At 32.6% G+C, this 100,403-nt stretch carries 94 protein-coding genes and 1 tRNA gene (1 of these 95 only partly in view); 58 read left to right on the top strand and 37 right to left on the bottom strand.

Features of this window, described 5'->3' with window-relative positions:
- From ACODSB_RS04430 to ACODSB_RS04410, 5 genes are all read right to left on the bottom strand, one after another.
- Positions 1–3,502 (bottom strand): PorP/SprF family type IX secretion system membrane protein (locus tag ACODSB_RS04430; RefSeq protein ID WP_488936150.1); only part of this gene is annotated, 3,502 nt, incomplete at its 3' end.
- Complete coding sequence (gene sprC, locus ACODSB_RS04425) at positions 3,502–4,983, bottom strand: gliding motility protein SprC (RefSeq protein ID WP_488936149.1); 1,482 nt, start codon at positions 4,981–4,983, stop codon at positions 3,502–3,504. The genes sprC and ACODSB_RS04430, both read right to left, overlap by 1 nt.
- Positions 4,980–5,390, bottom strand: coding sequence for a hypothetical protein (locus ACODSB_RS04420; RefSeq protein WP_053474362.1), 411 nt, complete (start codon positions 5,388–5,390; stop codon positions 4,980–4,982). The genes sprC and ACODSB_RS04420 overlap by 4 nt, the downstream gene beginning before the upstream one ends.
- 101 nt (positions 5,391–5,491) lie before the next feature.
- The gene (locus tag ACODSB_RS04415; RefSeq protein WP_053474361.1) at positions 5,492–6,784 is read right to left on the bottom strand and encodes a hypothetical protein; all 1,293 of its coding nucleotides are present in this window, start codon (positions 6,782–6,784) and stop codon (positions 5,492–5,494) included.
- 213 nt (positions 6,785–6,997) lie between these two features.
- Positions 6,998–7,450, bottom strand: coding sequence for a hypothetical protein (locus ACODSB_RS04410; RefSeq protein ID WP_053474360.1), 453 nt, complete (start codon positions 7,448–7,450; stop codon positions 6,998–7,000).
- A gap of 434 nt (positions 7,451–7,884) precedes the next feature.
- Here ACODSB_RS04410 and ACODSB_RS04405 point away from each other — a divergent pair, with 434 nt between their 5' ends.
- The 4 genes from ACODSB_RS04405 (at position 7,885) to recA (ending at position 11,246) form a co-directional block, all read left to right on the top strand.
- A complete protein-coding gene (locus ACODSB_RS04405; RefSeq protein ID WP_488936148.1) occupies positions 7,885–9,033 on the top strand; it encodes a DNA polymerase III subunit in 1,149 nt (382 codons plus the stop codon).
- Between the two features lie 7 nt (positions 9,034–9,040).
- Positions 9,041–9,424, top strand: coding sequence for a hypothetical protein (locus ACODSB_RS04400; protein WP_053474358.1), 384 nt, complete (start codon positions 9,041–9,043; stop codon positions 9,422–9,424).
- A gap of 149 nt (positions 9,425–9,573) precedes the next feature.
- Positions 9,574–10,083: an acyl-CoA thioesterase gene (locus tag ACODSB_RS04395; protein WP_053474357.1), complete on the top strand. Its 510-nt coding sequence runs from the start codon at positions 9,574–9,576 to the stop codon at positions 10,081–10,083.
- 155 nt (positions 10,084–10,238) lie between these two features.
- A complete protein-coding gene (gene recA / locus ACODSB_RS04390; RefSeq protein ID WP_488936147.1) occupies positions 10,239–11,246 on the top strand; it encodes a recombinase RecA in 1,008 nt (335 codons plus the stop codon).
- A 561-nt stretch (positions 11,247–11,807) separates the two neighbouring features.
- Here recA and ACODSB_RS04385 read toward each other — a convergent pair.
- Both ACODSB_RS04385 and ACODSB_RS04380 read right to left on the bottom strand, forming a co-directional pair.
- On the bottom strand, positions 11,808–12,563 hold the full coding sequence (locus ACODSB_RS04385) for a lysophospholipid acyltransferase family protein (RefSeq protein WP_488936146.1): 756 nt from the start codon (positions 12,561–12,563) through the stop codon (positions 11,808–11,810).
- A gap of 186 nt (positions 12,564–12,749) precedes the next feature.
- Positions 12,750–12,956: a GxxExxY protein gene (locus ACODSB_RS04380; RefSeq protein ID WP_488936145.1), complete on the bottom strand. Its 207-nt coding sequence runs from the start codon at positions 12,954–12,956 to the stop codon at positions 12,750–12,752.
- Positions 12,957–13,411: 455 nt separating this feature from the next.
- Between ACODSB_RS04380 and trpS the strand changes: the two genes are divergently transcribed.
- Positions 13,412–14,386 (top strand): tryptophan--tRNA ligase, encoded by a 975-nt coding sequence (gene trpS, locus ACODSB_RS04375; protein WP_488936144.1) that lies wholly within the window; start codon positions 13,412–13,414, stop codon positions 14,384–14,386.
- 25 nt (positions 14,387–14,411) lie between these two features.
- On the top strand, positions 14,412–14,822 hold the full coding sequence (locus ACODSB_RS04370; protein ID WP_488936143.1) for a hypothetical protein: 411 nt from the start codon (positions 14,412–14,414) through the stop codon (positions 14,820–14,822).
- Between the two features lie 64 nt (positions 14,823–14,886).
- On the opposite strand, the gene ACODSB_RS04365 is transcribed toward ACODSB_RS04370, so the two are convergent.
- Complete coding sequence (locus tag ACODSB_RS04365; RefSeq protein ID WP_488936142.1) at positions 14,887–15,747, bottom strand: hypothetical protein; 861 nt, start codon at positions 15,745–15,747, stop codon at positions 14,887–14,889.
- A 154-nt stretch (positions 15,748–15,901) separates the two neighbouring features.
- The gene (gene dprA, locus ACODSB_RS04360) at positions 15,902–17,002 is read right to left on the bottom strand and encodes a DNA-processing protein DprA (RefSeq protein WP_488936141.1); all 1,101 of its coding nucleotides are present in this window, start codon (positions 17,000–17,002) and stop codon (positions 15,902–15,904) included.
- Positions 17,003–17,239: 237 nt separating this feature from the next.
- Here dprA and ACODSB_RS04355 point away from each other — a divergent pair, with 237 nt between their 5' ends.
- Entirely contained in the window at positions 17,240–18,205 is a 966-nt protein-coding gene (locus ACODSB_RS04355; protein WP_053474349.1) for an HU domain-containing protein, read from the top strand.
- Positions 18,206–18,328: 123 nt separating this feature from the next.
- Positions 18,329–18,799: a hypothetical protein gene (locus tag ACODSB_RS04350; RefSeq protein WP_488936140.1), complete on the top strand. Its 471-nt coding sequence runs from the start codon at positions 18,329–18,331 to the stop codon at positions 18,797–18,799.
- Positions 18,800–18,842: 43 nt separating this feature from the next.
- On the opposite strand, the gene ACODSB_RS04345 is transcribed toward ACODSB_RS04350, so the two are convergent.
- From ACODSB_RS04345 to ACODSB_RS04310, 8 genes are all read right to left on the bottom strand, one after another.
- Positions 18,843–19,601 (bottom strand): hypothetical protein, encoded by a 759-nt coding sequence (locus ACODSB_RS04345; RefSeq protein ID WP_488936139.1) that lies wholly within the window; start codon positions 19,599–19,601, stop codon positions 18,843–18,845.
- 132 nt (positions 19,602–19,733) lie between these two features.
- Positions 19,734–22,013 carry a helix-turn-helix domain-containing protein gene (locus ACODSB_RS04340; protein ID WP_488936138.1) on the bottom strand — a complete coding sequence of 760 codons (2,280 nt, stop codon included), beginning with the start codon at positions 22,011–22,013 and terminating at the stop codon, positions 19,734–19,736.
- A gap of 106 nt (positions 22,014–22,119) precedes the next feature.
- Entirely contained in the window at positions 22,120–22,695 is a 576-nt protein-coding gene (locus tag ACODSB_RS04335) for an OmpH/Skp family outer membrane protein (protein ID WP_053474345.1), read from the bottom strand.
- Positions 22,696–23,380: 685 nt separating this feature from the next.
- Positions 23,381–24,229, bottom strand: coding sequence for a class I SAM-dependent methyltransferase (locus tag ACODSB_RS04330; RefSeq protein ID WP_488936137.1), 849 nt, complete (start codon positions 24,227–24,229; stop codon positions 23,381–23,383).
- An 89-nt stretch (positions 24,230–24,318) separates the two neighbouring features.
- On the bottom strand, positions 24,319–24,783 hold the full coding sequence (locus ACODSB_RS04325; RefSeq protein ID WP_488936136.1) for a hypothetical protein: 465 nt from the start codon (positions 24,781–24,783) through the stop codon (positions 24,319–24,321).
- A gap of 329 nt (positions 24,784–25,112) precedes the next feature.
- Positions 25,113–26,984 carry a tRNA uridine-5-carboxymethylaminomethyl(34) synthesis enzyme MnmG gene (mnmG, locus tag ACODSB_RS04320; protein ID WP_488936135.1) on the bottom strand — a complete coding sequence of 624 codons (1,872 nt, stop codon included), beginning with the start codon at positions 26,982–26,984 and terminating at the stop codon, positions 25,113–25,115.
- A gap of 509 nt (positions 26,985–27,493) precedes the next feature.
- Positions 27,494–27,913: an rRNA maturation RNase YbeY gene (gene ybeY, locus ACODSB_RS04315; protein ID WP_488936134.1), complete on the bottom strand. Its 420-nt coding sequence runs from the start codon at positions 27,911–27,913 to the stop codon at positions 27,494–27,496.
- The gene (locus ACODSB_RS04310) at positions 27,910–31,329 is read right to left on the bottom strand and encodes a hypothetical protein (RefSeq protein ID WP_488936133.1); all 3,420 of its coding nucleotides are present in this window, start codon (positions 31,327–31,329) and stop codon (positions 27,910–27,912) included. The genes ybeY and ACODSB_RS04310 overlap by 4 nt, the downstream gene beginning before the upstream one ends.
- Positions 31,330–31,491: 162 nt before the next feature.
- Here ACODSB_RS04310 and gltX point away from each other — a divergent pair, with 162 nt between their 5' ends.
- Positions 31,492–32,997 carry a glutamate--tRNA ligase gene (gltX, locus tag ACODSB_RS04305; protein WP_488936132.1) on the top strand — a complete coding sequence of 502 codons (1,506 nt, stop codon included), beginning with the start codon at positions 31,492–31,494 and terminating at the stop codon, positions 32,995–32,997.
- 252 nt (positions 32,998–33,249) lie between these two features.
- Positions 33,250–34,233, top strand: a complete 984-nt coding sequence (locus tag ACODSB_RS04300; RefSeq protein WP_053474338.1) for an SPFH domain-containing protein — start codon at positions 33,250–33,252, stop codon at positions 34,231–34,233.
- Positions 34,234–34,252: 19 nt separating this feature from the next.
- Here the strand turns inward: ACODSB_RS04300 and ACODSB_RS04295 are convergent, their stop codons facing one another.
- The 5 genes from ACODSB_RS04295 to ACODSB_RS04275 form a co-directional block, all read right to left on the bottom strand.
- Positions 34,253–34,507, bottom strand: coding sequence for a DUF6327 family protein (locus ACODSB_RS04295; RefSeq protein ID WP_053474337.1), 255 nt, complete (start codon positions 34,505–34,507; stop codon positions 34,253–34,255).
- A gap of 5 nt (positions 34,508–34,512) precedes the next feature.
- Complete coding sequence (locus ACODSB_RS04290) at positions 34,513–34,863, bottom strand: hypothetical protein (RefSeq protein WP_053474336.1); 351 nt, start codon at positions 34,861–34,863, stop codon at positions 34,513–34,515.
- A gap of 75 nt (positions 34,864–34,938) precedes the next feature.
- Positions 34,939–35,265 carry a YtxH domain-containing protein gene (locus tag ACODSB_RS04285; RefSeq protein WP_053474335.1) on the bottom strand — a complete coding sequence of 109 codons (327 nt, stop codon included), beginning with the start codon at positions 35,263–35,265 and terminating at the stop codon, positions 34,939–34,941.
- An 81-nt stretch (positions 35,266–35,346) separates the two neighbouring features.
- Positions 35,347–35,826 carry a hypothetical protein gene (locus tag ACODSB_RS04280; protein WP_053474334.1) on the bottom strand — a complete coding sequence of 160 codons (480 nt, stop codon included), beginning with the start codon at positions 35,824–35,826 and terminating at the stop codon, positions 35,347–35,349.
- A gap of 828 nt (positions 35,827–36,654) precedes the next feature.
- Positions 36,655–38,772: a glutamine--tRNA ligase/YqeY domain fusion protein gene (locus tag ACODSB_RS04275; protein ID WP_488936131.1), complete on the bottom strand. Its 2,118-nt coding sequence runs from the start codon at positions 38,770–38,772 to the stop codon at positions 36,655–36,657.
- A 117-nt stretch (positions 38,773–38,889) separates the two neighbouring features.
- Here ACODSB_RS04275 and folB point away from each other — a divergent pair, with 117 nt between their 5' ends.
- Both folB and ACODSB_RS04265 read left to right on the top strand, forming a co-directional pair.
- Entirely contained in the window at positions 38,890–39,249 is a 360-nt protein-coding gene (folB, locus tag ACODSB_RS04270; protein WP_488936130.1) for a dihydroneopterin aldolase, read from the top strand.
- A 94-nt stretch (positions 39,250–39,343) separates the two neighbouring features.
- Positions 39,344–39,414 (top strand) — tRNA-Cys (locus ACODSB_RS04265).
- Positions 39,415–39,682: 268 nt separating this feature from the next.
- Here ACODSB_RS04265 and ACODSB_RS04260 read toward each other — a convergent pair.
- The 3 genes from ACODSB_RS04260 to rnr are packed head-to-tail and all read right to left on the bottom strand — an operon-like array spanning position 39,683 to position 43,252.
- Positions 39,683–40,363, bottom strand: coding sequence for a LysE family translocator (locus tag ACODSB_RS04260; RefSeq protein WP_053473025.1), 681 nt, complete (start codon positions 40,361–40,363; stop codon positions 39,683–39,685).
- Between the two features lie 14 nt (positions 40,364–40,377).
- Positions 40,378–41,046, bottom strand: coding sequence for a head GIN domain-containing protein (locus tag ACODSB_RS04255; RefSeq protein ID WP_488936129.1), 669 nt, complete (start codon positions 41,044–41,046; stop codon positions 40,378–40,380).
- Positions 41,047–41,071: 25 nt separating this feature from the next.
- The gene (gene rnr, locus ACODSB_RS04250) at positions 41,072–43,252 is read right to left on the bottom strand and encodes a ribonuclease R (RefSeq protein WP_488936128.1); all 2,181 of its coding nucleotides are present in this window, start codon (positions 43,250–43,252) and stop codon (positions 41,072–41,074) included.
- A 110-nt stretch (positions 43,253–43,362) separates the two neighbouring features.
- On the opposite strand from rnr, the gene ACODSB_RS04245 reads away from it, so the two are divergent.
- Together ACODSB_RS04245 and rpiB are read left to right on the top strand one after the other, a co-directional pair.
- Positions 43,363–43,596: a putative signal transducing protein gene (locus ACODSB_RS04245; protein ID WP_053473022.1), complete on the top strand. Its 234-nt coding sequence runs from the start codon at positions 43,363–43,365 to the stop codon at positions 43,594–43,596.
- 893 nt (positions 43,597–44,489) lie between these two features.
- Entirely contained in the window at positions 44,490–44,918 is a 429-nt protein-coding gene (rpiB, locus tag ACODSB_RS04240) for a ribose 5-phosphate isomerase B (RefSeq protein ID WP_073484123.1), read from the top strand.
- 157 nt (positions 44,919–45,075) lie between these two features.
- Here rpiB and ACODSB_RS04235 read toward each other — a convergent pair whose 3' ends face one another.
- The gene (locus tag ACODSB_RS04235) at positions 45,076–45,345 is read right to left on the bottom strand and encodes a DUF1294 domain-containing protein (protein ID WP_488936127.1); all 270 of its coding nucleotides are present in this window, start codon (positions 45,343–45,345) and stop codon (positions 45,076–45,078) included.
- A gap of 115 nt (positions 45,346–45,460) precedes the next feature.
- On the opposite strand from ACODSB_RS04235, the gene ACODSB_RS04230 reads away from it, so the two are divergent.
- Positions 45,461–47,584, top strand: a complete 2,124-nt coding sequence (locus ACODSB_RS04230) for a Tex family protein (RefSeq protein WP_488936126.1) — start codon at positions 45,461–45,463, stop codon at positions 47,582–47,584.
- 98 nt (positions 47,585–47,682) lie between these two features.
- Here the strand turns inward: ACODSB_RS04230 and ACODSB_RS04225 are convergent, their stop codons facing one another.
- A complete protein-coding gene (locus tag ACODSB_RS04225; RefSeq protein ID WP_042564899.1) occupies positions 47,683–47,862 on the bottom strand; it encodes a Sec-independent protein translocase subunit TatA/TatB in 180 nt (59 codons plus the stop codon).
- Between the two features lie 211 nt (positions 47,863–48,073).
- On the opposite strand from ACODSB_RS04225, the gene ACODSB_RS04220 reads away from it, so the two are divergent.
- The 9 genes from ACODSB_RS04220 to ACODSB_RS04180 all read left to right on the top strand — a co-directional run bounded on the left by ACODSB_RS04220 (position 48,074) and on the right by ACODSB_RS04180 (position 57,281).
- Entirely contained in the window at positions 48,074–48,574 is a 501-nt protein-coding gene (locus ACODSB_RS04220) for a peptidase (RefSeq protein WP_488936125.1), read from the top strand.
- A gap of 11 nt (positions 48,575–48,585) precedes the next feature.
- Complete coding sequence (locus ACODSB_RS04215; protein ID WP_488936124.1) at positions 48,586–50,070, top strand: GH3 auxin-responsive promoter family protein; 1,485 nt, start codon at positions 48,586–48,588, stop codon at positions 50,068–50,070.
- Positions 50,071–50,088: 18 nt separating this feature from the next.
- Positions 50,089–50,331 (top strand): hypothetical protein, encoded by a 243-nt coding sequence (locus ACODSB_RS04210; RefSeq protein WP_488936123.1) that lies wholly within the window; start codon positions 50,089–50,091, stop codon positions 50,329–50,331.
- Positions 50,332–50,427: 96 nt separating this feature from the next.
- Complete coding sequence (locus tag ACODSB_RS04205; protein WP_488936122.1) at positions 50,428–50,817, top strand: hypothetical protein; 390 nt, start codon at positions 50,428–50,430, stop codon at positions 50,815–50,817.
- Positions 50,818–50,937: 120 nt separating this feature from the next.
- On the top strand, positions 50,938–52,617 hold the full coding sequence (locus ACODSB_RS04200; RefSeq protein WP_488936121.1) for a DUF6909 family protein: 1,680 nt from the start codon (positions 50,938–50,940) through the stop codon (positions 52,615–52,617).
- Between the two features lie 9 nt (positions 52,618–52,626).
- Positions 52,627–53,613, top strand: a complete 987-nt coding sequence (locus tag ACODSB_RS04195) for a hypothetical protein (RefSeq protein ID WP_488936120.1) — start codon at positions 52,627–52,629, stop codon at positions 53,611–53,613.
- A gap of 7 nt (positions 53,614–53,620) precedes the next feature.
- Positions 53,621–54,925 carry an MATE family efflux transporter gene (locus tag ACODSB_RS04190; protein ID WP_488936119.1) on the top strand — a complete coding sequence of 435 codons (1,305 nt, stop codon included), beginning with the start codon at positions 53,621–53,623 and terminating at the stop codon, positions 54,923–54,925.
- A gap of 15 nt (positions 54,926–54,940) precedes the next feature.
- Entirely contained in the window at positions 54,941–56,005 is a 1,065-nt protein-coding gene (locus ACODSB_RS04185) for a hypothetical protein (RefSeq protein WP_488936118.1), read from the top strand.
- Positions 56,006–56,114: 109 nt separating this feature from the next.
- A complete protein-coding gene (locus tag ACODSB_RS04180; RefSeq protein WP_488936117.1) occupies positions 56,115–57,281 on the top strand; it encodes an O-antigen ligase family protein in 1,167 nt (388 codons plus the stop codon).
- On the opposite strand, the gene ACODSB_RS04175 is transcribed toward ACODSB_RS04180, so the two are convergent.
- The gene (locus tag ACODSB_RS04175; RefSeq protein WP_488936116.1) at positions 57,250–58,326 is read right to left on the bottom strand and encodes a glycosyltransferase; all 1,077 of its coding nucleotides are present in this window, start codon (positions 58,324–58,326) and stop codon (positions 57,250–57,252) included. The two genes, ACODSB_RS04180 and ACODSB_RS04175, sit on opposite strands and share 32 nt — an antisense overlap.
- Before the next feature lie 170 nt (positions 58,327–58,496).
- On the opposite strand from ACODSB_RS04175, the gene ACODSB_RS04170 reads away from it, so the two are divergent.
- The 3 genes from ACODSB_RS04170 to ACODSB_RS04160 are packed head-to-tail and all read left to right on the top strand — an operon-like array spanning position 58,497 to position 61,641.
- On the top strand, positions 58,497–59,480 hold the full coding sequence (locus ACODSB_RS04170; RefSeq protein ID WP_056207444.1) for a UDP-glucuronic acid decarboxylase family protein: 984 nt from the start codon (positions 58,497–58,499) through the stop codon (positions 59,478–59,480).
- 29 nt (positions 59,481–59,509) lie between these two features.
- Complete coding sequence (locus ACODSB_RS04165) at positions 59,510–60,874, top strand: undecaprenyl-phosphate glucose phosphotransferase (protein WP_488936115.1); 1,365 nt, start codon at positions 59,510–59,512, stop codon at positions 60,872–60,874.
- The gene (locus tag ACODSB_RS04160; protein WP_488936114.1) at positions 60,874–61,641 is read left to right on the top strand and encodes a glycosyltransferase family 2 protein; all 768 of its coding nucleotides are present in this window, start codon (positions 60,874–60,876) and stop codon (positions 61,639–61,641) included. The genes ACODSB_RS04165 and ACODSB_RS04160 overlap by 1 nt, the downstream gene beginning before the upstream one ends.
- A 175-nt stretch (positions 61,642–61,816) precedes the next feature.
- Here the strand turns inward: ACODSB_RS04160 and ACODSB_RS04155 are convergent, their stop codons facing one another.
- Genes ACODSB_RS04155 through ACODSB_RS04140 form a run of 4 tightly spaced genes read right to left on the bottom strand, consistent with a single transcriptional unit; the run spans position 61,817 to position 64,294 of the window.
- Positions 61,817–62,344 carry an ORF6N domain-containing protein gene (locus tag ACODSB_RS04155; RefSeq protein WP_488936113.1) on the bottom strand — a complete coding sequence of 176 codons (528 nt, stop codon included), beginning with the start codon at positions 62,342–62,344 and terminating at the stop codon, positions 61,817–61,819.
- 43 nt (positions 62,345–62,387) lie between these two features.
- Positions 62,388–63,698 (bottom strand): phenylacetate--CoA ligase family protein, encoded by a 1,311-nt coding sequence (locus tag ACODSB_RS04150; RefSeq protein ID WP_488936112.1) that lies wholly within the window; start codon positions 63,696–63,698, stop codon positions 62,388–62,390.
- Complete coding sequence (locus tag ACODSB_RS04145; RefSeq protein WP_053473002.1) at positions 63,698–64,000, bottom strand: HigA family addiction module antitoxin; 303 nt, start codon at positions 63,998–64,000, stop codon at positions 63,698–63,700. The genes ACODSB_RS04150 and ACODSB_RS04145 overlap by 1 nt, the downstream gene beginning before the upstream one ends.
- A 12-nt stretch (positions 64,001–64,012) precedes the next feature.
- Positions 64,013–64,294, bottom strand: coding sequence for a type II toxin-antitoxin system RelE/ParE family toxin (locus ACODSB_RS04140; protein WP_053473001.1), 282 nt, complete (start codon positions 64,292–64,294; stop codon positions 64,013–64,015).
- 97 nt (positions 64,295–64,391) lie between these two features.
- On the opposite strand from ACODSB_RS04140, the gene purD reads away from it, so the two are divergent.
- Entirely contained in the window at positions 64,392–65,666 is a 1,275-nt protein-coding gene (gene purD / locus ACODSB_RS04135; RefSeq protein ID WP_488936111.1) for a phosphoribosylamine--glycine ligase, read from the top strand.
- Here purD and ACODSB_RS04130 read toward each other — a convergent pair.
- Entirely contained in the window at positions 65,658–65,888 is a 231-nt protein-coding gene (locus ACODSB_RS04130; protein ID WP_053472999.1) for a DUF6341 family protein, read from the bottom strand. The genes purD and ACODSB_RS04130 overlap by 9 nt on opposite strands.
- A 135-nt stretch (positions 65,889–66,023) precedes the next feature.
- Here ACODSB_RS04130 and ACODSB_RS04125 point away from each other — a divergent pair, with 135 nt between their 5' ends.
- Entirely contained in the window at positions 66,024–66,953 is a 930-nt protein-coding gene (locus ACODSB_RS04125) for a DUF6427 family protein (RefSeq protein ID WP_180857017.1), read from the top strand.
- Here ACODSB_RS04125 and upp read toward each other — a convergent pair.
- Positions 66,948–67,601: a uracil phosphoribosyltransferase gene (gene upp, locus ACODSB_RS04120; protein ID WP_180857018.1), complete on the bottom strand. Its 654-nt coding sequence runs from the start codon at positions 67,599–67,601 to the stop codon at positions 66,948–66,950. The genes ACODSB_RS04125 and upp overlap by 6 nt on opposite strands.
- Positions 67,602–67,711: 110 nt before the next feature.
- On the opposite strand from upp, the gene ACODSB_RS04115 reads away from it, so the two are divergent.
- Both ACODSB_RS04115 and ACODSB_RS04110 read left to right on the top strand, forming a co-directional pair.
- Entirely contained in the window at positions 67,712–68,317 is a 606-nt protein-coding gene (locus ACODSB_RS04115) for a DUF4254 domain-containing protein (protein WP_053472996.1), read from the top strand.
- Between the two features lie 43 nt (positions 68,318–68,360).
- Complete coding sequence (locus tag ACODSB_RS04110) at positions 68,361–69,368, top strand: glycosyltransferase family 9 protein (RefSeq protein WP_488936110.1); 1,008 nt, start codon at positions 68,361–68,363, stop codon at positions 69,366–69,368.
- Between the two features lie 142 nt (positions 69,369–69,510).
- Here the strand turns inward: ACODSB_RS04110 and ACODSB_RS04105 are convergent, their stop codons facing one another.
- Together ACODSB_RS04105 and ACODSB_RS04100 are read right to left on the bottom strand one after the other, a co-directional pair.
- Positions 69,511–69,756: a hypothetical protein gene (locus ACODSB_RS04105; protein WP_235991996.1), complete on the bottom strand. Its 246-nt coding sequence runs from the start codon at positions 69,754–69,756 to the stop codon at positions 69,511–69,513.
- Between the two features lie 390 nt (positions 69,757–70,146).
- Positions 70,147–71,199, bottom strand: coding sequence for a ferredoxin--NADP reductase (locus ACODSB_RS04100; protein WP_053472994.1), 1,053 nt, complete (start codon positions 71,197–71,199; stop codon positions 70,147–70,149).
- 127 nt (positions 71,200–71,326) lie between these two features.
- Here ACODSB_RS04100 and ACODSB_RS04095 point away from each other — a divergent pair, with 127 nt between their 5' ends.
- From ACODSB_RS04095 to ACODSB_RS03980, 24 genes are all read left to right on the top strand, one after another.
- On the top strand, positions 71,327–72,796 hold the full coding sequence (locus ACODSB_RS04095) for a DUF5687 family protein (protein WP_053472993.1): 1,470 nt from the start codon (positions 71,327–71,329) through the stop codon (positions 72,794–72,796).
- Positions 72,797–72,864: 68 nt separating this feature from the next.
- Entirely contained in the window at positions 72,865–73,560 is a 696-nt protein-coding gene (locus ACODSB_RS04090) for an ABC transporter ATP-binding protein (RefSeq protein WP_053472992.1), read from the top strand.
- Between the two features lie 89 nt (positions 73,561–73,649).
- Positions 73,650–76,262, top strand: a complete 2,613-nt coding sequence (gene porW, locus ACODSB_RS04085; RefSeq protein WP_488936109.1) for a type IX secretion system periplasmic lipoprotein PorW/SprE — start codon at positions 73,650–73,652, stop codon at positions 76,260–76,262.
- Positions 76,263–76,266: 4 nt separating this feature from the next.
- On the top strand, positions 76,267–76,665 hold the full coding sequence (locus ACODSB_RS04080; RefSeq protein ID WP_488936108.1) for a bactofilin family protein: 399 nt from the start codon (positions 76,267–76,269) through the stop codon (positions 76,663–76,665).
- Complete coding sequence (locus tag ACODSB_RS04075) at positions 76,646–76,873, top strand: AtpZ/AtpI family protein (protein WP_488936107.1); 228 nt, start codon at positions 76,646–76,648, stop codon at positions 76,871–76,873. Before ACODSB_RS04080 ends, ACODSB_RS04075 begins: the two co-directional genes overlap by 20 nt.
- A gap of 568 nt (positions 76,874–77,441) precedes the next feature.
- The gene (gene atpB, locus ACODSB_RS04070) at positions 77,442–78,593 is read left to right on the top strand and encodes a F0F1 ATP synthase subunit A (protein ID WP_488936106.1); all 1,152 of its coding nucleotides are present in this window, start codon (positions 77,442–77,444) and stop codon (positions 78,591–78,593) included.
- A 104-nt stretch (positions 78,594–78,697) separates the two neighbouring features.
- Entirely contained in the window at positions 78,698–78,889 is a 192-nt protein-coding gene (gene atpE, locus ACODSB_RS04065) for an ATP synthase F0 subunit C (RefSeq protein ID WP_053472986.1), read from the top strand.
- 118 nt (positions 78,890–79,007) lie between these two features.
- Positions 79,008–79,508 carry a F0F1 ATP synthase subunit B gene (locus tag ACODSB_RS04060; protein WP_053472985.1) on the top strand — a complete coding sequence of 167 codons (501 nt, stop codon included), beginning with the start codon at positions 79,008–79,010 and terminating at the stop codon, positions 79,506–79,508.
- Between the two features lie 4 nt (positions 79,509–79,512).
- On the top strand, positions 79,513–80,046 hold the full coding sequence (gene atpH / locus ACODSB_RS04055) for an ATP synthase F1 subunit delta (protein WP_488936105.1): 534 nt from the start codon (positions 79,513–79,515) through the stop codon (positions 80,044–80,046).
- A 39-nt stretch (positions 80,047–80,085) separates the two neighbouring features.
- Positions 80,086–81,663, top strand: a complete 1,578-nt coding sequence (atpA, locus tag ACODSB_RS04050; protein ID WP_053472983.1) for a F0F1 ATP synthase subunit alpha — start codon at positions 80,086–80,088, stop codon at positions 81,661–81,663.
- A 90-nt stretch (positions 81,664–81,753) separates the two neighbouring features.
- Positions 81,754–82,614: an ATP synthase F1 subunit gamma gene (gene atpG / locus ACODSB_RS04045; protein WP_053472982.1), complete on the top strand. Its 861-nt coding sequence runs from the start codon at positions 81,754–81,756 to the stop codon at positions 82,612–82,614.
- A 396-nt stretch (positions 82,615–83,010) separates the two neighbouring features.
- Positions 83,011–83,688: a hypothetical protein gene (locus tag ACODSB_RS04040; protein ID WP_488936104.1), complete on the top strand. Its 678-nt coding sequence runs from the start codon at positions 83,011–83,013 to the stop codon at positions 83,686–83,688.
- Positions 83,688–84,809 (top strand): hypothetical protein, encoded by a 1,122-nt coding sequence (locus ACODSB_RS04035; RefSeq protein ID WP_053472980.1) that lies wholly within the window; start codon positions 83,688–83,690, stop codon positions 84,807–84,809. Before ACODSB_RS04040 ends, ACODSB_RS04035 begins: the two co-directional genes overlap by 1 nt.
- 28 nt (positions 84,810–84,837) lie before the next feature.
- Positions 84,838–86,652 (top strand): OmpA family protein, encoded by a 1,815-nt coding sequence (locus ACODSB_RS04030; RefSeq protein ID WP_488936103.1) that lies wholly within the window; start codon positions 84,838–84,840, stop codon positions 86,650–86,652.
- 46 nt (positions 86,653–86,698) lie between these two features.
- Positions 86,699–87,469 (top strand): ABC transporter permease, encoded by a 771-nt coding sequence (locus ACODSB_RS04025; protein ID WP_488936102.1) that lies wholly within the window; start codon positions 86,699–86,701, stop codon positions 87,467–87,469.
- A gap of 2 nt (positions 87,470–87,471) precedes the next feature.
- Positions 87,472–88,302 carry an ATP-binding cassette domain-containing protein gene (locus ACODSB_RS04020; protein WP_053472977.1) on the top strand — a complete coding sequence of 277 codons (831 nt, stop codon included), beginning with the start codon at positions 87,472–87,474 and terminating at the stop codon, positions 88,300–88,302.
- 8 nt (positions 88,303–88,310) lie between these two features.
- The gene (locus ACODSB_RS04015; protein WP_488936101.1) at positions 88,311–89,822 is read left to right on the top strand and encodes an AAA family ATPase; all 1,512 of its coding nucleotides are present in this window, start codon (positions 88,311–88,313) and stop codon (positions 89,820–89,822) included.
- Between the two features lie 571 nt (positions 89,823–90,393).
- Positions 90,394–90,840 (top strand): GNAT family N-acetyltransferase, encoded by a 447-nt coding sequence (locus ACODSB_RS04010; RefSeq protein ID WP_488936100.1) that lies wholly within the window; start codon positions 90,394–90,396, stop codon positions 90,838–90,840.
- Positions 90,841–90,934: 94 nt separating this feature from the next.
- Positions 90,935–92,395, top strand: coding sequence for a lipopolysaccharide biosynthesis protein (locus ACODSB_RS04005; protein WP_053472974.1), 1,461 nt, complete (start codon positions 90,935–90,937; stop codon positions 92,393–92,395).
- 29 nt (positions 92,396–92,424) lie between these two features.
- Positions 92,425–92,859, top strand: coding sequence for a dUTP diphosphatase (dut, locus tag ACODSB_RS04000; RefSeq protein WP_053472973.1), 435 nt, complete (start codon positions 92,425–92,427; stop codon positions 92,857–92,859).
- A gap of 96 nt (positions 92,860–92,955) precedes the next feature.
- Complete coding sequence (locus tag ACODSB_RS03995; RefSeq protein WP_180857030.1) at positions 92,956–93,972, top strand: sugar phosphate nucleotidyltransferase; 1,017 nt, start codon at positions 92,956–92,958, stop codon at positions 93,970–93,972.
- 18 nt (positions 93,973–93,990) lie between these two features.
- Positions 93,991–95,337 (top strand): tetratricopeptide repeat protein, encoded by a 1,347-nt coding sequence (locus ACODSB_RS03990; protein WP_488936099.1) that lies wholly within the window; start codon positions 93,991–93,993, stop codon positions 95,335–95,337.
- 12 nt (positions 95,338–95,349) lie between these two features.
- Positions 95,350–96,129 carry a lipoprotein insertase outer membrane protein LolB1 gene (lolB1, locus tag ACODSB_RS03985; RefSeq protein WP_488936098.1) on the top strand — a complete coding sequence of 260 codons (780 nt, stop codon included), beginning with the start codon at positions 95,350–95,352 and terminating at the stop codon, positions 96,127–96,129.
- A 24-nt stretch (positions 96,130–96,153) separates the two neighbouring features.
- Positions 96,154–97,407, top strand: a complete 1,254-nt coding sequence (locus ACODSB_RS03980; protein WP_053472969.1) for a murein hydrolase activator EnvC family protein — start codon at positions 96,154–96,156, stop codon at positions 97,405–97,407.
- 33 nt (positions 97,408–97,440) lie between these two features.
- On the opposite strand, the gene ACODSB_RS03975 is transcribed toward ACODSB_RS03980, so the two are convergent.
- Positions 97,441–97,860 (bottom strand): CBS domain-containing protein, encoded by a 420-nt coding sequence (locus ACODSB_RS03975; RefSeq protein ID WP_488936097.1) that lies wholly within the window; start codon positions 97,858–97,860, stop codon positions 97,441–97,443.
- Between the two features lie 207 nt (positions 97,861–98,067).
- Between ACODSB_RS03975 and rbfA the strand changes: the two genes are divergently transcribed.
- The 3 genes from rbfA to ACODSB_RS03960 all read left to right on the top strand — a co-directional run.
- A complete protein-coding gene (gene rbfA / locus ACODSB_RS03970; protein WP_053472967.1) occupies positions 98,068–98,460 on the top strand; it encodes a 30S ribosome-binding factor RbfA in 393 nt (130 codons plus the stop codon).
- 1 nt (position 98,461) lies between these two features.
- The gene (locus ACODSB_RS03965) at positions 98,462–99,661 is read left to right on the top strand and encodes an ABC transporter permease (RefSeq protein WP_488936096.1); all 1,200 of its coding nucleotides are present in this window, start codon (positions 98,462–98,464) and stop codon (positions 99,659–99,661) included.
- 169 nt (positions 99,662–99,830) lie between these two features.
- Positions 99,831–100,403, top strand: partial view of an MATE family efflux transporter gene (locus tag ACODSB_RS03960; protein ID WP_488936095.1) — the 5' portion only. 855 nt of this gene lie beyond the right edge of the window; only the first 573 of its 1,428 coding nucleotides appear in the window; its start codon is at positions 99,831–99,833; its stop codon lies off the right edge, out of view.

Raw genomic sequence — 100,403 nt, 5'->3', positions numbered from 1 at the left:
CGTCTGCTTTCGCTTTTGCATCAGCAGCTAATTTTGCTTTAAGAGCTTCTGCATCTGCTTTTGCCTTTGCGTCGGCTGCTAACTTAGCTTGTAATGCTTCTGCGTCGGCCTTAGCTTTTGCGTCGGCTGCTAGTTTCGCTTGTAATGCTTCTGCATCGGCTTTTGCTTTTGCATCTGCTGCCAATTTCGCTTGTAATGCTTCTGCGTCTGCCTTAGCTTTTGCGTCGGCTGCCAGTTTAGCTTGTAGTGCTTCTGCATCGGCCTTAGCTTTTGCGTCGGCTGCCAGTTTAGCTTGTAGTGCTTCTGCATCGGCTTTTGCTTTTGCATCTGCTGCTAACTTAGCTTGTAATGCTTCTGCATCTGCCTTAGCTTTTGCGTCGGCTGCTAATTTAGCTTGTAACGCTTCTGCGTCGGCTTTTGCTTTTGCATCTGCTGCCAACTTAGCTTGTAATGCTTCTGCGTCTGCTTTCGCTTTTGCATCAGCAGCTAATTTTGCTTTAAGAGCTTCTGCATCGGCTTTTGCTTTTGCATCTGCTGCTAACTTAGCTTGAAGTGCTTCTGCATCGGCTTTCGCTTTTGCATCTGCTGCCAATTTAGCTTGTAATGCTTCTGCATCTGCCTTAGCTTTTGCGTCGGCTGCTAATTTCGCTTGTAATGCTTCTGCATCGGCTTTTGCTTTTGCATCCGCTGCAAGTTTAGCTTGTAATGCTTCTGCATCGGCTTTTGCTTTTGCATCTGCAGCCAATTTAGCTTGTAGTGCTTCTGCATCTGCCTTAGCTTTTGCATCTGCTGCTAGTTTCGCCTGTAATGCTTCTGCATCAGCTTTTGCTTTTGCATCTGCTGCTAGTTTCGCCTGACGTGCTTCTTCAGCTTCTCTTAATTGTTTTTCTTCTGCTTCCGCTTTTGCTTTTGCAGTTGCTTCCGCATCGGCCTTAACTCTTGCATCGGCAATTAATTTAGCTTGTAAAGCTTCCATATCTGCTTTTGCTTTCGCTTCTGCAGCTAATCTTGTTTTTTCTGCTTCTGCATCCGCTTTTGCTTTTGCATCTGCTGCTAACTTAGCTTGTAATGCTTCTGCGTCAGCCTTAGCTTTTGCGTCTGCTGCTAATTTAGCCTGACGTGCTTCTTCATCTGCTTTCGCTTTAGCATCTGCCGCTTGTTTTGCTTGTAATGCTTCTGCATCTGCCTTAGCTTTTGCGTCGGCTGCTAGTTTAGCTTTTAATGCTTCAGCGTCGGCTTTTGCTTTTGCATCAGCTACTAATTTTGCTTGTAATGCTTCTGCATCTGCTTTAGCTTTTGCTTCTGCATCAAGTTTTGCCTGAGCCTCAGCGTCGGCTTTTGCTTTTGCATCCGCTGCTAATTTTGCTTGTAAAGCTTCTGCATCAGCTTTCGCTTTTGCTTCCGCATCTAATTTAGCCTGAGCTTCTGCGTCAGCTTTTGCTTTTGCATCGGCTGCTAATTTTATTTTTAATGCTTCTGCATCCGCTTTTGCTTTTGCTTCTGCAGCTATAATTGCTTGTCTGGCTTCTGCATCCGCTTTTGCTTTTGCATCAGCTGCTAATTTTTCTTTTAGAGCAGCTCCTTCTGCTGCTTTTGCTTTTGCGTCAGCGGCTGCTTTTGCTCTGTTTGCAGCATCAATAGAAGCTTTTGTTTTTGCTTCAGCAGCGGCTTTTGCTTTAGCTTCTGCAGCTAATCTTGCCTGAAGTGCATCAGAATCTGCTTTTGCTTTAGCATCTGCAGCCAGGATTGATTGTAAATCTGCTTCTTCAGCTTTTGCTTTAGCATCTGCTTTACGTTTTGCTTCTGCAGCATCTGCTTTAGCTTTCGCATCTGCAGCTAGTTTTATTTTAAGTGCTTCTGCATCCGCTTTTGCTTTCTCAGCAGTTAATTGTGCTTGTGTTTTTTGCGGAGCCGGAGCAGGCGCCGTCGGCGTTGCAGCAGCTGTTTGTTTCGCTTTTGCTTCTGCGTCTGCCTTAGCTTTAGCATCGGCTGCAAGCTTAATTTTTAATGCTTCAGCATCTGCTTTCGATTTATCTGCAGCTAATTGTGCAGCTGTTTTTTGTGCAGCTGTTGCAGATGGTTTGTTTGCTTGTGCTTGTGCTCTCGCAGCAGCGGCAGCATCAACTCTTGCTTTATTATCTGCAGCTAATTTTATTCTTCTTGCCTCAGCATCTGCTCTTGCTTTATCTGCAGCTAATTGTGCGGTTGTTTTTTGTTCTGCAGCAACGGCTCTGTTTGCTGTTGCTGTCTGTGCTCTTGCGGCAGCAGCAGCATCTGCTTTAGCTTTAGCATCGGCGGCTAATTTTATTTTAAGAGCTTCAGCATCTGCTTTAGCTTTATTGTCTGCGTCTAATTTTGCTTTTGCTGCAGCATCGGCATCAGCCTTCACTTTTTCTGCAGCGGCTAGTCTTGCTTGTTTTGCCTCAGCATCAGCTTTTGCTTTTGCTTCAGCAGCTAATCTTGCTTTCTCAGCTCCATCTACTCTTGTTACAGGAGCTGCATTTGTTTTTGGTTTAGCAATTACTGGTTTAGATGTCGTTCTCGAAGGGTCTATTAATGATCCTTCTTCGTCATCTCCGTAATAGTAATTTCTGTTTTTGAATTTATAAGCAATAGCAAATTCATGAGAACCTCCCATATTTGTAAAATTGCCCATTCCTCTTTCGTAGTTATATTCGATTGCAATGCTAGGTGAAATGTTAACCCCTAAACCTGCAGAAACTCCGTATAATGTATTATAACCTGCTTGTGCCCAAACTCCTTGTTTCAACGAAAGCATGGCAAGTCCTGAAAGAACTGTTTTATCTTTTTTAATTTCTGTTTTTACGATTCCTGAGAATTTACTTTGCTCAAAAAAACCATAACTGTCAATGTAACCTGTATACATTGCGTGTAATTCAATTGCTCTTTCCGGATCTTCTTTTACAACGCCAGAACCAAAATTGTAAAGAATTAAGTTGTTTACCGATAATCCGAAATCAAGAAAAGCGGTTCCGTAATTAATCCCCGGATTTACAGTAAGCATTGTGTTTGAAGGATAGTCTCCATTTAAAATATCCGGATCATCAGATATAATTTTTCCTTTGTCTAAACCGCTTTGGTAAGCGCCTACGTTTAAACCAAAAGTAAGGTTACTGTCTTCCTGCAAAACGATATTGTGAGCGAAATTGACAACTCCGCCAAACACAGTCATTAAACCATAATTTTGTTGAAACAAACCAATAGCAAAGGCTTCATTTTCTCTAAATCTGCCAGAATAATTAGCTAAATACGTTTGCGGTGCATTGTCAAACTGCACCCATTGTCTTTTATTATAAAAGCTTGCATAAGCGTTTGATTCGCGAACAAAGCTAAATGCAGGGTTTATTAAATATCTATTAAACTTTAATGAATTTCTGATAGGTAATGAAAACGAAACAACTCCATTCTCAACTTTGTCCTGAGAATAGAGTACATTAGAAAAACCGTAAAATAAAGTTATGAATAGTAAAATTTTCTTCATTATTTAATCACAGTTATTGATCCTTTTTTTTCACCTGTGTCTGATTGAATGACATAGTAATAAACTGGATTTACATTTTTAAAATCTTTTATAAAAGAGTTAAGTTCCGGATCGTAATTGCTGCCGACATCATCATACATTACCTCTCCATTTGAACTTAAAATTATTAGCTTCGTCGACGGCGTTTTATACGCATCTGGAATATTCCAGTAAGGATAAGCGCCGCTCAGTTTAACAATATTTGGAATTACACTAGTAACAGCATCTGTTGCTGATGTAACTCTAAATGTAAATTCTCTTGAAGCTATACAACCTGATTCCTGTGATATTTTAACTTTATATAAACCTCTTACGGCTACCAGATAACTTGGACCGTTAGCACCATTTATTGGTATATTATTTAAAAACCATTCGAATTTTGGAGTCCCTGCATCTGTCGTTACAGATACGTTTAATGTTTCTCCTTCTTGAAGCTCATAAGTTTCCGGAACATCTATGCTGGCCGTGAAACTATTGCTTTTTAAATCGATGCTTCCTGTAGCTTTACAACCACCAAAATCAACCTCAACAGAATAAAGACCAGATTCACTTGTAGTAATACTGCGAGATGTTTGCGCGATTACAACACCATCTTTTTTCCAAACATAACTGTTACCTGATGTTGCTGTTAAAATAGTTCCTGAAGCGTTTGAACAGAAAGGGTTTCCTAAGCTTGAATCAACTGTTACTGCAGATCCTCCACCTGAAGATACTACCGTAACACGATTAGAACTAAAGTTATCATCATCACAACCGCCGTAATCGATTTGAGCATAATAAACACCCGGGCTGTTTGCTACTAACGTTGTACCGCTTTGTCCTGCTATTAATACGTCATCTTTGTACCATTTATACTTTAAATTTGGATAATTGGCAGGAGATGATGGTGTGTCTGCTGGAGTTGGATTATCTACAGAAAGACTTAAATTTCCACCTGAACAAATAGTTGCATTGGCTTCGTTATTATTGATAAAAAATTTCTCTGCAAAGATTCTGTAATAAGCCGGAAACGAAGTCTGGTTCTGAAAATTCTTAACCCTCTGGCTGTAAACAGGCGTGGCCGTATTACTTTTAATACGAAGGCTGTATGTATTTGATCCTTTTAAATTCGTAGGAATAGCAAACTTAATCGTTTGCTGCTGCGCCGTAGGATCGTCTACAAACGAAATTTTTGTTGTAGCAGTAGGAGTTGTGAAACTTCCTAAATCATCTGAAAGTTCTACTTCAAAAGTAGTTCCTGCCGGAAAGTTTAAATAGCTGAATGTTGCGAAGTATTCATTAAATGGCGTTCCATTTACTTCTAAACCGGCACAAATTCTGTCAAAAGGAAGCTGCTGTCCAACTATTGCTGGTGTTTGAGCATAGGTATGCGATTTAGTAAACAGAATTATACTAAATAAAATGAAAACTTTAAAAAAAGATAAAGTAGTTTTTTGAATCATATAGTACGTGTTCTTGCTAAGTCTATACGCTCAAAAAACAAGATATCAATGAATGTTTCAGAAAAATCATATTTGTAGTTCTCAATAATGTCTTTTGCAAGAATTGAAGTAGAACCAATCAATGAGTTTTCTTCACAATCTGAAGATTGATCTTTCAAATCAGCCGGCATAGTAAGGCTGTCCTTGGGGGTGGACAGCCCTACTATTAACTGATTAGAATTATCTAATTTGCTGATAGATTTATCAGCTGATTCGTTATTTTGATTTATCTCAATTGAAGCTAATTTGCAGTCAGAAACAGCAGAAACCGTAGGCTTTTCTATTGCTGAACTTTGTGCATACAGACTTAACGAAATAGGAGAAACCAAAAAGAATATATATAAATACTTTTTTGTAGATAGAGCCATTATGTTTTGATCTTTATTTGGTCCTTTTAAGACGATACATAAATTGTGTCTGGGGACTTTATTAATAAAATTTACGCTTTGAAATAAAAATCGAAATCTATTTATCTATTGCCGCTTGAAGCTGTAATTTTTCCTAATTGTAATCTAAAGTCTGGCTTTTTAGGGTTGAAGATATCAATAAATGTCTCTTTGTTGTCACTTTGAGAGTAAACATTAAAGAACACACTGTTTCCATACCAGCTCTCTAAATCTTCGTTGTTTGAGTTGTATTCAGTAAAGATATTTCCTTTACATAAGTTGAAATACATTTCCTCAAATTTGATTTTTTTAAGGTTGGCATCATTGATTTCAGTTTTGCTGTCTAATAACACTGCAGGGTTAAATCCAGAGATCACACTTCTTTTCATTTCAAGAGAAGCAGTTTCGGCTACGTAAACAGCCTCTTTTACTAAACCTGATTGAATGTCAGCATTGATGTTTTCACTGTCATTAAGCATTGTAATGTTAGTAGCAACAACTAAAGTAGTTTTTTTAGTAAAATCTGTTTCGCTTTTCTTTTCGAATGATTTTACCTCCATACAACGAGATCCGTCTTTGTTACTAGATAAGTAAGAAGATCTAACTGCTAAAGAGTTATATAAACGACATTGTACACCTTGTGTAAATTTGTAATCGTCGTTGATTGATTTATAAGAAACAAATTTTGTAGCGTTAACGTCTCCACCGAAGAAAGCAAATGAATCTCCTCCAGAGTAGCTAACCATAACGTTTTCAAGAATTGTTTTGTTACCAACACCTGCAATAGTTAAACCGTTGAAAGTATCAACTCCTTTCACTTTTTTACCTGCAAATTCGATTCTAACATATCTTAAAATTCCAGAGTTTGAAGCAACATTGTCACCACCGTAAGTAGTTAAAGTTGGGTCAAGGTCCATATTGTAAGAACCTACGTTACCGAATTTGTTAATAGGAGCGTCACCAAGAATTACAACTCCACCCCAGTCTCCAGCTTTTTTCTGGCTGCGGTTAGATGTAAATACGATTGGGTCAGTTTCTAAACCATCAGCAACAAGTTGTGCACCTTTTGTAACTACCAATGTTCCTTTTGTTTCGAAATCACCAATAATTAAAGTTCCAGGTTCGATTGTTAAAACCGCATTGTTTGTAACATAAACGTTACCTTGCAAAACATAGATATTCCTTTTAAGCAATTTAGTATTAACAGAAATGTTTCCTGCTAAAATTTGATTTGCTTCTCCATACTCTACTTTGTTAGGCTTAAATTCAGTCCAGTTATTTAACCAGTTAGTGTAGCCCATAATTCCTTTCTCTTGTTGAGCACTCATACTCGTAACTGTCAAAAGAACGCAGATCATTTGAGTAATTTTTTTCATGATAAAGGTGTGTATTAGGTTAATAATAAATTTGGGTATGCTTTTAAATAATTTGGGTATGCGTAAATGAAAAAAACTGTTCTCGGTTTTTCTAAGTATTATTCAGAGTAAATCGAGAACGAGTTGTTTTGTTTTACTTTTTCAAAATAACGCAGAAACTAAATCCATCTACGTAAACATTCCAAAAAAGGTTTTAAAATATTTTTTTAAATTTTACATTTCGTTCAATTCGTTGAACTCGTGTAAAGATTTTAATGTGTTTTCGTAAAATAAAATTGCCGCGATAAGGTTTCCTTTATCTGAGTAAGGCATCATTTTTCTTTGAAACTCAACCGTAGTATCTAAGAAAGTTGTTGTTCCAAGTGCCTGAGCATCTAAAACTTTTTTGTGTTCACTATCGTCTGGAATACCTAAGTCTGCCATAGTAACACCCGGTTTTGTAACCAACGCAATGTAAGGGAGAGTTTTTACTAATACTTTAATTCGCTCAATATACAATTCCAAAAGTTCTCCTTTTTGCATACCACTCAATTCTTTTTGATCATGGTATTTACGAATAAGAGCTGTTGTACTAATAATACTTCTTGGAGCGTTTTTTGCCTGTGCAGAAACAGCTGCAGAAGTCATGATAAAAAATGCACTAAATAAAATAATTTTCCCTTTCATAAATTCTTATTTATATTGGTTGTTGATGCAAACAAAAATATAGAAATTAACTTAAATTGCAACTTTATTGAATTCTTTTTTCAAAAAAAAAGCTTAAAAAAACCTTAAAATCCCGCTCTATGTCGAGAAAATGTGCGTTTTAACGGGCTTTTTGTTAAATTTGTTAAAACAGGAAACGTAAGAGATTATCTATAAAATTGGAATAAAATTTTACTATAAATAGCCAAAAAAAGCATACGTTTATCGTTTTGAACAAAAAAATATTAACAAAAAAGTCTTGATATCTGTTCGCGTGAAGTAATTTATTAACAAAACTTAGCGGCAACAGAACAAAAAATTTAGCAAAAAACAATCATATTCTCATAAATGAAATCCAGCTCAATAATCTTTAATCTAAAATTTTTGACTACATCATTTTCTGCTATCTTTGCTTCATGCAATTTTCTCAAATTTTAGGTCAGGATTACATCAAAAGTCACTTGATAAAAAGTGCATCTTCCGGGCGAATTCCTCATGCACAATTATTCATTGGGCCTGAAGGAAGCGGTACATTATCTACGGCGATTGCTTATGCACAGTACATTTTGTGCAGTAATACGGGAAATGAAAACGAAAACGGAAATGAATCGTGTAATTTGAAATTTCAAAATATTTCACATCCCGATCTGCATTTTATTTACCCAACTGTTACTACAGAAGATGTCAAAACCAAACCCAAAAGTTTAGACTTTATTCAGGACTGGCGAAACTTTATTCAGGAAATGCCTTACGGCGGATTATTTGACTGGTATAAACTCCTTGGCGTTCAAAACAAACAAGGCGAAATCAGAGTCGAAGATGCTCAGGAAGTTTTAAAATCGCTTGCGCTGAAATCCTACGAAGGCGGTTATAAAATCATGATTATCTGGATGGCAGATAAGATGAATATTGCAGCTTCAAATAAACTTTTGAAACTGCTGGAAGAACCTTCAGATAAAACAATTTTTATTCTGATTTCTGAAAATGAAGAAGACATTATTCAAACCATACGTTCTCGCTGTCAGGTAATTCACTTTAACGGACTTCCCGAAAAAGTGATTGCCGAAGCATTAGTTTCCAAAGAAAATATAGATCCAAATTTAGCCAAAAAAATTGCCCATCAGGCGCAGGGAAATTTTAATAAAGCATTGCATTTATTGAAAGAAGATGACTCTGAATATCCTTTTGAGCAATGGTTTGTAAACTGGGTTCGTGCTGCTTTCAGGGCAAAAGGAAACGCCGCAGCAATTCAGGATTTAATTTCCTGGAGCGAAGAAATCGCCGGACTTGGCCGCGAAAGCCAGAAAAAATTTATTCAGTTTTGTATCGAAATGTTCAGACAAGCTTTATTACTGAATTATCAAACGCCAAGTTTAGTTTACATTGAGCCAAAAGTCGACAAGTTTAAACTTGAAAATTTTGCGCCTTTTGTAAACGGAAATAATATCCACGAAATTTTCAAAGAGCTTTCAGATGCAATGTATCATATTGAAAGAAACGGAAATGCGAAAATAATCTTAACCGATTTATCTATAAAACTGACTCGTTTAATTCATAAAAAATAGTCCTCAAATGAACAATGTTGCCTCTATTTTAATATTAGCATTTTTAGCCTTAACATTTTTACAATCGGGCTATGAAAAAATTTTTTACTGGAAAGATAATGTTGTCTGGCTTAAAGAACATTTTGCCAAAACACCATTAAAAAATCAAGTGCCGCTTGCTCTTTTACACTTGCTTATTTTAGAATTAATTTCCGGAATTTTAAGTGTTGTGGGCGCGATTCAATTACTAACAAACAGCGGTCGTGACTATGGTTTTTATGCCGGAATTTTTTCATGTATCTGTTTGTTAATGATGCTTTTCGGACAACGATTAGCCAAAGATTACGATGGAGCAAGAACCATTGTTATTTATTTAATTCCTGCCGTTATGTTAGTGAACTGGATGAATTAATCAACCGCAATTATTAAAAAAATAAGTCACTCCCGATAGCCGTAGGGATTCACAGATTCTGAGAGATTTTAATCATTTTAATCCGTGAAATCTGTGGCAAAAAAAGCTCATTTTATGGGCCATCAAAAATAAAATTTTATTATAAAAAAATGAATCCAAAACACCCTTCAGAATCGCTGACCATATTAACTGATTTAGTTTTACCGAGCGAAACAAATCCTTTAAACAATCTTTTTGGCGGCGAATTATTAGCCCGAATGGATCGTGCCGCAAGTATTGCAGCACGCAGGCATTCACGCCGAATTGTAGTTACAGCATCTGTAAATCACGTTGCTTTTAACAGAGCAATTTCCCTTGGAAGCGTTGTTACTGTAGAAGCAAAAGTTTCAAGATCATTCAAAAGTTCTATGGAAGTTTTTATAGACGTTTGGGTAGAAGACCGCGAATCTGGAAACAGAACCAAAGCAAACGAAGCTATTTATACTTTTGTCGCTGTTGACGATACCGGAAGACCTGTTGAAGTACCGGCAATAGCTCCTGAAACAGAATTAGAAATACAACGTTTTGAAGCTGCTTTGCGTCGTAAGCAGTTAAGTTTAGTACTGGCAGGAAAATTAAAACCTTCTGATGCTACAGAATTGAAGGCTTTATTTTTGTAATACAAATTGTTACAATTTGAAACAATTTGAAGTAATCAAACTTCAAAAAAAGAAGTATTTTTACACATTCTAATTCGCCAAATAAAATCAGGAAGTTATTCCGCTATTTGGTTTTTGAAAAGCAGAAAATAACAATTTTAGATATTTAAGAAAAGATGAGTTCAGACAAAGAAGCCAAATTAAAAGCGCTGCAGTTAACGCTTGATAAACTTGACAAAACCTACGGAAAAGGAACCGTAATGAAAATGGGCGACAGAGCCATTGTAGAGGTAGAAACGATTTCTTCTGGTTCTCTTGGCGTTGATTTAGCTCTTGGAGTAAATGGATATCCAAAAGGAAGAATTATTGAAATATACGGACCAGAATCATCTGGTAAAACCACATTGACATTGCATGCAATTGCCGAAGCTCAAAAAGCGGGCGGAATTGCAGCGTTTATTGATGCGGAACATGCTTTTGACAGAAATTATGCTGAAAAATTAGGCGTTGATATCGAAAACTTAATTATCTCTCAGCCAGACAACGGTGAGCAGGCATTAGAAATTGCCGAAAACTTAATTCGTTCCGGAGCTATCGACATTGTTGTAATTGACTCTGTTGCGGCTTTAACGCCAAAAAGTGAGATCGAAGGTGAAATGGGAGATTCTAAAATGGGTCTTCATGCGCGTTTAATGTCTCAGGCTTTAAGAAAATTAACGGGAACAATCAGCAAAACAAATTGTACTGTTTTCTTTATCAACCAGCTGCGTGAAAAAATTGGTGTTATGTTCGGAAATCCTGAAACAACAACCGGTGGTAACGCATTAAAATTCTACGCTTCTGTACGTTTAGATATTCGTCGTTCCTCTCAAATTAAAGATGGTGAAAACGTAATTGGTAACAGAACTAAAGTTAAAGTCGTTAAAAACAAAGTTGCGCCGCCGTTTAAAACTGCCGAATTCGACATTATGTACGGAGAAGGAGTTTCTAAAACAGGTGAAATTCTTGATTTAGCGGTTGAATTTGAAATCGTTAAAAAAGCAGGATCTTGGTTTAGCTACGGAGACACTAAACTAGGTCAGGGACGTGATGCCGTAAAAGCTTTAATTAAAGACAATCCGGAATTGGCTGATGAATTAGAAGTTAAAATTAAAGCTCACATCAAAGAATTAGCTGATGCTTAAAACCTATAAAAGTATTTAAAAATCAATACTTTACACTCTAAACCCGAAAGATTTAAAACCTTTCGGGTTTTTTATTTGAAAAAAAATAAAAAAAAGACGCAACCTTTTTGCAGCTCTTTCATCTATACAAATAGACATAATGTTTAATTGGTATTGGCCATAAATACACAGTTCAACATTTTTTTTATAATAAATTTGGTTGGTTGATTCATTAAAAGTCCGTTAGTTTCTCTCATGGTTCTAACGGGTTTTTACTGCTTTTTGAAAAAAAAATTAGCAGCTCATACAACCTTTTTACTTTTTTGCGATCTAATATATTATGCCGTTAACTTGAGTTTACCCAAACTCCTTATTATCAAGCCATAAATATTTAACCATGAAAGAAAAAAGAGAAGTGCTGAGGAGTAGAAAACGAAAAAAAACCAAATTAAAAATTAAAAAAATATTGCGTTTTATCTCTGAGAAAATAATTCATCGATAAGCTTTTTGAATATAAACGGGGGTTTTTATTTCGAAAGAAAACCCGGCAAGTGTAAAATCCTGCCGGGTTTGTTATTTTAATTACTTTTTTAAATCTTTCTTTTGAAATTCGAGTAAACCATTATAAATCAACTGTCTTATCTGATCTCTTAACTCTTTTCTGTGATCCAGTGTCATACCGCTTGTTTCTACAAAAGGGAGGATTTTCCCTCTCATTTTTCCCGGACTTCCGCTTAAAAAAGTATACGAAAAACGTTCTTTGTTATCAGCAAAAACAATGGGCACAATAGGAATTTGATGCTCAATTGCCAGTCTAAAAGCGCCGTCTTTAAACTCATCCAGTAAAATAGATTCATCGTCTGGAACTCCGCCTTCAGGGAAAATACAAATACTTAAACCTTGATTTAAACGGTCTTGTGCACGTTTAAAAACTTCATTTTTGCTTTTTGAAGAATTTCTGTCTACCAAAATACAGGTTCTTTTGTAGAAAAATCCAAATAGCGGAATCTTCACAAGCTCTTTCTTTCCAACAAAAACAAACGGATTTTTTATAATGGCAAGCATCAGCATAATATCCGTCATTGAAGTATGATTTGCCACGATCATATAACTCTTATTTTTAATAAGCTTTTGTTCGCGTTTTACTTTGTAATAAAAACCCATGCCGAAAAGGATGAATTTAGCCCAAATGCGGGCCATTTTAAAAAAATAAGGGTATCCTCTCTCCGAGATAATAGAAATCAGTAAAAACGGCAGCATAATCAATATTGGAATCGCCATTAAAACGTAAAACCAAATGCGCCAAATAATCCAAAAAACAATCTTTAATCCTTTCATGGTTTCAAATGTAAGAAAACAGACGAGAATGTTACGTATTTTTTTTATTGCAAAGCGCACAAAGGCTTTTCGGAAACATTTTAAAGTTTCTGTGCGGTTTTTTAACGCAAAGAGCGCAAAGGATTTTCGCAAAGGAAAGAAGTTATTTTTTGAGATTTGCTTTGCAATGAGTTCGCAAAGCTTTATCTATAAGTTGTTTATGACTCTTCTTATTCCATTTTTCAAGAGACTTTCATTGAAATTTACGAGTAAGCCCAGTTTATAATTTCCTATTTTTAAATAGGTTAAAGTTTGTGCCAAATGGTTAACAGTGAGTGATTCTACAGTTTTTATTTCTATTAAAAACTTGTTTTCTACAAGCAAATCAATTCGGTATCCACAATCAAGTTTCACTTCTTCAAAAACTAATGGTAAAGCTTTCTCTTTTTCAACTAGAAGTCCTCGCTGTGTAATTTATAAAACAAGCATTCTTTATAAACATTCTCTTATAAACCCGGGCCAAGTTTTTTATGAATTTCAATAGCAATTTCAATTATAATATTTGATATTTCGTTTTCTGTCATATTAAAAAACATCAAATTTATAAATATATTCTTATAATTAACACAATAATCTTAACTCTAAAAATTTTAAAAATATTAATCCTTCTAGACAAAGCTTTGCGAACTCATTGCAAAGCAAATCTCACAAAATAACTTCTTTACTTTGAAAATCCTTTGCGAACTTTGCGTTAAAAAACACAAGAAACTTTCCAATCTTTGCGTTAAAAACCACCAAAGAAACTTCCAAACTTTGCGGTTCAAAAAAACATCACGACCTTTGCGATTAAAGAATAAGAAAAAACGAGAATGGCAAAAATACTTACTGGTGTTCAGAGTACTGGAACGCCACACTTAGGCAATCTATTGGGAGCAATCATCCCTGCAATTGAATTATCGAATAATCCGGCAAATGAATCATTTTTGTTTATTGCTGATTTACACTCGATTACACAAATTAAAGATGGTAAAACATTAAGAGAAAACACATACAGCACTGCTGCTGCATGGCTTGCTTGTGGTTTAAATCCAGATAAAGTTACCTTCTACAGACAATCTGATGTGACTCAAACTGCTGAATTGACCTGGTATTTAAGCTGTTTTTTTCCTTACCAAAGATTAACTTTGGCACATTCTTTCAAAGATAAATCTGATCGTTTAGCAGATGTAAATGCTGGGCTCTTCACCTATCCGATGTTAATGGCGGCCGATATTTTATTGTATGATGCAGAGTTTGTTCCTGTTGGTAAAGATCAAAAACAACACATAGAAATTACACGTGATGTCGCTGCAAGTTTCAATCATCAAATGGGAGAAACATTTGTACTTCCAGAAGCCAAAATTCAGGAAGAAGGCAAATTGATTCCGGGAACAAATGGCGGAAAAATGAGTAAATCTGCCAATAATATTATCAATATTTTCCTTGATGATAAAGCTTTACGCAAACAAGTTATGAGTATTGAAACAGACAGTACTCCACTTGAAGCTCCAAAAAATCCTGATACCTGCAATGCTTTTGCTATATATGCTTTACTGGCAAATGAAACTCAAATTGCCGAAATGAGAGCAAATTACCTTGGTGGCAACTACGGTTACGGTCATGCAAAACAAGCTCTTTTTGAACTGATTACAGAAAAATTCAAAACCGAAAGAGAAAAATATAATTACTACATAAACAACCTTGAAGAAGTTGATGCCTTATTGAAAAAAGGCGCTGCAAAAGCTTCTATTGTTGCTGATGGTGTTTTAGCAAAGGTTCGAAATGTTCTTGGATTTGAGAATTAAATTTTTCTTATTTGACATTTAATTTATGACGAAGGAAGAAGCAATAGAAGAATTAATGTACCAAAGCGCTCACCATGAAAACATAGAAAGTGAACGCTGGGAAAATGGTTTTCTTGGTCAATTACGCCCGTTTAGAAGAGTTTTACACGAGGAAAATTATCATCTAATTATGCAGGCTTTAAAAGTCCTTGGGCCAGAATTAGAAAAGGATTTTGTAGATAAAAGAATAATCTCTTGTGTTTGGGGAATCTGTCATTATGGTAGAATGTGGGCACTTTATCCGCAAGGAATGCTGCAAGGTAATAATTTGATTACCAAAGAACAAGTAGAACAAATTGATCAGTGGTTAACTGATATTTCATATGCTGCTTCCTGCCTTCTTGAAGGTGCTGTAGAAGAAGCCTTTTGGAATTATAATGGAGAAAACAAACAGTAGAGTAAAATCTAAAAATAAAAAAGCCTGCCAATTGATTTTAGCAGGCTTTTTTATGTAAATTTCTTTAGGCTCTTCCCAATCTGGCCAATAATAAAATCAATCGTAATACAACGATGATAATAACAACTATGGACCAAGTAGACATTCCTCCAGATGAACTGCTGCTGCTATATTCTCTATCCTTTGCAGCGTCGATTCGGTCTTTGTGAGATCGTATTGTATTACTCAATTCGTAATCTATTGGTTTATAATTAACCATTGAAAATACCATTGGTTCTAAAAACTCATTTCGTACGCCTGCACTAACAATTGAACCAGACATTTTACTGTAAATTGCCCTGATTTTCTTGTCATTTTCTGCAGATCTGAAATGAGAAAGCAAGGTGTAAAAACTTCTGTATTTAATAAATTCAATTGTTTCAGCACCAGATGATAAAGAAGGATTTTCATCAAATTTATTTACAACAAAATCAAGTTTTGTGCTTATCTTTTGGCTCAGATTGTCTAATGAATTTTGAGGCAGATATTCTTTAACATTTAAAAGATCATCAATAACATCAAATCTATTCTGCGCTATGTTTTGATCGAAAAAAGTATCTAAATCTTTAGATAAAAATCTGCCTATAAATGATTTAATATTTTCTTCATTAACAGAAACAGAATAATCTGTAATGAATCTGTTTCGGGAGTAATTTTTTCTGGCAAAGAAATTATACAGAATCCGATTATTCGAAATAAACAAAATCTCTTTTGGAAATTCGTTAAATGCAGTAATCAAATTATCTGCAAGATTTGGATCTAAATTTGGGTTTTGTGATCGCTCAATTTCAAATTGCTTCCTGACTTTTTCAGAGTCTTCAGTGCTGAAAGCGCTTCGGTTTTCTTTATAAATCCCAGCGTTTTCAATTAGTTCTATTATATTCATTTTTAAGGTTTTTGGTAGAGCAAAAATATACTTTTATTACACTTTGCCTAATTTATTTTAGCATAAATGTTAAATAATTAAATATCCTTTACATTCAATTAATATTTAAGAAATCTGGAATTTAAATATGAAATATCTTTAGTGAGAATACACATTAAATCGCTTCAAATAATTTCCCAGGCAAAGGCCTGATAACGCCTTTAAGTTCCATATTTAAAAGAATTCCGGAAATTTTGAAAACAGGAAAATCACATTCGAGCGAAATAGTGTCAAGCAATTCTTTCCCGTTTTTTAAGAGGAAATCGTAAATCTTTTGTTCATCGGGTTCCAGATCAATAAACAACTGTTTTTGAATGGCTTTTGGTTTCTTTTCAATATCCCAATTGAGAACATAAATCAAGTCGGCTGCACTTGTCAGCAAATTCGCTTTTTGAGTTTTAATTAAATCATTACATCCTTGACTGTATCTGTCTGTTACTCTTCCCGGAACGGCAAAAACATCGCGATTATAATCATTGGCTAAATTGGCAGTAATAAGCGATCCGCCTTTATCTGCAGATTCAATGACAATTGTGGCTTCGCTAATTCCCGCAACAATACGATTTCGGCGGACAAAATTCTCTTTATCCGGATTAGAAGTACTCCAAAACTCGGTAATAAAACCTCCATTTTCTTCCATTTTTGCCATGTACTTTTTGTGTGCTTTTGGATAAACCTGATTTAATCCATGAGCTAAAACCCCAATAGTCTGCAATTTATAATCCATTGCAAATTGATGCGCCACGATATCAACACCATAAGCAAAGCCGCTCACAATTACAGGATCAAGCGGTGCAAGATCTTCAATAAGTTTTCTGCAAAATTCAGTTCCGTAAGATGTAATTTGACGTGTGCCAACGATACTAATAATCTTCTTGTTTTTTAAATCTATATTTCCCCCGGTAAAAATCAAAACAGGAGAATCTATACAATGTTTTAAACGATCCGGATATGTTTCGTCCTGAAAGAAAGAAATCTTGATATCATTTTTTTTAATAAATTCAAGTTCCTGATTGGCCTTTTCAAAAATAGCTTTGTCTTTTATGTTTTTCAGCATAACAGAACCAACTCCATCAATTGCAGCAATTTGATTGGTTTTTGAGTTAAAAATTGCTTCTGCATTTCCGCAATGATTCAATAACTTTTTTGCCATAATATCTCCAACTCCATCCACTTTCATTAAGGCTAATAAATAAAATAAATCCTGATCTGACATTTGCGAAAATATTATGTAAAATAGAAATAAAAACTGTACTCAAATAATAGTGCAAATATGCTAAAAACAAAGTAATTTCTTAATAAAAATTAAAGTTTATACAGAAACAAAATAAGCGTTGCTAATAAAATTTTATTTAAAATACTGAAAATTAATTGTATATAAAAATCTTGCAATTGTTAATAAAAATTGTGAATAAAATTTTGATAACTATATTCATTACTTAACTTTGTTGCTATGAAAATCGAAACTTATATCGCGCAATTATTATATCGTTATCAGTGTGTAACGGTTCCCGGATTTGGGGCATTTTTAACCGAAATTCAATCAGCACAGCTGAATGAAAGTACGAATTCGTTTTTTCCACCGAAGAAAACGGTTTTTTTCAACAGCCGCTTAAAAAATAATGACGGACTGCTGGCCAATCATGTTGCCCAAGCAGAAAATATATCTTACGGAACTGCCGTAAATGGTATCGCTTTTGAGGTTCAAAAATGGAGACAGACACTTGAAGAAAATGGCGTTATCAGCCTGAAAAATATTGGAGATCTTCGTTTAAATTCTGAGAACAATATCATTTTTTCACCAAACGATCAAATTAACTATTTATCGACTTCGTTCGGATTAAGTCCGTTTGTTTCTCCAATGGTGAAAAGAGAAATTTTCGAAAAGAAAATCGAGCAAATCTCAGAGAGAGAAACTGTCGAATTGTATGAAGATGAAGAAGTAAGATCATCAAGATCTTATTTAAGATATGCTGCTATTTTTGTTCTTGGTTTAGGCGTTACCGGAAGTATTGGTTATCCTTTGTACCAAAATCAAATTGCTGCACAAACGCTTGTTGTAGAAGGTAATGTCCAGAAAAAAGTTCAGAACAAAATACAGGAAGCAACATTCGTGATTCAAAATCCGCTGCCTGCTGTAACTTTAGCTGTTGATTCTGCAAAAGTAGAAACTGCAGAAGTCAAACTTATGCCTTATCATATCATGGCCGGTGCTTTTAGAAGCGAAGCAAATGCAAAAAAAGCGTACAACCAATTAATCAAAGACGGTTATAACGCCAGAATGCTTGGCGAAAACAAGCATGGTTTATTCCCGGTTTTATATGGAAGTTATGCCACAATGGGAGAAGCTGAAAAAGCACAGAAAGAAATTCAAAAAGGCGAAAATCCAGATGCCTGGATTCTGGTCGAAAACTTATAAAATCCTCAAAATCCTATTCTTACCGAATAGGATTTTTTTTGTCTTATTTTATCATTTTTAAATAGTTATCTGGTAATCTTAAAATTAATCATCATTTAATTTCGTCGCCAATAAAATTTAAAAATGATGAATAAAATTCTTAAAACATTTGCAGTTGTGATGTTTATAATGAACTCACAATATTTTATGGCACAGCAAACAATTCAGAATCAAAAAGCTTACGAAATGGAATTGCAAAAAGCTGAAAACGATGCCAGAAAAGCTTCTGTTGAAAATCACAAAAAGCTTGACGATAAAATTTCGGAATTACAAAAGCAGCAAAAGGAAATTGAAAAGCAAAGAAAAGAGGTTGAATCAAAGAAAAAAGCATTGGTCAAATCTGAAGATAATTTAAAATCTACAAAGGAAAAGATCAACAAACTGGAGCTGGCCAATCAAAAAATTGAGAACAAAATAACAACATCTTCGATCTCAGATGAAGAAATTCAAAAACAGAGGCTAAAAACCAAAGAAAACGAGGTTAGTATTCAAAAACTCAAATTAACGAAAATAACGCAGCAAAAAGAGCTTGAAAAAGCCATTTCGTCTCTATAACTGAAAACAAAAAACCCGATTCAAACAGAATCGGGTTTTTTGTTTATCGTGAAACAATTTTAGCGTTTTGTGAAAGGATTTCTTTTCCATCCTGTGTAATTACTAATCTTGCTGGCGGAGAACCTTTTTCTCCCAAAACTATAATATCACAAGTGTAAACATAATTTCCTTTTTTGAATTCATAACTGTGGTTTCCTCCCGTACCATCAGCAATAAATTTACCATTTTGAATAATTAAATCCGGTTTCTCACTCATCTTCTGCTTTACAGACCAAGAGGCATAACGGTAATTATTATTTCCTAAATCATCAATCCTAATTTTGAATTTTGAGGTTTCTAAAACACAAACCGGACTTTTGAACTTTGCAATACTGGAATGCACACCTTTTTTCTGAGAAGAAACAAGTTTTGTTTTTAAATCTTTCTCAATTTTCGACTGATAATTAATCGATGTCAATTTCCCATCAGTATCAATCCAGATCGTTCCGTTGTTGAGCATAATGCCGCGCCATCCCATTTCTGACCAGTCTTTATCGGGTTTTGACGATGTTATTTCTTTTTTTAAATCTGCATCAAAAATCTCCGAATATCGCTTTATAAATTCCGTTTTATTTTTGATTGAAGGGATTGGAGTCTCTCTTTCCAGCGGATAAGAAATCATGTTTGCAATTGCTTCTTTCTTATCCCCTTTTACGTTGTTGATAAAAGTTTGAATAAACTTTTGATATTCTTTTTTGAGTTCCTGTCCGCTCACACTCGTGACAGAAAAAATAACTAATGTGATGTATATAAGCTTTTTCATGATTTTCTATTTTACATAATGTTTTTTAGAGATGATTTAAAATTTCAGTCTATTAAACCCTAAGTTACAAAATCAAAATTTAATTCGGGACTTCGCCGTAAAAATCTAAAATCTAAAATCTAAAATCTAAAATCAATTTATACTAGCTTTGAACATCTTAAGTTCATCCCAGGTAAATTCATCTCCGTATTTTTCCTTCAACGGACTTAACGATTCTTCTGCATAAAATTCAAATGCTTCTCTTAAAGCCAGGATTTTATCGTACGGCAGAACATCTGTGATCTCCACTTTCTTGGCCTGAATTAATTTTATTAAATGTGATTCTACGGTTTGAACGGTCAGCTTTCTCATGCGTGCAATATCTTCAATAGAATTTTTTGCCAGCCATAGTTCGTGCGTCTCTTCAACAGTAGTCTTTTTTTCTGCTTTTTCTTCCGTTTTATCTGCTTTTTTATACGAATAACGAGTAACTGGCTCATCAACCTGAAACATGTCTGTATTCGTCATTTTAAACTCTTCTTTGGTTCTGGAAATCTTTTCGGTTTTGTAGTTTTTTATTGCTGGAGAAGTCAGGCTTTCTTTGCTGATTGTTTCACGGGAAACCACAATTTCAACAAGCAGTTTGGCTTTCATCAAACGTAAAACCGCTTTAGTCTGCAAATCATCTAAAAAGGCTAATTCTTCATAAAATTCTTTTACTTTTTTAAATTTCTGAATTTCAGCCATTTTACTCAAAAGATCCGTAACCAGTTTGTCCATCGGTTTAAAAAAGTAATCATAAGCTGCCTCTACTCTTTCCTTGACAAACAACAAATCAACTGTTTCTTTATTGAAAATTTTATTAAGCTGCTGCACGAATTTCTGCGAAGGATCTGCAAGTCCATCGATAATTTCTAAACGTTTGTGTGCCCATACAGAATGTTTTGATTTTTCTGATGCAACGGCATTTTCGTTATAACTAAAACGATGGTTTCGCCATTCTTGTGCTAAATCTGTCCAGTTAAAACTGTTTATCAAATAGTTGTGAATAAAATTTTTGGTTTCAAAATGAAGCGAATTTTTCAAGTCGTCTTCCGTTGCTTTGTTTAAAGCATAATCCATCACATCCTGATCGTTCGAAAGCCCGTTCATTTGTATCGGAGAAAGCAAAATAAGCCCATTTAAGGACGTTAAACGTGAAAGCGCTACATATGCCTGCCCTGGGAGAAAAACTTGCGATACATCGAGCGCAGCTTTTTCAAAAGTTAATCCCTGGCTTTTATGTACCGTAATGGCCCACGCTAATTTGATTGGATAATGCGCAAATGTGCCTAAAACTTCTTCTTCAATCTCTTTTGTAAGTTCGTTTACTTTGTACCGAATGTTTTTCCATTCGTATTTTTCAACTTCAATTGTTTTGTTTTCTTCCGGAAAATGAACGAAGATTTCTTCTGGTGAAAGTGATTTGATAACGCCCATTTTTCCGTTGAAATATCTTTTATCAAAAGACAAATCGTTTTTAACAAACATAACCTGAGCGCCTACTTTTAGTTTTAAATTTTCTTCTACGGGAAAAATCTTCTCCGGAAAATCTCCCACAACAAAAGGCTGATAAGCAAATTCATTTCCAGGCAAATCATTGATTGCCTGTTCGTTGATTGTATCTGCTTTTGCGTTATGCGTGGTTAAAGTTATAAAACCGGGGTTCATTTTTAGATCGAAATCTGGTTTTACATATTCGTTTAAAATCTGAACATCTTCTTTTGTAATTTGATTGTTTCGAAGGTTGTTTAAAACCGAAATAAATTTGTCATCACTCTGGCGGTAAATCTTAGATAATTCAATGTACAGCGGCGGATTATGCTGCATTACATGCGAATGAAAAAAGAATTTTCCTTTGTAATAATTACGCAAAGTACGCCATTCTTCATCCCGAATTACGGGCGGTAATTGCAGTAAATCTCCAATAAAAAGTACCTGAACGCCGCCAAAAGCTTTGGTATTTCTTCGAACTGTCTGCATCATAAAGTCGATAGCGTCCAGCAAATCAGCGCGAAGCATACTGACTTCATCGATAATCAGCAATTCCATATTGCGGATCACATTTCGCTTGACATTATTCATTTTGAAATGTCGGCGAAGTGATTCTTTATTCTCAAATTTTACTGTTTCTGTAAACTGAGAACTCTCTTCATAAGTGGGTAAAAATGCCGAAAACGGCAGTTGAAACATTGAATGAATCGTTACACCGCCTGCGTTTAGTGCCGCAATACCTGTTGGTGCCACTACTACGGTATTTTTGTGTGTTGTGGCAATAATTTCACGCAATAAAGTGGTTTTTCCTGTACCGGCTTTGCCCGTAAGGAATATCAATTTTTGCGTTTGATTGATGAATTGTAAGGTGTAAGCTGCAGCTTCTGAAACGTTTTGCATTAGGCAGGTATTAAACGTCAAAAATATCGCATTTTTATAAAAGAAAAAAACCTAAATCCGATATGGATTTAGGTTTTTCATTTAGTTTAATTAGTTTGGCAGTTTATTATTTTTTAGCCTCTTCTTTTGCAGCTGGTTTATCTTCTGCTTTTGGAGATGCTTTGTACTTATCGTTTAACTCTTTAATAATAACTTTAGTGATATCGTACTTGTCTTCAGCGTATAAAACTGTAGCCGCATCACCTGTCCCGTAGATATAAGAATATCCGTTTTTCTTTCCGTAATCTTTGATGAATTTTTTAACTCCGCTTACAAGAGAATCCATTTCAACACCACTTTCTTGCTGTAATTGCTGTGATAAAGCTTGTTGAGCATAACCCAATTGCTGCTCTCTTTTTTGCAATTCAGCCCCTCTTTGTTGCGCCCAAGCTTGTCCATTTGCTTGTGCCTGACTTTGAAAATTAGCAGCGTCTTGTTTAAAACGAGTAATCTCAGCTTGCAGTTGTCTTCCTTTTTCTTCTGCCTGAGCTTTGTATTTAGCTTCAAGGTCTTTTGCCTCAGTGTACTCTTTCATCAAAACTGAAGTATCCACGTAAGCTGTTTTTACTTCTTTAGCTTCTGTCGCTTTATTACACGAAACAACCAAAATTGAAAGTGCGGTAATTACTAATGCTTTTTTCATTTTTTAAATTTCTAATTTTTTTATTGTATTGAAGACAAAAATATAAAAAAATAAATAGCATCGACATAAAGTTTAAAAAATGCTATAATTTTATGATATTGGTTTTTTTTATGGACTAAAATACTACTATAAAATATCACTATTAAAAGTGGCTTTCATAGCTTTTGTTACAGCAATCTTCTCAAAAAAGACAATGCAAAGCCCCAATTTACCTAAGAAAATGCATTAAACACGCTTATTTTGCGTTTTTATGCTTTTGAAGTACTTAATCAGTGTCTAAAACTTTTTTGAAATTTACGTTTTTGAATTTCATGAGAAAATGAGTGAAAAAATGCTCATTTTAAAATTTTTGCTTTTTTTGAAAAATTGACTCGAAAATTTTTCTTGAAGGTTTTTTAAAATTTTCATTTTTGAAAAATAAAAAACCCGGAAGCGCAAAAAACAAAATTTTCGTAATTTTTTGTTCGACGAAATTCAAAAATCAAAAATCGGAAAAAACAAGAAAAAAAGCCAAAAACTGTAGTCTTTTTGAGGTATTAGTTTTCTTTATGGATGCAAAAAAAGCTATAAAATATCACTATTAAAAGTAGCTTTCATAGCTTTTATTAGAGCCGTTTTCTCGGAAAAGACGACACAAAGCCTCGTCTAGTCAAAGAAAGCGTCTTAAATGCGTTTGTTTTGCGTTTTAGCTGTTTTTTAGCACGTAAATGTGAGATGAATACTCTTTTGTACTCGACGCTTTTAAATTTGATTTTAAACCGATAAAAAATGCTTTGATAAAATTCATTTTTCCGGTTTTGTATTTTTCAGAAAGCAGACTCACATAAAATGAATCAAATTTCATTGGAAGTACTTTTTCTAATTTCATGTCCACTTTTTCAAAAAGCGTTTTGATGGCTTTTTTTGAAAAATGCCAAAAATGAATTGGCACATCAAAAGCTGCCCAAAATTCTCCGTAATGTTTTGCGTCGAACGATTTGAAATTTGGAACCGCAACAATTAATGTTCCAGTTGGTTTTAATAATCGCTTCAATTCCTGAATTTGAAGTTCCAAATTTGGAACGTGTTCTAAAACGTGCCACATTGTAATTACGTCAAAGGAATTATTTTCGAGTTCGCTTATTTCTTCAACAAATGAAATTCCTTTTTGCTTTGCAATATTTTTTGCTCGCTCGCTTGGTTCAACTCCAATTACATTCCAACCGTCATTTTTTGCTGTCAACAAAAAATCTCCGGTTCCGGCACCGATGTCTAAAATTTTTCCTTTTTGAGATTGTTCTGAATTAATTAAATTCAGTTTATTTTTTAAAGCTATACTTTTTACAAAATGATATACTTTTTCAAAAACAGAACGTTTGTTATCTGTATGCGAAATATAATCTTCGCTTTCGTAATATCTTCCTAAATTTTCTAAATCCGGCTGCGGAGAAGTTATCAGCATATCCAGATTTTCATCATAGTACAAATCGAAAATTTCTTTCGAAACAGAATGGTCTTTTACAGTAAGAAAATGTTTTTTGTTTAAAACGTCCATTTTTTAATTATAGGTATTTTGGTTGAATTTCATAGCAAACCCTAAAAGTAAAATTTTCACTTTTAGGGCTTCCTGATTTTATATTTTATTTATCGTTTCCAATTAATTTTTACTCCCGACATTTTTTCATTTTCAATTCTGATTTCTGTCAAAATTGTAAAATCATTTTTAATGTAAAATGGCATTGGAGATTTATAATGTGCTGCATTTTGTTTTACTTCATTTTCATGATCTACAACCCAGCCATTCAAACTTGTATTATTCTTTTTTAATTCGTTCATCAAAAGTGTCCCATTTCCTTTTCCCTGAATTTGATGATTCAAAATTATAGCAAACCAATTTTCATCTTCTCTCAAAAAAGTAAATGCCCAGCCGTTAATTTTATCTAACGCATCAAACAGCAAATAATGTTTTGTATTTGAAAGACCTTTTAAGTAAAATTCAATATCCTGCATTGTTTTGCAATTTAATCGTGCCGGATATTCCTCGTTCCAAAGTTCTCTCAAAACTTCTTTTTCTTCGTCAGATAAAATTTCTCTTTCAACAATTCTCATATAAAGGAATTTTAGATTTTAGCTCTTTTTGTCATTCTGAGGAACGAAGAATCTTCGTTAGTAACTCCACCAAAAGAACAAATCTTTGTCGATCTAGCAACGAAGATTCTTCGTTCCTCAGAATGACAAACTATATCAATTTCAAATTCGTTTCACGTGGAACAAAAACCATTTTAGATTTCAAAGTTTAAATTTTAGATTGCTTTGTTAAAATCTAAAATTTTAATTGACTTCAATTTGTTTCACGTGAAACAATTCTAATAAACTTTCCAGAATACATTCCTAGAAAAATCTAAAATCTAAACTCAGAAATCTAAAATTTAAAATCTCTACCTTCCCATATAAATCAAAAGCACTGAAATATCACTTGGTGATACACCGCTTATTCTTGATGCCTGAGAAATTGTAACTGGTCGAATTTTGCTTAATTTTTGTTTTGCTTCAATCGACATTGATTTGATTTTATTGTAATCGAAATTCTCCGGAATTTTCACTTCTTCTAAACGAGTAAGTTTATCGGCGTTGTTTCTTTCCTTTTCGATATAACCAGAATATTTAACCTGGATTTCTGCTTGCTCTAAAATTTCTTTGTCCAAATCATTTTCTTCAACATATGCTTTTACTTTTTCAAATTTCAGCATATCTTCCAAATCAATTTGCGGACGAGAGAATACTTTAAACATTTTATCGCCTTGCGTAATTGGAGCAGTTTCTTTCGCTTCTAAAATTGGATTTGTTTCTGCAACCGAAACGCTAGTTTCTTTGAAGAACGCAACCATCTTTTCAGACTCGTTTAATTTCTTTTCCATTCTTCGTAAACGAGCTTCAGAAGCAAGACCAATTTCATGCGACATTGGCGTCAATCTGAAATCGGCATTATCTTGTCGCAACAATGTTCTATATTCTGCTCTAGATGTAAACATACGATAAGGTTCTTCTGTTCCTTTCGTAATTAGGTCGTCGATCAAAACTCCAATATATGCTTCGTCACGTTTTAAAATTAATGGCGCTTTTTCATGCACTTTTAAATGCGCATTTATTCCGGCCATCAAACCTTGCGAAGCTGCTTCTTCATATCCTGTCGTTCCATTAATTTGTCCGGCAAAATATAATCCTTCAACTAACTTCGTTTCCAAAGTATGTTTCAATTGCGTTGGCGGGAAATAATCATATTCTATTGCATAACCCGGACGGAAGAATTTCACTTTCTCAAAACCGGCAACAGAACTCAATGCTTTAAATTGAATATCTTCCGGAAGCGAAGTTGAAAATCCGTTTACATAAACTTCACAAGTATTCCAACCTTCAGGCTCTACAAATAATTGGTGACGTTCTTTATCAGCAAAACGATTAATCTTATCTTCAATCGACGGACAATATCTCGGACCTAAACTTTTTATTCTTCCGTTGAACATTGGCGAACGATCAAATCCTTCTCTCAAAATATCATGAACATCCAATGACGTATAAGTCATGTAACAAGATCTTTGATGCGTTAGCGGAACGGTTAAATCCGAATAAGAAAACTTATCCGGAACTGCGTCACCTTTTTCTTCGTTCATTTTAGAATAATCCAAAGAGCGTCCATCAACTCGTGGCGGCGTTCCTGTTTTCATTCTTCCTGCTTCAAATCCTGCTTTGATCAAATCTTCGGTAATTCCGGTTGCGGCACTTTCGCCTGCTCTACCTCCACCAAATTGTTTTTCTCCAATATGAATTAATCCATTCAAAAAAGTTCCGTTTGTCAACACAACCGATTTGGATCGAATCTCAACCCCAAGCGAAGTTCTAATTCCTTTTATCTTTCCGTTCTCGATAATGAGCCCTTTTACCATCTCTTGGTAAAAATCCAAATTTGAAGTTCCCTCCAACATCATTCTCCATTCTTCTGCAAAACGCATTCGGTCACTTTGAACTCTCGGCGACCACATTGCTGGTCCTTTTGATTTGTTCAACATCTTAAACTGAATTGCAGTTCGATCTGAAACAATTCCGGAGTAACCTCCAAGTGCATCGATCTCACGAACAATTTGTCCTTTTGCAATTCCCCCCATTGCAGGATTGCAAGACATCTGGGCTATGTTCTGCAAACTCATTGTAACCAACAAAGTTTTGGATCCTAAATTTGCGGCCGCTGCCGCGGCTTCAGATCCTGCATGTCCAGCACCAACTACAATAACATCGTATTCTTCTAAAAACATTTTGTTTTATTATTCTCTGCAAACCGTTTAAGGTGGTTCTCAGAATTAACTTTATTTTCTTTTTGTTCCACGTGGAACTGTGCTAAAGCACAAATAACAATTTTAAAAATTTCAAATTCCAACTTCGTTGCGTTCCACGTGGAACGTTTGTTTTGAATCAGAAATAACCAAATCTAAAAAATACAAGCTTCTTGATTTCTTGTTCCACGTGAAACATTATAAATCACGAATCCAAAAAAAAAACAGATTCGTGTTCCACGTGAAACACTTTATAAATTTTAAAAACCTAAAATCTTTATTTAAACTCGATACGGTTAAAAAACGAATCGCTTTTACCAGTGTTTCACGTGGAACGTTTATTATAAATTCAACTCAAAAAACAGAAATGTTTCACATGGAACGTTATGTATAAATACTAAAATCTGCTTTGAAACCGAAACAAGATTTAATATGTTTCACGTGGAACAGTTGGAATTTGAAATTTTAAAACTTTGGAATTTGTTTCCTTGTTACTGTTTCACGTGAAACATCGCAATCTTTTCATCTTCTTTGGAACGCATAAGTTCTGCATCTGCATCACTTTTATCTTTGTATCCACAGTAATGTAATATACCGTGAGCCAATACGCGTTTCAATTCTTCGTCGAAAGAAACATTAAAATCTTTCGCATTGTCTTCTACTCTTTCAACAGAAATAAAAATGTCTCCGTTTAATTCGTTACCAACTGTATAATCAAAACTGATAATATCTGTTAGTGTATCGTGATCTAAATACTCTACATTTATTTTGTGCAGGTAATCATCATCACAAAAAATATAATTTATTTCTCCTTCATTCTTCTTTTCAGAAACAATAACAGCACTTAACCAATCTGTAAAAGCTTGTTCGTTGTCTAAAGAAAATTCGGTTTCGTAATTAAAGTTTATCATTTTGTATTAAAATATTCTTGAACCTTTTGATTAAAATTCGAGCGCAAAGGTAGCGATTGTCTATTTAAAATTTCTACACTATTTAAATAATCAGTTAATGAGCTTGGTAAAGCGTTTGAACGATTAGAAAATTCAGTCTTGTTTGTTTCAGATTGACGCTTCGTATCTTGACCTTGTTCCTGAACTGCATTGTTTAATTTTAATAACTCTTGCTGAATGTTTAAAATTCTCTGCAGGTTCTCATTCTTAAATCCTTTATTTAAAATCTGTTTTTCTGAAGCTTTCATTTGTTCAATTGCAGATCTTCCTTGCATGTCTAATCCTTTTTTGGCTAACTCTTTTTGTAAAGCTTCACGAAGTTTAACCTGCTCTTTGTAAATCTCCATTATCTTTTCAGCATCTCCTTCTCCATCTTCACCATCATTTCCTTCGTTACCTTTTCCTCCTTCTTTACCACCTTGCCCATTTTTACCCTGACCATTCTTTCCGTCTTTGCCTTGTCCATCTTTTCCTTGTCCATCTTTTCCTTGTCCGCTTTCTTTGCCCTGACCTTGTCCTTGTTTTCCTTCTCCACTTTTTCCTTGCTGACCACTTCCCGGTTTATCACCCGGCTTCATTCCTTCTTTCATTTTATCTGCCAGACCTTTTTGTTTTTGTATAATATCTGGTAATTGCATTCCTTGTCCGTCTCCAGGTTTTGGTTTTCCAGTTCCCGGTTTAGACATTTGCATCTGCATATTATTTAAAAGATCACTTAAAAAATCGGCTAATTTATTTGCAGATGAAACAGCGTATTGCTGATGTGAAACTCCTTTTGGGATTTGAACATCGGTTAAAACTTCAATCGCTTTGTCCATATTATATTGTACGTTACCAATTTCCTTCGTAACATCTTCTGCTATTTTTGGATTTCTAAGAGACATTGCAAACAAACTATCATCGACATGACGGAACTGTTGTTTCAAATTCTGCTGAATTTTTATGTTCTTCGTATAAGCAGAAGAACCTAATTTCATCGATTTAAATTGTTTCATTACATCTTCCTGCGATAATGAAAATGCCAAAAGGTTATCCAGAATTTGACGAAGCATCGCAACATCTTCTTCTAATTGTTCTTGTTCTCCGCCTTCCATACTTGAACTCATTTGCTCTGCCATTGACTTCATTTTCTTTGAAGCACTTTTTTGTTTTGGCTTAGCCGAAGAAGTATTCTTTTTATTTAATTCTTCTGATGCTTTGTTCAAATCATTCTCTACATCTTTTTCTTTTGAAGCATCTTTCGGAATATCCAAAGGAGATTTCAAACTATTGTTTTCATCTTTTAAATCTTTAAGGTCTTCCTGAATTTTATCAAATGATTTATTGATATCGTCCTGCTTCTCTTTTGTGTTTTCAGCATCTTTATTAGAAAGTTGTTCTTGTTTTTCTGCTAACTTATTTAACTTCTCTGCAACCTGCTCTGCTTTCTTTTCAACATAAAAACGCTTCGTTAATTCAACTAATTGTTCTAAATTACGAGATTGATTTTTGCTGATTTGTTTAAACTTTTCCATCTTATCAAACAACTCTTCGCTGTTTAATTTATCGTTTAGGTTCTTAAGTTCATCCATTAATTTCTGATTTTTCTCTAAATCTTTCTCGGCATTATCTAAACGTTTTTGTAAATCTTCGGCAGTTTTATCTTTCTTCTCTGTATTATATTTATCTAAATTCTTATTCATTTTTTCAGCAAACTGCTTCATCATTTCGTCTTGTTGCTTTTGACGTTTGATAAAATCATTTACTTTTTGCTGATCTTTAAACTCTAAATTATCTTTTTCTTTTCCTGTATTTTTTAATTTATCCATTTCAGAAAATTGCTTTTCCTGATTCTTTAATGATTTAGATAAACTATTAATATTGGCATTTTGCTGTTGCAATTCTGCATCCTGAATTTCATCTGTTGTAGAAACACGATCTGAAAATGTAGAAGATTTTGTACTCTTATATCCGTGCAATGCATCGTTATCAAAAACCTCAAAATAGTATTCATATGATACTCCTTCTTCAACTGCAAGATTACTTGGAAAGTTAAAAACAAACTGATCAAACACTCCTTGCTTTACAGGAATAGTTCCTCGTTTTGCTGTTTGTGGTTTGCCATGTTCGTAATAAACAACTTGTAATTTTGATAAGCCGTAGTCATCACCAAGTCTTCCTAACACATAATTCTTATCTAATTTTAAACTATCCGGAGCTGGCAAAACGGTAATCGTTGGATGCTGATCTTTGATAACTGATAGCTGATAGTCTAATTTTTCGTAATTTTTAACCTTATTATTAGAAGTAAGAATTTGATATTCTGTATTTTGATTAATATTTTTAGCTAATTTAAATTCGTTTTCTGCCTTATTAAACTTCAAAACTGCGTTATCATCTTTCCAAACTACCTCTTGAGTGGACTGCGTTTTCATTTTCCAGGTTACAATTGTTCCTTCTGGTACGATTGCATTTCCGGTTCCCTGAATCGTTTCTGATTTCTTTTTTAGGTAAGATGGAAAATTCAAAACCATTTCGAAGTTGGCAATTGATGGAACTGTAATAACTTTTAATTCATATTCATTTGATGAAACTGAATTTCCTTCAAATGAAAATTGAACATCTGATGTTGGTTTTTCGATCTTGAATTCGAACTTTCCAGTTTGAGAAGATTCCATAAAATAACTTTCGTTGCCAATATGGATCATCACATTTTCTGGAACAACGTTTCCTTCGGTTTCTACTTTTACAATAAAATCTTTGTTTTGTTCTGTCTGAAGTTTATCATTTAGAACCACAAATTTGAAAGGAGCCGGTGGCAAAAAAGCGGAATTGAAATGCACTACTCTATTAAAACTTTGCGAAATTATATTGCTGTTTCCAGAAACAAAAAAGACTGCAAACAGTAAAACCGGAATCAAAGCTAACGGCAAATACTTCTTGTTTGATTTATAATTGATGGCATTTCCAAACGGAATTGGCTGCAATGAATTTGCTTTTTGTTCGATTGAAGCCAGCATTAATTCTGAACTTTCTGCTGAATTCTCATTTGAAGAAAGCTGTAAAAAGTTCGTTAGTTTATCACTTACTTCTGTAAAATGATTTCCTATAATTGCCGAAGCCTGATTATAATCGATTCCCTTTTGAAGTTTGAACAACTTAAAAATTGGAAATAAGATAAAACGAAACAACAGAAAAACTTCTACTGCGATAAATATCCAGAATAAAAGTGTTCTTCCTAAGGGTTTCAGCCAAAGAAAATACTCTATAAAAAGTGTAAATAAGAAATACAAAAGTCCAAAACCAATAAAAAGAAGTGCTCCTTTTATCAATTCATTCATGTAATATTTCTTTATAAATCCTTCTAACTTCTGATATATTGCAGATGATGTTTTCAAAATAAAATCTCTTTTAATTATAACCCATAAAAGTAGTAATTATAAAGATTCAAATTCCAAAAAATAAATTCCAAATTCCAACTCAAACTATACCTTGGAATTTGGAATTTTAAAAAATTGGGATTTATCTAAAGTTGTATCTTTGCATCAAAATTTATACAAATGTCAAAGCAAGTTCGAGTGCGTTTTGCACCAAGTCCGACTGGACCATTACATATTGGCGGAGTTCGTACTGCCCTATTTAATTATTTATTTGCAAAAAAACATAACGGTGTTTTTTATCTGAGAATTGAAGATACAGATCAAACACGTTTTGTTCCAGGTGCCGAAGCTTATATTATGGAAGCGCTGGAATGGTTAGGGATTTCTCCTGAAGAAACTGTTGGAAAAAATGAAAAATTTGGTCCGTACAGACAAAGTGATCGTAAAGAAATATACCAAAAATATGCAGATCAACTGATCAATTCGGGCTGGGCTTATTACGCTTTTGATACTCCTGAAGCTCTTGATGCACATAGAAAACAACACGAAGCTGAAGGAAAAACTTTTATATACAATCATCACAACCGTGAAAAATTAGATACTTCGTTAGTAATTTCTGCTGAAGAAACTGCTAAAAGAATTGCAAATGGAGAGCATTATGTGATTCGTTTTAAAACTCCGGTTAACGAAACTTTACATTTAAAAGATATCATTCGTGGAGATGTTAAGTTTGAAACGAATCTTCTTGACGATAAAGTTTTGTTTAAAAGTGACGGAATGCCAACCTATCATTTAGCTAATATTGTTGATGATCATTTAATGGAAACTTCACATGTAATTCGTGGTGAAGAATGGCTGCCATCGATGCCTCTTCACGTTTTATTATACAGAGCTTTTGGTTGGGATGCTCCAGAATTTGCACATTTACCTTTGATTTTGAAACCTGTTGGAAACGGAAAATTATCTAAAAGAGATGGTGATAAATTAGGATTCCCTGTGTTTCCATTAGAATGGAAAACTGAAGAAGGCGTTTCATCTGGTTACAGAGAGAAAGGATTTTTCCCTGAAGCAGTTGTAAACTTCCTTGCTTTGTTAGGCTGGAATGATGGAACGGATAAAGAATTATATTCTTTAGAAGAATTAGTTGAAGCTTTTGACTTAAATCGAGTGCATAAAGCGGGAGCAAAATTTGATCCTGAAAAGAACAAATGGTTCAATCACCAGTATTTAATTAAACAAAATGATGCCGATTTAGCGAAGAGCTTCTCTCCTATTTTAGTTGAAAAAGGCTTCTCGACTCCGCTCGAAGTGACAACTCGTATAGTTTCACTTATTAAAGAAAGAGCACATTTTGTTTCTGAATTCTGGGATTTAACTGATTTCTTTTTCCAGGCACCAACATCTTATGATGAAAAAGCAAGCAAAAACTGGAAGGAAGAAACTCCGGCTTTAATGCAGGAATTGATTTCAACTCTTGAATATATTGATGGTTTTGATTCAGCAAATATCGAAGCAATCGTAAAAGATTGGTTAACTAAAAATGAAATTGGAATGGGTAAAGTTATGCAGCCTTTCCGTTTGAGTTTAGTTGGAGCTCTTAAAGGTCCTCACCTATTTGACATTGTTGAAATCATTGGAAAAGAAGAAACTATTTCTAGAATTCAAAAAGCGATAGCTACTTTATAAAAATTTTACCATTAAGATATTAAGTTTATTAAGCTTACTTAATGGTAAAATTATATAAATATTTAAGTTCATAAAGCTTAGCTTAATTAACTTGACAAAGCTTGACTTAATTTACTTAATGCCTTAATGGTAAAAAACTTTAACCGCTAAGAAACATCTAACAAATGTTCTTAGCGTTTTTTAATGTTTTAAAATTTTATTTTAGAAGAATTTTCGTAATTTACCAAGATCAAAAATATAAACTATATCACCATGAGTACAGCATTTATTATCTTATTAGTACTAGCATTCTTTATTTTCATGTCTTCATTCTTTACAGTAAAACAGCAAAGTTCTGTAATTATTGAAAGATTTGGAAAATTTCATAGTGTTAGAAATTCAGGATTACAGTTAAAAATTCCATTGGTTGACAGATTGGCCGGACGTGTAAATCTTAAAATTCAACAGCTTGATGTTATCATTGAAACCAAAACAAGAGACAACGTTTTTATCAAAATGAAAGTTTCTGTTCAGTTTAAAGTTATTCAGGATAAAGTATATGATGCATTTTATAAACTAGAATATCCACACGATCAGATTACTGCTTATGTATTTGACGTAGTTCGTGCCGAAGTTCCTAAACTAAAATTGGATGATGTTTTTGAAAGAAAAGACGATATCGCAATTGCAGTAAAAAGAGAATTGAACGAAGCGATGACAACTTACGGTTACGATATCATCAATACTTTGGTTACAGATATTGATCCGGACATTCAGGTTAAAAATGCAATGAACAGAATCAACGCTGCTGACAGAGAAAAAACTGCTGCAGAATTTGAAGCTGAAAGTTCAAGAATTAGAATCGTTGCAAAAGCAAAAGCTGAAGCTGAAAGTAAACGTTTACAAGGTCAAGGTATTGCAGATCAACGTCGTGAAATTGCAAGAGGTCTTGTAGAAAGTGTTGAAGTTTTAAACAATGTTGGAATTAATTCTCAAGAAGCTTCTGCCCTAATTGTCGTAACTCAGCATTATGATACTTTACAAGCAATTGGAGCTGATGCAAATTCTAATTTAATTTTGTTACCAAATTCTCCACAAGCCGGAAGTGATATGTTGAATAACATGGTTGCTTCATTTTCAGCATCAAACCAGGTTGGTGAAATGATGAAAAAACACAATAAAAAAGTGGAGAAACCAAAACCAATTCAACCACAATCTGGCTATGAAGATGACATTCAACCAGAAGTTCAATCATAATTTTAAATAAAAAAGAGGCTTAACTGCCTCTTTTTTTATTTATAAACCAACCAATTACATAAGGTAAAATGGATTGTAAAATTTGCGGATACGAATTTTTAAAGTAATCTGTATAAGATGAAACGAATCCGTTTACAATATTTTGTGGTGTTATGCTTTCTTTAGTTCTCTGAAAACTCAGAACTAATTTCTGATAATTAATATCTTTTTCCAGTTTTAGAATTTCTAAATCTCTGTCGATCTCAGCATATGAGGAGTATTTTTTCTTTTCCATAATTCTTAATCGTTAAAAAATATTTCTGAAAACTTCTCTAAAATTGGTCCTTCAACAATCTTATCTTTTATCAGAAAAAGTAAAATGGTGAACAAAAGATAGATCCCTCCTACTGCCAAAAATCCCAAAGCATTACTTCCGAATAAATCTCCAAAAGCATAAGCTGCTGCAAAAGATCCAAAAAGTAAAACCATACTAAAACACAATAATATCAAAGTAAATTTGAAAATTAAAGTTGTCGATTTCATTGCTACTTTAAAACCCCAAAGTTTGTAGTAAGCTAAGTGACTGTCAATGTAAACTTTAGTTTGGTCCTGAATTTTTTCGGTATTTTCTTTTAACTCTTCAAAAGCCATAATTAGTTTTTTAAAATGAAAAAGCACAAAACTGTCTTATAAAAATAAGACAATTATGTGCTTCTTTAATAATTATTATTTTTGAAGTTTAGCGTTTTGTGCTTTTAAATCAGCCAGTTTAGATTCTAAAAAAGTGATTACTTCTTCTGTTTTATGACTTACATTTGAAAGTAAATCATTTAAAGTTCCATCAAGATTTTGTGTTGCGCCTGTGAATTTTTCACGAAGCACTTCAGAACTTGCCTGAAAAGAATCCTGCAGATTATGTTTTGCATCATCAATTCCTTCTTTCAGTTTAGCTCTCGTTTTTGATCCTTTATCCGGGGCAAACAAAATTCCGATCGCTGCTCCTACTGCAGCACCAGCTAAAATTGCTGCAATTGTATTTGAATTATTTGACATGATATTTATATTTAAAGTGATTAATAAAGATACTCCTTTTTTAAAATGCTAAACTTCAAAATCTAAAATTTAACAATATAATTAATACACATAAGCAACTGCCTCATATTTTCCATCGGCCTTTTCAATAATACTCACAAAAGGATAACCATTTGAAGCTGACTTAGTTTTGATTCTCATAGCAGTCTGCTTTTGATTTGCAATTGGCGGTTCACCTTTTGTCCTTGTCGAGACTCCGGTAAAACTTGCTGCCTGCTTCAGTCCTATTGTCTTTTCCTGAGGAAGAACAGTTACCATTTTGTAATCGTCTTTTGAATCTACTATTATTTTATCAGAAATTTTTTGAGTTTGTTTTGTCTGCTTATTTGTAATTGATGAAACAGCATATTTGCTAATTTTAATTTCTTCAGAACTTCCGTTCAACGAATAATAAATTAAACCATTTTCATTTTTAATAAAATTGACATCAAGTTGTTCACCATTGTGTTTTGTAATTTGATGAGTTTGAGAAATTGCAATATTTGCAAATAACATCATTAGCGTAAAATATAAAATTTTCATGATAATTGGATTTAAGTTTTTATAATTAAAATTTGTCAGATTGAATTATAAAAAAATAATTGCCTAAAACTAATGCTATGGAAATTTCATAATTAGGAAGAAATTTGAAAAATACCTTTTACGCGAAATATTATCAAAACAACTTCATAATAAAATTAGAACATAAAATTTGTCGTTTCAAGAATTCAAATTAGAAATAATCTTAAAACAAAAAACATTGTCTTTTGCTTTCAAAAAATTCAACTTAGAATCTAATTGGAAATATTAATTTATAAAATCATTTCTGACTTTTGGTATTGAGATAAAAATAGCAACTTTATAAACAATTGTATGTTAATAACCCGTTAAACTGACAAAAATAACGGTGAAACTTAAAATTAAGGTCATAAATAAACAATAATTCAAAAAACGAGTTATGTGTCGACTTAAATAAAATATTACCTTAAATTCAATTTATGAAGGTTGAAATTAATCTAAAATAACTATCAATTTTAATATTTAAATAGATTTTATAAATAATAATTAAAATTAATAACAATAAAAATTTAATAAATTATTTTAATAAATAAAAATTGGTTCATTTTCATTTTTATGAAGTGAAAAAAACAAAAATTGACAAAAAAAGACGAAACTTAAAATAAAGAGTTTTAAAAAAGGATTTCAAAAAAAAGGATTCAAGAGATGGAGAAAATTAAAAATTGTCTTAAAATTAATTTATGAAAGTCATTTTTAATTTAAAATATTTATAAAAATTTTAATTCTAATAGAAAATATAAATAATAAAAAAAAACGCTTATAAAAAGCGCTTTCAATAGATTCTAATTATTTTTACTTTTTTACCATTTCAGATAAAATTTCAATTTCTCTCTCCGATGTATTTTTTGGAGGATTTGAATATAATTTTAAAATTTCATCATCATATTGATTTTTGAAACTTTCGTTTTCAATATCTCTTAAATTTAAAAGTGCTTTTGATCGAACATAAGTTGATTCACTTTTTAAAGACATTGAATATAATTTCTTTACATCTTCTTCTTCAAAATCTGTAGATTTCCAGCTTGAATATTTCAAAATAAATTGAGAAAACAACAACGAAGCTTTATTATTGTTGATATTCTTCTTTAATGAATTTTGTAAAAGTGAAAAACTAGAAACATTTTTGATGTTCTCCCCTATTGCACTTTCAATTGCAATACGTTCTGGTTTAGTTTCAACTTTGAAATATTTGTTGATTTCTTTTAAAGAATTATTAATACTATTTTCTTCTTTTTTACCTTTTTCTTCCCAGGCATCTTTTAATCCAACAGTTTTGTTAAATACTAGTTTTGAAGGAGTTGAGTCTTTATCAACTGTAAAATAACCTAAACGTTGAAACTGAAATTTATCTTCATTTTGAACTGTTGCTAAACTTGGTTCAACAAATCCGGTTACAATTTCTAATGAATTTGGATTCACAAAATCTAAGAAATTTTTGTCTTTATAACTGTCCGGCGCTTCATCTGTAAACAAACGATCGTACAAACGAACTTCTGCTTCAAGAGCATGCTGAATTGAAACCCAATGTAAAGTTCCAGATACTTTTCTTTGGCTTGCTTCAGTGCCGCTTCCACTTAAAGAATCAGTATCATACGTTACATGAATTTCTGTAATATTCCCTTCCGCATCTTTTATAACACTTTCACCTTTAATGATATAAGCATTTTTAAGACGAACTTCTTTTCCTAAAGTCAAACGGAAAAATTTAGCTGGAGCTTCTTCTAAAAAGTCTTCTCTTTCAATGTATAATTCACGAGAAAAAGGTACTTTTCTGAATCCTGCATTTTCATCTTCCTGATTATTTTCGGCTTCTAGCCACTCTTCTTTTCCTTCCGGATAATTTGTAATTACCAATTTTACAGGATCTAAAACAGCCATTACACGAGGTGCAATTTTGTTCAAATCTTCACGAATACAGAATTCTAAAACCGATACATTTATTAAATTATCACGTTTTGCAATACCAATTGTATTGGCAAAATTACGCAAAGATGCAGCTGTATAACCACGTCTTCTTAAGCCTGAAATAGTTGACATTCTTGGATCATCCCAACCGTTAACATGCTTTTCTTTAACTAGTTGCTGTAATTTTCTTTTACTAACAACGGTATGTGATAAGTTACGTCTTGCAAATTCTCTTTGCTTTGGACGCAGTTTATTTTCATCTAAAATTTGATCTAAAAACCAATCGTATAATTCACGGTGAGGCAAGAATTCAAGTGTACAAAATGAGTGTGAGATTTCTTCTAAATAATCACTTTGTCCGTGTGCCCAATCGTACATTGGATAAATTTTCCAGGCATCTCCGGTTCTATGATGATGCTTGTGTAAAATTCTGTACATGATAGGATCACGCATTAACATGTTTGTTGATTTCATGTCAATTTTTGCACGAAGAATATGTGTACCAGCCTCAAATTCACCATTTTTCATTCTTTCGAATAAATCTAAATTTTCTTCAACAGAACGATTTCTAAATGGAGAATCTGTTCCAGTTGTCGATGGAGTTCCTTTTTGAATCGCCATATCTTCAGAAGACTGACTGTCAACATAGGCTTTATCTTTTTTAATTAATAAAACTGCCCAATCATACAATTGTTGAAAATAATCTGATGCATAACGTTCTTCGGCCCAGGTATAACCCAGCCATTCAACATCTTTTTTAATAGCATCAACAAATTCCTGTTCTTCTTTTTCTGGGTTTGTATCATCAAAACGTAAGTTTACAGGTGATTGATAATCAATACCTAAACCAAAATTTAATGCAATAGAACTTGCATGTCCAATGTGTAAATAACCATTTGGTTCTGGTGGAAAACGAAAATGAAGTTTAGTTTGCGAAAGACCTGATTTTAAATCTTCCTCTATGATTTGTTCAATAAAATTGAGTGATTTCTCTTCTGATGCCATTATTTTATAGTAATTTTAGCAAAGATAAAAAAGTTTACAGTTTTCGGTTTACAGTTTACAGTTTTCTTTAGAAACTTCTCAGTAAACCTGAAACTTAGAACTTGAAACTAAATTAAAATGGGAGTTATTAAACTAAAAAATATCCGCACTTTTTCTTACCACGGATGTTTAATTGAAGAAGGAAAAATAGGATCTGATTATACCGTAGATCTAAAAATTAAGACCAATTTGCAAAAATCAGCCAATACAGATCATCTTTTAGATACTGTTGACTATGTTCATTTGAATAAAATTGTTACTGAAGAAATGGCAATTCGTTCGCATTTATTAGAACATGTTGCTAAAAGAATCAATAATCGTGTACTTTCAGAGATAGAAACTGTAGAAAAAACAACAGTTTGGGTTTCTAAAATAAATCCACCTATTGGCGGTGATGTTGAATCAGTTACCATAAAAATGACGGAAATTAGAGCGTAATTATTTAAATTAAAATCGTATTTTTTCAAAATAGTTTATATGAAACTTTTGAATTTTAAAGATTTTAGTTACTTTTGCCATCCGTTCAAGCAATGGCGTCGTGGCCGAGCGGCTAGGCTGGGCTCTGCAAAAGCTCCTACTCCGGTTCGAATCCGGACGATGCCTCTAAAAGAGATACAGAAATGTGTCTCTTTTTTTTGTGCCTAATTTTTCCACATTCTTGTCATTTCGACGAAGGGAGAAATCTTCGCGAGAAGCTCTACAAAGATTGGATAATTGTTACGGAGTTACTTGCGAAGATTTCTCCCTTCGGTCAAAATGACAAACTTTGTGTATACTTCGTGAGATTGCTTCGTTCCTCGCAATGACTTATAAACATAAAAAAACCTCTGAAATTCAGAGGTTTAATTTTATATTTTTGAGTTATTAACAACTACTTATTTTCTATCTTTTCGAAAGCATTCTTAACCATTTCTTTTTCTTTTGGAAACCAGCCTTGAGTTATTAACACTACTCCAAAAACCATTAAAACAATACTAATTCCTTTTTTGATTTTTAAGATATTAGTTGGTGTCATTTTAGATTTTAATTGTTTGGCTAATAATATTTTAAGACAGTCAACTAACAAATATGTGATGATTACTGAAGTAAAAAAAGTAATCATTCTTGAGTTTTGCATTTCTAATTTTGGTCCAACTGAAATAATTACAGCTAACCAAAAACCTAAAACTCCAATGTTGATAACGTTGAGTAAAAAGCCTTTTATAAATAAACTTCCGTAATTTCTTTTTATAATATCACGGTCAATTTCTTCATCATCAATTTTTTCTTCATTTCTTAATCTTACAAAGGAAATTATACCGTAAGCCAGCATAATTATTCCGCCAAAAATGAAAAGGGCAGGTTTATCTTTTAAACTCTGAATTAATCTATAACTTCCTAAATAGGCAATTGCTATAAAAAAAATATCACCTAGAACTACACCTAGATCAAATACCAATGCGGCTCTGAATCCTTTTGTAATACTGGTTTCTAATAGTATAAAAAATACCGGGCCTACCATAAAGCTTAGAAAAAGTCCCCATGGCAGTCCAGCCAGAATATCATTTATCATCAAATTACTAGTTGTTATTTTACTTCTTCGATTTTACCTCCAAATACTGTTTTTTGATTTATTTGCTTTGGTTTACCATAAATGTAAATAGAGCCTCCTGCGCTTACTTTTGCGTCAACAAGGGTTGATGCATTAACATCGGCTTTTCCGCCCGCAGAAACGCTTACTTTAGTCTGAGACGTGGCTAATTTACTTCCAAGGAAATATCCGCCGGCTCCTAAACTTGCATCAAGGTTATCTGCTTTACCGGTTGCTGTGATTTCACCACCGGAAACTGAACTTACTTTTAGTTTATCAACATTCAAATCTACATTAATTTTTCCACCTTCCTGTGCACTTACTTTAAATGAAGTTGCTTTTATAGCATCTTTACTTATCACTTCTGCACCTTCATTAACATCAATCAATTCAAGATGTTTATAATACAAAGTAACTTCAAGATCATTTCCTGACAGCAATTTAGGAAAAGGCATTCTTAATTTTAATACACCATTTTTGTTAACAGCTTCCAGCTCTGCTTCTCTTGCTCCTTTTATAACAACTTTATTTTCAGATGACGGAACTAATTTTACACTTAATTTATCGTAAACTTTTACGGTATCAAAATCACCTAACTCTTTAGTAACCTGACTAAAAGACATTTGTACAAATAAAATTGCTGCTCCAATAATTAGCTTTTTCATACTTTTATTTTTAAAAAATTAATACTTATTCTGCTCTTCGTAAAAAATGAAAATCCAGTTGTTTCTTCACTAAATCGGCATTTTTTACTTTCACATAAATTTCGTCCCCTAATTGCAAAATGCTGTTTGAAGTAGCTCCAACCAATGCATATTGTTTTTCATCGAAAGTATAATAATCATCTTTTATTTCTCTGATTCTTACCATTCCTTCGCATTTATTAGAAACGATTTCAACATAAATTCCCCACTCTGTAACACCAGAAATAACTCCAAGGAATTCTTCATCCTGATGATCCTGCATGTATTTAACCTGCATGTATTTGATACTATCTCGTTCAGCGTTAGTGGCTAAACTTTCCATATTAGAACAATGTAAACTTTTTGTTTCATATGTTTCTTCATTTACAGAAGCTCCTCCATCCAGATAATATTGTAACAAACGGTGTACCATAACGTCTGGATAACGACGAATTGGCGATGTAAAATGGCTGTAATAATCAAAAGCTAAACCATAATGTCCAATATTATCTGTTGAATATTTGGCTTTACTCATACTTCTAATCGCAAGAGTATCAATTAAGTTTTGCTCTTTTTTACCATTTACTTCTTCCATCAAAGAGTTCAATGATTTTGCAATATCACCTTTATTTCTAAAATCTATTTTATAACCAAATTTAGCAATTACGGTTTGCATCGCAATCAATTTGTCTTCATTTGGTTCGTCGTGAATCCTGTAAACAAAGGTTTTCTTTTGTTTACCAATGTATTCAGCCACTTTTCTATTGGCCAAAAGCATAAATTCTTCAATTAAATGATTGGCATCTTTTGAGATTTTAAAGTAAACTCCTTCTGGTTCACCTTCTTCATTCAAATTAAATTTTACTTCAACTTTATCAAAAGAAATAGCACCATTCTGCATTCTTTTCTTTCTTAAAATCTTAGCTAATTCATCTAGTTTTAAAGTTGCTTCTACAATTTCATCTGAAACAACATAAGATTCTCCAGTAATAGAAATATCAACCGGAATCGTATTGTCTTTTGTTTCAATGATATATTGTGCTTCTTCATAAGCAAAACGCTGATCTGAATAAATTACTGTTCTTCCAAACCATTGGTTGATAACTTGTGAAGCTGGAGAAACTTCAAATACTGCAGAGAATGTATATTTCTCTTCATTCGGACGAAGTGAACAGGCAAAATTAGACAATACTTCAGGAAGCATTGGCACTACTCTATCCACTAAATAAACCGAAGTTGCTCTTTGATAAGCTTCATCATCCAGAATTGTTCCTTCTTCTAAATAATAAGAAACATCAGCAATATGGATTCCGATTTCGAAATTTCCGTTCTCTAACTTTTTGAAAGATAATGCATCATCAAAATCTTTTGCATCTTTTGGATCTATCGTAAACGTAAGCGTATCACGCATATCACGACGTTTTGCAATTTCAGATTCCTGAATCGAAGTATCTAATTTTTGTGCAAAAACTTCTACTTCTACCGGGAAATCAGATGGCAATCCGTATTCAGCTAAAATAGCATGAATCTCAGTATTGTGTTCTCCGGGTTTTCCTAAAACTCTAATTACAGATCCAAACGGACTATCGGCTCTTTTTGGCCAGTCATCAATTTTTACAAGAACAACATCTCCATTTTCTGCTTCACCTATTTTATCTTTTGGAATAAAAATATCGGTATACATTTTAGGATTTGCAGTTGAAACAAAAGCAAAATTTGCCTGAATATCAATTACTCCAACAAACTCTGTTTTATCTCTTTCTATAACTTCAATTACTTCACCTTCAGGTCTTTTACCTTTTCTACGGTTATAAACGTAAACTTTTACTTTGTCTTTATCTAAAGCACGATTCAAATTATTAGTCGGAATAAAAACATCTTCTTCAAATTCATCACAAATAAAATATGCCGTTTTTCTGCTCGTCATATCTATCGTTCCTTCGTAATAATCCTGACTAATTGCTTTGACTAAATATTTTCCAGGTTCTGTTTCTACAATTTTCTTTTGAGCTGCCAGAATTTTTAAATCTTTTATAATCTGGTTTCTGCTATTTGTATCGTCAAGTTCTAACTTCGCTCCTATCTGTTTATAATTAAATGGCTTATTGGCATTTTGCGATAAAATCTTAAGGATCTTCCCAGAGAAATCTTTCTCTTTTTTTATCGGCTTTCTAATTTTCTTACTCATATATCTTTTCTTATAAGGTTTAAAATTACAAATAAGAAATCAGATAATTCTTTTTAACAAATAGAATTATTAAAAATATAACTTTTCGTACATTTACAAAAAGACCTCATATGGAAAGCTTTAAGACGATCGCCGTATTCAATTATCTGCACGAAACAGTGGTTCTCAAACACTTACTTGAACAAGAAGAAATTCCATATTTTTTCGAAAATGAAGTGACACTTTCTGTTATGCCGCTTTACTCAAATGCGCTCGGCGGAATCAAACTCAAAGTTCATCCAAACGATTTCGAAGAAGTGCAACAAATTCTGGACAATCTGAACAATCCTCTTAAAATCGTTTAAATTCCTTCTTTTTTCCAACTCAAAAAAATTTTTTTTCCTTTTCAACTTTTTTAGTTTTCAACATATATTAAATACAACAAAAAAGAAATTTTAAATTTAATTAATTTTTGATGGTTATTATAGCTTGTTAATATGTCGAATAAATTTATTTTTAAAAGTATTGAAATGAAGTTTCTCTTAGTTATTGGGAGTTATCAACATAGTTATATTGAGCTAAAAGATTAATTTATAAGACTTTTTGTATTTTAATTAACAACGGTTGACAACCAAAAATGGATTCATTTTGTAGATAAGTTCATATGTTGATATTTGTTGAAAATGGCATTTTTGATATTGATAACTTTTCCAAAAATTCCTGAAACTTTATTAGGATTTTTAATTCCAGTTTTGGATTAGGTTTTTTTTTGACACAACCAAAAAAAACTTCTAATTTTCTATCTCAACTTATTAACAAATAATGTTAACTTAAAGTTAATTGAATATCAACGAATTACGAATTGGTATTAACATTCTAAAATTTTAACAAATTTTCTGTTTATTCTTAATTGATTATGAGGTACTTATGGAGTTATCAAAAATGTTGATAAGTGTTAAGGTTTTGATATGATGTAAGTTATAAATAATCCAGTATTTAGTGGATTTAACGTAAAGCATACAAAGTTTTTACTAAAAGTTGATAAATTGAAATTTGGATAATCTTTGACTAAATTGTTGCTGCAAAGAACACAAAGTTTAGTTTTAAAGTATTAAATTTTTGTAAACAAATTCAATTTTGATTTTTTAAAACACAGTAAAATGTTAGTAAGCAAAAAATTAGTGAAAATTAGGGAAATTCGTGGCAAACATTTATTAATTGAGTAAATTTGTACTACACAACTTAATAGTATAGAAAAATGAAAATTTCGATAGGAAACGACCACGCAGGACCAGAATATAAAAAAGCAATTGTGGCAATGCTTGAAGCAAAAGGATATGAAGTAACGAATTATGGAACAGATACTGATGCTTCTGTTGATTACCCTGATTTTGGACATCCGGTTGCAAATGATGTATCTGAAGGAAAAGCTGATTTTGGAATCGTTATCTGCGGAAGCGGAAACGGAATTGCAATGACGGTTAATAAACACCCGAAAGTGAGAGCCGGATTATGCTGGACGAAAGAAATTGCTTATTTAACACGTTTACACAACGATGCTAATATTGTGAGTATTCCGGCGCGTTTTACTTCTATTCCACAAGCGGTTGAAATCGTTGAGACTTTTTTAACGACTGCATTTGAAGGCGGAAGACACCAAAATCGAGTTAATAAGATTGCTTGTTAATAACAGTCGCAAAAAATCGGGTGCTTCGCACCAAATAAATAAAAACACACCGGGCGGATTTTTGAAATTCATCCGGTTTTTTGTTTAATATATTAAAATACAGTTAATTGGGTTAAATTTAAATAGCTAATTTGAAGGTTATTGACATTGTTAATATCTATATTTTGTTAATGAAGTAGAAGTAAACTAAAACAGCCTGAATCAAAAAAATCAATGAGAATTTTACAATAAATGAGGTTTTACTCGTTTTATGTCTAAAGAAAAACATTGCTGTTAATAAACCGGGTGTTCCTCCAATCGCTTCAAGAAAAAACAAAGTATTTTCGGGGATTCTTCGTTTATTTTTTCGGGCCAGATATTTATCATAACCGGCAAGAATAAAAACGATGATATTTATAAATAAAAAATAGAGTAAAAAAATTTCCATTGGCATAATATTAAAAACAAAGATATTATTTTAGCCGAATCATTGATTAATTTCCGAATTAATTTTAACAAGTAAATTACATCAATTTATAATTAAGAATTTATTTCATTAAAGTATGACTAATATTCAATTCATTGCCAAGTCTGTTCAGGCACCTGCAGTTAGTATTCAAAACACTGTAAAATTACTAGAGGAAGATTGTACAATTCCGTTTATTTCGCGTTACCGAAAAGACATTACCGGGAATCTTGACGAAGTTGTAATTGAGCAGATTGCAAAATTGCAAAAAGATTATGATACACTTGTAAAACGTAAAGAAGCAGTTCTAAAATCTATTGAAGAACAAAAAGCGCTTACGCCAGACTTGAAGAAAAAAATTGAAGATAGTTTTGATTTACAGGAAATAGAAGATTTTTATCTTCCGTACAAAAAGAAGAAAAAAACAAAAGCCGATGTTGCCCGCGAATTTGGTTTAGAACCTTTGGCAAAATTGATTATATCTGAAAGTGATGTTGATATTGATTTCCTTTCTACACAATACATCAATGAAAATGTTATTAACGAAGAAGCGGCCATTCAGGGCGCAAGAGATATTGTAGCGGAATGGATTAACGAAAATATTTACGTTCGTAAACAGCTACGAAGATTGTTCCAGAGAAAAGCAACTATTGGAACTAAAGTCGTAAAAAAGAAAGCGGAAGAAGAAGGCGCACAAAAATTCAGTCAATATTTTGATTGGGAAGAATCTTTAACAAAAGCGCCAGCGCATCGTTTACTAGCAATGCTTCGTGCAGAAAATGAAGGCTACATCAAAATGAAAATTGATGTTGATATCGATGATGCTTACGATGTAATTGATGAAATCATCATTAAAAAACAAAATAATACAACAGCTCATTTGCAATTAGCAATTGAGGATAGTTACAAACGTTTATTGAATCCGGCAATTGGAAATGAAACTTTGCAGGAAGCAAAAGCAAAAGCCGATGCTAATTCAATTCAGGTTTTTGCTAATAATTTAGGACAGTTATTATTAGCTCCGCCTTTGGGAGAAAAAAGAATTTTGGCAATCGATCCAGGATTTAGAAGCGGATGTAAAGTAGTGTGTCTGGACGAAAAAGGCGATTTATTATACAACGAAACGATTTATCCGCACGCACCTCAAAACGAGGAATCGATGGCGATAAAAAAAATCCGTTCGATGGTAAATGCGTATCAAATTGACGCGATTTCTATCGGTAACGGAACTGCTTCAAGAGAAACGGAATTTTTCATAAAAAAAATCGCGTTTGACAAACCAGTGCAGGTTTTTATTGTTTCAGAAGCTGGAGCTTCGGTTTATTCAGCATCAAAAATTGCGAGAGAAGAATTTCCTAATTATGATGTAACGGTTCGTGGTTCGGTTTCTATTGGGCGACGACTTTCAGATCCGTTGGCCGAATTGGTAAAAATCGACCCAAAAGCAATTGGAGTTGGACAATATCAACATGATGTTGATCAAACTAAATTAAAAGAAGAATTAGACAGTACAGTAATTCGCTGCGTAAACTCGGTTGGAATTAATATTAACACAGCGAGTAAACATTTACTTAGTTATGTGAGTGGAATAGGAGAGAAGCTTGCTGAAAATATTGTGCAATACCGTTCTGAAAACGGACCTTTTGAAGATAGAAAACAGCTTAAAAAAGTGCCCCGTTTGGGTGATAAAGCTTATCAGCAAGGAGCAGCGTTTATTAGAATTACAAATGCTAAAAATCCGCTGGATAATTCGGCGGTGCATCCGGAGGCTTATCCGGTTGTAGAAAAGATGGCGAAAGATTTAAACCTTTCGTTAAATGACTTAATTGCGAATAAAGAGAAAACGGCGCTTATTAAGCCCGAAAAATATGTAACACCTGAAATCGGTTTACTTACGTTAAAAGATATCATAAAAGAGCTTGAAAAGCCTGGATTAGATCCAAGAAAGTCGGCTAAGGTTTTTGAATTTGATGCGAATGTAAAATCAATTAAAGATTTGAGAACCGGAATGATTCTTCCGGGAATTGTTAATAACATCACCAACTTTGGCTGTTTTGTTGATATCGGAATCAAGGAAAGCGGATTGGTTCACATTTCGCAATTGAAAGCCGGTTTTGTAAGCGACGTAAATGAAGTGGTAAAATTACATCAGCATGTTGATGTTAAAGTTACTGAGGTTGATGAAGATAGAAAGAGAATTCAGTTGACGATGGTACTTTAAAAATTCCAAAAAAGAAATTCTAAATAACAATTGGACATAAAACAAAAAAATCCCAGACTACAATTTGTAATCTGGGATTTTTAATAACTTTTACGTTATTATTTCGTTTCTTCCTCTTGTTTTTTCGCAGGAGCAGGTTGATCGTCTTTAGCAGCGTTTTTGAATTCCTTAATTCCACTTCCTAAACCTTTCATTAATTCTGGAATTTTTTTACCTCCAAAAAGTAATATCACAATACCTACGATAACAAGGATTTCTGTAAGACCTAATCTTCCCATGACTATTATATTTAATGCCGAAGCAAATTGATTTTTTATTTTCACCGCAAAGGTATATAGAATATACGAACAAGAATGGTTTTTGGATTAAAAAAATTGTTTTTATGTGCGTTAAATATTTTATAAAATCATTATATTACTGCCAATGCTCATTTTTAGCACGCATCTACAATGCGATTAATTACTATATTTGCTCGTATAAATAACCAAAATGGCTAAGAAAAAAAGAAATTTCAGGAAAAAATTATTCATCAAAAACCGATTGGTAATTTTGAATGAAGATACTTTTGAAGAAATTTTTTCCTTCAGACTTACACTAATGAATGTGTTTGTAATGTTTACTTTAGGCGGAATATTTCTTATTTTGGTTACTACTTTCATTATTGCATTTACTCCTTTACGAGAATTTATTCCGGGTTATTCTTCTTCTCAATTAAAAAGAAATGCGACAGAATTGGCGATAAAATCGGATTCATTAGAAACGGCTCTCAAAAAAAATGAAGCTTATATAAAAGGAGTTCAAAAAGTTTTGAGTGGTCAGCTTGAATACGCAAAATTTAATAAAGACTCTATTATAGGTGAAGCTGATGAACCTTCGGATTTAAATATGAAAGCCTCTGAAGAAGAAATTAAGTTAAGGGAAGAAGTGGCAAAAACAGAGCAGGAGACAAGCCAGCAAAAGGGCAAGAAAAACAAAAGTGACAAAAAATAATACCACAAAAAATGTCAATTAAATCGATAGCAGCAAAAATATTTGCCCGCAAAATATATAATCAAACTCTTTCCTGGGCCAATAAACCAGTTGAAACACAATTAGAAGTTTTTAAAAGCCTGATTCAAAATGCGAAAGAAACCGAATTTGGAAAAGATCACCATTTTGAAACGATAAAGACATTTAAAGATTTTCAAAAGAACGTGCCAATCCGCGATTATGAAGATTTAAAAAATTATATCGAAAAGGTTAAGGTTGGTGAAGAAAATATTTTGTGGAAAGGAAAACCCATTTATTTTGCCAAAACATCAGGAACAACTTCTGGTGCAAAATATATTCCGCTTACAAAAGAATCAATGCCTACGCATGTCAATGCCGCACGTAATGCAATTCTTCATTATATAAACGAAACCGGAAATGCAGATTTTGTTGATGGCAAAATGATTTTTTTACAAGGAAGTCCCATTTTAACTGAAAAACACGGAATTAAATTTGGAAGACTTTCTGGTATTGTAGCACATTTTGTTCCGAAATATTTGCAAAAAAACCGAATGCCATCTTGGGAAACCAATTGTATTGATGACTGGGAAACAAAAGTAAATACAATTGTAGGCGAAACGATTAATGAAAATATGTCTGTGATTTCTGGAATTCCGTCTTGGGTACAAATGTACTTTGAGCGTTTACAGGAAAGAAGCGGCGGAAAAAAAATAAGCGAAATCTTTAAGAACTTTAATTTGTTCATTTACGGAGGTGTTAATTATGAACCTTACCGCGCCAAGTTTGAGCAAATGATAGGTAAAAAAGTAGACAGCATTGAGTTGTTTCCTGCTTCTGAAGGGTTTTTTGCGTATCAGGATTCTCAAAAAGAAAAAGGAATGCTTTTATTGTTGAATTCCGGAATTTTCTACGAATTCATTAAAGCCGATGAATTCTTTACTGAAAACCCAAAACGTTATACAATTGGCGAAGTAGAACTGGGCGTAAATTATGCTTTAATAGTTTCTACAAATGCCGGACTTTGGGGTTATAATATTGGCGATACGATTCAGTTCACCTCTTTGGCTCCGTATCGTGTCATAGTTTCAGGACGTATCAAACATTATATTTCTGCTTTTGGCGAACACGTAATTGCAAACGAAGTCGAAAACGCCATGAAAGAAGCAACTGCAGGAACCAACATAGTAATAAACGAATTTACAGTTGCGCCGCAAATCACGCCGGCAAACGGATTGCCGTATCACGAATGGTTAATTGAATTTGAAAAAGAGCCGGAAAACATAGAAACTTTTGCGGAAGCAATCGATGATTCGATGCGAAAACAAAATATTTATTACGACGATTTAATTACTGGAAATGTTTTAAGAAAAGTCGTTATCAGTAAAGTTTCAAAAAACGGATTTCAGGAATACATGAAATCACAGGGCAAATTAGGCGGACAAAATAAAATTCCGAGATTGTCAAATGACAGAAAGATTGCGGATAATTTGAAGTAGAAAAAACAGCGTTTATCCATGAAATATAAATATCATTTAAGACCTGGATATAAATCTCAGGATTTGTTAATTGAAATATTTGCTGGAGTAGAAGACGAATATTTTCTTACTGATTTATTAGATGCAATTGCTGAAATAAATCCAAAAGTTGATAAAATTAATGACTTATGGATGAATGATGAAATTTTAATGGATGTCAGCTCAGACTCTGGTTTATTTTCAATTTCCAAAGACATTTGGGATTTTGCTTTTATAATTTAAGAATATCAGAAATGTATAAATAGAATAGGTTTATTATTATCAGAAAATAAAAACTTTCAAAAAATAGAAGTTGATTTTGAAAAGTATAAATGAGATATGGATATTCACACACCATATGAACAAACTCGAAATAGAGATTGTGATTTTATAGTCCAATATCGTTTTTTTTCTCCAGAAGAAGGCGGAAGACCAACTGGAAATCCAATGCAGGGATATCGTTCTGATTTTATGTATTCTGGTGATGAAAACGCCAAACAACAATGGATGATCTGGCCAGAATTTTTAGATAATGAAGACAATATCATTTCAGATAAATCATTACGGGTTCCAACTTCAGGAAAGGCAAATATGTGGATATTAAATGATGCACTTACAGAACTTCATAAAGGACGAATTAAAATTGGATTAAAAGCCTTTTTCATGGAAGGACAATATATTATAGCAGAATGCGAAGTCATTAAAATTGTGAATCCTAATTTGAAATAAACGTTATAATTAAATCACATTTCTAGTTTTCAACTAAAAATAATATTAATATTTCCTACTTTCGCTTGTCAAAAGTTAGAATGATCTTCACTATTTCGAAGATTTTTAAAATAAAATAAAATGAAAGAAACCAAACATATATCAAGATCAAGAGCTCAGGAATCATCTGCAGCGATAGAAAAAATGTACATTACAATGCGCCATTTATTCAACCGTGGTTTTTACAAACCAATGGGAGTTTCTGGTGACAGCTTACGCGAATCATTATTAGCATTACGTCCGGAAATCTACGGAAATATTGCCGAAGAAAAAGTAGAATTAAACGGGCTTTTATACGTTATAGAGCGTCTTCCGATAGGAATTGAACAATGCCGATTCATCAACTTAACTTCAGACGAAGGATATTCTAAATCACATTTTCAGCCAATTGTTCCTCCAAAAAGAAGAAGAAATTGCTACAGAATTGACGAAGAACAAATGAATGTTGAAATCACGCGCGGACGTTCAGATATTTATGATATCCTGACGCATTTAACTTTTATTTTCATCGAATCTCATAAAATTAAAAACAGGGTTTTAATTGACGACGGCGGAGAAGTTTCACGCGACTGGCTAAAATTAGAACAAGCCGTTACGCAGACAAAAAAGCTTTCGCAGATTGAAAAAGAAAAAGCGATTTCGCACGTTGCCAATATTTTAGCCAGAACTTTTGAGGAAGTTTTAGATATATACGATGCATTTGGTTCAGAAAATGCACCAGATCGTTTCCTGCATGTTATCTATTGGTTAGGAAAATTAGCGATCGAAGAAATTGTAGAAAACAATAAACGAACGATAACTTTTAGTCCGGTTTTACGTGAACGTCTTGGGCACCATATTCACGGAGAAATCTGGGCAACAAATATCAAAGAAGTTTTAAAAGCAAATGATCTTTTAAAACGTCCAATCCACGTAATAAGTGCCAATATGCACAGCGTGATGAACTCGATTTTTGCAACGCCGTTGTTAACATCAAAATACAAAGGCAAAACAGATTTCTTTATTTATGAAGAATTAAGCAGTTCGGGTTCAAAAGAAATAAGAACCCAGGTTGAAGAACTAGCGTTGAAAAACGGGATGATTTCTTTACCAGATACTTCAGGAACAAATATCGACATTCAAATTTTTGATACTGCCAAAATTGACTGGTCAAAAACGTCATTTTCATACGCCAATATCGACGAAGAGAAACCGGTAATTATTGTAATGGATTATGCTTTTGGAGAACAGGCCTATGAAACAATCGATGAGCTTTTAAAACCATTTAAAAAAGAAACTTTGCTAAACGTAAAATCAGTTTCTATTATGGGTAAAGCCGGAATTCTGGAAGGAGGAAAAGGTGATATCATGATTCCTTCGGCACATATAAATGAAGGAACGGCGGATAACTATTTCTTCGAAAATGAATTGACAGGCGCGATGTTCGAAGGAAACGACATTGACGTTTACGAAGGTGCAATGGTTACCGTTTTAGGAACTTCATTACAAAACAGAGATTTATTGAAATTTTTCCACGAATCGACTTGGGGCGTAATTGGCCTTGAAATGGAAGGCTCTTATTATCAAAAAGCAATTCAGTCAGCATCAAAAATTAGAAAAAGTGTGCCGCACGATATAAAAGTTCGTTATGCGTATTATGCTTCAGATAATCCATTAGAAACAGGAAGTACATTAGCTTCGGGCGGATTGGGAACAACGGGGGTAAAACCAACTTATTTGATCACAATTAAGATTTTAGAGCAGATTTTCAACATCAAATAAAAACCAAAAATGAGTACAAAAGTACCACAAAATAATACTGATCAAGAGATTGATATTTTTCAGCTTTCTAAAAGTATCGGCAGCTTTTTTGATCGAATAAATGCCTTAATTTTTCGATCGATCCAGTTTTTTATTAGAAACTGGATTATCGTTGCCATTTTAGTAATTCTCGGATTTGGATTGGGCTGGTATTTAGATGCAAGTAAAAAATCGTTTCAAAATCAGGTTATTGTAACACCAAATTTTGGAAGCGTTGATTATCTGTATACTAAAATAGATTTAATAGAATCGAAAATTATTTCGGGCGATACAGTTTTCTTAAAAAATGTTGTTGGAATTCAGCATCCAAAAACAATCAAAAAAATTGAAATAAAACCAATCGCCGATGTCTATAAATTTATCGAAGACAAAGAGCAGAATTTTGAACTTATAAAATTAATGGCTGAGGTTGGCGAAGTCAGTAAAGTTTTAGAAGATAATGTAACGAGCAAAAACTATACTTTTCATACTATTTCGTTTGTATCGAACGCAGTAACAAACGAAAAAGATATTGTTGAGCCATTGTTGAAATATTTAAACAATTCAAAATATTTTGATGCGCTGCAAAAAATAGGATATAAAAACCTTGAACAGCAAATAGTTCAAAATGATACTATTATATCGCAAATTGACCAAGTTTTAAATGGCTTTTCAAATACTGTAAAAAACGGACCTAAAAATGATAAACTGGTTTATTACAATGAAAATACCCAATTAAATGACATGATTAAAACAAAACAGTATTTAATTACAGATCAGGGAAAAAACAGATTAAGGCTGGTGAATTATGACAAGACGATTAAAGAAATTAATGCGACTTTAAATATCAATAATACTAAAATTACAAATGGAAATTTTAAAATAATGTTTCCGCTTTTCTTGATCTTAGCTTTTGTTTTAATTCATTTGTTTCAAAAGTTTTATCGTAAACAACTTTTGAAATCGCAGGTTAAATAACATTCATTTGAAAACGAATAAAATCTTTGAAAGAATTTCAAAAAATCCATTTCTAAAGCAAAGTTTAAGTACTTTGTTTTTGCGGATATTTGGAGTTTTTTTATTGTTTGGTTTCACCGTTTTTTTAACCAAAAACTATACCCCAAAACTAGTTGGTCAATACGATTTTGTACGATCCTTTTTATTAGCTGCCGGATGTATATGTATGCTTGGTTTTGACCAGTCAATTTTATATTTCAAAGGCTTTTTGGTAAGTAAAAATGAAGTTGAACAGCTCAAAAAAGTATATATAAAAATGATAATGATGCTTTTTACGGCTTCGGTATTGGCTTTAATTATCATTTTATGTATTGATGAAAAAAGAATAAATAATTATTTTTCAGATAATGAGGTTTATACGATACTTTTAAAAGGGGCGTCAATATTATTTTTCTATGGATTATCGCTTTTTAACACCGAGGTTTTTAGAGCCTTAGATAAATTATATATTGCGGAGTTATTTAGGAATATCTTAAAATATATTCCATTGATAATTGGTTCAATAGTCTTATTTTATTACCATAAAGAAACTTATTTAGTAGATGTTTTTTTATTAGGATTTGTTGTTTTAGCGATTTTAAGCTCAATTTTTGTTTTCATTTATTTTAATAACACAGTAGAAACAAGCACACCTGAAATTTTTTCTAAAAAAGAAATTTTTAAAAAATCATACCCAATTGCAATTAGCGGAATGGCTATGTTTTTATTAATGTGTTTTGATATTATGTTTTTAAAAAAATATCGAAACGACGAAGCAGTTGCATTTTATTCTGTTGGAGTAAAAGTTATGACTATTGTTTCAGTAATTATATTAACAGTAAACATTACCGTTTCAGCCAAAATTGCAGAGCTGTTTTCAAGTCATAACATCACAGAATTAAGAAAGATTCTTAGGAACAGTTCTCGTTTAATATTTGGGATTACCTTTCCTGTAATTTTATTAATAAGTGTTTTTTCAGAGTATGTTTTGTCCTTTTTCGGGCATCAATATATTGCAACACAGGAAGCTTTTTTAATTTTAATAATCGGCCAGGGAATTTGTTCAGCATTTGGTTCGGCTCCTGTTTATTTAAATATGACCGGAAGACAGCATATTTTTCAAATTATACTGATTGTTGCTGTCGTAATTAATTTTATTTTAAACCGATTTTTGATTCCGGAATATGGCATGATTGGAGCAGCAATTGCATTCGTTTCGAGTATGCTTTTTTGGAATAGTATTGCGGCCATAATTATCTATCGAAAAGATAAAATATTGATTTTTTTGCATTAAAAAAACGAGTTTAACATGAAAACTAAAATTGAAAAAAGTAAAGCAGCATTTTTGCTGATTGCGGCGGCAAATTTGTTTGTTGCAGCAATCTCTTTTTTTATTTTGCCACCCAAGTTTTTTTATGATGCAGCTATTATTGCCTACGATAAAATCAATGAAATAGGTTATATAGGCAGTTACCCGGTTGCTATTTTATTGTACAAAATTTCAGGACTACGTTATTTGCCATTTCCTGTTATTGCCTTAATTCAATTTCCTCTTTTAATGTATATTCTATATAAAATTGGAATTCCGGATCAATTTGAAAAACTAACCATTAAGAACATGCTGGTATATATGGGGATTTTAATGATTGCCATTTTTATGTCAATGCCATCAAAAGAGTTTATAACCTTTTTATATATCTCACCAATTGTTTTTATGTGTCTGAATCAGCAGATTTCTCTAAAAAAAACAATTATATACTCCACACTTTTATTATTAATTTTTGGGGTATTTTTTCGTCCTTATTATCTTTTGATTCCCGTTATTGGCGCCGGAATGTATTTAGTAAGTTTGATCAGTTTCAAAAGTAAAACCATAACCACTATATTTTATGGTTTATTGATTGCAGTTTTTCTATCTTTTAGTCATGGTATTATAAAAGGAAAATACCTTTCTGAAATTAGCCGTGAATTGGTAAACAGCGACAGGGTTGGTTCTTCAGATGCCAATTCTATAATTATTTCTCCCGTAAAAACAGATACATGGTATGGAGAAACAATAGGTATCTTTTATGGATTTTTCACAGTCAATGTTCCTTTAAACGGGTTAAAACACATACTGTCTCCACAAATTGTTATTTTTATAATTTGGCAGCTGCTTTTATTTTACATTTTATTAGTCCGTTTTGCCAAATGTCTGGCAGATAGAAAAACATATTCTAAAGAACTTTTAGTACTGCTTATCATTTTTGCTTTTTTTATTGTACAAGGCGTTTTCGAACCCGATTTAGGTACCGCAGTTCGCCATAAAATGGGTGTTTTTCCATTAATTTATTTTGCATTATACTATGAATCTTTCAGAAAAGAACTTCAATAAATTATTCCATGTTTTTTTGTGTCTGATTGCTATTGCAATGATTTTCAGAAAACCATGCTCATTACTTATTATTTTGTTTGGTGTTTTTAATTTGATTTTTATCCGAAAATTGAAATTCACAAAAACATCATGGATTTTAATTCTTTGTATTGCTTCACCGGTTCTGTTAGAATTATTACTTTTTTGGAACAATGATTCTTTTTCTAAAGGATTAAAAGCCATTGAAAAAAGCACTTCATTAGTGTTATTTCCAATTTTTATTATTGGAAATTATCTACGGGTAAAATTTTTAAAATTAATAGAAACTTATAGTATTGCAACAACAATGATAATGCTGGGATTTGCAATAAGGTTTTATATTCTATATCCCGATTTGTTAACCAAATATTTAAACAGAATTGACCTGTTTGAAATAGGTTATAAATTTGCAGACAGTATTGGTATTCATGCACCAGCCCTAAATATGCACTTGGCATTTGTTTCCGTTTGTGCATTTTATTTTGTTTTTTACAGTTTTCATAATGATGAAAAAAGAGCCCTTAAAATTCTTCGATTTGTGGTCTTTTTGCTATCGTTTTCTTTTGTTCTTTTGGTCAATACAAGAATGGCGTTAGTGAATGTTTTAATTGGTTACGCTATCGTTTTTATTGTTGAAATAAAGTCAAAGATTAGTTTACGCAGAATCGCATTAACGTCAATAGGACTTTTAATTGTATTAGGCGGTATCTTGTTTTTTTTCGTGCAGAAGAATCCATACATGAAACAGAAATATTCTACGGTTACTTTTGCTTATATGGATAAAGTAGGGAAACTAGATGAAATAGATCATCCGGAAATTTATGCTTTTAATACTCTGGCAACAAGGCTGTCAATCTGGAAATCAGCATGGGAATTATCGGTTAAAAACCTTCCTTTTGGAGTTGGTGCTTCAGATGGAAAGCCAGAATTAAATAAATATTACAAAGAAACAAACCAGCATTTTTTAGCAAAATTTGAATTTCCAACACACAACCAGTTTTTAGATTTTTTATTGAAGTTTGGAATCCTCGGCCCTCTGGTTGTAATGCTTTATATTTTTACTATTGGATATTTAGGTTACGATTTAAAAAATTCAGTAATAATTACGTTTTTCATCATCTTTTTGACCTCAAACTTAATAGATGATTTCTTGCTTCGATTTGATGGAATTGCCTTTAGCGGACTTTGGTTTTCTGTTTTTTCGAGTTATTGGCTGCAGCAAAAAATTACGCTTGATAAAGAGCCAGAAGCTGTTTAAAATTTTCATCTTTATCGAAAATCTCATAGCATCTTTTTAGTGCATTTTCTCCAAATTGAGTTCTCATTTTTGGATCTTTTAAAATCTCGAGATAGTTTTCTAATTCATCGATTTTGTCAAAAAGAAACCCTGTTTGATCAGGAACAACAATGTCTTTATTTCCAATAATGTTCGTTGCAATTACAGGTTTTTCTAATACCATAGCTTCTAAAACAGCAATAGGTAAACCTTCCCAAAGAGAAGTTTGAAGATAAACATCGATAGAATTTAATTTTTCAAAAACGACTTTTTTGTCTAAAAGCCAACCAGTAATTTTAATGTTTGGTGCTGTAATCAAATGATTTAGTTCTCCGTCGCCAATCCAGATAAAATTAAAATCAGGAAAACGTAAAGCAATATCATTAAACAATTGTGGATTTCTTGCTGCGGTGATTCTGCCCAAAATTCCAATTGTCAATTTTGCATTTTGGTGAGGAAAAAAATGCTGACGAATATCTATAATATCAACTCCATTTCGAATGAGTTTTGCAGGTCCAATATTTTTTGCGATTTCAAACTCGGTGTCGCCGCATGCAATAATTGTTCCTCCAAAAAACCATTGAAAACCCTTTTCTATAACAGAATAGAATTTTTTTGTAGTTTTTGAAATATCCGTTCTTAAAAAAGCATATCCGTGTGGCGTATAAAAAATCTTTACTTTTTTGAATAAGAAAAAAGCAGCAATTCGTCCTAAAACACCCGCTTTTGAGGAGTGAAGATGAATTATGTCAGGATTGATTTTTTTAAGTTCTCTGGTAAGTTTAACAATGTCGCGGTAATCCTGCAGGAAAGAAATCTCTCTTACCATATTGATATTTATTAAGTTAACACCTTTTGAAAATTCAGAGTTAACTTTTTCTACACTAACACCATTTCTGTTACTGCTATAAATAATGGTAGTTTCTATGGTTTTGCAATTTTTTTCATCACCAAAGAAAGCTGACAAATCCTTAAAATAAGTATAAACACCACCTTCTAGTGCTTCCACAACGTGTACAACTTTCAAAACATTCAAAATTTAGTTTCGTAAAAATAGAATAAACCAATTTAATAACGAATTAAAAAATAGAATTCTCCTATTGATTAAGATTTTAGTCAATTTAAAAGGCGAGATATTTTATTACATTTGTGCAAATTTACAAAGATTACCAAAACAAAAGGTTCAACAAAATCATTATGAAAAGAATACTTATTACCGGAGCAGCGGGTTTTTTAGGATCACATTTGTGCGATCGATTTATCAAGGAAGGTTATTTTGTTATCGGAATGGATAATTTGATTACTGGAGATCTTAAAAACATTGAGCATCTATTCAAATTAGAGCATTTTGAATTTTACCATCACGATATTACAAAATTTGTCCATATACCTGGAGACTTAGATTATATTTTACATTTTGCCTCACCTGCAAGTCCTATCGATTACTTAAAAATTCCAATTCAGACTTTAAAAGTAGGTTCTTTGGGAACTCACAATTTGCTAGGATTGGCAAGAGTTAAAAAAGCTAGAATTCTTATTGCTTCAACTTCTGAAGTGTACGGAGATCCTTTAGTGCATCCACAAACCGAAGAATACTACGGAAACGTGAATACAATTGGGCCAAGAGGCGTTTATGACGAAGCGAAACGTTTTCAGGAATCGATAACGATGGCTTATCATACGTTTCATGGCGTAGAAACCAGAATCGTGCGTATTTTTAATACATACGGCCCAAGAATGCGTTTAAACGACGGGCGTGTAATTCCGGCATTTATTGGGCAGGCACTTCGTGGAGAAGATTTAACAATCTTTGGAGACGGTATGCAGACTCGTTCGTTTTGTTATGTAGACGATCAGGTAGAAGGTATTTTTAGATTATTACATTCTGATTATGTATATCCTGTAAATATTGGAAACCCGGATGAAATTACAATAAAAGATTTTGCAGAAGAAATCATAAAACTTACCGGAACAAATCAAAAAGTAGTATACCATCCATTGCCTATAAATGATCCATTGCAGCGTCAGCCAGATACTACAAAAGCAAAAGAATTATTGGGCTGGGAAGCAAAAGTAAGCCGTTCTGAAGGGATGAAAATTACATACGATTATTTTAGATCACTTTCTAAAGAAGAACTTTCTAAAGAAGAACATAAAGATTTTTCAAGCTATATTAAATAACATCAATTAGAATTGTTTTCTAACTATATATGACATTTCACACAGGAAGATATTCAAAATATATTCGGCCAATAAGTATTTTAATCGACCTATTTGTGATCTCGATAGTAAGTTTTTTTGTTTTTAATGATCTGGTTTCAAATATCTGGATACTTATTTTATATCAAAATGCAGCGTGGGGAATTGTTGCGTTTTCAATTAAATTTTACGAAGTATACCGTTTTACGACGCCAATAGCTATTGCATCAAAAATAATAAAACAAGGAACTTTATTTCTCTTAACAAGTATTGCATTTTTTCCATTTTCGAAACAAGCGATTTTTAGCGAATATAAGATTGTAGTATTTATATCCTTGATTTTGGTCTTGGTAACGGTTTTTAAATTTGCTCTATTTTTCTATTTAAAAGAATATAGAATCATAACAGGAAGCAATTATAGAAATGCTGTTATCATTGGGTTTACACCAGAAGCCATTCGATTAAAAGATCTTTTTGAAACAAGAAGAGATTATGGATATCGGTTTCTGGGATATTTTTCAGATAAAAAAGTAAACCAAAAAATTACAGGTAAGCTAGCTGATTTAAAACCATTTGTAATTGAGAACGAGGTCGATGAAATTTATTGTTCCTTAAATGAAGTTTCGAATAAAAGTTTGAAAGACCTCATTGATTTTGCAGATGAAAATAATAAAACCATAAAGTTTATTCCTGATACAAAAGAGATTTTTTCGAAAAACTTAAAGATAGATTATTACGATTTTTTTCCCGTGCTTTCGTTAAAACAAACAATGCTTAACGAACCGACAATAAAATTTATAAAACGCTTTTTTGATATTTCATTCTCAATATTAGTGATTATTTTTTTGTTGTCATGGTTAATTCCGTTACTGGCAATTTTAATAAAATTAGAATCAAAAGGACCGGTATTTTTTAGACAGGGAAGGCCTGGAATGGAAGAAAATGAATTTGTATGTTATAAATTCCGTTCAATGTACATTAACAAAACAACAGAAAAAGAAGCTTCAAAAGACGACCCGCGTGTGACAAAAATGGGACGATTTATGAGAAAAACGAGTATAGATGAGCTTCCGCAATTTATAAATGTTTTGTTAGGAGATATGTCCGTAGTTGGTCCTAGACCACATTTATGGTCTCAGAATAAAGAATATGGCAATAGGGTCAAAAAATACATGATTCGTCATTGTGTAAAACCCGGAATTACCGGATTAGCACAAGTAAGCGGTTTTCGAGGAGAAATTACAGCAGAAAGAGATATGGTAAACAGAATAAAATTTGATGTTTTTTATATCGAAAACTGGTCATTAATTCTGGATTTGAAAATAATTTCGCAAACGATAATAAACATTTTCAAAGGCGATAAAAAAGCATATTAATGAACGATTTAGTATCTATTTTAACACCAACCTATAATACTGAAAAGTTCATTAGAGCCACTATAGAATCAGTTCAAAATCAGACGTACCAAAACTGGGAAATGATTTTGGTTGATGATGCATCGACAGATGAAACGGTTTCTATTATTGAAGAATTTGTTCAAAAGGATTCCAGAATTAAATTATTCAAATTATCTAAAAATTCAGGAAATGGTTTCGCAAGAAATGAAGCTTTGGAAAAAGCTACGGGAAAATACATTGCCTATCTTGATGCAGATGATTTGTGGTCTTCAACTAAATTAGAAAAACAGATTCAGTTTTTAAAAACAAATAATCAGCCTTTTACTTTTAGTTATTATGATTCTATTGATGAAGAGGGAAATAATTTAAAAAGAAGAGTAGAATCGCCAAATCCGTTAACGTATAAAGAATTGTTTTTTTGTAATTACGTTGGTAATCTTACGGCTATTTACGACACTGAATATTTTGGAAAAATCAAATTAGAATCTTCAGAAAAAAGGCAGGATTGGAGAATATGGCTTACGATTTTAAAACAATTAAAAGCGGTAGAAGCCGTTCCAGAATCTTTAGCTTTTTATAGAATTAGAAAAGATTCCATTTCATCTTCAAAATTCAAATTGATAAAACACAACTTTGGTGTTTATCGAGATTTTCATGGTTTTAATTTCGTGTCTTCTGTTTTATTGATGATACGATTTCTATTTACTCAGCTGGTTATAAAACCGAGATATATAAAGAAAGTTTAAATATTCTCTCTAAGGTCGCAATTTGCGACCTTAGAGAATCGCGATTAGATTGGAGGTCACAATTTGTGACCTCCAATTTTCAAATTAAGATATTTTGAGAGTCAATCATCGCAAAACTTGAAGTCGCAATTTGCGACTTCAAGTTTTTAAGGTCACAATTTGTGACTTTAAAGAATTATTTTTTATACCCAATCTTGATTCTACCAACTTCATTTTCTTTTTTCTCAGTTAGTTCATCTAAATAGGAAAAAACCAATTCAATATTTTTATCATGATTCTCTAACTTCTTTTGAATCTGTAGAATATCAACTTTAATTTCTGTTGTATCCAAAAGCATTTGTCTCACTTTCGTGAAAATACGCATGATTTGAATATTGGTTTGAATTGCTTTGTCGCTTTTTAAGATGCTTGACAACATTAAAACGCCATGTTCAGTGAAAGCTGTTGGAATTTTACGTAAACCCATTTTTTCAGAATTGGAAATCACAATTTGTGATTTCCAATTTTCAAATTCTGATTTATTAAGTTCAAACATAAAATCTTCTGGAAATCTAGATATGTTCCTTTTAACTGCTTGGTTTAAAATTCGTGTCTCAACTCCATAAAGTAATGCCAAATCACGATCGAGCATCACTTTTTGACCACGAATAAAATATATTTTATTTGAAATAGTTTCTTCAGAAAGTAAAGATTGATCGTCCATAAGTTTTTAATTAGAAAAAACAAATGTAAGATTTTACTTATGTTTACAAATAAGATTTAAACTGTTTTAATTTCCCACGATTGGTTCTTTCTAAAACAGATTTTCTAGTAAAAGTGAAGTTCAAATTTGGTTCTAAATATAAATCGATGGCTTCTTTTATTTTTTGAATTTGTTCTGAAACCAATTCTTTTTCAGCAACATATTCAATTTCAAAAGTATCTAATTGCATTTGTTTGATGATAAATTCTTTTACATTTCCGTCATCCTCAATAATGCTTTTGGTTACATAATAAAATGTCAAACCAGGAGATTTTTTCCCGCTTGGTAAAATGGCAACATCATTTGTTCTGCCAATTAATTTTTTTAAAATTGGTTTTTGAGGGGTACTTTTTTCATCGAGAATTCCGATGTCACCAATTTCATATCTGATAAAAGGATTTGCTTTGTTGAATAAAGATGTAATTACAATTTTGCCTTCCGTTCCATGTGGAACAACATTATTGTTTTCATCTAAAATTTCTACAAAAAGAGTTTCAGCATTTACCTGCCATTCGCCTTGAGGATTTTCAAAAGCAATTAAATCAAGTTCAGAAGCGCCGTATTCACTAATAATCGGAATGCCGAATTGTTTTTCCAGTAGTTTTTTATCCGTTTCAAAAAGCATTTCCGAAGTCACAAAACAAGCTTTTAATGTTGGACAGATTTCATTTAGAAAGATATTTCTCTGTTCTAAAAATTTGGCGAATAAAACAATAGAACTGGTATAACCATTGACATAATCGAATTTTTTCGATTTGAATTTCTGCAGAAATTTTTCTAAAATATCATCAGATAAATCAAAAACCGGAAAACGAAAACGATGTGTCAGGAAATCTTTGAAACGTTCTTTTTGGTATCCAATAAAATCCATCGGAATGCCATAAAAACGGGCTTGATAAGAATGATTAAAATCAATCCCAAACCAGCCAAAACGCATAATGTTTGAAGCCCATGTTAAAGCGTGCGAATATTTATCTTTAGCAAAAACAAAAGGTGTTCCGCTTGATCCGGAGGTTTTGTTGAGGTAAATATTGCTTTTTGAATAACCGTTTGAAAGTCTTTCTTCGAGTGGTTTTTGTAGATTTTGTTTGTTTAAAATCGGTAAATCTTCCCAATTTTCGACAGTTGTATTTCCAACTAATTCTTTATAAAACGAGTTATTCTTCAAATGAAAATCAACAATTTCTTTCTTTTGACTTTGGAGAAATGAAGCATATTCTTCTTCAGAAAAATGAACAATTTTATCCAATTCGGCTTTGGCTTTCTTTATAGGAAAACCATTTAATTGAAGGGAAAGATCAAAAAGGTGAACCATTAAACAGCTTCTTTTAAATCGTAACGTTTAATTGATTTCAATTCCTGACGTTTATTTGATTCTTCTTCTTCAATATCAAAATCGTCCTGAAGTCCCAGCCAAAATTTAGCAGAATTTCCAAAATAATGACTTAATCGCAGAGCAGTATCAGCAGTAATTCTTCTATTACCTTTAATGATTTCAGAAATCCTCGTTTGCGGAATTTTCAAATCTTTAGATAAACGATAAGGTGTAATATTTAGAGGAATTAAAAATTCTTCCGATAAAATCTCTCCTGGATGTATATTTTTTAATTTTTCCATTTTAATTCTTTTTTAATGATAATCGATAATTTCAACATTTGAAGCATTTCCATTTTCCCAAACAAAAATTATGCGCCATTGATTGTTAATTCGGATGCTGTAAAAATCCTTTAAATTACCGCTTAATTTTTCAAGACGGTTAGAAGGTGGAATTCTTAAATCGGTTAAATTTTGAGAGTTATGAAGCATTCTAAGTTTTCTTCTACCAATTTGCTGTATTTCAATTGAAGGTTTTTTGACAACAACACCATTCCAAATTTTTTCAGTTTCTTTCGATCCAAATGAGATTATCATACCTTTCGCATTACTAACGTCAAAAGTAAGTAAAAAAAATTATTATATACGGTTAAAAGCAACTATTTTTGCACCACAACATAAATACAACTATACCATGACAATTTTATTATTGGGATCAGGCGGAAGAGAGCATGCTTTTGCGTGGAAAATGATTCAGAGTCCGCTTTGCGAAAAACTTTTTGTTGCACCAGGAAATGCAGGAACAGCTGCAATTGCTGAAAATGTAGCAATTGCTCCAACTGATTTTGAAGCAATAAAAGCATTAGTGCTTAAAGAAAATATAAGCTTAGTAGTCGTAGGGCCAGAAGATCCGTTGGTAAAAGGTATTTATGATTATTTTAAAAACGACGAAAGTTTAAAAAATATCCCGGTAATTGGTCCATCAAAATTAGGGGCTCAATTAGAAGGAAGTAAAGAATTTGCAAAAGAATTCTTGATGAAACACAATATCCCGACTGCGGCTTATGATAGTTTTACTGCCGAAACGGTTGAAGAAGGATGTAAATTTTTAGAAACATTACAGCCTCCATTCGTTTTAAAAGCAGATGGTTTAGCTGCAGGAAAAGGAGTTTTGATTATTCAGGATCTTGAAGAGGCTAAAACTGAACTTAGAAACATGTTAGTTCACGAGAAATTTGGAGTGGCAAGTTCAAAAGTTGTTATTGAAGAATTTTTGGACGGAATCGAATTAAGCTGTTTCGTTTTAACTGACGGAAAAAGCTATAAAATTCTTCCAACAGCAAAAGATTACAAAAGAATTGGCGAAGGCGATACAGGATTAAATACAGGCGGAATGGGAGCAGTTTCTCCAGTTCCTTATGTTGATGCTGTTTTAATGGAAAAAATCGAAACTCGTATCGTAAAACCAACAATCGAAGGTTTCCAAAAAGACGGAATCGAATATAAAGGATTTGTATTTATTGGTTTGATCAATGTAAAAAATGAACCAATTGTTATTGAATACAACGTAAGAATGGGAGATCCTGAAACTGAAGTTGTAGTTCCTAGATTAGAATCTGATTTAGTTGAATTGTTCCTTTCGGTTGCAAATCAAAAATTAGATGAATTCGAATTAAAAGTTGATCCAAGAAGTGCGACTACAATTATGGTAGTTTCTGGCGGATATCCTGAAGATTTCGAAAAAGGAAAAGTTATTACAGGTTTAGAAAATATTACTGATTCGATAGTTTTTCACGCCGGTACAAAATTAGATGGCGAAAATGTCGTTAGTAATGGAGGACGTGTTTTGACTGTGACATCATATGGAGATGATTTTCAACAGGCCATAAAAAAATCTTACCAAAATATAGATAAACTAAATTTTGATAAGATGTATTTTAGAAAGGATATCGGCTTCGACTTACTTTAAGAAAGAGTGAGCCGTTGTATCTTGGTTTTCAGTTCCTGCAGCATCAAAAATACGTAATTGTTTAATCCAATATACGATTGCTGCAGAACAGATAATCATAAAAATCCAGTTGATAGTGTTTGCACCAAACCATGTTTTTAATTCTAAATGACGTAAAAAGTCAAGCGGAGCAAATAAAATGTTAACGAATAAGTATTGTATTCCTTCAAAAAAAGCTTTCATAATTTATAAAATTATATGTTATTATTGTTTTAACGCCTTGAAGCAAAATTCAAACTGAGAATCTTTTTTCAACTTGTTGGTTTTCCTTTTTAAACAAGTATTATATTTACAGTCACAAAAGTATAAAATATCCTTATGATAACAAGTGTTTTTAAAAAATCTACACCATTAAATTATTCGTTGGTTGTAATTTTGATACTGGTTTTCTTCTTTATGTTTCAAATTCGAGAAACGTCTTGGATAAATTCTTATTTTACGATATTTCAAAAAGTAAGTTTACTGTGCTTTATTTTTGCTTCATTTTTCATGGTCAATTTTATTGTCAAGAAAAACGGGCTCAGTAAAGACAACGGTTACGCGATATTTTTCTACTTATTATTCATCTTGTTTTTCCCAACAATATTCAATCATCCAAATGTTGTTTATGCCAATTTCTTTATATTATTGGCACTTCGAAGATTAATTTCCCTTCAGTCTTTAAAAGCATCAAAGGAAAAAATATTCGATGCTTCTTTTTGGATTTTTGTAGCTTGTTTATTTCAATTTTGGAGTATCCTTTTTGTGATTTTAGTTTTTATATCGATAATTTTTCACGTTTCGAGAGATTACAGAAACTGGGTTTTGCCATTTATTGCACTTTTGGCTGTGTCAATCGTCTTTTATATGGTTTCATTAATGTTCCATATTGATGCTGTTAAGTTTGTTCAGGAACGTGCAGTAGTCGATTTTAGAATAGATTATTTTAAAAATAATTACGAAAATGGAGCGCTTTCGATATATGCAGCGGTTGTCGTGTTTTTTGTGTTTTCAATGTTAACAACCTTGTCAAACAGACCGCAAATTGTACATACATCGTATAAAAAAGTGGTAGCCTGTTTTTTTATTGCCGTTCTTGTTTTCCTTATTTCGCCAGATAAAACAAACGATTTATTATTGTTCAGCATTGCACCATTATCAATGATGGCAGCAAGTCACGTAGAATATATGCAGCAAAAACTCAACAACGAAATTGTATTTTATGTTTTGATTTTGTGCAGTTTATTTACTTTTTTCTCTCAGTTATAATTTACTTCCGTACGCAAGATCGCCGGCGTCACCAAGACCGGGAACAATGTAATTTTTCTCATTTAGTTTTTCGTCTAAAGAAGCAACCCATAAATGACAATTTTCGGGAAGGTTTTTTTCAAGATGTGCAATTCCTTCTGGCGCAGCAATAACCACCACAATATGAAATTCTGTTGGCGCAGCATTTTCAATTAGTTTTTTGTGAACTGCGACAATAGATTGTCCCGTTGCCAGCATAGGGTCAAGAAGTAAAACTGTTTTATTGTTTAAATTTGAAATAGCCTGATATTCAACTAAAATTTCAAAATCGTCACCACCATTTGGATGAAATCTGCAGGCAGAAACAAAGCTGTTTTCGGCATGGTCAAAATAATTTAAAAAGCCATTATGAAGCGGTAATCCAGCTCTCAAAATCGGACATAAAACCAAATCAGTTTCAATTTCAGTAGTTTTTTTAATGCCCAGCGGAGTTTGAATTTCAACACTTTTATACGGTAAAGTTTTGCTTAATTCATAAGCCATAATTTCGCCAATGCGTTCAATATTTCTTCTAAAACGCATACTGTCGTTCTGCACATTTACATTTCTAATTTGTCCCAGAAAATGATTTAGAACACTATTGTTTTCAGATATATAATGAATTTTCATGATGATTTTTTAATTTATTAACGAACAATTATATAAAAACAAAAAATAATTTCTTTTTTTCGCAGCATAAAAGTATAAAAAGTATCTTTGTATCTCTAAAAAATAAAGACATGTTTTCAAAATTAGCATATTCTGTTTTCGAACAAAGCATTAAAGATTATCATCAATTTGATAATGTTGACCAGCCTATAAACAATCCGTTTCCAAAAGATAAATTCGAACATTTATTATATTTAAAAAACTGGATTGATACTGTTCAATGGCATTTTGAAGATATTATTCGTGATCCGCAAATTGATCCTGTAGCGGCTTTGACTTTAAAAAGACGTATCGACGCTTCAAACCAGGAACGCACTGATATGGTTGAATATATCGACAGTTACTTTTTGCAAAAATACAGCCATGTAAAAGCAAAAGACGGAGCAAAAATCAACTCTGAAAGTCCGGCTTGGGCATTTGACAGATTGTCTATTTTGGCTTTAAAAATTTATCACATGAATGAAGAAGCGACTCGTGCAGAAGCAACTCAGGAACACAGAGATAAATGTCAGGAAAAATTAAATATTCTTTTAGAGCAAAGAACAGATTTATCTACAGCAATTGAAGAATTATTGACTGATATCGAAAGTGGAGAAAAATTCATGAAAGTGTACAAACAAATGAAAATGTACAACGACGATGATTTGAACCCGGTTTTATACCAAAACAAAAAATAATTTGGCAGAGTTGTCTAACAGCCAAATTAAACATATAGCCGTCATGAGACTTTCCGCAATGGGAGATGTCGCCATGACGGTTCCTGTTTTACGCGCTTTTGTAAAGCAATATCCAACGGTGAAACTAACCGTTATTTCCCGCCCTTTTTTTAAACCTTTTTTTGACGGAATCCCGAATCTTGAGTTTTTTGCTTTTGATGAAAAAGAAAGACACAAAGGTTTTCCGGGACTTTTACGTTTATATAAAGACGTAAAAAAACTCAAAATAGATGCTTTTGCAGATCTTCATAATGTTTTACGATCTAAAGTGGTGAGTTTGCTTTTCGCTTTAAGCGGAAAAAAAAGAGCAACTGTAGATAAAGGCCGAGAAGGAAAAAAAGAATTGACAAGAGCAGAAAACAAAATTTTCAAGCAATTGCCAACGATGTTCGAAAGACATGCAAAAGTGTTTGAACAACTTGGTTTTCCTGTAGATTTATCCAATCCTGACTTTCCTAAAAAGGCAATTTTTGGTGGAGAAATTACAGATCTAGTTGAAGAAAATTATGAAAAACTAATTGGAATTGCTCCTTTTGCCCAATACGATTCTAAAGTTTATCCTTTAGATTTAATGAAGGAAGTAATAACAAAACTGGCAGAAAATAAAGATTATACTATTTTACTTTTTGGAGGAGGAAATAAAGAAATTGAAATTTTAAATTCACTTTCAGAACCTTTTAAAAATGTAATAAACGTTGCCGGAAAAATTAAGTTTCAGCAGGAACTAAAATTAATAAGCAATCTTGATGTAATGCTTTCTATGGATTCTGGAAATGCTCATATTGCTGCAATGCTTGGGGTAAAAGTAATTACACTTTGGGGCGCAACACATCCTTATGCAGGATTTTTGCCTTTCAACCAAAATTTAGAAAATGCTTTAACTTCAGACAGAAATCAATATCCAAAATTACCAACTTCTGTTTACGGAAATAAATTTGTAGAAGGTTACGAAGATGCAATGAGAACAATTTCTCCAGATGACGTTGTTTCTAAAATTAAAAATCAATTATAACATATTATTGTCAGGCTGAGCGAAGTCGAAGCCCTCTTAAATATATAAGCCCTTCGACTTCGCTCAGGGTGACAAAAAAGCAATAAAAAAATTCCAAATTCCAACGTTAAATGGAATTTGGAATTTTTTTTATTGGAATTTCTTATAAATCCAAAAGAAGATATCCTATCGCTTTCTTTTTGTTTTTATCAACTACAACTTTTACAAAATGATTTTCTTTTTCTGTAGCCAATAAAATGTGTTCAAAATCATTGGTTGAATTTCTGTAAACTTTATGTACCAATTCAGATTCTTTAATTTTTTTCGATAGAATTTTAGCCGCTTTCAATTCACTTACATAAGGCCAAATATTAAAAAAGCTATCATTAGAGATTGATATTTCGGTCATTCCCTCATTCTTTGAGCAATCATACTTTTCTTTTGAAAGTAGTTTAGGAGCTTTTCTGTTTCTTCTTTTTTTGATTACGAAGTAGATACAAAAAAGAGAAGTTATTACAAAAAGTAATATAAAAGTTAGACGGAGGTAGTGATGCATTGCCATAATATTGAATGTTTTAAAAACGTTTTGACAAGTCTTAAGTGCACTACTAATATACTAAATTTCCGGTATGTTTTTTAAAAATAACCCAATTATTTGAATGCTTTTTTGTGTATTTCTTAAATTTGAAAAGTATACTTTCTAAATTTTAAACGGGATAAACGAAATAACTCACAAAAAAAATTCCAAATCCCAATTGTAAAATCGGAATTTGGAATTTATATTTTAAAATTTAGAAGATTAAACGTCGTCGTAATCTACATAAATAGTATCTGAAGTTGGGTGCGCCTGACAAGTTAAAATTAAACCTTCGGCAATTTCACCATCTGTTAAAATAGAATTTTTTGTCATTTCAGCAGTTCCGGCAGTAACTCTTCCTAAACAGCTGCTGCAAATTCCGCCCTGACAAGAGTAAGGAGCATCAACACCATGTTTTAAAGCTGCATCAAGAATAGTTTGTTTTTTAGACATTTCAAAAGTAACTTCTTCATCGTCAACTAAAACAGTAATTTTAGTATGTCCTTCCTGAGAACCCTGGATTACGTGTTCTTCAGAAGAACTAGTAAAAAGTTCAAATTTAATAGCAGATTCTTTTACGTTTTTCTCTTTCAAAACATTCGAAACTGTATTGATCATTTCTTCAGGTCCGCACAAATAAAATTTATCAAATTCTAATTCTTTGTGTTTGTTGTTCAATACAAAATTTACGGTCGATTTTTCGATTCTTCCAAACAATGCATTTTCAACTTTCGCCTGGCTGTAAACATAATGCACGAAAAAACGGCCAACATACTGTAATTGTAAGTCGTGTAATTCCTGATGAAAAATAGTTGCTTCAGGAGTTCTGTTTCCGTAAACCAATACAAATGAACTTTTTGGTTCATTCTTTAAAACTGATTTTAAAATAGAAAGTACCGGCGTGATTCCACTTCCGGCAGCAAACGCCACATAATTTTTTTGTCTTTCAGCATCAGGCTCAAAAGTAAATTTTCCTTCTGGCTGACCCACTTCAAGAACGTCTCCTGCTTTTAGTATTGTATTCGCAAATTGCGAAAACAAACCGCTTTTTACAGCCTTAACCGCAATTCGCAATTCACCGCTTTCTGGCGCAGAACAAATAGAGTAGGCACGACGAATTTCTTGATTATCAAGCGTTAATTTTAAATTTATGTATTGTCCGGCTATAAATTTATAGTCTTGTTTAAGTTCTTCTGGAACATTAAAAAGTACAGAAACCGCATCGGCAGTTTCACGTTTTACCTCTTTAATTATAAGTTTTAAGAATGAAGGCATGATTTAATTTTTTTGCAAAAGTAGCAAACCATAAGTAATTGACACTTACTAAAATATTTTTTTTAACTTTTTTTGTAACGTTTTCCTACATTTGATCTCTTACTACAAAAATCAAAACCAATTAACCATGATTAAAAAGTTTATTTATCTCGAATGGAAAGCCTTTATCAGGTCGGCATCATTTGGTAAAAACCTGGCAATGAAAATTATACTGGGGTTTTTAATGATCTATTTTTCATTAATTTTTATAGGAATGGGTGTTGGGGCATTTTACATTCTTAAAGAAATGCATCTGGAACCATTTGTAACCGTAAACCGATTTTTGATTTATTACTTTCTTCTTGATTTAGTAATTCGTTTGCTGCTGCAATCAATTCCCGTTTTAAATATCAAACCGTTATTGGTTTTGCCTTTTAAGAAACCCGTAATTGTTCATTTTTCATTGGGCAAAACTGTTTTGTCTTTTTTTAATTGGGTTCATGCCTTATTCTTTGTTCCGTTTTCAGTTGTTTTAGCAATTGAAGGATATGATATAACAGCAATTATTTTCTGGAATTTGGCAATGCTTTCTTTTATATACATCAACAATTTTTTGAATATAATTTTAAGCAATATCGATAAATTATTTGTTGTCTTTCTTGGATTAATTCTTGTTTTGGGCGGTGCGCAATATTACAAATTGTTTGATGTCACAATTTTCACAACTCCCTTTTTTCAAGGACTTTATAATATAAAAGGATTATTTTTAATTCCCGTTTTAGTATTAGCAGGTTTGTATATTTTTAGTTTTAAATTCCTCAAAAAAAATCTTTATCTCGACGCTGGGCTTTCTGTAAAAGAAGATGTTGCTCAAACAGAAAATCTTTCGTGGCTGAATCAGTTTGGAACTTTGGGAACTTTTCTGAAAAACGATATTAAACTTATCAAAAGAAACAAAAGGTCGAAAACGACTATTTTTATGAGCATTTTATTTTTGTTCTACGGATTTTTGTTTTTCTCCGGAGGAATTGAAACCTACGACAAACCAGTAATGCACCTTTTGGCGGGGATTTTTGTTTCGGGCGGATTTTTATTTGTCTTTGGACAATTTGTTCCAAGCTGGGATAGTGCGTATTATCAATTAATGATGACACAAAATATTCCGTATCGCGGTTATATTATGGCAAAATGGTGGTTGATTGTTATTGCCACAATTATTTCTACAATTCTGGCTTCATTTTATATTTATTTTGGATGGCAGATTTATTTAACTATTGTTGTTGCGGCAATTTATAACATTGGAGTCAATTCGCATTTAGTTTTATTGGGAGGTGCTTTTACTAAAACTCCAATCGATTTAAGTAATGCAGGCGGTGCTTTTGGAGATAAAAAAGCGTTTAATGTAAGTGCGATGTTATTAACGCTTCCAAAAATTTTACTGCCTTTGGGACTATATGGAGCAGGAATTTATTTTGACAATAAAAACCTCGGACTAGCATTAGTTGCCGGCGCCGGAGTTTTAGGCTTTATCTTTAAAGACAAAGTTTTTTCTTTAATCGAAAAAAGATATAAAATCGAAAAGTACAGTACAATAAATGCTTATAAACAAAAGAGTTAATTAGAGAATATGTCAATTTGGTAATGATATAATTTTATCAGATAGAATCTAAAATCTAAAATTACACCATGATACAAGTAAATCAACTTTCAAAAAAATATAACGGTACTACAGTTTTAAATATTCAAAATCTTGAAATTCCAAAAGGACAGAGCTTTGGATTAGTGGGCAATAACGGAGCAGGAAAAACTACTTTTTTTAGTTTGCTTTTAGATTTAATCCAGCCTTCGACAGGAAATATAACAAGCAATGATATTCAGGTAAATACGAGTGAAAACTGGAAATCTTTTACAGGTTCTTTTTTAGATGAAAGTTTCCTGATTGGTTACTTGACTCCCGAAGAATATTTTTATTTTATTGGAGATTTACGTCATCAAAATAAAGCCGATATTGATGCATTGCTAGCGAAACATGAAGAATTTTTTAATGGAGAAATTTTAAACAACAAAAAATACCTTCGTGATTTATCAAAAGGAAATCAAAAGAAAGTGGGAATTATTGCAACACTTATAGGAAACCCTGAGGTAGTAATTTTAGACGAACCTTTTGCAAATTTAGATCCGACAACAGTAAGCCGATTAAAGAAAATTATTAAAGAATTAGCTGAAAATCCAAACGTTACTGTTTTAGTTTCGAGTCATGATTTACAACACACCGTTGAGGTTTGTGATAGAATTGTTGCACTCAATAAAGGTGAAATTGTAAAGGATATTCAAACCTCAGAAGAAACCTTACAAGAATTGGAATTGTTTTTTGCTGTATAAGTCTCTAAAGTTTCAAAAAAGAAGTGTATTTTTACAAGTCATTATACTAAAAATGCTTTTTAGAAGTTAATGCTTTAAAATCAGTTCTATTGAAAAAGAATACTCTTAAATATAGTTTTTTTCTCACTTTTTTTCTCCTTTTGATAGCATGTTCTACCAAGAATAATACTTTTGTGAACAGAAATTCCCATGCATTAAGTACAAAATATAACATTTTGTACAATGGTGGAATTGGTCTTGACAAAGGGCTGCTGGCTATTCAGGCCAACAATCAAGATAATTTCTGGAAGCGACTTCCAATTGAAAAAATGCAGTTTGATGAAAATTTTTCGGAAGGATCAAAAACAAAAAATCCTGACTTCGAAAAAGCAGAAACTAAAGCAACAAAAGCAATTCAAAAACACTCCATGAATATTGGAGGAAGAGAAAGAAACTATCAAATTGACGAGGCATATTTAATGCTTGGAAAAGCCAGATATTATGATCAGCGTTTTATTCCGGCCTTAGATGCTTTCAATTACATTCTCTACAAATATCCAAACAGCAGTAATATTTATACAGCAAAAATCTGGCGCGAAAAAACCAATATGCGTTTAGGAAATGATGCGATTGTTGTTAAAAACATCAATCAATTATTAAAGAAAACAGATTTAAATAAACAAACATTTTCTGATGCCAATGCTTTATTGGCAGAAGCTTTCCTGAATTTAGAAGAAAGAGACAGTGCCGTTGCAAAACTTAGAATTGCAGAAGAATTTTCAAGAATAAATGAAGATCGTGCCCGTTATAAATTCATCCTGGGACAAATGTATCAGGAAGTTGGAAATAAAGACAGCGCCACTTATTATTATGATGGCGTAATCGATATGAATCGTAAAGCCAACAGAAAATACATGATGCACGCTTACGCAAAAAAAGCGCAGATGTACGATTATGAAAAAGGCAACGATACTATATTTTTAAAAATCTATAATAAGCTAGTTGCAGATCGTGAAAACCGACCTTATTATGATGTTCTTTTTTATGAAATGGGAGTTTTCTATGATAAAAAGAAAGACAAAGAAAATGCATTAAAATTCTACAATAAATCTTTAGGCAGAAAATCTACAGATCCTTATTTAATGGCATCGGCTTACCGAAACATTGGAAACATGTATTTTAAAAATACAGATTATACAATGGCTGCTAAATATTATGACAGTACATTGACAAAGTTAGATCCAAAAACAAGGGAATTTGTTTTAATAGAGAAAAACAGAAAAAATCTTGACAACGTAATTAAATACGAAGGAATTGCAAAACGAAAGGACAGTATTATTAAAGTTTACGGATTACCTGATGCTGACAGAAAAATTTATTTTGAAAATTATATTGCCGAGCTGAAAAAGAAAGACGAAGCAAAACGAATTTTAGAAGAGAAAGAAAAAGAGAAGTTAGCAAATATTGACCGAAACACAAATGCTTCGAGTGCACCAACAGCAGTAAATCCGAATTCATTAGGAAAACCTGCAGATCCTGATGACGGGATAAGACCTCCATCTGGAAATGATGCCACCGCAAGTACTTTTTATTTTTACAATCCAACAACTGTTGCATACGGAAAACTCCAATTTAAAAAAATGTGGGGTAACAGAACGCTTGGTGGCAACTGGAGACTGGCCACAATAAAATCTGCAAATGATGCAGCAATGCTCAATGACAGTATAAATGAAGGGGATGCGGAGAAGTTGAAAGACACGGTTGTTATAGAAAAATACACAACTGTTTTTTACGAAAAACAACTTCCGAAAACACAAACGGCAATGGACAGTATTGGTAAAGAACGCAACTTTGCCTATTATCAATTAGGTCTTATATATAAGGAAAAATTTAAGGAATATAAACTGGCAAGTGATAAACTGGAGCAATTACTAAAAAATAATCCAGAAGAAAAATTGGTGCTTCCATCGAAGTATAATTTGTATAAAATATATCAAATTACAGATCCTGAAAAAGCAGCAAGAATTAAATCAGACATAACAACAAATTATCCAACTTCGAGATATGCTCAGATTTTAAATAATACAAATGCTGATGATATTGCTTCGCCTGAAAAAGAATACCAAAAATGGTATAAACTATTTCAGGAAGAGAATTTTGATGTTGTCTTAGATAATATTGATAATTTGATCAATCAATATTCTGGAGAAGAGATTGTTTCTAAGTTTGAATTATTAAAAGCTAATACTTTAGGAAAAGTAAACGGACTGGATGCTTATAAAAAAGGTTTAGAAAACGTGGCGGATAATTATCCAAATAGTGAAGAAGGAAAAAAGGCAAGAGAAATTTTGGAGAAAGATGTTCCAACTTTAGAAAGACTTAATTTTACAACTGTAGATAATAAAAACTGGAAAATTGTATATCTGGTTTCTAATACGGATACTAAAACAGTTAAAAAAATTGAAGAAGCAATTAGAGTATTTTTGTTAGTCGAAAATTTTGAAAGATTAACAACCTCTTTTGATAAATACAACAGAACCCAAAGTTTTGTGTCAATTCATGGTTTAAAATCTGAAGCTTATGCCAGAGATGTGGCAGGAGTTTTGAGAGAAGACGATAAATATAAAATTGCATATCCGTCAATTATTATATCAGCAGATAATTACAAAGTGGTTCAAATTAAAAAGAACCTAGACGCCTACCTTGCCCCAAAAACCCCATAATATAATGTTTGACAAAGTAAAAAAAAACGGAACTGAACTTTTAGGAAAAACAAACCGAATTGTTGAAGGAACTTCTATTGTAGGAGATATTGTTTCAAAAGCCGATTTTAGATTAGACGGCGAATTGATTGGAAATTTCACCTCACAGGGAAAATTAGTGATAGGCGCAACAGGCGCAGTAAAAGGAGAAATCATTTGTAATAATGCCGATATCGAAGGAGAATTTCACGGAAAAATTAAAGTTCTTGAAATCCTTAATATCAAAGCAGCAGCAAAAATTCACGGCGAAGTTGCCGTTGGAAAACTGTCTATAGAACCAGGAGCAGAGTTTACAGCAACTTGTACCATGCTGGCACATTCAAATTCAGTAATTATGTTAGAAGATGGAAAAGGACCCGAATAAAAAACAAAATAATAAATGGATAGCCCTCATAAATATTCCTATTCAAATGGGGGTTATTATTTTTTTGTTTTCTTATTTAGGAAGCTGGTTAGATGAAAACCATCCAAGCGAAAAAATATACTATAATAAAGTATTAGTTATGGTTGGAGTTGCAATTGCATTATATAATGTAATTCGTCAGGTAAACGAAATCAACAAAACAAAGTAAATTAAGTTTTAAAAACGGCTTGAATAAATATTGCATCTTTGCAAAAAAATGTTCGGGATGTTTTTAAAAAACTACAAACTTATTCTTCATCTGCATATTCTTGCATTTGCTTCCTATATAATACATAAGGGAGTTTTTTATATTTTTAAAATTAATGATCAAAACTTTCATTACAATATAGAAGTATTGTATTTGATCTTTTTATTTTTTTCTGCCTTACTATTAACACTAACAGTAAAATTCAAAAAAGATAAGTTCGACAGCATCGGAATGTTTTTTATGCTTGGAACTTTTATTCAAATGTTTGTGTATTATTTTGTTTTGCGGCCGATTTTATCTGACAAGATTCACAACATCCGTATTGAAAAAATCAATTTTTTTGTAACATTTATTCTCTTTTTGTTATTTCAAACGATTTTAACTGTCCGATTATTAAATGAAAAGCGTTAAAATGCGGATTCTTTAAAACAAGGTTCAAAAATAATTTTTCATATCCTTTTGAATATTAATAAAAAATGTACCTTTGCACCAAATTTTAGAAACATAAAAAATAAGAATTTCCACAGATATGGTGATTTCAAACAAACCACTCAGATTTATTCTTGCAGCTTTTGTAGCTTGTCTTCCACTAATGAGCTTTTCTAATTCAGAAAAAGACTCGGCGCATGTTCAAACTGAAACAGCTCACGAAGCAGCTTCTGAAGGGCACCATGCAGAACCAACTGATGTAAAATCTAAAATTAAGGCTTTCATTGGCCACCACGTTTTGGACTCTCATGATTTTACTTTAACACAAGATGATGAGACTGGTAAATATTATGGTTTTCCATTACCGGTAATTATTTTGGATAATGGTCTTCAAATTTTTTCTTCTTCAAAATTTAACCACGGTCATGCAGTAGCAGAATCAAACGGTAATTATTACGTGATTAATCATCATGATGGTAAAATCTACAAAACAGATGCTGCCGGAACAATTACTGAAGATGAAAAAACAGGTCATCCAACAAATGTTCGTCCATTAGACTTCTCAATTACAAAAACGGTCCTTTCTATTTTTGTAGCAGCATTATTAATGTTCTGGTTATTTACAAGTTTAGCAAAATCATATGCTAAAAACGGAGGAATCGCTTCTGGAGCAGGAAGATTCTTTGAACCGCTTGTAGTTTTCATTCGTGACGAAGTTGCTATTCCTAATATTGGAGAAAAGCACCATAAAAAATACATGAGTTATTTATTGACAATATTTTTCTTTGTATTGTTTTTAAATATCTTCGGATTAACTCCACTAGGAATTAATGCTACAGGAAATTTAACAATTACATTCTCTTTAGCAATCCTTACTTTCTTAATTACAAACCTTACTGCAAATAAAAACTACTGGGGTCACATTTTCTGGATGCCGGGAGTGCCAAAACCAATGAGAATTATTTTGGCTCCAATTGAATTGTTAGGAGTTTTCATCAAACCATTTTCATTAATGATTCGTTTGTATGCAAATATCTTCGCAGGTCACATTGTATTAATGAGTATCATCGGATTAATGTTTATCTTTAAGAGCTGGATTGGAAGCAGTCTTTCTTTCGGATTATCATTTGCACTTTCTATACTAGAGATTTTAGTTGCATTTTTACAAGCCTATATTTTTACAATGCTGTCTGCACTTTATTTTGGTTCAGCAGTAGAAGAGCACCACCACAAAGAGGAGGGGCACCATTAATTAGATTTCAGAGTTTAGATTTCAGATTTAATTATAATAATCTAAAATCTAACGTCAAAAATCTAAAATCAAAATTGAATGTTTAATTTTTAATATATACATATATGAACGGTTTAAATTTCATTGGAGCAGGATTAATCGTAATCGGAGCTGCTTTAGGTATTGGTAGAATTGGTGGTTCAGCAATGGACGCTATCGCTCGTCAACCAGAAGCTTCAGGAAAAATCCAAACAGCTATGCTTATCGCTGCTGCACTTATTGAAGGAATTGGTTTCGCTGCGTTATTCGCTGCTTAATTAAAACACAAAAAACAATAGTTGCAACGGTTGGTTGTAACTATTGTTTTAAAAATAAAACATTAAAATTGCCTTGTGCAGTTAAAAAGACATAATTTAAAATTTATAATCATATATAATGGAAAAGTTAATAAATCAGTTTGAGTTCGGTTTGTTCTTTTGGCAGATTCTAATATTTGTTGGATTAATATTTTTATTGAAAAAATTCGCTTGGAAACCAATTCTTGACGCAGTAAACGATAGAGAGCAAGGTATTAAAGATGCATTACTTTCTGCTGAAAACGCTAGACAAGAAATGCAAAACTTACAAGCAGACAATCAAAGAATTTTGAACGAAGCTCGTGCTGAACGTGATGCGATGTTGAAAGAAGCTCGCGAAATGAAAGAGAAAATGATTGCTGATTCTAAAAACGAAGCACAAGCACAAGGTCAAAAAATGATCGAGCAGGCTAAAGCGGCTATCGAAAGTGAAAAAAATGCTGCAATGGCAGAATTGAAATCTCAAGTTTCAACTTTATCATTAAGTATTGCTGAAAAATTATTGAAAGAAGAATTATCCAACAAAGAATCTCAGGCTAAATTAGTAGAGAAAATGTTAGGTGACGTAAAGTTAAACTAAGATTATGGCAAGTACAAGAGCAGCAATTCGTTATGCAAAAGCAATTCTAGACTTAGCAAACTCTAAAGGTGTTGCCGAAGCTGTCAATAACGATATGAAGTCAATTGCTTTGGCAATTGAGACAAATACAGAATTGAGTACCTTTATTCAAAACCCAACTGCAAAAGTTGAAGTTAAGGAAAGTGCTCTTTTAGAAGTTTTCGCAAATGTAAATGGCGTAACCAAAGGTTTATTTCATTTATTATTTGAAAACAAAAGATTTGAAATTCTAGAAGCAATTGCAGTAGAATACAGCAAATTATTTGATCAAAGTAATGGTATTGAAGTAGCAAAAGTTACAACTGCAATTCCTATGGATGCTGCATTAGAAGCAAAAGTTTTAGCTAAAATTGCAACTTTGTCAGATAAAAAAATTACAATTGAAAATATCGTAGATCCTTCTATCATAGGTGGATTTATTTTAAGAATAGGTGATAATCAATACAATGCATCTGTTGCAAACAGATTACAAGTATTAAAAAGAGAGTTAAGTAATTAGTTTTATTACACATAAAAAGTGTCTAAATTATAAATTAAGATGGCGGAAATCAAACCTGCTGAAATTTCAGCAATATTAAGAAAGCAAGTAGAAGGTTTTGAATCTGGTGCTACGCTAGAGGAAGTAGGAACAGTACTTCAAGTTGGAGACGGTATTGCTCGTATTTACGGGTTATCGAATGTACAATATGGTGAGTTAGTTGAATTTGATAACGGACTTGAAGCTATTGTATTGAACCTTGAAGAAGACAATGTTGGTGTGGTACTTTTAGGGCCATCAACAGGAATCAAAGAAGGATCAACAGCAAAAAGAACACAACGTATTGCTTCTCTTAAAGTAGGTGAGCAAATGGTAGGACGTGTAGTTAACACTCTTGGTTTTCCAATTGATGGAAAAGGACCAATTGGTGGTGACTTATACGAAATGCCTTTAGAAAGAAAAGCTCCAGGAGTTATCTTCCGTCAGCCAGTTACTGAGCCATTACAAACAGGAGTAAAAGCAGTAGATGCTATGATCCCAGTAGGTCGTGGACAACGTGAGCTTGTTATCGGTGACCGTCAAACAGGTAAATCAACTGTTTGTATCGATACTATCTTAAATCAAAAAGAATTTTACGATGCAGGAAAACCTGTATTCTGTATATATGTTGCAATTGGGCAAAAAGCTTCAACTGTAGCAGGAATCGCAAAAATGTTAGAAGAAAAAGGAGCAATGGCTTATACAGTTATCGTTGCTGCAAATGCTTCTGACCCAGCTCCAATGCAAGTTTACGCTCCTTTCGCAGGTGCTGCAATTGGAGAGTACTTTAGAGATTCAGGTCGTCCGGCACTTATCGTGTATGATGATTTATCTAAACAAGCTGTTGCTTACCGTGAGGTTTCTCTTTTATTAAGAAGACCACCGGGACGTGAGGCTTATCCTGGAGACGTTTTCTACTTACACTCTCGTTTATTAGAGCGTGCTTGTAAAGTAATTGCTGATGACGGAATTGCTAAAAACATGAACGATTTACCAGATTCTATCAAATCTATCGTAAAAGGTGGTGGTTCATTGACTGCTTTACCAATTATCGAAACTCAGGCTGGTGACGTTTCTGCATACATCCCAACAAACGTAATCTCGATTACAGATGGTCAGATTTTCCTTGATGGAGATTTGTTCAACTCAGGGGTTCGTCCTGCTATTAACGTAGGTATCTCTGTATCTCGTGTTGGAGGTAATGCTCAAATTAAATCAATGAAAAAAGTTTCAGGAACTTTAAAATTAGACCAGGCTCAATTCCGTGAATTAGAAGCGTTTGCTAAATTTGGTTCTGACTTAGATTCAGTTACATTAAACGTAATTGAAAAAGGAAAAAGAAACGTTGAGATCTTGAAACAAGGTTTAAATGATCCTTATACAGTTGAAAACCAAGTTGCTATTATTTACGCTGGTTCTAAAAACTTATTAAGAAACGTTCCTGTAAATAAAGTAAAAGAATTTGAAGCTGATTTCTTAGCTTACTTAAACAGTAAACATAAAGATACGCTTAACGCGTTGAAAGCTGGTAAATTAGATGACAACATTACTGATGTTATCGAAAAAGCAGCAAAAGAAATTTCAGCAAAATATAACTAATTAGATAATTGGTAAATTAGATAATTAGAAAATGACTTATCATTATTCTGATTATCTAATTTTCAAATTGTCACATTTTCTAATTAATAGATGGCAAATTTAAAGGAAATCCGTAATAGAATTACTTCCGTTTCATCGACGATGCAGATTACATCGGCTATGAAAATGGTTTCTGCTGCAAAGCTTAAGAAAGCACAAGATGCAATCACTGCAATGCGCCCTTATGCCGAGAAATTAACGGAGTTACTGCAAAATCTTTCTGCTACACTTGAAGGTGAAGTTGGAGGAGATTACACTACACAACGTGAAGTAAAAAAAGTATTGCTTGTTGCTATAACTTCAAACAGAGGTTTATGTGGTGCATTCAATTCAAATGTTATTAAAGAGATTAAAAATCGTACCGATTTTTATGCAGGAAAACAAGTTGACGTTTTTGCTATTGGTAAAAAAGGAAATGATGCTTTAACTAAAACGCATAAAGTTCACGGTCATCATAATGCAATTTTTGATCATTTAACTTTTGAGAATGTTGCCGGAATTGCTGATAATTTGACTCAAAAATTCTTATCTGGAGAATATGACAGAATCGAATTAATCTACAATCAATTTAAAAATGCTGCGACTCAAATTGTTCAAACAGAGCAGTTTTTGCCTTTAGCACCTATTAAAACTGATGTTGCAGTTTCTGCTGGAGATTATATTTTCGAACCTTCAAAAGAAGAAATTGTTTTGACTTTAATTCCAAAGTCTTTAAAAACACAATTATACAAAGGTATTCGTGATTCGTTTGCTTCAGAACACGGAGCACGTATGACAGCTATGCACAAAGCAACTGACAACGCAACAGAATTAAGAAACCAATTGAAATTAACTTACAACAAAGCGCGTCAAGCTGCAATTACAAACGAAATCTTGGAGATCGTAGGTGGAGCAGAAGCTTTGAACGGATAACAAGATAATTTTTTTAAAATTTGAAAGAGCCAGCATTATTTGCTGGCTCTTTTTTTTTACACGAATTGCTGAACGAAAAATGGAGATGAATTTTAAATATTCTCCCAATAATAACATTTAAGTTAATTCTTACTTTTTGTTCTTGTTTATGCTGAATTTGATTTTTTATTAGCTATTTTTGGCTTTTGTTGTATACCTGTATTTTTAAAGAGAAGCAGAATAATGAAGGAAATTTTTTAAAATTTGATTATAATAAAAAGATCTGATAATAAATTAGTTACATTATATTTTTAAAAAAGTATATATTTATACTTTTAAAATTAGTAACTTTTTAACGCTTTCTGCGTATAACATTTAACAACCAAAAAGGTATTAAAAATAGATCACCTACAAACAATGGCAAAAGAAAGTTTTAATTGGAAGAGTCTTTTCATTAATGATGAGACCGATAATTCAGAGGGCAAAGCTGCAACTCCACCATCAGCTCCCGTTTTACCAACCACAGACAATAAATTTCCGAATCAAGTTACAGAATCATTTCCTGCAAATTCATTGGCAAACCCTTTTTTAAATGAAATTTTTGAAGTTTATGACAAAGGTTTTGATTCATTGAACGAAGAAGGTTTTGATTTTTTTGAACTTTATAAGTCTGTTATGGCTGTTGGAGTAACAAATCCGCAAAGTTATCAGATGGCTTTTGCAATGGGAAAATCAATTAAATCTGATTTGACTAAAGATTTTCTTTTACAAAAAGGAAGTTTTTATATTACAGAAATTGAAAAAGTACATACTAAATATGATACTATTGGAAAAAATAAGAAAACAGAATTAGACAATACAATTACAAAAGAAAAAAATAATTTATCCAAAAGTATTTCTGATTTAGAAGCCAAAATTCTTGATCTTCAAAAAGAACTAGAAGCGAAGAAAATAGAACTTCAAAAAATTGATCCTGTTAACAGGGAGCAGCTTTCGGAGATTCAATTGAAAATGGAAGCAAATGATTTGGCAAAACAAAAAATATTATCATCAATCAATACTGTAATAACAGGAATAAATCAATATTTACAATAATGGATAAATTCGAACAAGAAAGAAGCACTCTTTTGACGCTGCCAATACTTAAACATTTTGACGAGTCTAAAGGAGAAATTGCTTTGAAATCAGGTGCACTTAAAAAAGGAGAGAAGTCATTGTTTTTGGCTTTGGCATTAGGTTTATTAGGAGTTGGAGGATATTTGGTCTGGACTTATATTATCCCGCCATTATTTACAATGTTAGGTCAGGCAATAGCCTTATCTGCAACAGGAGTATTTTTGGTTTTTTTAGTAATGATGGCTCCTGTTATAATGAAAGGTCTTCGTTTTGCAACAAAAAATCTTCATAAAGCATTAATTCAAAGTAATCCTTTCAATGAATTAGAAGAGCAAAAACAAAAAATGATTAAAAACCGTGAAGTTTTTAAGAATACTAAAGCAAAGCTAAAAGGTCTTAAAAATGAAATGGAAATTGAGGCAAGTAAGTCTGAAAAAGAAGCAAAAGCATTTCAGGAAGATGTGTTGAGTTTACAACGCCAGTCAGAAAAACTGAAATCGGCGATGGATGAAATGGTGAAACAAAATGGTGTTGCGGCAAAAGATACAGATGAGTATGTAGCTCTGCAAAGTGAGTTAGCCAGAAAGTTAAGCGATTCTCAAAGAGTTTCAACTCAATACGAACAAAGCAAAAGTTTTATTCAAAAATATGGTGTTCGTGCTAATGTTTTAGGAAAAATGGATCGTAAACTGACTTTGGCAGGAACAGCTATTGATATTAAAATTGCTGATTTTGATGTTACGGTTAAAATGCTTCAAAAAGAATATGAATTTGCCAGAAATGCTAAAGAAGCAACAGAAAGTGCAAAAAGCGCCATGATGTTTACGAAAGACTGGGAATTAGAATATGCCCTTGAAGTAGTAACGTCTACTATCGCTCAGGATATTGCCAGAACTTCAGAAAACCTGATTGACATCGACGCATTAACATCTAAATATTCTGTTGATAACGACGAGCTTTATTCAAGATTAGATTCGTTAGCAGATGAAATTAAAACAGGTGATAACACTATTCCGGATTCAACAAAATATACAAGTCCGAATTATAAAATGACCAAAGAAGATAAATTATCCAGTGGTGGTTTTGGTGATATTTTTTAATACAATTAAATTAAATTTTTAAATAAAAATGGGAAAAATTTTAAGAACTGAAAAGTTAACAACCTTTTCTGAATTACTTATCGTTATTGTTGCAATTGGTGCAATTTTAGGAGGAGTTTATTATGTATCTCCAGGAATTAAGACTGCAGTTTCAAAACAATTAAATGGAATTGATTTGAATCAGACTGATGTTAATAATGTTACCAATGCTGCAAAAATTCCGCTTCCATCGACTGAATTATCTTCAGAAGTTGCAGACAAACCTTTAGTAAGAATTGGTGCTTATGCATGGAACGCTCAGTCTGGAATTATTGTTTCTAATGGTGGTCCAAAAACAACAAAAGGATCATTAATGGAAAAAAACGGAGTTAATCTTGAAATTATTCGTCAGGACTGGCTTTCAGAATTGCGTAATATGCAAATGAAATTTATCGAAGAATTTGATAAAGGTGAAGCTTTTCCATCTTCAGAAAAAAGTGTTTTTGCTGTTATTATCATGGGAGATGGTGCGCCATTTTACATTAGTTCTGTTCAAAAATCACTTGACGAAAAATACGGAAAAGATAAATACCATGTTCAGGTAATGGGAGCAGTAGGTATGAGTTATGGAGAAGATAAATTGATTGGGCCTCCAAACTGGAAATCAGATCCTAAATCTATGAAAGGTTCAGTTATATCTGCAGTTCTTGGAGATGGTGACTGGGTTACTACTGTAAACTATTGTTTTGCAAACGGATTAAAAGTAAACCCAGATCCAACAACATATGATGCAGAAGCAGTAAATATTTATCCATCAGAAAATGACGATTATATTAAATCGGCAGAAGAATTAATCAAATCTCAAACAACAGGATGGACTGTTACTTTGAAAGAAGTAGTAGACGGGAAATTAACTGGAAAATCTGTTAACAGAAAAATCGATGGTTGTGCAACATGGACTCCTGGAGATAAAACAGTTTTTGATAAATTGACTGGTTTTGTTGATATCGTTTCTACAAAAGAATTTAACAACCAAATGCCAACTACTATTATTGGTGTGAAAGAATGGGCAGTAAAAAATCCTGATATTGTTTCTAACATTTTGAAATCGGCATTGACGGCTTCAAACCAAATGAAAAATTACGAAGACTGGAAAGTAAGAGCTTCTGAAGCAGTTGCTGCAACTTATAAACTTGAAACTCCGGAATATTGGTACAAAATGTTCAAAGGACAACAAGGAACAAAAGGCGGATTGACTTATAATATGGGAGGTTCAAAAGTATTTAATTATGCTGATGCAATGCAATATTATGGTTTATCTGATGGTGTGAACAGATACAAATCAGTTTACAATCAAGTTGCAGGATATTTGACAGAATTGAATCCGTTTGGATTTAATGAAAATGTTGGAGCTGTTGTACCTTACGATCAGGCAGTAAACTTATTCTTCTTGAAAAACATCAACGATATTGAATCGACGTCTGCAGACAAAGCAGATTATAGCAGTGAAGCAAAAGAAGTTGTAGCTTCTGGAGAATGGAAAATTAACTTTAATACAGGAAGTGCTGATATCTCAAATTCATCTAGTAAAGAAGTAGAGAAAATTTACAATCTTTTAGTGCAAGCTGAAAACACAAAATTAACAGTTGTGGGTCACACTGACAATGTTGGAAATGCTGATGCTAACTTAGCTTTATCAAAAAGCAGAGCACAAGCAGTTGTAGATTATCTAAAACAAAAAGGTATTCCGGCAAACCGTTTCCAGTTAGTGGACGGAAAAGGTCAAAGTAATCCAATTGCAGATAATAATACTGCTTCTGGAAAAGCACTAAACAGACGTGTGGTTATTACTTTATTAAAATAAAAACAATGAAAGGCTATCTTAATAGATAGCCTTTTTTACAAGCAGTATGATAAAAATTTTAACGCCCTTTGAAAAAATATCAAAACTAAACAAAACGCTTATTTTAATCGGTTGGTTAGTTCTTTTGATTATTATTTGGTTTGCAGCGACATCTGGCGAAAAACATCTTTTTCCTTCACCGGCTCAGGTTTTAACCGGTTTTTCAGATTTGTATAGAGAAGGTTTGGTAGTACATATTTTCAATTCGTTGAAATTGTGTTTTATCTCGATTTTTTTAGCCACAATTATTTCCTTGTTTTTTGCTTATGCATGGCCAATTCCGCTATTAAAATCAGTTTCTGAATTTATCACAAAATTTAGATTTTTACCTTTTACCGGACTTTCATTTTATATTACAATGGTAATTCATGAAGCACGAATGATGCAGGTTTGGATCTTGGTAATTTTCCTGACTACTTTTTTAACAACATCTTTAATTGCAGTTATCAAAGATATTCCGCAAGAAGAATTTGATCATGCAAAAATGTTGAAATGTAACCGTTGGGAAGTACTTGTGCAAGTCATTATTTTAGGAAGAATAGATTATGTAATTGATGTAATCAGACAAAACCTTGCCATTACCTGGATGATGCTTGTAACTGTAGAATCGATTGTGGTAGCTTCTGGAGGATTAGGGTTTTTAATAAAAAACTCTGATAAATTTATGAATACAGGAAGAATCATTGCACTTCAAATTATCATTTTACTAATAGGTCTTGGCTTAGATGCAGGAATAAATTATTTAAGAAAAGCACTATTTAGATATTCAAAAATATAATCATGAAACACGAATATAAAGAGACGCTTTTATATGTAGAAAATCTTAGCGTTGCTTATGATGATAACGTTATTATAAAAGATATAAACCTTATCGAAAAAGACGTAGTTAGAGAAGGAGTAGATTGTACAGGACAGGTAGTTGCTTTTGTGGGAAGATCTGGTAGAGGAAAATCAACTTTTTTTAAAGCTTTGACAGGTTTAACTCCGTTACATTCCGGAAAAATATTAATTAGGGATTTCGAAAATAAAGAACCTAATGCAGCTAAGGCAGTATGCGAAGGAGACATTGGTTTTGTAGATCAAAAATATACTTTGTTCAGACATAAAACAGTTACTCAGGCTTTGAAATTTTCGCTAAGAAAAACAACGCTGTCGAATACTGAAAAAGATGAAAAAATAAAGCAATATCTAAAAGAATGGGGATTAGAAAATTGTAAAGACAAATATCCTAACGAACTTTCGGGAGGGCAAAGACAAAGAACCGCTATTATAGAACAATTGTTTTCGTCTGATCAATTTATTGTTTTGGATGAACCTTTTTCAGGATTAGATGTTGGAAATATTGAAGAAGTAAAAAAATCATTTGAACTATTAGGAAAATCTTCGGAGTCTAATACGGTTATTTTTTCGACCCATGACATTGAACTGGCAATTGAGTTAGCACAAACTATTTACGTTATTGGGCATCCAACTATTAATGGAAAGAAAGAAAATTACGGAACCATAGTAGCAAAATATGATCTAAGAGACATGGGACTTTCCTGGAAAGATTATTGCGACGACCACTTAAAATTATCAAAAGAAATTATCCATCAAATGATGATTTCTTAAATTAGAATATGGCAAAGAAGAACAATCCAATATCGATTATTGAAGACTCATTTTTGTCTCTAAAAAAATATTTAGAAACAAATATATCTACTAATGAAGCCGTTTTTACGGCTTCATTTATTATAGTGCTTGAAAAAGAAACAAAGCAGATTCTGGAAATATGCAATATATTAAATCAGGAGGCAGATTTTATTCAAAAGCTAAATGAAACAGTAAATCCAGATTTTTCTAAAGGGTTATTGTTTAAAGCAGAACATTTTTTTCTTTCGGATATTATTGATCTTTATGAAAGAGAATCCGGAGCGAAAAATGAAAAACAAGAATTTGTTCTGGCGTATTATTATGATGCTTTACGCAACAATCATTTTGCGGACCAAAACTCTGTAAACGAATTGAATCAGTTGATTTTTACAGAGAATTTCAAAAATCTTCTCGTAAAAATAAAAAAAGAGAATAAAATAATAACTTCAAATGTGCAGCAAAATCAGTACTTACTGCCAGAATTATTATCCATAACAAAGCATAGCAGATTAGAAGAAATTCTAGTTAAATATCAAAACTTCATTTATTTTACATTTGGTAAAAAATTTGAAAATACAACAGCTTTCAGCAGCTATTTGGGTTTAAATGCAAACACATCACAAACAGATAAAAAAGAAATAGATAATCTTCCTGAAGGAGATACACTGGAAAAAGTACTAAAAGAATTAAACGAATTAGTTGGTTTAGCAGAAGTAAAAAAAGATGTTTCAGAACTAATCAATTTGTTAGAAATACAAAAAAAGCGTTCAGAACAAGGATTAAAAAATGTTGAGATTACTTTGCATACCGTTTTTCTGGGCCCGCCCGGAACCGGCAAAACTTCTGTAGCGAGACTTTTAAGTAGAATTTTTAAACATTTGGGTTTTTTATCTAAAGGCCAAATGTTTGAAACAGACAGAGAAGGTTTAGTTGCGGGTTATGTGGGGCAAACAGCAGCAAAAGTCAATAATGCGGTAGAATCGAGTCTTGGCGGAGTATTATTTATTGATGAAGCATATGCACTAACTCAAAACTCGTTTGGAAATGATTATGGTGCAGAAGCAGTAAATACACTTTTGAAAAGAATGGAAGATCACCGAAAAGATCTGGCTGTTGTGGTTGCAGGATATACAGAACCAATGAAAATTTTTATAGAATCGAATCCCGGATTACGATCCCGTTTTAATAGATACTTTTATTTTAAAGATTTTACGCCTGATCAATTATATGAAATTTTTGAGTCGTTTTGTGTAAAATCAGATTTTATAATTTCTACAGATGCTAAAGAAAAACTAACAGACACTTTTGAATTATTATATAGAGATAAAACCGAAAGTTTTGGAAATGCCAGATTAGTACGAAACATATTTGAAAAATGTGTGCAAAATCAAGCCAATAGAATTATAGCTTTGAAAAAATTAAGCAGTAAGACTTTAAAAACATTAACAGATGATGATATTCCGGAATTAAAAGAAATTGAATATAATTTTGGTTCCTGATAAAAAAATAGCCAGCAAATGTTTGCTGGCTATTTTTTTTGGAAGTTTTTCTTTTTTAAGAATATCTATAAACAAGAAAATTTATAAAATGGTGATTCTCAATTTACCCATAAATTGAGAATCCATACCATTTTATAAAATTATTGACACAGATTTTATCACTCTGTAGCTTTGTCTTTCATGGGAACAAACTAGCTTTATTAATCCCAATGCTCTGTTTTTTTAAGGGTTACATTTCAGCAGAATCAATCCCTGTGCTTTGTCTTTTATGGGAACAAACTAGCTTTATTAGTCCCAATGCTCTGTTTTTTTAGGGTTACAATACAGCAGAATCAATCCCTTATGCTTTGTCTTTTATGGGAACAAACAAGCTTTATTAGTCCCAGTGCTTCCTTTTTTATAAGGGTTGTATTTAGCTTTCTCAATCCCTGTGAAGCAAATTTAGGAAAATACGCTTTAAAAAAAGTTACATAATTTTCTGCCTTAATTTACATATTTCACATGTTAGTGTCTTGTTAATTATATAACTTAGTTAGAAAAAATAATTAATTTTGAATTCTATTTCTATACAATGGCTTTACAAATACGCGAATTTACTACGGTTGACGAAATGGTGGCTCAAATTGACACCATCAGATTTCTATATCCCAATATAACTTTAGAAAAATACCAATCATTTCTTTCTGAGATGGTTCCGTACAATTATATTCAAATTGGAGTATTTGAAAATAACATTTGTTTGGGTATTACAGGATGTTGGTCAGCAACAAAATTATGGACAGGAAAATATCTCGAAATTGACAATTTTGTAGTAAATCCGGAATATCGTTCTAAAGGAATTGGAAAAATGCTTACAGATTATATTGAACAAAAAGCATTGGATTTAGGCTGCAGCAGCATTGTTTTGGATGCTTTTTCGGGAAATTTTGGTGCACACAGATTTTATTACAATCAGGGATATGGCCCAAAAGGTTTTCATTTTGTGAAAGTTTTAGACGAAAATAAATTAACACATTAAAATTGTCGCTAAGTTTTTTTATTGAACCGTCAAAAGGACTAATAAAACCAAAGAATTGGTTATTTTTGTTTTTTGAACTTTATTACTAATTATTTTGGGATTATATAAAAATCTATTCAAACAAACTGCAATTTATGGACTGGCAACCGTTTTACCACGAATGCTCAGTTTTTTATTGGTCAGATTATATACAGGTATTTTACCAACTGCCGAATACGGCGAAGTTTCGATTGTTTTGTCTTGGATGGTTTTCTTTAACGTAGTGCTTTCTTACGGAATGGAAACAGCGTTCTTTAGGTTTTACAGTGCCGAAGAAGACAAGAAAAACGTAATCGCAACTTCGACAATATCAATATTTTGGTCGTCAATAGGATTCTTGTTTGCGGGTTTAATTTTTAGAAATACGCTGGCAAACTGGGCCGAAGTTGATGCACAGTACATTACCTATTCTGTTTGGATTTTAGTTTTAGATGCATTGGTTTTAGTACCATTTTCAAAATTAAGGGCAAATCAAAGGCCAATGGTTTATGCGGCTATTAAAATTGGAAATGTGGTAATTAATCTATTGCTAAATATTTTCTTTTTATTGTATCTGCCAAAACTTGCAGCTTCACATCCTAATTCAGTTTGGGATAATTTATATGTAGAAAATTTCCAGATTGCCTATATTTTCATCGCTAATCTGTTAGCTAGTTTAGCAACTTTCATTGTACTTTCTCCAAATTATCTTTCGCTTGGACGAAAATTCGATCCCGTACTTTGGAAAAAAATGATGAAATATGGTCTGCCAATTTTAGTTGCCGGACTTGCATTTGCCGTTAATGAACATTTCGATAAAATCTTATTGGGATATTTACTTCCTGAAAATCTTGCAAAATCAGAAGTTGGAGCCTATTCAGCCTGTTATAAATTAGGTTTATTTATGGTTTTGTTTGCAACGGCTTTTAGATTAGGAATTGAACCTTTCTTTTTCAGCCACGCCAAAAACGAAAATGCACCGCAGACTTACGCCGTAATTACAAAATACTTTGTGATTCTGGGTTCACTTATTTTATTAGGAGTTATCGTTTTTGCAGACATTCTTAAATATCTTTTATTAGACAATAAATCCTATTGGGAAGCCATGAAAGTGGTGCCGTTAATTATTCTGGCAAACTTCTTTTTAGGAATTTACAATAACTTATCGGTTTGGTACAAACTTACAGACCAAACAAGAATTGGAGCTTATATTTCAATTGTTGGAGCAATTGTAACATTAGTTTTAAATTACTTTTTGATTCCAAAATACAGTTATTACGGATCTGCAATCGCAACTATCTCTGCTTACGGAAGCATGATGTTAATATCGTATGTTTTAGGAAACAAATATTATCCTATTCCGTACGACATGAATAAAATTTCGGCTTATTTAGGAATTTCAATTTTATTTTCGGCTATTTCATTTTATGGATTTAGAGAAAATTATTTTGTTGGAATTCCATTATTATTAGCCTTTATGTACTTTGTTTATCACAACGAAAAAGACACAATCAAAGGAATAATGAATAGAAAGTAAAAGTGCTTTTTTAATCTTTTATAATAAAAATGAAAATACAAATTATCAATAAATCACAACACGATTTACCAAATTACGAAACAATTGCTTCTGCAGGAATGGACTTGCGTGCCAATATTACAGAACCAATTACGTTAAAACCTTTAGAAAGAACAATTGTAAAAACCGGACTTTTTATAGAATTGCCAATTGGTTACGAAGCACAGGTTAGACCAAGAAGCGGATTGGCAGCAAAAAAAGGAGTTACCGTTTTAAATTCTCCGGGAACTGTCGATGCTGATTACAGAGGTGAAATAGGTGTGATTTTGGTAAATTTATCAAATGAAGAATTTGTAATTGAAAACGGAGAAAGAATTGCACAATTAATTATTGCCAAACACGAAAGAGCAGAATGGATTGAAGTTGAAGAATTAACGGAAACTTCAAGAGGAGCAGGCGGATTTGGAAGTACTGGAGTGAAGTAGTTTTCAGTCGCAGTTGACAGTCCTTTACTGTATTTAAAAACTTGAACTAACCAAACTGAAGATTTTTTTAAATCTTCCCACATAAAATAAAATTAGATGAAAATAATCGTTCCAATGGCAGGTCGTGGATCAAGACTTCGCCCACATACATTAACAGTACCAAAACCATTAATTCCGGTTGCGGGAAAATCAATCGTTCACCGTTTAGTAGAAGATATCGCTAAAATATTAAAGCAGCCAATAGAAGAAGTTGCATTTATCTTGGGAGACGAAGCGTTTTTTGGAGATGATGTTGTTACAAGTCTGCAGGATTTAGCACAAGGATTAGGAGCAAAAGCTTCAATATATCGTCAGGATTTACCTTTAGGAACCGGGCACGCGATTATGTGTGCAAAAGAATCCTTATCTGGACCAGCAGTTATCGCTTACGCGGATACTTTAATCAGAGCCGATTTTGAATTAGATCCATCTGCCGATGCTGTAATTTGGGTAAAACAAGTAGATCAGCCGGAAGCTTTTGGAGTTGTAAAATTAAATCCAAATAATGAAATTATAGAATTGGTTGAAAAACCAAAAGAGTTTGTTAGTGATTTAGCCGTTATCGGAATTTATTATTTCAAAGAAGTTGGAGACTTGAAAAAAGAGCTTCAGGGAGTTTTAGATAATAACATTCAAAATGGTGGTGAATACCAAATCAACGACGGTATCAAAGCCATGATGGCAAACGGAAAAGTTTTTAAAACCGGAAGCGTTGACGAATGGATGGACTGCGGAAACAAAGATGTTACAGTTGAAACTAACAGCAGAATGTTAGGATTTTTGCATAATGACGGAGAGCATTTAGTGGATTATAATGTAACGCTGGAAAATTCAACAATTATTCCTCCATGTTATATTGGCGAAAATGTAGTGTTGAAAAACACAACCGTTGGGCCAAATGTTTCAATAGGAAAAGGCTGCCATGTAACCGACAGTTCTATTAAAAATAGCTTAATACAAACTAATTCTCAAATAAAAAATGCTAACTTAGATAATGCAATGATTGGAAATCATGTTAGTTATGATGGAAAATTCACAAGTATCAGCATTGGAGATTATTCAGTTTTAGAATAAAATGAAATCTTAAAAAAGATGAAAAAAAGGATTTTGATAATTTTATTTTTTGCTTTACTAAGCAATTCAGCTTCGGTTTTCGCGCAAACGGAACCAGAAGATATTGCTTTGGCACCAGATGAATATCAAGATGCTTTTTACGAATCTTTAAAACAAAAAGGAATCGAAAACTACGATAAAGCAATAGCATCATTAGAAAAATGTATCAAAATAAAACCTTCTGATGCTGTCGCTTATTTTGAAGTTGGAAAAAATTATCTGGCGCTAAAAGAATATCAAAATGCCCAAAATGCATTTGAAAAAGCCACGCAGTTAAATCCAAAAAACAAATGGTATTGGCTGGGAATTTACGACGTAAGTTACGAAACCAAAAACTATCCGCTGGCGATTGAAACGATTCAGAAAATTATTGTTTTTGATGAAGAATATAAAGACGATTTGATTTCGTTATATATGCTTACAAACCAATATGATAAAGCGCTTGTGACGATTAACGAAATGAACGATAAATTCGGAAAATCTGAAGATCGTGATCGTTATAAAATGCAGATTTTATCGCAGGGAAAATATCAAAATGCAGAGATTTCAAATTTAATTGAGCAGATTAAAAAGAATCCAAAAGAAGAATCAAACTATGTTAATCTGATTTTTCTATATTCAAAATCTGACGAAACAGACAAAGCCGTTGATGTTGCAAAACAATTGGCAAAAGAAATTCCAGATTCTGAATGGGGACAGGTAAGTTTGTTCAAAAGTTATTTAGATGCCAATCAGGCCGATAAAGCCATTAAGTCGATGAACGTAATTTTGTCAAGTTCAAAAATTGATTCAAAAATTAAGCATCGAACATTAAATGAGTTTTTGATTTATGTAAATAAAAATCCGCAATATGCTCCGGATTTAGAAAAAGCCATTTCTTATTTTGACAATGATAAAGAAGTTGACGTTGCTAAAGAAATTGGAAAATTTTATCATAGTAAAAACCAGTTTGAAAACGCCATTAAATATTATGAAAAAGATTTAATGACCAATTCAGACACAGATCGTGAAACGAATCTGCTTTTGCTTGAAGCTTATACACAAGCAAAACAATTTGCGCCAATGACAAAAAGAGCCATGACGATGATTGAAGTTTATCCAAGCCAGCCGCAATTTTATTATTATGCAGGTTTGGGAAGCAATCAGTTACAGCAATTTAAAAACGCAAAAACCGTTTTAGAAATGGGACTTGATTATGTTGTTGATGATAAAAAACTAGAGGCAAATTTTAATATTCAATTGGGAGAGGCATATAATGGATTAGGAGATGCTAAGAAAAAAGAGGAATACTTTTTGAAGGCAAATGAATTATTAAAAAAGAAGTAAGGAGAAATTAAGATGAAAAAATATATTATAATAGTATTAATGTCGGCTTTTATGATTTCGTGTAAGTCTAAAGCCGTCGCTGTTCAAAACAATAATACTACCGAAGTTGTCGCAAAAAAAGACAATAAAGCAATCGAAAAACATTACGAAAACAAATTAGATTTTTCGACTTTAAATATAAGAGCCAGTGCAAGATATGAAGACGAAAAGCAAAGTCAGAATGTTACCGCCGATATAAAAATCGAGAAAGATAAACAGATTTTAATAAGTGTTAAATTTCTGGGAATTACAATGGCAAAAGCGTTGATAACTCCAACGTCTGTAAGTTATTACGAAAAAATAAAAGGTACTTATTATGAAGGTGATTTTAGCAGTTTAAGCGAATGGCTTGGAACTGACCTGGATTATAATAAAGTTCAGAATTTATTAATTGGAGAAGCTTTTGATGATTTACGAAAAGGAGAGTATACGCAGACAATTGTAGAAAATCTTATTCGTTTAGAAGATCAAAAAAGCCAAAAGATTCAAAAAGCATTTTATTTAGATCCTGAAAAATATCTGGTGCAGAAAGAACAAATTTCTCAGTCAGCTGAAAATATAAAATTAGAAATCAATTATTCAGATACTAAAACTTTCAGTCAGGGAACTATTCCAACAACATTGGTAATTAATGCATTGCAGCCAAAAGGGACAACCAATATTAATTTGAATTATAACAATATATCATTTAACGAAGAACTTTCTTTTCCGTATAGTGTGCCAAGCGGTTATAAAAAAGTTTTAATTAAGTAAATTTGTAAAAAGAAAAATAGAAAGATGCCAAAATTTCTCCTAAGCCTAATTTTTGTTTGCGCCACGACTTTTGTCTGGGCACAAGATTCGCAGCAAGAAAAACTTGAACAGCGCAAAGCGCAGATTCTTCAGGAAATAAAAGACAACGAAAAAATGCTGCAGTCTGTAAGGAAAAAAGAAAAATCAGCAGTGAATGAATATTTAATTCAGGCAAATAAAATCAAGCTTAAAGAAAAGCTGATCAATACAACAGCAAAACAGGAAAGAATTTTAAGCAACGACATGTATATTAATCAGGTACAGGTTAATAAACTGAAAAAAGAACTGGCGGTTTTAAAAGAAGATTATGCAAAAATGATTTTGAAATCGTATAAAAGCCGTTCTGAGCAAAGCCGTGCGATGTTTATTTTATCTTCAGAAAGTTTTTTACAAGCCTACAAAAGAGCACAATATTTAAAACAATATACGAATTTCAGAAAAAACCAAGGTTTAGAAATTCAGTCTAAAACCGCGCAACTAGTTGATTTTAATGCAAAACTAGACGGACAGAGAAAGGTTAAGAAAAAAATTATTGTTGAAAACGAAAAAGAAAAACAAAGCTTAGAAGTAGAGAAAAAAGAACAGCAAAAGCTTGTTAACGCAATTAAAAAAGATAAAAACAGAATCGCATCTGATATTAAAGCAAAACAAAGCGAATCAAAAAGAATTGACAGACAAATTGATCGTTTGATTCGTGAAGCAATTGCCGAAGCAAACAGAAAAGCGGCACTTGAAAAAGCTAAAGAAAATCCTGGATCTAATGCAACTGTAAAACCAGTTTCATCTTCTAAAATCGCAATGACACCAGAAGATAAAGTTTTAGCAGCAGACTTTAAAGCTAATAAAGGAAGACTGCCTTGGCCGGTAGAAAAAGGATTTATTTCGTTAGGTTATGGAGATCAGCAGCATCCGCTTTATCCAGATATTAAAGTTCATAATTCAGGAGTTGAGATTACGACTGAAGATGGCGCAAATGCAAGATCTGTATTTGCCGGTGAAGTTTTCAGTGTAATGGTTTTATCTCCTGTAAATACAGTAGTTATGATACAGCACGGAGATTACTTTAGCGTTTATCAAAACCTGAGCAAAGTATTTGTAAGTAAAGGAGAAAAAGTTTCAATCAAACAAAATATTGGAAAAGTAAGAACCAGCGGAGATAGCGGAAAAACGGTTATCAAATTCCTGATTCTTCAAAATACAACCAATACCGATCCGGAAAATTGGTTACAAAACAGATAATAAAAAAGGGAGCTATTTTAGCTCCCTTTTTATTTAATCATATTGTTCTAAAAAATATTTAATAACATCAGTTGTTGTTACAATTCCTTTCAGTTCTCCGTTATCTACGACCGGAAGAGCGTGAAATTCTTCTTTTACAAATGTCGATGCCAAATCTTTAATAATAGTGTCAGAAGAAAGAGTTTTAGGTTTTGAGGTCATAACCTGAGGAATCGTAAGCATATCTAAAATAGCCTCATCAACACCTTCCTGTCCGTCGAACAAAGCACCAAAAGTAAGACGGTTTACATCTGTACGGCTTATAATGCCCACAACGTCCTTACCGTTTACAACAGGAATATGTCGAATAGAATTCGATTTTAGTTTTTCTACTACTTTTCTTAAATCGTCATTTTGATTTACAGTCACCACTGTTTTAGTCATGATGTGACTAATTGGTTCTCTTTTTTTCATAATAGATCAGTTTTATATTTACATCAAATATGTAGAATAATTCTGATAAATAACCTGACCTTTATCAGCTTTTATAACAATTAAAAACGCTATATAGAGATACTTTTTTGAGGGTAATACATTGAAAAGTATAGCGAAATTTCAATAATAATTCTTTACTTAATTTGAAATTGCAATGAATGAATTTAAAAATAGTATTTTTGCACTATGGAAACAAATAGACAGAAAAAAATAGGCAGCGTCATCCAAAAAGATTTGGTTGATATTCTGCAAGGTGAAGTGCGAAAAAATGGAGTTAGCAATTTGGTAATTTCAGTATCCAAAGTTAGTGTAACCTCAGATTTATCTGTGGCAACGGTATATTTAAGCATTTTTCCTCAAGAAAAAGCAAAGGAAACTTTAGAAGGAATAAAATCAAATACAACTTTAATAAAACATGATTTGTCACAGCGCGTTCGTCTTCAATTACGCCGTGTGCCAAATTTGGTTTTCTTTATCGATGACTCTTTAGATTATATCGAAAAAATTGACAATGCATTAGCAAACAGAGAAAACCCAATTGAAAACCGTGATCTTTTAGAAAAAAGAAGAAAATCATAAATTGAATTTCCCATTTTACATAGCCAAACGTTATCTTTTCAGCCTTAGTAAAAATAACGCGATCAATATCATCAATTTAATTGCCAGCATGGGAATTATTGTTGGTACAATGGCTTTGTTTGTGGTTTTATCTGTTTTTAGCGGATTAAAAGTTTTCAGTCTTTCATTTACAAATGAGATTGATCCGGATTTAAAAATGACAAGTACATACGGAAAATCATTTTTAATTTCACCCCAGCAAGAAAAAGAGCTCAAAGAAATTAGCGGTGTAGCCTGTTACACTAAAATTATTGAAGAACGGGTTTTGTTTTTATTTAAAGACAAACAGCGCGTTACTTATTTAAAAGGTGTTGACAGTATTTACCCGGTTGTAAACAATATTAAAGTAAAACTTTTTAACGGACAATGGCTAAAACCAGATTCATATCAGGTTGTGATTGGTTACGGAATTGCACAGGATTTTTCACTTGGAATTCTTGATTTTGAAAACCCGCTGCAGATATTTGCTCCAAAACCCGGAAAAGGAGCAATCGATAATCCCGAAGAAGCATTTAATAAAACAGATGTTTTACCCGTTGGAATTTACTCAATCAGCGAAGATTTAGATTCGAAATATGTTTTTGCCGATTTAGGTTTAACACAGGAATTATTGATGTATAAGCCAAACCAAATTTCGGGAATCGAATTTAGGTTAAAACCAAACGTAGATGAAAATGCGGTTAATGCGCAGATTAAAAAGATTTTTAATAATAAAGTCACCATAAAGAATAGGGAGCAATTGAATGAGTCTTTATATAAAATGCTCAACACCGAAAATATTGCTGTTTATTTAATTTTTACGCTTGTAATTATTGTGGCACTTTTCAATTTGATTGGAGCTTTAATTATGATGATTTTAGACAAGAGGGCAAATTTAAAAACCCTTGTTAATCTGGGAATAGAAATAAAAAGCGTGAGAAAAATTTTCATTCTGCAAGGGACTTTACTAAGTGTTTTTGGAGGTTTGATCGGACTTTATTACGGGATTATACTAGTTACATTGCAGCAAAAATATGAGCTGATAATGATCACGCCAACATTGGCTTACCCAGTTGTTTTTACACTTGAAAATGTTGTAATCGTAATGACAACAATTGTTTCTCTTGGATTTGTGGCATCACTTATTGCCAGCAGCCGTGTAAGTAAAAAATTATTAGATTAATTTTTTCTTTCAAAATATTACTTATATTTACCGCCTTGAAAATTCACAGTATATGATTGTTTCTGCCTAATCCTATTTTATTTTTAAGAATAATTAGGATACTTACGTTTTTACTTTTTCAGTTCAGATAAAATATCTGGACCAATTTTATCATTTATCCTAATATATCATGACAGAAACAACTATACAAAAAAGTTTTTTTTCTAAATTTTTTACCACTTTAAAACAAGCCTTAAAAGGCGACGAATCATTTGATTATACTGCCGGAAGTATAAAGAAAGCCGTAATTCTATTGGCCATTCCGATGGTTTTAGAAATGATGATGGAATCGGTTTTTGCTTTAGTCGATTTATATTTTGTCGGACATTTAGAGCATAGCAGTTTTGCTATTCAAACCGTTGGTTTGACCGAATCTGTGTTGACTATTATATATTCTCTTGCAATAGGAATGAGTATGGCCGCAACAGCAGTTGTAGCAAGACGTATTGGAGAAAAAGATCCGGTCGCTGCCGCAAAAGCCGGAATGCAGGCCATAATTGTAGCATTTGCCGTTAACGCTGCCCTGAGTATTTTGGGAGTTATTTATGCAAAAGATATTCTGCTTTTGATGGGTGCTTCAGTCGATGCTGCCGAACATGGTTTCAGATTCACGCAGATTATGATTGGCTCAAGTTTATGCATTATGCTTTTATTCTTGATTAACGGAATTTTCCGCGGAGCAGGAAATGCAGCAATCGCAATG

It is taken from the genome of Flavobacterium sp. FG68 (genome assembly GCF_057808895.1).
Note: the sequence above shows the minus strand (reverse complement) of the source record. Positions and strands in the feature narration are given on the sequence as shown.

Excerpts from the sequence above, each read along its gene's own strand:
- ACODSB_RS04140 (WP_053473001.1), bottom strand. The coding sequence starts at position 64,294 with ATGATAATCTCATTTGGATCGAAAGAAACTGAAAAAATTTGGAATGGT.
- purD (WP_488936111.1), top strand. The coding sequence starts at position 64,392 with ATGACAATTTTATTATTGGGATCAGGCGGAAGAGAGCATGCTTTTGCG.
- ACODSB_RS04210 (WP_488936123.1), top strand. The coding sequence starts at position 50,089 with ATGAAATATAAATATCATTTAAGACCTGGATATAAATCTCAGGATTTG.
- ACODSB_RS04405 (WP_488936148.1), top strand. The coding sequence starts at position 7,885 with ATGCAATTTTCTCAAATTTTAGGTCAGGATTACATCAAAAGTCACTTG.
- ybeY (WP_488936134.1), bottom strand. The coding sequence starts at position 27,913 with ATGATAAACTTTAATTACGAAACCGAATTTTCTTTAGACAACGAACAA.
- atpE (WP_053472986.1), top strand. The coding sequence starts at position 78,698 with ATGAACGGTTTAAATTTCATTGGAGCAGGATTAATCGTAATCGGAGCT.
- ACODSB_RS04040 (WP_488936104.1), top strand. The coding sequence starts at position 83,011 with ATGGCAAAAGAAAGTTTTAATTGGAAGAGTCTTTTCATTAATGATGAG.
- ACODSB_RS04170 (WP_056207444.1), top strand. The coding sequence starts at position 58,497 with ATGAAAAGAATACTTATTACCGGAGCAGCGGGTTTTTTAGGATCACAT.
- rbfA (WP_053472967.1), top strand. The coding sequence starts at position 98,068 with ATGGAAACAAATAGACAGAAAAAAATAGGCAGCGTCATCCAAAAAGAT.
- ACODSB_RS04015 (WP_488936101.1), top strand. The coding sequence starts at position 88,311 with ATGGCAAAGAAGAACAATCCAATATCGATTATTGAAGACTCATTTTTG.
- ACODSB_RS04010 (WP_488936100.1), top strand. The coding sequence starts at position 90,394 with ATGGCTTTACAAATACGCGAATTTACTACGGTTGACGAAATGGTGGCT.
- ACODSB_RS04125 (WP_180857017.1), top strand. The coding sequence starts at position 66,024 with ATGATAACAAGTGTTTTTAAAAAATCTACACCATTAAATTATTCGTTG.
- ACODSB_RS04290 (WP_053474336.1), bottom strand. The coding sequence starts at position 34,863 with ATGGCTTTTGAAGAGTTAAAAGAAAATACCGAAAAAATTCAGGACCAA.
- ACODSB_RS04095 (WP_053472993.1), top strand. The coding sequence starts at position 71,327 with ATGATTAAAAAGTTTATTTATCTCGAATGGAAAGCCTTTATCAGGTCG.
- ACODSB_RS04230 (WP_488936126.1), top strand. The coding sequence starts at position 45,461 with ATGACTAATATTCAATTCATTGCCAAGTCTGTTCAGGCACCTGCAGTT.
- ACODSB_RS04420 (WP_053474362.1), bottom strand. The coding sequence starts at position 5,390 with ATGGCTCTATCTACAAAAAAGTATTTATATATATTCTTTTTGGTTTCT.
- ACODSB_RS04060 (WP_053472985.1), top strand. The coding sequence starts at position 79,008 with ATGGAAAAGTTAATAAATCAGTTTGAGTTCGGTTTGTTCTTTTGGCAG.
- ACODSB_RS04160 (WP_488936114.1), top strand. The coding sequence starts at position 60,874 with ATGAACGATTTAGTATCTATTTTAACACCAACCTATAATACTGAAAAG.
- ACODSB_RS04295 (WP_053474337.1), bottom strand. The coding sequence starts at position 34,507 with ATGGAAAAGAAAAAATACTCCTCATATGCTGAGATCGACAGAGATTTA.
- ACODSB_RS04020 (WP_053472977.1), top strand. The coding sequence starts at position 87,472 with ATGAAACACGAATATAAAGAGACGCTTTTATATGTAGAAAATCTTAGC.
- folB (WP_488936130.1), top strand. The coding sequence starts at position 38,890 with ATGGGAGTTATTAAACTAAAAAATATCCGCACTTTTTCTTACCACGGA.
- ACODSB_RS04100 (WP_053472994.1), bottom strand. The coding sequence starts at position 71,199 with ATGCCTTCATTCTTAAAACTTATAATTAAAGAGGTAAAACGTGAAACT.
- ACODSB_RS04300 (WP_053474338.1), top strand. The coding sequence starts at position 33,250 with ATGAGTACAGCATTTATTATCTTATTAGTACTAGCATTCTTTATTTTC.
- ACODSB_RS04370 (WP_488936143.1), top strand. The coding sequence starts at position 14,412 with ATGACGAAGGAAGAAGCAATAGAAGAATTAATGTACCAAAGCGCTCAC.
- rnr (WP_488936128.1), bottom strand. The coding sequence starts at position 43,252 with ATGAGTAAGAAAATTAGAAAGCCGATAAAAAAAGAGAAAGATTTCTCT.
- ACODSB_RS04235 (WP_488936127.1), bottom strand. The coding sequence starts at position 45,345 with ATGGAAATTTTTTTACTCTATTTTTTATTTATAAATATCATCGTTTTT.
- ACODSB_RS04415 (WP_053474361.1), bottom strand. The coding sequence starts at position 6,784 with ATGAAAAAAATTACTCAAATGATCTGCGTTCTTTTGACAGTTACGAGT.
- ACODSB_RS04410 (WP_053474360.1), bottom strand. The coding sequence starts at position 7,450 with ATGAAAGGGAAAATTATTTTATTTAGTGCATTTTTTATCATGACTTCT.
- ACODSB_RS03990 (WP_488936099.1), top strand. The coding sequence starts at position 93,991 with ATGAAAAAAAGGATTTTGATAATTTTATTTTTTGCTTTACTAAGCAAT.
- atpA (WP_053472983.1), top strand. The coding sequence starts at position 80,086 with ATGGCGGAAATCAAACCTGCTGAAATTTCAGCAATATTAAGAAAGCAA.
- ACODSB_RS04280 (WP_053474334.1), bottom strand. The coding sequence starts at position 35,826 with ATGAAAATTTTATATTTTACGCTAATGATGTTATTTGCAAATATTGCA.
- ACODSB_RS03995 (WP_180857030.1), top strand. The coding sequence starts at position 92,956 with ATGAAAATAATCGTTCCAATGGCAGGTCGTGGATCAAGACTTCGCCCA.
- ACODSB_RS04080 (WP_488936108.1), top strand. The coding sequence starts at position 76,267 with ATGTTTGACAAAGTAAAAAAAAACGGAACTGAACTTTTAGGAAAAACA.
- ACODSB_RS04090 (WP_053472992.1), top strand. The coding sequence starts at position 72,865 with ATGATACAAGTAAATCAACTTTCAAAAAAATATAACGGTACTACAGTT.
- ACODSB_RS04400 (WP_053474358.1), top strand. The coding sequence starts at position 9,041 with ATGAACAATGTTGCCTCTATTTTAATATTAGCATTTTTAGCCTTAACA.
- ACODSB_RS03975 (WP_488936097.1), bottom strand. The coding sequence starts at position 97,860 with ATGAAAAAAAGAGAACCAATTAGTCACATCATGACTAAAACAGTGGTG.
- ACODSB_RS04200 (WP_488936121.1), top strand. The coding sequence starts at position 50,938 with ATGAAAGAAACCAAACATATATCAAGATCAAGAGCTCAGGAATCATCT.
- ACODSB_RS04365 (WP_488936142.1), bottom strand. The coding sequence starts at position 15,747 with ATGAATATAATAGAACTAATTGAAAACGCTGGGATTTATAAAGAAAAC.
- ACODSB_RS04025 (WP_488936102.1), top strand. The coding sequence starts at position 86,699 with ATGATAAAAATTTTAACGCCCTTTGAAAAAATATCAAAACTAAACAAA.
- rpiB (WP_073484123.1), top strand. The coding sequence starts at position 44,490 with ATGAAAATTTCGATAGGAAACGACCACGCAGGACCAGAATATAAAAAA.
- ACODSB_RS04385 (WP_488936146.1), bottom strand. The coding sequence starts at position 12,563 with ATGAAAGGATTAAAGATTGTTTTTTGGATTATTTGGCGCATTTGGTTT.
- dut (WP_053472973.1), top strand. The coding sequence starts at position 92,425 with ATGAAAATACAAATTATCAATAAATCACAACACGATTTACCAAATTAC.
- sprC (WP_488936149.1), bottom strand. The coding sequence starts at position 4,983 with ATGATTCAAAAAACTACTTTATCTTTTTTTAAAGTTTTCATTTTATTT.
- ACODSB_RS04325 (WP_488936136.1), bottom strand. The coding sequence starts at position 24,783 with ATGAGAATTGTTGAAAGAGAAATTTTATCTGACGAAGAAAAAGAAGTT.
- ACODSB_RS04035 (WP_053472980.1), top strand. The coding sequence starts at position 83,688 with ATGGATAAATTCGAACAAGAAAGAAGCACTCTTTTGACGCTGCCAATA.
- ACODSB_RS04345 (WP_488936139.1), bottom strand. The coding sequence starts at position 19,601 with ATGAAAAAGCTTATATACATCACATTAGTTATTTTTTCTGTCACGAGT.
- ACODSB_RS04105 (WP_235991996.1), bottom strand. The coding sequence starts at position 69,756 with ATGACCGAAATATCAATCTCTAATGATAGCTTTTTTAATATTTGGCCT.
- ACODSB_RS03980 (WP_053472969.1), top strand. The coding sequence starts at position 96,154 with ATGCCAAAATTTCTCCTAAGCCTAATTTTTGTTTGCGCCACGACTTTT.
- ACODSB_RS04130 (WP_053472999.1), bottom strand. The coding sequence starts at position 65,888 with ATGAAAGCTTTTTTTGAAGGAATACAATACTTATTCGTTAACATTTTA.
- ACODSB_RS04145 (WP_053473002.1), bottom strand. The coding sequence starts at position 64,000 with ATGGAAAAATTAAAAAATATACATCCAGGAGAGATTTTATCGGAAGAA.
- trpS (WP_488936144.1), top strand. The coding sequence starts at position 13,412 with ATGGCAAAAATACTTACTGGTGTTCAGAGTACTGGAACGCCACACTTA.
- atpH (WP_488936105.1), top strand. The coding sequence starts at position 79,513 with ATGGCAAGTACAAGAGCAGCAATTCGTTATGCAAAAGCAATTCTAGAC.
- ACODSB_RS04355 (WP_053474349.1), top strand. The coding sequence starts at position 17,240 with ATGAAAATCGAAACTTATATCGCGCAATTATTATATCGTTATCAGTGT.
- ACODSB_RS04215 (WP_488936124.1), top strand. The coding sequence starts at position 48,586 with ATGTCAATTAAATCGATAGCAGCAAAAATATTTGCCCGCAAAATATAT.
- ACODSB_RS04185 (WP_488936118.1), top strand. The coding sequence starts at position 54,941 with ATGAAAACTAAAATTGAAAAAAGTAAAGCAGCATTTTTGCTGATTGCG.
- ACODSB_RS04245 (WP_053473022.1), top strand. The coding sequence starts at position 43,363 with ATGGAAAGCTTTAAGACGATCGCCGTATTCAATTATCTGCACGAAACA.
- ACODSB_RS04255 (WP_488936129.1), bottom strand. The coding sequence starts at position 41,046 with ATGAAAAAGCTAATTATTGGAGCAGCAATTTTATTTGTACAAATGTCT.
- ACODSB_RS04075 (WP_488936107.1), top strand. The coding sequence starts at position 76,646 with ATGGAAAAGGACCCGAATAAAAAACAAAATAATAAATGGATAGCCCTC.
- recA (WP_488936147.1), top strand. The coding sequence starts at position 10,239 with ATGAGTTCAGACAAAGAAGCCAAATTAAAAGCGCTGCAGTTAACGCTT.
- ACODSB_RS04110 (WP_488936110.1), top strand. The coding sequence starts at position 68,361 with ATGAGACTTTCCGCAATGGGAGATGTCGCCATGACGGTTCCTGTTTTA.
- ACODSB_RS04155 (WP_488936113.1), bottom strand. The coding sequence starts at position 62,344 with ATGGACGATCAATCTTTACTTTCTGAAGAAACTATTTCAAATAAAATA.
- gltX (WP_488936132.1), top strand. The coding sequence starts at position 31,492 with ATGTCAAAGCAAGTTCGAGTGCGTTTTGCACCAAGTCCGACTGGACCA.
- ACODSB_RS04340 (WP_488936138.1), bottom strand. The coding sequence starts at position 22,013 with ATGCAAAACGTTTCAGAAGCTGCAGCTTACACCTTACAATTCATCAAT.
- lolB1 (WP_488936098.1), top strand. The coding sequence starts at position 95,350 with ATGAAAAAATATATTATAATAGTATTAATGTCGGCTTTTATGATTTCG.
- ACODSB_RS04205 (WP_488936122.1), top strand. The coding sequence starts at position 50,428 with ATGGATATTCACACACCATATGAACAAACTCGAAATAGAGATTGTGAT.
- upp (WP_180857018.1), bottom strand. The coding sequence starts at position 67,601 with ATGAAAATTCATTATATATCTGAAAACAATAGTGTTCTAAATCATTTT.
- ACODSB_RS04330 (WP_488936137.1), bottom strand. The coding sequence starts at position 24,229 with ATGGACGTTTTAAACAAAAAACATTTTCTTACTGTAAAAGACCATTCT.
- atpG (WP_053472982.1), top strand. The coding sequence starts at position 81,754 with ATGGCAAATTTAAAGGAAATCCGTAATAGAATTACTTCCGTTTCATCG.
- ACODSB_RS04350 (WP_488936140.1), top strand. The coding sequence starts at position 18,329 with ATGATGAATAAAATTCTTAAAACATTTGCAGTTGTGATGTTTATAATG.
- ACODSB_RS04165 (WP_488936115.1), top strand. The coding sequence starts at position 59,510 with ATGACATTTCACACAGGAAGATATTCAAAATATATTCGGCCAATAAGT.
- ACODSB_RS04150 (WP_488936112.1), bottom strand. The coding sequence starts at position 63,698 with ATGGTTCACCTTTTTGATCTTTCCCTTCAATTAAATGGTTTTCCTATA.
- atpB (WP_488936106.1), top strand. The coding sequence starts at position 77,442 with ATGGTGATTTCAAACAAACCACTCAGATTTATTCTTGCAGCTTTTGTA.
- ACODSB_RS04335 (WP_053474345.1), bottom strand. The coding sequence starts at position 22,695 with ATGAAAAAAGCATTAGTAATTACCGCACTTTCAATTTTGGTTGTTTCG.
- ACODSB_RS04195 (WP_488936120.1), top strand. The coding sequence starts at position 52,627 with ATGAGTACAAAAGTACCACAAAATAATACTGATCAAGAGATTGATATT.
- ACODSB_RS04225 (WP_042564899.1), bottom strand. The coding sequence starts at position 47,862 with ATGGGAAGATTAGGTCTTACAGAAATCCTTGTTATCGTAGGTATTGTG.
- ACODSB_RS04030 (WP_488936103.1), top strand. The coding sequence starts at position 84,838 with ATGGGAAAAATTTTAAGAACTGAAAAGTTAACAACCTTTTCTGAATTA.
- ACODSB_RS04275 (WP_488936131.1), bottom strand. The coding sequence starts at position 38,772 with ATGGCATCAGAAGAGAAATCACTCAATTTTATTGAACAAATCATAGAG.
- mnmG (WP_488936135.1), bottom strand. The coding sequence starts at position 26,984 with ATGTTTTTAGAAGAATACGATGTTATTGTAGTTGGTGCTGGACATGCA.
- ACODSB_RS04220 (WP_488936125.1), top strand. The coding sequence starts at position 48,074 with ATGGCTAAGAAAAAAAGAAATTTCAGGAAAAAATTATTCATCAAAAAC.
- dprA (WP_488936141.1), bottom strand. The coding sequence starts at position 17,002 with ATGTCAGATCAGGATTTATTTTATTTATTAGCCTTAATGAAAGTGGAT.
- ACODSB_RS04395 (WP_053474357.1), top strand. The coding sequence starts at position 9,574 with ATGAATCCAAAACACCCTTCAGAATCGCTGACCATATTAACTGATTTA.
- ACODSB_RS04285 (WP_053474335.1), bottom strand. The coding sequence starts at position 35,265 with ATGTCAAATAATTCAAATACAATTGCAGCAATTTTAGCTGGTGCTGCA.
- ACODSB_RS04260 (WP_053473025.1), bottom strand. The coding sequence starts at position 40,363 with ATGATAAATGATATTCTGGCTGGACTGCCATGGGGACTTTTTCTAAGC.
- ACODSB_RS04115 (WP_053472996.1), top strand. The coding sequence starts at position 67,712 with ATGTTTTCAAAATTAGCATATTCTGTTTTCGAACAAAGCATTAAAGAT.